The 111,617-nt window shown below is 71.7% G+C and carries 109 protein-coding genes and 4 pseudogenes (2 of these 113 cut by a window edge); 46 read left to right on the top strand and 67 right to left on the bottom strand.

The window, feature by feature from the left end:
• The 5 genes from ACWD01_RS17160 to ACWD01_RS17140 form a co-directional block, all read left to right on the top strand.
• Positions 1-97, top strand: partial view of a hypothetical protein gene (locus ACWD01_RS17160; protein ID WP_451162517.1) — the 3' portion only. 326 nt of this gene lie to the left of the window's left edge; 97 of the gene's 423 nt are visible here — the last part of the coding sequence; the start codon falls outside the window, past its left edge; it ends in the stop codon at positions 95-97.
• Positions 98-360: 263 nt separating this feature from the next.
• A complete protein-coding gene (locus ACWD01_RS17155; protein WP_451162572.1) occupies positions 361-777 on the top strand; it encodes a PPOX class F420-dependent oxidoreductase in 417 nt (138 codons plus the stop codon).
• A gap of 26 nt (positions 778-803) precedes the next feature.
• Entirely contained in the window at positions 804-1,892 is a 1,089-nt protein-coding gene (locus ACWD01_RS17150; protein ID WP_451162515.1) for an LLM class flavin-dependent oxidoreductase, read from the top strand.
• A gap of 686 nt (positions 1,893-2,578) precedes the next feature.
• Positions 2,579-3,334, top strand: coding sequence for a DsbA family oxidoreductase (locus ACWD01_RS17145; protein ID WP_451162513.1), 756 nt, complete (start codon positions 2,579-2,581; stop codon positions 3,332-3,334).
• Between the two features lie 762 nt (positions 3,335-4,096).
• Entirely contained in the window at positions 4,097-4,840 is a 744-nt protein-coding gene (locus tag ACWD01_RS17140; protein ID WP_451162511.1) for a ScbR family autoregulator-binding transcription factor, read from the top strand.
• 195 nt (positions 4,841-5,035) lie between these two features.
• On the opposite strand, the gene ACWD01_RS17135 is transcribed toward ACWD01_RS17140, so the two are convergent.
• Positions 5,036-5,716 carry a ScbR family autoregulator-binding transcription factor gene (locus ACWD01_RS17135; protein ID WP_451162509.1) on the bottom strand — a complete coding sequence of 227 codons (681 nt, stop codon included), beginning with the start codon at positions 5,714-5,716 and terminating at the stop codon, positions 5,036-5,038.
• Positions 5,717-6,000: 284 nt separating this feature from the next.
• Between ACWD01_RS17135 and ACWD01_RS17130 the strand changes: the two genes are divergently transcribed.
• The gene (locus ACWD01_RS17130; protein WP_451162507.1) at positions 6,001-6,327 is read left to right on the top strand and encodes a hypothetical protein; all 327 of its coding nucleotides are present in this window, start codon (positions 6,001-6,003) and stop codon (positions 6,325-6,327) included.
• A gap of 7 nt (positions 6,328-6,334) precedes the next feature.
• On the opposite strand, the gene proC is transcribed toward ACWD01_RS17130, so the two are convergent.
• From proC to ACWD01_RS17105, 5 genes and pseudogenes are all read right to left on the bottom strand, one after another.
• The gene (gene proC, locus ACWD01_RS17125; RefSeq protein WP_451162505.1) at positions 6,335-7,144 is read right to left on the bottom strand and encodes a pyrroline-5-carboxylate reductase; all 810 of its coding nucleotides are present in this window, start codon (positions 7,142-7,144) and stop codon (positions 6,335-6,337) included.
• Positions 7,145-7,261: 117 nt separating this feature from the next.
• Positions 7,262-7,999, bottom strand: a complete 738-nt coding sequence (locus ACWD01_RS17120; RefSeq protein ID WP_451162503.1) for an ABC transporter permease — start codon at positions 7,997-7,999, stop codon at positions 7,262-7,264.
• Positions 7,996-8,763, bottom strand: a complete 768-nt coding sequence (locus ACWD01_RS17115; protein WP_451162501.1) for an ABC transporter ATP-binding protein — start codon at positions 8,761-8,763, stop codon at positions 7,996-7,998. The genes ACWD01_RS17120 and ACWD01_RS17115 overlap by 4 nt, the downstream gene beginning before the upstream one ends.
• Positions 8,764-9,006: 243 nt before the next feature.
• A pseudogene (locus tag ACWD01_RS17110) lies at positions 9,007-9,524 on the bottom strand (hypothetical protein).
• Between the two features lie 33 nt (positions 9,525-9,557).
• A complete protein-coding gene (locus ACWD01_RS17105; protein WP_451162499.1) occupies positions 9,558-9,938 on the bottom strand; it encodes a peptidase in 381 nt (126 codons plus the stop codon).
• 133 nt (positions 9,939-10,071) lie between these two features.
• Between ACWD01_RS17105 and ACWD01_RS17100 the strand changes: the two genes are divergently transcribed.
• Entirely contained in the window at positions 10,072-12,252 is a 2,181-nt protein-coding gene (locus ACWD01_RS17100; RefSeq protein ID WP_451162570.1) for a serine/threonine-protein kinase, read from the top strand.
• 31 nt (positions 12,253-12,283) lie between these two features.
• On the opposite strand, the gene ilvD is transcribed toward ACWD01_RS17100, so the two are convergent.
• The 4 genes from ilvD to ACWD01_RS17080 all read right to left on the bottom strand — a co-directional run bounded on the left by ilvD (position 12,284) and on the right by ACWD01_RS17080 (position 16,673).
• Entirely contained in the window at positions 12,284-14,134 is a 1,851-nt protein-coding gene (gene ilvD / locus ACWD01_RS17095) for a dihydroxy-acid dehydratase (RefSeq protein ID WP_451162497.1), read from the bottom strand.
• 112 nt (positions 14,135-14,246) lie between these two features.
• On the bottom strand, positions 14,247-14,906 hold the full coding sequence (locus ACWD01_RS17090; protein ID WP_451162495.1) for a TetR/AcrR family transcriptional regulator: 660 nt from the start codon (positions 14,904-14,906) through the stop codon (positions 14,247-14,249).
• Entirely contained in the window at positions 14,903-15,721 is an 819-nt protein-coding gene (locus tag ACWD01_RS17085; RefSeq protein ID WP_451162493.1) for a sugar phosphate isomerase/epimerase family protein, read from the bottom strand. The genes ACWD01_RS17090 and ACWD01_RS17085 overlap by 4 nt, the downstream gene beginning before the upstream one ends.
• Positions 15,722-15,743: 22 nt before the next feature.
• A complete protein-coding gene (locus ACWD01_RS17080; RefSeq protein ID WP_451162491.1) occupies positions 15,744-16,673 on the bottom strand; it encodes a Ppx/GppA phosphatase family protein in 930 nt (309 codons plus the stop codon).
• A 40-nt stretch (positions 16,674-16,713) separates the two neighbouring features.
• Between ACWD01_RS17080 and ACWD01_RS17075 the strand changes: the two genes are divergently transcribed.
• Entirely contained in the window at positions 16,714-17,523 is an 810-nt protein-coding gene (locus ACWD01_RS17075) for a hypothetical protein (RefSeq protein ID WP_451162489.1), read from the top strand.
• 250 nt (positions 17,524-17,773) lie between these two features.
• On the opposite strand, the gene ACWD01_RS17070 is transcribed toward ACWD01_RS17075, so the two are convergent.
• A complete protein-coding gene (locus ACWD01_RS17070; RefSeq protein WP_451162487.1) occupies positions 17,774-19,483 on the bottom strand; it encodes a BACON domain-containing protein in 1,710 nt (569 codons plus the stop codon).
• Positions 19,484-19,678: 195 nt separating this feature from the next.
• Between ACWD01_RS17070 and radA the strand changes: the two genes are divergently transcribed.
• Complete coding sequence (gene radA / locus ACWD01_RS17065) at positions 19,679-21,121, top strand: DNA repair protein RadA (RefSeq protein WP_451162485.1); 1,443 nt, start codon at positions 19,679-19,681, stop codon at positions 21,119-21,121.
• A gap of 44 nt (positions 21,122-21,165) precedes the next feature.
• Positions 21,166-22,317: a DNA integrity scanning diadenylate cyclase DisA gene (gene disA, locus ACWD01_RS17060; protein WP_451162483.1), complete on the top strand. Its 1,152-nt coding sequence runs from the start codon at positions 21,166-21,168 to the stop codon at positions 22,315-22,317.
• Positions 22,318-22,345: 28 nt separating this feature from the next.
• Here the strand turns inward: disA and ACWD01_RS17055 are convergent, their stop codons facing one another.
• A complete protein-coding gene (locus ACWD01_RS17055) occupies positions 22,346-23,185 on the bottom strand; it encodes a hypothetical protein (protein WP_451162481.1) in 840 nt (279 codons plus the stop codon).
• A 176-nt stretch (positions 23,186-23,361) separates the two neighbouring features.
• Here ACWD01_RS17055 and ACWD01_RS17050 point away from each other — a divergent pair, with 176 nt between their 5' ends.
• The 6 genes from ACWD01_RS17050 to cseC all read left to right on the top strand — a co-directional run bounded on the left by ACWD01_RS17050 (position 23,362) and on the right by cseC (position 28,789).
• A complete protein-coding gene (locus tag ACWD01_RS17050) occupies positions 23,362-24,009 on the top strand; it encodes a phosphatase PAP2 family protein (protein WP_451162479.1) in 648 nt (215 codons plus the stop codon).
• A gap of 364 nt (positions 24,010-24,373) precedes the next feature.
• Positions 24,374-25,288 (top strand): A/G-specific adenine glycosylase, encoded by a 915-nt coding sequence (locus ACWD01_RS17045; protein WP_451162477.1) that lies wholly within the window; start codon positions 24,374-24,376, stop codon positions 25,286-25,288.
• Between the two features lie 171 nt (positions 25,289-25,459).
• Positions 25,460-26,035 carry a SigE family RNA polymerase sigma factor gene (locus ACWD01_RS17040; protein ID WP_451162475.1) on the top strand — a complete coding sequence of 192 codons (576 nt, stop codon included), beginning with the start codon at positions 25,460-25,462 and terminating at the stop codon, positions 26,033-26,035.
• Complete coding sequence (locus tag ACWD01_RS17035; RefSeq protein WP_451162473.1) at positions 26,023-26,691, top strand: hypothetical protein; 669 nt, start codon at positions 26,023-26,025, stop codon at positions 26,689-26,691. The genes ACWD01_RS17040 and ACWD01_RS17035 overlap by 13 nt, the downstream gene beginning before the upstream one ends.
• A gap of 21 nt (positions 26,692-26,712) precedes the next feature.
• Positions 26,713-27,417 carry a two-component system response regulator CseB gene (gene cseB / locus ACWD01_RS17030; protein WP_451162471.1) on the top strand — a complete coding sequence of 235 codons (705 nt, stop codon included), beginning with the start codon at positions 26,713-26,715 and terminating at the stop codon, positions 27,415-27,417.
• Positions 27,418-27,427: 10 nt separating this feature from the next.
• A complete protein-coding gene (gene cseC, locus ACWD01_RS17025) occupies positions 27,428-28,789 on the top strand; it encodes a two-component system sensor histidine kinase CseC (RefSeq protein WP_451162469.1) in 1,362 nt (453 codons plus the stop codon).
• An 86-nt stretch (positions 28,790-28,875) separates the two neighbouring features.
• Here the strand turns inward: cseC and ACWD01_RS17020 are convergent, their stop codons facing one another.
• Entirely contained in the window at positions 28,876-29,565 is a 690-nt protein-coding gene (locus ACWD01_RS17020; RefSeq protein ID WP_451162467.1) for a M23 family metallopeptidase, read from the bottom strand.
• 564 nt (positions 29,566-30,129) lie between these two features.
• Here ACWD01_RS17020 and dacB (ACWD01_RS17015) point away from each other — a divergent pair.
• Positions 30,130-31,728 carry a D-alanyl-D-alanine carboxypeptidase/D-alanyl-D-alanine endopeptidase gene (dacB, locus tag ACWD01_RS17015; RefSeq protein WP_451162465.1) on the top strand — a complete coding sequence of 533 codons (1,599 nt, stop codon included), beginning with the start codon at positions 30,130-30,132 and terminating at the stop codon, positions 31,726-31,728.
• Between the two features lie 105 nt (positions 31,729-31,833).
• On the opposite strand, the gene ACWD01_RS17010 is transcribed toward dacB (ACWD01_RS17015), so the two are convergent.
• The gene (locus ACWD01_RS17010) at positions 31,834-34,359 is read right to left on the bottom strand and encodes an ATP-dependent Clp protease ATP-binding subunit (RefSeq protein WP_451162463.1); all 2,526 of its coding nucleotides are present in this window, start codon (positions 34,357-34,359) and stop codon (positions 31,834-31,836) included.
• 431 nt (positions 34,360-34,790) lie between these two features.
• Between ACWD01_RS17010 and ACWD01_RS17005 the strand changes: the two genes are divergently transcribed.
• Positions 34,791-35,354, top strand: a complete 564-nt coding sequence (locus ACWD01_RS17005) for an SCO3374 family protein (RefSeq protein WP_451162461.1) — start codon at positions 34,791-34,793, stop codon at positions 35,352-35,354.
• Here the strand turns inward: ACWD01_RS17005 and ACWD01_RS17000 are convergent.
• The 10 genes from ACWD01_RS17000 to ACWD01_RS16955 form a co-directional block, all read right to left on the bottom strand.
• Positions 35,333-35,671: a histone-like nucleoid-structuring protein Lsr2 gene (locus tag ACWD01_RS17000; protein ID WP_356897839.1), complete on the bottom strand. Its 339-nt coding sequence runs from the start codon at positions 35,669-35,671 to the stop codon at positions 35,333-35,335. The genes ACWD01_RS17005 and ACWD01_RS17000 overlap by 22 nt on opposite strands.
• 141 nt (positions 35,672-35,812) lie before the next feature.
• The gene (locus ACWD01_RS16995) at positions 35,813-36,340 is read right to left on the bottom strand and encodes an amino-acid N-acetyltransferase (protein WP_356897840.1); all 528 of its coding nucleotides are present in this window, start codon (positions 36,338-36,340) and stop codon (positions 35,813-35,815) included.
• Between the two features lie 9 nt (positions 36,341-36,349).
• Positions 36,350-36,745 carry a BlaI/MecI/CopY family transcriptional regulator gene (locus ACWD01_RS16990; RefSeq protein ID WP_451162459.1) on the bottom strand — a complete coding sequence of 132 codons (396 nt, stop codon included), beginning with the start codon at positions 36,743-36,745 and terminating at the stop codon, positions 36,350-36,352.
• 129 nt (positions 36,746-36,874) lie between these two features.
• Positions 36,875-37,048, bottom strand: a complete 174-nt coding sequence (locus ACWD01_RS16985; protein WP_451162457.1) for a hypothetical protein — start codon at positions 37,046-37,048, stop codon at positions 36,875-36,877.
• Positions 37,049-37,061: 13 nt separating this feature from the next.
• A complete protein-coding gene (locus ACWD01_RS16980) occupies positions 37,062-37,682 on the bottom strand; it encodes a hypothetical protein (protein WP_451162569.1) in 621 nt (206 codons plus the stop codon).
• 319 nt (positions 37,683-38,001) lie between these two features.
• Entirely contained in the window at positions 38,002-38,799 is a 798-nt protein-coding gene (locus tag ACWD01_RS16975; protein ID WP_451162455.1) for a type III pantothenate kinase, read from the bottom strand.
• Complete coding sequence (nadC, locus tag ACWD01_RS16970; protein ID WP_451162453.1) at positions 38,799-39,803, bottom strand: carboxylating nicotinate-nucleotide diphosphorylase; 1,005 nt, start codon at positions 39,801-39,803, stop codon at positions 38,799-38,801. Before nadC ends, ACWD01_RS16975 begins: the two co-directional genes overlap by 1 nt.
• A 2-nt stretch (positions 39,804-39,805) precedes the next feature.
• Positions 39,806-41,518: an L-aspartate oxidase gene (locus ACWD01_RS16965; protein WP_451162451.1), complete on the bottom strand. Its 1,713-nt coding sequence runs from the start codon at positions 41,516-41,518 to the stop codon at positions 39,806-39,808.
• A complete protein-coding gene (gene panC / locus ACWD01_RS16960; protein ID WP_451162449.1) occupies positions 41,515-42,597 on the bottom strand; it encodes a pantoate--beta-alanine ligase in 1,083 nt (360 codons plus the stop codon). The genes ACWD01_RS16965 and panC overlap by 4 nt, the downstream gene beginning before the upstream one ends.
• Positions 42,594-43,514, bottom strand: coding sequence for a Rossmann-like and DUF2520 domain-containing protein (locus tag ACWD01_RS16955; RefSeq protein WP_451162447.1), 921 nt, complete (start codon positions 43,512-43,514; stop codon positions 42,594-42,596). Before ACWD01_RS16955 ends, panC begins: the two co-directional genes overlap by 4 nt.
• Before the next feature lie 117 nt (positions 43,515-43,631).
• Between ACWD01_RS16955 and ACWD01_RS16950 the strand changes: the two genes are divergently transcribed.
• Entirely contained in the window at positions 43,632-44,840 is a 1,209-nt protein-coding gene (locus ACWD01_RS16950; RefSeq protein WP_451162445.1) for a threonine aldolase family protein, read from the top strand.
• Positions 44,841-45,069: 229 nt separating this feature from the next.
• Here ACWD01_RS16950 and ACWD01_RS16945 read toward each other — a convergent pair whose 3' ends face one another.
• Entirely contained in the window at positions 45,070-45,744 is a 675-nt protein-coding gene (locus ACWD01_RS16945; protein WP_451162443.1) for a response regulator, read from the bottom strand.
• Between the two features lie 30 nt (positions 45,745-45,774).
• On the bottom strand, positions 45,775-46,974 hold the full coding sequence (locus tag ACWD01_RS16940; protein WP_451162441.1) for a sensor histidine kinase: 1,200 nt from the start codon (positions 46,972-46,974) through the stop codon (positions 45,775-45,777).
• A 96-nt stretch (positions 46,975-47,070) separates the two neighbouring features.
• On the opposite strand from ACWD01_RS16940, the gene ACWD01_RS16935 reads away from it, so the two are divergent.
• Both ACWD01_RS16935 and ACWD01_RS16930 read left to right on the top strand, forming a co-directional pair.
• Positions 47,071-48,024: an SAM-dependent methyltransferase gene (locus ACWD01_RS16935; protein WP_451162439.1), complete on the top strand. Its 954-nt coding sequence runs from the start codon at positions 47,071-47,073 to the stop codon at positions 48,022-48,024.
• Positions 48,025-48,047: 23 nt separating this feature from the next.
• Positions 48,048-49,190: an NADH-quinone oxidoreductase subunit D gene (locus ACWD01_RS16930; protein WP_451162437.1), complete on the top strand. Its 1,143-nt coding sequence runs from the start codon at positions 48,048-48,050 to the stop codon at positions 49,188-49,190.
• A gap of 62 nt (positions 49,191-49,252) precedes the next feature.
• Here the strand turns inward: ACWD01_RS16930 and ACWD01_RS16925 are convergent, their stop codons facing one another.
• The 4 genes from ACWD01_RS16925 to ACWD01_RS16910 all read right to left on the bottom strand — a co-directional run bounded on the left by ACWD01_RS16925 (position 49,253) and on the right by ACWD01_RS16910 (position 52,798).
• A complete protein-coding gene (locus tag ACWD01_RS16925; protein WP_451162435.1) occupies positions 49,253-50,314 on the bottom strand; it encodes a hypothetical protein in 1,062 nt (353 codons plus the stop codon).
• 83 nt (positions 50,315-50,397) lie between these two features.
• Positions 50,398-51,375 carry an ABC transporter substrate-binding protein gene (locus ACWD01_RS16920; RefSeq protein WP_451162567.1) on the bottom strand — a complete coding sequence of 326 codons (978 nt, stop codon included), beginning with the start codon at positions 51,373-51,375 and terminating at the stop codon, positions 50,398-50,400.
• A 56-nt stretch (positions 51,376-51,431) separates the two neighbouring features.
• Entirely contained in the window at positions 51,432-52,112 is a 681-nt protein-coding gene (locus tag ACWD01_RS16915; RefSeq protein ID WP_451162433.1) for an ABC transporter permease, read from the bottom strand.
• On the bottom strand, positions 52,112-52,798 hold the full coding sequence (locus tag ACWD01_RS16910) for an ABC transporter permease (protein WP_451162565.1): 687 nt from the start codon (positions 52,796-52,798) through the stop codon (positions 52,112-52,114). The genes ACWD01_RS16915 and ACWD01_RS16910 overlap by 1 nt, the downstream gene beginning before the upstream one ends.
• 229 nt (positions 52,799-53,027) lie before the next feature.
• On the opposite strand from ACWD01_RS16910, the gene ACWD01_RS16905 reads away from it, so the two are divergent.
• From ACWD01_RS16905 to ACWD01_RS16875, 7 genes and pseudogenes are all read left to right on the top strand, one after another.
• The gene (locus tag ACWD01_RS16905; RefSeq protein WP_451162431.1) at positions 53,028-54,200 is read left to right on the top strand and encodes an ABC transporter ATP-binding protein; all 1,173 of its coding nucleotides are present in this window, start codon (positions 53,028-53,030) and stop codon (positions 54,198-54,200) included.
• Between the two features lie 215 nt (positions 54,201-54,415).
• Positions 54,416-55,701 (top strand): annotated as a pseudogene (locus tag ACWD01_RS16900) (phosphatidylglycerol lysyltransferase domain-containing protein); the annotation flags it as partial.
• An 89-nt stretch (positions 55,702-55,790) separates the two neighbouring features.
• Positions 55,791-56,648, top strand: coding sequence for a dihydropteroate synthase (folP, locus tag ACWD01_RS16895; RefSeq protein WP_451162429.1), 858 nt, complete (start codon positions 55,791-55,793; stop codon positions 56,646-56,648).
• Positions 56,645-57,091 (top strand): nuclear transport factor 2 family protein, encoded by a 447-nt coding sequence (locus tag ACWD01_RS16890; RefSeq protein ID WP_451162427.1) that lies wholly within the window; start codon positions 56,645-56,647, stop codon positions 57,089-57,091. The genes folP and ACWD01_RS16890 overlap by 4 nt, the downstream gene beginning before the upstream one ends.
• 191 nt (positions 57,092-57,282) lie before the next feature.
• Complete coding sequence (folB, locus tag ACWD01_RS16885) at positions 57,283-57,642, top strand: dihydroneopterin aldolase (protein WP_451162425.1); 360 nt, start codon at positions 57,283-57,285, stop codon at positions 57,640-57,642.
• Positions 57,639-58,238: a 2-amino-4-hydroxy-6-hydroxymethyldihydropteridine diphosphokinase gene (gene folK / locus ACWD01_RS16880; protein WP_451162423.1), complete on the top strand. Its 600-nt coding sequence runs from the start codon at positions 57,639-57,641 to the stop codon at positions 58,236-58,238. The genes folB and folK overlap by 4 nt, the downstream gene beginning before the upstream one ends.
• Positions 58,239-58,315: 77 nt before the next feature.
• Positions 58,316-58,801 carry a DUF3180 domain-containing protein gene (locus tag ACWD01_RS16875; protein ID WP_451162421.1) on the top strand — a complete coding sequence of 162 codons (486 nt, stop codon included), beginning with the start codon at positions 58,316-58,318 and terminating at the stop codon, positions 58,799-58,801.
• Between the two features lie 28 nt (positions 58,802-58,829).
• Here the strand turns inward: ACWD01_RS16875 and folE are convergent, their stop codons facing one another.
• The 6 genes from folE to dacB (ACWD01_RS16845) form a co-directional block, all read right to left on the bottom strand.
• Entirely contained in the window at positions 58,830-59,435 is a 606-nt protein-coding gene (gene folE, locus ACWD01_RS16870) for a GTP cyclohydrolase I FolE (protein ID WP_451162419.1), read from the bottom strand.
• A 117-nt stretch (positions 59,436-59,552) separates the two neighbouring features.
• On the bottom strand, positions 59,553-61,586 hold the full coding sequence (gene ftsH / locus ACWD01_RS16865) for an ATP-dependent zinc metalloprotease FtsH (protein WP_356897862.1): 2,034 nt from the start codon (positions 61,584-61,586) through the stop codon (positions 59,553-59,555).
• A 161-nt stretch (positions 61,587-61,747) separates the two neighbouring features.
• Positions 61,748-62,287 carry a hypoxanthine phosphoribosyltransferase gene (gene hpt, locus ACWD01_RS16860; RefSeq protein WP_264250189.1) on the bottom strand — a complete coding sequence of 180 codons (540 nt, stop codon included), beginning with the start codon at positions 62,285-62,287 and terminating at the stop codon, positions 61,748-61,750.
• A 38-nt stretch (positions 62,288-62,325) separates the two neighbouring features.
• Positions 62,326-63,369: a tRNA lysidine(34) synthetase TilS gene (tilS, locus tag ACWD01_RS16855; RefSeq protein ID WP_451162417.1), complete on the bottom strand. Its 1,044-nt coding sequence runs from the start codon at positions 63,367-63,369 to the stop codon at positions 62,326-62,328.
• A gap of 243 nt (positions 63,370-63,612) precedes the next feature.
• Positions 63,613-64,767: a zinc-dependent metalloprotease gene (locus ACWD01_RS16850; protein ID WP_451162415.1), complete on the bottom strand. Its 1,155-nt coding sequence runs from the start codon at positions 64,765-64,767 to the stop codon at positions 63,613-63,615.
• 87 nt (positions 64,768-64,854) lie between these two features.
• Entirely contained in the window at positions 64,855-66,276 is a 1,422-nt protein-coding gene (gene dacB / locus ACWD01_RS16845; protein WP_451162563.1) for a D-alanyl-D-alanine carboxypeptidase/D-alanyl-D-alanine endopeptidase, read from the bottom strand.
• Positions 66,277-66,373: 97 nt separating this feature from the next.
• Between dacB (ACWD01_RS16845) and ACWD01_RS16840 the strand changes: the two genes are divergently transcribed.
• Positions 66,374-66,868, top strand: coding sequence for an inorganic diphosphatase (locus ACWD01_RS16840; RefSeq protein ID WP_005314187.1), 495 nt, complete (start codon positions 66,374-66,376; stop codon positions 66,866-66,868).
• Positions 66,869-67,007: 139 nt separating this feature from the next.
• The gene (locus ACWD01_RS16835) at positions 67,008-68,681 is read left to right on the top strand and encodes a threonine/serine exporter family protein (RefSeq protein ID WP_451162413.1); all 1,674 of its coding nucleotides are present in this window, start codon (positions 67,008-67,010) and stop codon (positions 68,679-68,681) included.
• 14 nt (positions 68,682-68,695) lie between these two features.
• Here the strand turns inward: ACWD01_RS16835 and ACWD01_RS16830 are convergent, their stop codons facing one another.
• Positions 68,696-69,397 (bottom strand): DedA family protein, encoded by a 702-nt coding sequence (locus ACWD01_RS16830; RefSeq protein ID WP_451162411.1) that lies wholly within the window; start codon positions 69,395-69,397, stop codon positions 68,696-68,698.
• A 131-nt stretch (positions 69,398-69,528) separates the two neighbouring features.
• On the opposite strand from ACWD01_RS16830, the gene ACWD01_RS16825 reads away from it, so the two are divergent.
• Both ACWD01_RS16825 and ACWD01_RS16820 read left to right on the top strand, forming a co-directional pair.
• Entirely contained in the window at positions 69,529-69,894 is a 366-nt protein-coding gene (locus tag ACWD01_RS16825) for a YbjQ family protein (RefSeq protein WP_451162409.1), read from the top strand.
• 121 nt (positions 69,895-70,015) lie between these two features.
• Positions 70,016-71,440, top strand: a complete 1,425-nt coding sequence (locus ACWD01_RS16820; RefSeq protein WP_451162407.1) for a glutamate decarboxylase — start codon at positions 70,016-70,018, stop codon at positions 71,438-71,440.
• 7 nt (positions 71,441-71,447) lie between these two features.
• On the opposite strand, the gene ACWD01_RS16815 is transcribed toward ACWD01_RS16820, so the two are convergent.
• Positions 71,448-72,089 carry a PadR family transcriptional regulator gene (locus ACWD01_RS16815; RefSeq protein WP_451162405.1) on the bottom strand — a complete coding sequence of 214 codons (642 nt, stop codon included), beginning with the start codon at positions 72,087-72,089 and terminating at the stop codon, positions 71,448-71,450.
• Between the two features lie 43 nt (positions 72,090-72,132).
• Between ACWD01_RS16815 and ACWD01_RS16810 the strand changes: the two genes are divergently transcribed.
• Positions 72,133-72,834, top strand: coding sequence for a bleomycin resistance protein (locus ACWD01_RS16810; protein WP_451162403.1), 702 nt, complete (start codon positions 72,133-72,135; stop codon positions 72,832-72,834).
• Between the two features lie 18 nt (positions 72,835-72,852).
• On the opposite strand, the gene ACWD01_RS16805 is transcribed toward ACWD01_RS16810, so the two are convergent.
• The 3 genes from ACWD01_RS16805 to ACWD01_RS16795 all read right to left on the bottom strand — a co-directional run bounded on the left by ACWD01_RS16805 (position 72,853) and on the right by ACWD01_RS16795 (position 75,970).
• On the bottom strand, positions 72,853-73,407 hold the full coding sequence (locus ACWD01_RS16805) for a DinB family protein (protein ID WP_451162401.1): 555 nt from the start codon (positions 73,405-73,407) through the stop codon (positions 72,853-72,855).
• Between the two features lie 122 nt (positions 73,408-73,529).
• Complete coding sequence (locus tag ACWD01_RS16800) at positions 73,530-74,987, bottom strand: aldehyde dehydrogenase family protein (RefSeq protein ID WP_451162399.1); 1,458 nt, start codon at positions 74,985-74,987, stop codon at positions 73,530-73,532.
• Positions 74,988-75,049: 62 nt separating this feature from the next.
• On the bottom strand, positions 75,050-75,970 hold the full coding sequence (locus ACWD01_RS16795; RefSeq protein WP_451162397.1) for a helix-turn-helix domain-containing protein: 921 nt from the start codon (positions 75,968-75,970) through the stop codon (positions 75,050-75,052).
• Between the two features lie 316 nt (positions 75,971-76,286).
• Here ACWD01_RS16795 and ACWD01_RS16790 point away from each other — a divergent pair, with 316 nt between their 5' ends.
• A complete protein-coding gene (locus ACWD01_RS16790; protein WP_451162395.1) occupies positions 76,287-76,799 on the top strand; it encodes an ATP-binding protein in 513 nt (170 codons plus the stop codon).
• Between the two features lie 78 nt (positions 76,800-76,877).
• On the opposite strand, the gene ACWD01_RS16785 is transcribed toward ACWD01_RS16790, so the two are convergent.
• The 5 genes from ACWD01_RS16785 to rpmG form a co-directional block, all read right to left on the bottom strand.
• Positions 76,878-77,120: a DUF397 domain-containing protein gene (locus ACWD01_RS16785; RefSeq protein ID WP_451162393.1), complete on the bottom strand. Its 243-nt coding sequence runs from the start codon at positions 77,118-77,120 to the stop codon at positions 76,878-76,880.
• 207 nt (positions 77,121-77,327) lie between these two features.
• The gene (gene rpsR / locus ACWD01_RS16780) at positions 77,328-77,579 is read right to left on the bottom strand and encodes a 30S ribosomal protein S18 (RefSeq protein WP_451162391.1); all 252 of its coding nucleotides are present in this window, start codon (positions 77,577-77,579) and stop codon (positions 77,328-77,330) included.
• 1 nt (position 77,580) lies between these two features.
• Positions 77,581-78,717, bottom strand: coding sequence for a CobW family GTP-binding protein (locus ACWD01_RS16775; protein WP_451162389.1), 1,137 nt, complete (start codon positions 78,715-78,717; stop codon positions 77,581-77,583).
• Positions 78,714-78,962, bottom strand: a complete 249-nt coding sequence (locus ACWD01_RS16770) for a type B 50S ribosomal protein L31 (RefSeq protein WP_451162387.1) — start codon at positions 78,960-78,962, stop codon at positions 78,714-78,716. The genes ACWD01_RS16775 and ACWD01_RS16770 overlap by 4 nt, the downstream gene beginning before the upstream one ends.
• Before the next feature lie 3 nt (positions 78,963-78,965).
• Positions 78,966-79,130 (bottom strand): 50S ribosomal protein L33, encoded by a 165-nt coding sequence (rpmG, locus tag ACWD01_RS16765; protein WP_356897880.1) that lies wholly within the window; start codon positions 79,128-79,130, stop codon positions 78,966-78,968.
• Between the two features lie 61 nt (positions 79,131-79,191).
• Between rpmG and rpmB the strand changes: the two genes are divergently transcribed.
• Genes rpmB through ACWD01_RS16750 form a run of 3 tightly spaced genes read left to right on the top strand, consistent with a single transcriptional unit; the run spans position 79,192 to position 80,261 of the window.
• The gene (rpmB, locus tag ACWD01_RS16760) at positions 79,192-79,428 is read left to right on the top strand and encodes a 50S ribosomal protein L28 (protein WP_356897893.1); all 237 of its coding nucleotides are present in this window, start codon (positions 79,192-79,194) and stop codon (positions 79,426-79,428) included.
• Positions 79,428-79,733 (top strand): 30S ribosomal protein S14, encoded by a 306-nt coding sequence (gene rpsN, locus ACWD01_RS16755; RefSeq protein WP_451162385.1) that lies wholly within the window; start codon positions 79,428-79,430, stop codon positions 79,731-79,733. The genes rpmB and rpsN overlap by 1 nt, the downstream gene beginning before the upstream one ends.
• A gap of 39 nt (positions 79,734-79,772) precedes the next feature.
• Positions 79,773-80,261, top strand: coding sequence for a hypothetical protein (locus ACWD01_RS16750; protein ID WP_451162383.1), 489 nt, complete (start codon positions 79,773-79,775; stop codon positions 80,259-80,261).
• A 119-nt stretch (positions 80,262-80,380) separates the two neighbouring features.
• Here the strand turns inward: ACWD01_RS16750 and ACWD01_RS16745 are convergent, their stop codons facing one another.
• From ACWD01_RS16745 to ACWD01_RS16735, 3 genes are all read right to left on the bottom strand, one after another.
• The gene (locus ACWD01_RS16745; RefSeq protein WP_451162381.1) at positions 80,381-82,456 is read right to left on the bottom strand and encodes an FUSC family protein; all 2,076 of its coding nucleotides are present in this window, start codon (positions 82,454-82,456) and stop codon (positions 80,381-80,383) included.
• Between the two features lie 67 nt (positions 82,457-82,523).
• Entirely contained in the window at positions 82,524-83,669 is a 1,146-nt protein-coding gene (locus tag ACWD01_RS16740) for a DUF2786 domain-containing protein (protein ID WP_451162379.1), read from the bottom strand.
• 156 nt (positions 83,670-83,825) lie between these two features.
• Positions 83,826-84,500 (bottom strand): lipoprotein, encoded by a 675-nt coding sequence (locus ACWD01_RS16735; protein WP_451162377.1) that lies wholly within the window; start codon positions 84,498-84,500, stop codon positions 83,826-83,828.
• A gap of 108 nt (positions 84,501-84,608) precedes the next feature.
• Here ACWD01_RS16735 and ACWD01_RS16730 point away from each other — a divergent pair, with 108 nt between their 5' ends.
• Positions 84,609-85,169, top strand: a complete 561-nt coding sequence (locus ACWD01_RS16730) for a sugar O-acetyltransferase (protein ID WP_451162375.1) — start codon at positions 84,609-84,611, stop codon at positions 85,167-85,169.
• Positions 85,170-85,328: 159 nt separating this feature from the next.
• Positions 85,329-87,038, top strand: a complete 1,710-nt coding sequence (locus ACWD01_RS16725) for a bifunctional 3'-5' exonuclease/DNA polymerase (RefSeq protein WP_451162373.1) — start codon at positions 85,329-85,331, stop codon at positions 87,036-87,038.
• Positions 87,039-87,214: 176 nt separating this feature from the next.
• Here ACWD01_RS16725 and ACWD01_RS16720 read toward each other — a convergent pair whose 3' ends face one another.
• The 4 genes from ACWD01_RS16720 to ACWD01_RS16705 all read right to left on the bottom strand — a co-directional run bounded on the left by ACWD01_RS16720 (position 87,215) and on the right by ACWD01_RS16705 (position 90,180).
• Positions 87,215-88,510 (bottom strand): hypothetical protein, encoded by a 1,296-nt coding sequence (locus ACWD01_RS16720; RefSeq protein WP_451162371.1) that lies wholly within the window; start codon positions 88,508-88,510, stop codon positions 87,215-87,217.
• 80 nt (positions 88,511-88,590) lie between these two features.
• Positions 88,591-89,100, bottom strand: coding sequence for a SigE family RNA polymerase sigma factor (locus tag ACWD01_RS16715; protein ID WP_451162369.1), 510 nt, complete (start codon positions 89,098-89,100; stop codon positions 88,591-88,593).
• A 191-nt stretch (positions 89,101-89,291) separates the two neighbouring features.
• Positions 89,292-89,918 carry a hypothetical protein gene (locus ACWD01_RS16710; RefSeq protein WP_451162367.1) on the bottom strand — a complete coding sequence of 209 codons (627 nt, stop codon included), beginning with the start codon at positions 89,916-89,918 and terminating at the stop codon, positions 89,292-89,294.
• A gap of 34 nt (positions 89,919-89,952) precedes the next feature.
• Entirely contained in the window at positions 89,953-90,180 is a 228-nt protein-coding gene (locus ACWD01_RS16705) for a hypothetical protein (protein ID WP_451162365.1), read from the bottom strand.
• 144 nt (positions 90,181-90,324) lie between these two features.
• On the opposite strand from ACWD01_RS16705, the gene ACWD01_RS16700 reads away from it, so the two are divergent.
• Positions 90,325-92,883 carry a polysaccharide lyase family 8 super-sandwich domain-containing protein gene (locus ACWD01_RS16700; RefSeq protein ID WP_451162363.1) on the top strand — a complete coding sequence of 853 codons (2,559 nt, stop codon included), beginning with the start codon at positions 90,325-90,327 and terminating at the stop codon, positions 92,881-92,883.
• A gap of 121 nt (positions 92,884-93,004) precedes the next feature.
• A complete protein-coding gene (locus tag ACWD01_RS16695) occupies positions 93,005-94,075 on the top strand; it encodes a S66 peptidase family protein (protein WP_451162361.1) in 1,071 nt (356 codons plus the stop codon).
• A 187-nt stretch (positions 94,076-94,262) separates the two neighbouring features.
• Here ACWD01_RS16695 and ACWD01_RS16690 read toward each other — a convergent pair whose 3' ends face one another.
• The 8 genes from ACWD01_RS16690 to ACWD01_RS16655 form a co-directional block, all read right to left on the bottom strand.
• Positions 94,263-95,732, bottom strand: coding sequence for a phytoene desaturase family protein (locus ACWD01_RS16690; RefSeq protein WP_451162359.1), 1,470 nt, complete (start codon positions 95,730-95,732; stop codon positions 94,263-94,265).
• Entirely contained in the window at positions 95,729-97,429 is a 1,701-nt protein-coding gene (locus tag ACWD01_RS16685; RefSeq protein WP_451162357.1) for an ABC transporter ATP-binding protein, read from the bottom strand. The genes ACWD01_RS16690 and ACWD01_RS16685 overlap by 4 nt, the downstream gene beginning before the upstream one ends.
• Positions 97,426-98,190 (bottom strand): class I SAM-dependent methyltransferase, encoded by a 765-nt coding sequence (locus ACWD01_RS16680; RefSeq protein WP_451162355.1) that lies wholly within the window; start codon positions 98,188-98,190, stop codon positions 97,426-97,428. Before ACWD01_RS16680 ends, ACWD01_RS16685 begins: the two co-directional genes overlap by 4 nt.
• Positions 98,187-98,348, bottom strand: a complete 162-nt coding sequence (locus ACWD01_RS16675; protein WP_451162353.1) for a hypothetical protein — start codon at positions 98,346-98,348, stop codon at positions 98,187-98,189. Before ACWD01_RS16675 ends, ACWD01_RS16680 begins: the two co-directional genes overlap by 4 nt.
• A gap of 138 nt (positions 98,349-98,486) precedes the next feature.
• A complete protein-coding gene (locus ACWD01_RS16670) occupies positions 98,487-99,095 on the bottom strand; it encodes a hypothetical protein (protein ID WP_451162351.1) in 609 nt (202 codons plus the stop codon).
• Positions 99,092-100,912 carry an alpha/beta fold hydrolase gene (locus ACWD01_RS16665; protein WP_451162349.1) on the bottom strand — a complete coding sequence of 607 codons (1,821 nt, stop codon included), beginning with the start codon at positions 100,910-100,912 and terminating at the stop codon, positions 99,092-99,094. The genes ACWD01_RS16670 and ACWD01_RS16665 overlap by 4 nt, the downstream gene beginning before the upstream one ends.
• Positions 100,913-101,118: 206 nt before the next feature.
• Positions 101,119-101,280: a hypothetical protein gene (locus tag ACWD01_RS16660; protein ID WP_451162347.1), complete on the bottom strand. Its 162-nt coding sequence runs from the start codon at positions 101,278-101,280 to the stop codon at positions 101,119-101,121.
• A 79-nt stretch (positions 101,281-101,359) separates the two neighbouring features.
• Positions 101,360-101,560: a hypothetical protein gene (locus tag ACWD01_RS16655; RefSeq protein WP_451162345.1), complete on the bottom strand. Its 201-nt coding sequence runs from the start codon at positions 101,558-101,560 to the stop codon at positions 101,360-101,362.
• Between the two features lie 474 nt (positions 101,561-102,034).
• Here ACWD01_RS16655 and ACWD01_RS16650 point away from each other — a divergent pair, with 474 nt between their 5' ends.
• The 4 genes from ACWD01_RS16650 to ACWD01_RS16635 are packed head-to-tail and all read left to right on the top strand — an operon-like array spanning position 102,035 to position 105,599.
• Positions 102,035-102,991: an ABC transporter ATP-binding protein gene (locus ACWD01_RS16650; protein ID WP_451162343.1), complete on the top strand. Its 957-nt coding sequence runs from the start codon at positions 102,035-102,037 to the stop codon at positions 102,989-102,991.
• A complete protein-coding gene (locus ACWD01_RS16645) occupies positions 102,988-103,755 on the top strand; it encodes an ABC transporter permease (protein ID WP_451162341.1) in 768 nt (255 codons plus the stop codon). Before ACWD01_RS16650 ends, ACWD01_RS16645 begins: the two co-directional genes overlap by 4 nt.
• 45 nt (positions 103,756-103,800) lie before the next feature.
• A complete protein-coding gene (locus tag ACWD01_RS16640) occupies positions 103,801-104,997 on the top strand; it encodes a sensor histidine kinase (RefSeq protein WP_451162339.1) in 1,197 nt (398 codons plus the stop codon).
• On the top strand, positions 104,994-105,599 hold the full coding sequence (locus ACWD01_RS16635) for a response regulator (RefSeq protein ID WP_451162337.1): 606 nt from the start codon (positions 104,994-104,996) through the stop codon (positions 105,597-105,599). The genes ACWD01_RS16640 and ACWD01_RS16635 overlap by 4 nt, the downstream gene beginning before the upstream one ends.
• 642 nt (positions 105,600-106,241) lie before the next feature.
• On the opposite strand, the pseudogene ACWD01_RS16630 reads toward ACWD01_RS16635, so the two are convergent.
• The 4 genes and pseudogenes from ACWD01_RS16630 to ACWD01_RS16615 form a co-directional block, all read right to left on the bottom strand.
• Positions 106,242-106,462 (bottom strand): annotated as a pseudogene (locus tag ACWD01_RS16630) (hypothetical protein).
• A 103-nt stretch (positions 106,463-106,565) separates the two neighbouring features.
• A complete protein-coding gene (locus ACWD01_RS16625) occupies positions 106,566-106,826 on the bottom strand; it encodes a hypothetical protein (protein WP_451162335.1) in 261 nt (86 codons plus the stop codon).
• 453 nt (positions 106,827-107,279) lie between these two features.
• Entirely contained in the window at positions 107,280-108,677 is a 1,398-nt protein-coding gene (locus ACWD01_RS16620) for a Mucin-2 (RefSeq protein ID WP_451162333.1), read from the bottom strand.
• Positions 108,678-108,791: 114 nt separating this feature from the next.
• Positions 108,792-108,905, bottom strand: coding sequence for a DUF6233 domain-containing protein (locus ACWD01_RS16615; RefSeq protein WP_451162331.1), 114 nt, complete (start codon positions 108,903-108,905; stop codon positions 108,792-108,794).
• A gap of 15 nt (positions 108,906-108,920) precedes the next feature.
• Between ACWD01_RS16615 and ACWD01_RS16610 the strand changes: the two genes are divergently transcribed.
• Positions 108,921-109,196: a hypothetical protein gene (locus ACWD01_RS16610; RefSeq protein WP_451162329.1), complete on the top strand. Its 276-nt coding sequence runs from the start codon at positions 108,921-108,923 to the stop codon at positions 109,194-109,196.
• 67 nt (positions 109,197-109,263) lie between these two features.
• Here the strand turns inward: ACWD01_RS16610 and ACWD01_RS16605 are convergent.
• Positions 109,264-110,441: pseudogene (locus ACWD01_RS16605) on the bottom strand (IS701 family transposase).
• Positions 110,442-111,176: 735 nt separating this feature from the next.
• Positions 111,177-111,617, bottom strand: partial view of a carbonic anhydrase gene (locus tag ACWD01_RS16600; protein WP_451162327.1) — the 3' portion only. It continues 408 nt past the right edge of the window; the window shows 441 of its 849 coding nt (coding positions 409-849); its start codon lies beyond the right edge, outside the window — the gene reads right to left on this strand; its stop codon occupies positions 111,177-111,179.

Here is a 111,617-nt window from a genome sequence, read left to right as displayed (position 1 = left end):
GAACAGCCGGCCGGAGCTGGAGCGCGCCCAGCGTGCGGACCTGCCGTTCAAGCCGTACGCCGACCCGCACGACACCGGCCTGTACCGATCAGCCTGATCCGCCGTATTGGGCCCGCGAGGGTCTGCTCGTCCCCGGCCGGGGGGTGATGCTGACCGGCCTCGGCTTCAACCGGACGACCGCGGTGATCGAGATCCTGCGGCCGCCGACGGCCGTCGAGTCCGTCCTCTGACGGGCCGTCGCCACCCGGTGACCGCGCCCCGGAGCGTCGCCTCTGCGCTCCGGGGCGCGACCTGACGCAGTACCGGCCGGGTCTGTGCGACGGCGGGGTACCGCGGAGGAATCTGTTCGCCGTGAAGAAGATGACGGAGGTCGAGAGCCGGGCGTTCCTGTCCGCGGGCACCCGTACCGCCAAACTGGCCACCGTACGGGCCGACGGGCGCGCCCATGTCGCCCCGGTCTGGTTCGTGCTCGACGGGGACGACGTCCTGTTCAGCACCGGGAAGACGTCCGTCAAGGGCCGCAATCTGGCGCGCGACCCGCGCGCCACGATCTGCGTCGACGACGACCGGCCCCCGTACGCCTTCGTCCTCGTCGAGGGTGAGGTGACGATCTCGGAGGAGCCCGCCGAACTGCGGCACTGGGCCGCCAGGATCGGCGGCCGCTACATGGGCGAGGACCGCGCCGAGGAGTTCGGCGCACGCAACGGAGTCCCGGGCGAGCTGCTCGTGCGCCTGCGCCCCACCAGGATCGTCGCGGCCGGCGGCATCGCGGAGTGAGCCCGGGCACAGAGGGGATGAACAGCATGCAGTTCGGCATATTCAGCATCGGTGACGTGGGCAGGGACCCGAACACCGGCCGCACCCCGAGCGAGCACGAACGTCTCAAGGCGATGGTCACGCTCGCCGAGAAGGCCGAGGAGATCGGCCTGGACGTCTTCGCCACCGGGGAGCACCACAACCCGCCGTTCGTGCCGTCGTCGCCGACGACCCTGCTCGGCCACATCGCCGCGCGCACGGAGCGGATCATTCTGTCGACGGCGACCACGCTGATCACCACCAACGACCCGGTGAAGATCGCCGAGGACTTCTCGGTGCTCCAGCACCTCGCCGACGGCCGGGTCGACCTCATGATGGGCCGCGGCAACACGGCCCCGGTGTATCCCTGGTTCGGCCAGGACATCCGCCAGGGCATCCCGCTCGCGGTCGAGAACTACGCGCTGCTGCACCGGCTGTGGCGCGAGGACGTCGTCGACTGGGACGGCAAGTTCCGCACACCGCTGCGGGGCTTCACCGCCACGCCGCGGCCGCTGGACGGCGTCCCGCCGTTCGTGTGGCACGGCTCGATCCGCTCCCCGGAGATCGCCGAACAGGCCGCGTACTACGGCGACGGCTTCTTCGCGAACCACATCTTCTGGCCCAAGGAGCACTTCGTCCGGCTGGTCGGGCTGTACCGCGAGCGGTACGCGTTCTACGGGCACGGCACCCCGGAGCAGGCGGTCGTCGGGCTCGGGGGCCAGTTCTTCATGCGGCGGAACTCCCAGGACGCGGTCCGCGAGTTCCGGCCGTACTTCGACAACACGGCCCTGTACGGCGGCGCGCCCATGGAGGAGTTCATGGAGCGGACGCCGCTCACCGTGGGCTCCCCGCAGGAGGTCATCGACAAGACGCTGACCTTCCGGGAGACCTTCGGCGACTACCAGCGGCAGCTGTTCATCGTCGACGCCAGCGCGGTGCCGCTGAAGGTCGCGCTGGAGCAGCTCGACATGTTCGGCGAGGAGGTGCTGCCGGTGCTGCGCAAGGAGTTCGCGTCAGGCCGTCCCGCCGACGTCCCCGCCGGACCCACCCACGCGGAGCGGGTGGCGCGCAGGGACCGGGAGCACGCCGGCCACTGAAACGGAAGGGGCCTGCCGACGGCGTCCGGCAGGCCCCTTCCACTGTTTCCTCTGTCCCCCGGCGCTACGCCTGGAGCGTGTCCGGCTCGAGCAGGTGCTCTCGGTCAGCCGCAGCGCGGTCGCCGCGATCTTCTGCTCCAGGTGGCCGGTCGACGAAGTCGCCGGGATGCGGACGGGGTTGGGGCTGCGGTCCAGCAGCCGGGCGAGCGCCACCTGGTACGGCGTGGCGCCGTGCCGCTCGGCGACGCTCGCCGGCGGCCGGCTGGTGAGCGGTGCCGCCGTCGGCACCTTGGCGTCCTGGCCGGGCACCTTCTCCGCACGCAGCAGCGTGTACGTGCCCGCCGGCCGCCGGCCCGCCGGGCGACGGTCACCAGGCCGACGGGCCCGACGGCCTGCAGTGCCATGCGGGTGACCAGGCTGCGGTGGTTTCGTACGGGGTATCGGGGGGCGCCTGTGGCGTCGGCCCGCACGACACCAATGGCCGTGTCAGGCTCCGGACCCGGCGCCTGCCCGGTCGATGCGCACCGGGCCGCTTCGTCAGGTCGGCGCCGCGCATGTGACGAAGTCCCGGCTCAGGGTGCGTTAAGGCAGGGGCGGGGCGGACAGACTGCCTGTGCCGCGCTTCGGCCGGCGGTGGTTCTCCCCGGCCTTCCGGCACGGCCCGGACTCAAGAATGAGGACCCCTGATGAACCCCTTGTCCGACGCCCCGATCCCGTCCGACGACGTGCTCTCCCCCGACGCCCTGTTCTCGTCCGACGCGTCGACCGTGACCGTGTGGTCGGACATCGGCTGCCCGTGGGCGACACTGGCCCTGCACACGCTGCACGCGGCCGCCGAGCGGCGCGGTGTGCGGCTCGTGGTCGACCACCGGGCCTTCCCGCTGGAGCTGTTCAACAACCAGTCCACCCCGAAGCCGATCATCGACGCCGAGGTCGTGGCGATCGGCGCCAAGGAGCCCGCGCTGGGCTGGCGGCTGTGGTCGGCGCCCGAGTACACGTACCCGGGGACGATCCTTCCGGCGATGGAGGCCGTCCAGGCGGCGAAGGCCGCCGAGGTCGGCGGGCTGCCCGCGTCCGACCAGCTCGACACCGCCCTGCGGCACGCGTTCTACGCCCAGAACCGCTGCATCAGCACCCCGTCGGAGATCCTGGCGGTCGCCGCCGAGTGCCCGCTGGTCGACGAGAAGGCGCTGGCGGCGGCCATCGAGCGGGGCGAGGGACGGGCCGCGCTGTACCGGGACTTCGCGCTGGCCGGCGGCCCCCGGGTCCAGGGCAGCCCGCATCTGTTCACCGTGGCCGGTGTCGACGTGCACAACCCCGGCGCCGACTTCCGCTGGACCGGGAACCCCAACGAGGGCGGCTTCCCGGACTTCCACGCGTACTCCGCCGACTGGACCGACGGCGTCCTCGACTCCGTCACCGCCGCTCCGTCGGAGGGCTGACACAGGGGTCGCACGGGCCGTACGGGCCGCCCAATGAAAAGCCGCATTCGGGCGGCGGCATATGGGTGGTCCATCGGCCGACTTATCACTTGACAGAGTAAATTGACGGCCTTTGCCGGATCGATGCGCGGGCATTTCAATGCCGGGACAAGCCGACTTGTTCTCGCTCCTGCTGTTTCCCGAAGGGAGCACATCGGCACCCGCCATCGATCCCATTCTTGAGCTGCCGTAGGGCGCGACCCCCGATCCGGACGAATTTCTCCGGGCGGGCCCTCCGCGGGCATTTCCCACCGGAGACCGGTTCGCCGTTCTGGCTCTCCCAGGCGCGCAATCTGGAATTCGACCGCTTCGGGGCGCCGGTCGTGCCGTCGCTGTCGAAGACGCCGACGATCTTGGGGCGGGCCCGTAGCCGCGGGGGACCAGGTCCCCGCGGCGACGTCGCGCAGCGCGGCGGACTGTCGTTCACCATCTACGTGGACCACGCTGAGTGAGCCTCCGCCGTGCGCCTTGCTCTCCGGCGCGACCTCACGCACGCTGCCGGGGGGTGTCCCTTGAATTCGCGGGCCCCGGCGGAGCTTGCGAGCAGATCTTTTGGGGCGTGGACCGAGAGCTGAGACACCACCCCGGATCCTTGGACCTCTGTCGCGGAGCAGCCGTCCCCTGCAAACAGCAAAGATACAGACCACCCGGTTTGTTTCGTGGATCGCTGTAAGGCACACTGAGGAAGAACTTGAACGCGAACGGGGAGCGAGAGGAGGCCCGATGGCACGTCAGGAACGCGCGACCAGGACTCGTGCGGCGATCCTTGAGGCGGCCGCCACCGTCTTCGCCGAGCGTGGATACGAGGCCGCCACCATCGCGGACATCCTCGTCCGCGCCGACGTGACGAAGGGCGCGCTGTACTTCCACTTCCCGTCCAAGGAAGACCTCGCCAGAGGGGTCCTCGCCTACGCGGTGACCACCGACGGAGTGCCCGAGCAGCCCTGCAAGATGCAGGAGCTCGTGGACGTCAGCATGGTGCTGGCATACCGGCTCCCCCGCGAGGTGACGCTGCGCGCGTCCGCCCGGCTCGCCGCGGACCAGGGCTTCGAGGGGGAGCTCGTCGGCACGCCCTACGGCGAGTGGACCAAGCTGGTCACCCGCCTGCTCGAGCAGGCGAAGGAGCAGGGCGAACTGCTTCCGCACGTGGCGCCGGAGGAGACCGCGCAGCTCCTCGTCGGTTCGTTCACCGGTCTGACGCTGACCTCGCAGGCGGCGAGCCGGATGATTTGCCTGGAGCGCAAGGTGGGCCTGCTGTACGACCACATGCTGCCCGCCATCGCCGTACCGGGAATCCTGGGCAGGCTGGACACCGGGCCGGACCGCGGGGCCCGCGTGATCGCCCGGTCCGACGCGGAGCGGAGGACGGCCGAGCCGGACAAGACCGATGCGCCCGGTGAGGCCACCGCGGAGAACGAGGCGGGGGACGGCGGGGCCGCCCGGGTCACGGCTCCGGGCCGTTTCTAGCCCAGCGGCCGGCGGCCGACGGCGGCCGGCCCCAAGCGGGGTCGTCGAACTGCACGAGGCGTTCCGCGCGGGCCGCACGGAACGGGGCGTCGAGCCGGGCATCGACGGTCCTCGGCCGGCTCGGGGAGCCCGCCGGCATCGCAGCGAGATGCGGTGCCGGAGCACGCGAGCCCGGCAGGATCCGAACGAGAAGCCCTAGGTACCGGACAACTCCCGCCCAGGGGGTCCGCAGGCCCGCAGCCGGGGCAGGTGGTCGACGGCGGCCACCTCCGGCAGCACGAGCTCCCAGATCCGGGTCAGCCACGCCCGGGGCGGCTCCCGCGGCTCCTCGCGGTGCTGCGGCACGAGGGCGGACAGCATCCAGTGGTCCCGCACCGTCGTCTCCACACCGGCCATCAGATACGCGACGAGCACCGCGACGGTGTGGACGTTCGCGGCGGGGAGCAGGGACCGGTCGTCCCGGGCGTGCTGCAGCAGACGGCGTACAGGCCGCGCCCAGGCGGCGTTCCAGTGGTGCGGGAGGGGCACGGTCGCGGTGCGCTCGCGGGCGAGACGGGCGCTGGCCCGGCAGACCGCCTCGGTCTCCAGCAGGTCGGCCAGCGCGTGCGTGATGTCGATGACGGACTGCAGGGCCGGACCGGGGTGGCGGCACACGCCGTCGACGACGGTCCGGGCGGCGTCGTGGGCGGACCCCTGGACCGCGTCCGCCAGTTCGTCCTTGGAGGCGAAGTGGAACGAAAGGGCGCCTTTGGACACCCCGGCGGCCTCGCTGATCCGGATGAGGGAGGAGCGCTCGTAGCCGACCTGGTCGAAGGCGTGGGCCGCCGCGCCGATCAAGGCCCGCCGGGTCTGTTCGGCCCGTTCCTGCATGACCATCCGGCGCCACCCCTTCCCATGCCACGGCACTCCGAGGGCATATCCCAGCCCAGAAACCTACCATGCGGTTTCTTTAGGCCCCCGTGGCCTGACGAGGTCGACGGATTCCACTGCCGATGGCTTCTGAAGCTACCGCGAACCGGGAGGTCGGAGCCCTGCTGATCGCCAGACCTCGTCATCTCGGCCGGCGCTCGGCACATAAGGGACCGTTTGGTCAGTTATTTATTCCGATCGGGCTCGTAAGAGCGGCCAGAACACCCGAACACGAATGGGGAGAACCGCTATTGCGTGCGAGCCAGTTCAGTCAATTCGGCGACGCCCAGCTGATCGACGGCTCGTACGCGGGAGCGGAGTCCCTGCCGCTGATCCCGGGCAGCGAGGTCGTGGGCCGCACCGAGGACGGCCGCCGGGTGCCGGCCCGGGGGTCGGGCGGCTACGCCGAGCCGGCCCTCGCCGAGGAGCGCTCCGTCGTCGAGATCCCCGTCTCGCCGGCGCCGGGACAGGCGGCGGCGCTGCCCGGAGCGGTGCCGGGTCCCATGAGGCGCTGCGCGGACGCCGCACGACCGGCACGACGCACCTGGTCCCCTGAGCCGCTCGCCCAGGGGTATTGAGGTCCGGTCAGCCGTTGCCGGAGGCGAGCTCGCGACTGCGGTCGCGGGCCGCCTCCAGGGCGGCGATCAGGGCGGCGCGCACGCCGTGGTTCTCGAGCTCGCGGATGGCGCTGATGGTGGTGCCGGCGGGCGAGGTGACCGCCTCGCGGAGCTTCACCGGGTGTTCGCCGCTGTCGCGGAGCATGACGGCGGCGCCGATGGCGGCCTGGACGATCAGGTCGTGGGCCTGGGCGCGGGGAAGCCCGAGGAGGATGCCCGCGTCGGTCATCGCCTCGACGAGGAAGTAGAAGTACGCCGGGCCGGACCCGGAGAGGGCGGTGGCCGCGTCCTGCTGGGACTCGGGGACGCGGAGGGTCTTGCCGACACCGCCGAAGATCTCCTCCGCGTGCGCCATGTGCTCACCGGTGGCGTGGCTGCCGGCGGAGATCACCGACATGCCCTCGTCCACCAGCACGGGGGTGTTCGGCATGACCCGGACGACGGGCGTGCCCGCGGTCAGGCGCTCCTCGATGAAGGAGGTGGTGATGCCGGCTGCCGCACTGACCACGAGGCGGTCGGCTGTGAGGTGCGGGGCGAGCTCGTCGAGCAGCTTGCCCATGTCCTGGGGCTTCACGGCGAGGATCAGGGTGTCCGCGCGCTTGGCGGCCTCGGCGTTGCTGACGCAGTCCACGCCGTAGCGGTCGCGCAGTTCGTCGGCGCGCTCGCTGCGCCGGGTGGTGACCAGCAGGGCCGCGGCGGGCCAGCCGGCGCGGATCATGCCGCTGAGCAGGGCTTCACCGATCTTGCCGGTACCGAGGACTGCGACTGTCTGGGTCATGGCTGAAGTTCACCTCGCCGGTGGGGGCACGTGCGCACATCCTGTCACCGTCGGGCGGTGACGCGCCGTCCCGTCCGAGTGTCGGTACGGGCGGCGCGGCGTACGGGTCGGCACGGGTCAGGCGGTGCGGCGGCGCAGGGTGGCCGCCCCGAGGCCCAGGACGACCAGGGCGCAGCCCGCGACGACCAGGACGTCGCGGACGAACACGCCGGTGACGTCGGCGTTGCGCAGCACCTCGTTCATGGCGTCGACGGCGTAGGACATCGGCAGCACGTCGGAGATCGCTTCGAGCACGGGCTGCATGTTCTCCCGCGGGGTGAACAGACCGCACAGCAGCAGCTGCGGGAAGACCACGGCCGGCATGAACTGGACCGCCTGGAACTCGGAGGCGGCGAAGGCGGAGACGAAGAGTCCGAGCGCCGTGCCCAGCAGTGCGTCGAGGAGCGCGACCAGGAGCAGCAGCCAGGCGGAGCCGGTGATGTCGAGGCCGAGGCCCCACAGCGCGAGGCCGGTGGCGAGCAGCGACTGGACGACGGCGACGAGGCCGAAGGCCAGGGCGTAGCCGGCGATCAGCTCGGCCTTGCCCAGCGGCATGGCGAGGAGCCGTTCCAGGGTGCCGGAGGTGCGTTCCCGCAGGGTGGCGATGGAGGTCACCAGGAACATCGTGATCATCGGGAAGATGCCGAGCAGCGACGCGCCGATGGAGTCGAAGGTCCGCGGGCTGCCGTCGAAGACGAACCGCAGCAGGAACAGCATCACGCACGGCACGAGGATCATCAGGGCGATGGACCGCGGGTCGTGGAGGAGCTGCCGCAGGACCCGGGCGGCGGTGGCGAGAGTGCGGGCGGGGCTCATCGGACGTTCTCCTCGAGGGCGGCGGCCTGGTCGACCAGGTGGAGGAAGGCCTGTTCGACGGTTTCCGAGCGGGTGCGGGTGCGCAGGTCGTCCGGGGCGTCCTCGGCGAGGATCGCGCCGTCGCGCATGAGCAGGAGGCGGTGGCAGCGCTCGGCCTCGTCCATGACGTGGGAGGAGACCAGGATCGTCGCGCCGCGTTCGGCGGCGAGGCGGTGGAAGAGGTCCCACAGGTCGCGGCGGAGGACGGGGTCGAGCCCGACGGTGGGTTCGTCGAGGACGAGCACCTCCGGTGTGCCGAGCAGCGCGACGGCGAGCGAGACGCGGCTGCGCTGACCGCCGGAGAGCCGGCCGGCGAGCGAGTCCGCGTGCGAGGTCAGGTCGACGTCCTCGACGGCCCGGGTGACGTACTCGTGGCGGGCGTCACGACTGCGGCGGCCCGGCAGAAGGACGGAGGCGAAGTACTCGAGGTTCTGGCGGACGGTGAGGTCGTCGTAGACGGACGGCGCCTGGGTGACGTAGCCGATACGGGAGCGGAGCCCGGCGGCGCCGGCGGGCTCGCCGAGGACCTCCAGCGTGCCGGTGACCTTGGCCTGCGTGCCGACGACGGCTCGCATCAGGGTCGACTTCCCACAGCCGGAGGGGCCGAGGAGGCCGGTGATGCGGCCGGCCAGGACGGTGAAGTCGAGGCCGCGCAGGACGGTGCGCTCTCCCCGGACGACGGTGAGGCCGCGGGCGAGGACGGCGACCTCAGATGAATTCATCATGTGATGAATAATGCTCCTGGATGTCCGGGGCCGTCAAGCACCGCGCCCGGTCACTCCCCTGGGGGCGTGACCGGGCGCGGTCGGCGGGCACGTTCCCGCGGTGATCTTGTGTGTGCTGGATGTTCGGGGCGGCCGTCCGGCGGGACGGGGGACACGCGGCCCGCGCCCGGGCGCCGTTGACCGCGCTCCGCGCGGTGGCCTCAAGACGCCGGCCGGACCGGCGGCGGTCCGCCGCGGGCGCGGTCACCCGCGCTTCGGCCTGCCGCCCTTCCGTCTGCGGGCGGCGGGGTTCCCGGAGCGGACGCCGCGGCGCTTCTCGTACTGCGCCCGCGCGGTCTCGTACTCGGCGCGCGCAGCCCCTCCCCCGGGGCCTCGACGAAGCAGCGCAGGGCGTACGCGATGAGTGAGCCGATGAAGCCGATCATCTTCAGGGTGCGCAGGGAGTCCTCGGTCGACGAGCCGTCGGGACGGCGGGTGAAGCTCTCCCACGTCTTGCGGAACGCGATGGCGCTGCAGACGGCGAACATGACGATGACGAGGACGTTCACAAAGCTGCCGACCTCGGCGATGGCGAGGCCCTGGTAGGCGAAGCGCAGGACCAGGGCCGCCGCGAAGGCGGTCACCAGCGCACCGGCGGCGACGCCGGCCCGGCGCGGCCCGTACCCCCCGTCGTGGCCGACCCAGGTCGTGCCGAAGAAACGGATGGGCTCGGGTTCCGGGCCGCCGCCGGCCGTCGTGGTGTTCTCGGTGTGCTCGCTCACGGGGTCGATTATCCCCGCCGCGTCAGGACCGGGTCAGGAGCAGCGCGGGGCGATGTAGCCGTCGCTGCCCGTGTGCACGTACGCGTCGGAGACGAACTGGCCGTTGGCGATGTTGTCCCACAGGTTGGTGGTGCCGTACGTACCGGTGATGGTCTCGCCGGCCTTCTGGCAGTTGATCGGCACGGACGCGCCGTACGGGAGGATCTTGACCAGCCGGTAGTTGGTGCCGGGTCCGGAGCGGACGTTGAGGCGGACGCCGGGCGCGACCGGATAGCGCGTGGCCACCATGGTCCCGACCGACTCGGCGCCGGCGTCGCCGTCGGCCGCCGCGTTCTGTATCTCCTCGCCCCGCACCGCCGCGTCCTGGATCTCCCCGTTCCCGGCCTTCTCGTTCTGCGTCTCTTCAAGAGCCATCGGACTTCCCCCCGTTGACGTGGATGAGTGGCTTCTGCCGCCGCGCGCAGGCTAGCAACCCATGGCTGGATCGCACGCATCATCGACTAGGCTCCGAGCGTCGCGCGTGCGCACCATCAGACGGGGGTGGGAGATGCCACCGCTGCGCAGCACCGGGCCGTTCCCGGAAGCGGAGCATCCGGAATTTGCCGGCCAGTACCGGCTCGAAGCATGCCTGGGCAACGGAGGCATGGGCGTCGTCCATCTGGCCACCTCCGCCTCCGGCCTGCGGCTCGCGGTCAAGGTCATCCACGCCGAGCACGCCATGGACCCGGAGTTCAGGGCGCGTTTCCGGCAGGAGGTGGCCGCCGCCCGCCGGGTCAGCGGCGCGTTCACCGCGCCGGTCGTCGACGCGGACCCGGGCGCCGACCGGCCCTGGATGGCCACCCTGTTCATCGACGGCCCCACACTCGCGGACCGGGTGAAGCGGAACGGACCGCTGGATCCGGCCGAACTCCGCAGAGCGGGCGCGGGGCTGGCGGAGGCGCTGCGCGACATCCACCGCGCCGGCGTGGTGCACCGGGATCTCAAACCCAGCAACGTGCTGCTGGCGAAAGACGGGCCGAAAGTCATCGACTTCGGCATCTCGCGTCCCGTCGACAGCGATCTGCGCACCGAGACCGGGAAGCTGATCGGCACGCCGCCGTTCATGGCGCCCGAGCAGTTCCAGCGGCCCCGCGAGGTGGGGCCGGAGGCGGACGTCTTCGCGCTGGGCGCGGTGCTGGTCCACGCGGCCACCGGACGCGGCCCGTTCGACTCCGACAGCCCGTACATAGTGGCGTACCAGGTGGTGCACAACGAGCCGGACCTGGCGGGGGTGCCGGAGGATCTCCTCCCGCTGCTGTCGCGCTGCCTCGCGAAGGACCCGCGGGACCGGCCGACGCCGTACGAGCTGATGGTCGCGCTGCGCGCGTCGTCGCCCTCCGCCGGGTACGACACCCAGGCGTACATCCCGGTACCGCGTGAACACGACACCGCCGAGAGGCGCGTGCGTTCCGGTGCGGAGCCCGCCGCTTCTGAGCCCGCCTCCGACCCGGCGGCGGCCGACGAGGCTCCGCGCCGGCGCGGCCGCCGCACCCGCTGGGCGCTCGCGGCCACCGCGTTCACCGTCCTGGCGTCGGCCGGCGCCATCGCCATCGGCGCGTCCACCGACGACGGCTCCCGCGTGAAGCCCCCCGCCGACCCGGGCTTCCGCCCCTGGAGCGTCGCCCTTCAGGACGGCGCCCAGGGCGTCACCCCGGTGTGCTCGGCCGGCGGCGACGACGCCCTCTACTGCGCCGCCCCCGGGGTGAAGGCCGCCCGGCTGGACCCGGCCGACGGCACCTCCGTCTGGTCCACCGGCGCGGAGAACACCGAGGGCGCCGCCGGCCAGAGCGACGAGGGCCTCGCGCCGCACCTGGCCGGCGGGCTGCTGCATGTGGTGACCCCCGGCGCCGGCCGCTACGAGGCGCTCGACCCGGTGACGGGCGAGCCGCGCTGGGACCTGGACGTCCCGGCGTACGCGACGGTCCTCACCGCCGGTGACACGGTCCTGCTGGTGACCGACGCCGGGCTGGTGCGCGCCGTCGACGCGGCGACGGGCGAGGAGCGCTGGCGGAAGCGGCACGGCGGGCGGGGCGCCCACTGGGTCTCCCCCTCCGACGGCGACGGACCCGCGATCGCCGCCGCGCCCTCGGCCGACGGGTCGACGACCCTGATCAGCGCCGTCGACCCGAGGAGCGGCGGACTGCTCTGGACCAGGCGGCTGACCGGTTCGCTGACACCGGCGGGGCTCTCCGGCGGCTCCCTGCAGCTGCTCTCCACCGGCCCCGACGGCCTCACCCGCGCGGTCGTGACGCTCGACACCACGGCCGCCGACCGCCCCGTACGGCGGATCCCGCTGACCGTCCCGGCCGACCAGGCACAGGCCACGGTCGCAAAGCGGGTGGTCTACATCGCCGGCGCCGGGGGTTCGCTCACGGCCGTCGACACGGCCGGGGCGGGCAACGGGGCGAAGGACGCCGAGCTGTGGCGCCTGGAGACCGGGGTCGCCCATCTGTCACGCCCGGTCGCCGGGGCGGGCGCGGTCTTTCTCTCCGCCGCCGACGGGCGGCTGCTCGCCGTGGACGCGGCGCAGGGCAGGGTCGTGGGACAGACGGGGCTGCGGATGGCCGACGACGGCTCCACCTTCGCGTCCCTGCTGCCCGCACCGGTCGTCGCCGGCGGCACGGTGTACGCCACCGCCCCCGACGGTTCCGTCTTCGCCGTGGACGCGAAGGACCCGGCGCGCTGGTGAGCACACCGGGTCCCGCCGACGTTTCGGGGCGTCAGCCCAGCTTGGAGACGTCCCTGACGGCGCCCTTGTCGGCGCTCGTCGCCATCGCGGCGTACGCGCGCAACGCGGCGGACACCTTGCGCTCGCGGGACTTCGGGGCGTAGACGCCTCCGAGGGCCTCGCGGCGGGCCGCCAGCGTGGCGTCGTCCACGAGCAGCTCGATGGTGCGGCCGGGGATGTCGATACGGATGCGGTCGCCGTCCTCGACGAGCGCGATCGTGCCGCCCGAGGCGGCCTCCGGGGAGGCGTGGCCGATCGAGAGACCGGACGTGCCGCCGGAGAAGCGGCCGTCGGTGATCAGGGCGCAGGTCTTGCCGAGGCCGCGGCCCTTGAGGAAGGACGTCGGGTAGAGCATCTCCTGCATTCCGGGGCCGCCCTTGGGGCCCTCGTAGCGGATCACCACGACGTCGCCGTGGGTGATCTCCTTGCGGAGGATCTTGTCGACGGCGTCGTCCTGGGACTCGCAGACGACGGCCGGGCCCTCGAAGGTCCAGATGGACTCGTCCACGCCGGCGGTCTTCACGACGCAGCCGTCGACGGCGAGGTTGCCGCGCAGGACCGCGAGTCCGCCGTCCTTGGAGTACGCGTGCTCCGCGGAGCGGATGCAGCCGTTCTCGGCGTCCTCGTCCAGGGCCTCCCAGCGCTCGGACTGGGAGAAGGCGGTCGCGGAGCGGACGCAGCCGGGCGCCGCGTGCCACATCTCGACGGCCTCGGGCGACGGCGAACCGGCGCGCACGTCCCACGTCTTGAGCCAGTCCGCGAGGGAGGGGCTGTGCACGGAGTGCACGCCCTCGTTCAGCAGCCCGGCACGGTGGAGCTCGCCCAGCAGGGCGGGGATGCCGCCGGCCCGGTGGACGTCCTCCATGTAGTACGTGCGGTCCTTGGCGACGTTCGGCGCGACCTTCGCCAGGCAGGGCACCCGGCGGGAGACGGCGTCGATCTCGTCCAGACCGAACTCGACGCCCGCCTCCTGGGCGGCGGCCAGCAGATGCAGGATCGTGTTGGTCGAGCCGCCCATGGCGATGTCGAGGGCCATGGCGTTCTCGAAGGCCGCGATCGTGGCGATGTTGCGCGGCAGGACGGACTCGTCGCCCTGCTCGTAGTACCGCTTGGTGATGTCGACGACCGTCGCGCCGGCGTTCTCGTACAGCGCCTTGCGGGCGGTGTGGGTGGCGAGGACGGAGCCGTTGCCCGGCAGGGAGAGACCGATGGCCTCGGTCAGGCAGTTCATCGAGTTGGCGGTGAACATGCCGGAACAGGAACCGCAGGTCGGGCAGGCGTTCTCCTCGATGCGGAGGATGTCCTCGTCCGAGATCTTGTCGTTGACCGCGTCCGAGATCGCGTCGACCAGGTCGAGCGTGCGGACCGTGCCGTCCACCAGGGTCGCCCGGCCGGACTCCATCGGGCCGCCGGAGACGAAGACGGTCGGGATGTTCAGCCGCAGGGCCGCGTTGAGCATCCCCGGGGTGATCTTGTCGCAGTTGGAGATGCAGATCAGCGCGTCCGCGCAGTGCGCCTCGACCATGTACTCGACGGAGTCGGCGATCAGGTCGCGCGACGGCAGCGAGTAGAGCATGCCGCCGTGGCCCATCGCGATGCCGTCGTCGACGGCGATCGTGTTGAACTCCCGGGGCACCGCCCCCGCCGCCTTGATCGCCTCGCTGACGATCCGGCCCACCGGCTGGAGGTGGGTGTGACCGGGCACGAACTCGGTGAAGGAGTTGGCGACGGCGATGATCGGCTTGCCGATGTCCTCGCTCGCTACGCCCGACGCCCGCATAAGGGCGCGGGCGCCCGCCATGTTCCGGCCGTGGGTGACAGTGCGGGACCTCAGCTCGGGCATCGTCGCTCGCTCCTTAGCGTCCTTGGCGTCCTTCAGGACAGATGGGTCTGTGTCGAGCGTACGCCGCCACTCCAGGATCTGGACAGCATGTCCGCAATGCGGGACAACTGGTTCAGTCTCCGGTCGCCGCGGCGGATCCCGCCGGGCCCGCCGGGCCCGCCGGGTCGGCCTCCGTGAGATAGCGCTGCAGCGTGGGCGCCACGATCCGGATGATCTCCTCCGGATCGGCGGACGCCAGCGGCTCCACCCGGATCACGTACCTCAGGATCGCGATGCCGACCATGTGGGAGGCGGCGAGCTCCGCCCGGAACCGCGGATCGGGCACGTCCAGCTCCGCGGCCACCCGCTCCAGCAGATGCCGCAGCACGAAGCCGCGCAGCACCTTGGCCGCCGCCTCGTGCGTCAGCGCGGAGCGGATGATCGCGAGCAGCGGGGCACGGGACGCCGGGTTCTCCCAGACGCCGATGAAGAAGCGCGCCAGGCGCTCGCCGATGCCGGCCGCGCCCTGCCCCAGGATCTGCGGAACGACCGTCGCGGGCTCGAAGGAGACCTCGATCGCGGCCGCGAAGACGTCGTCCTTGGTACCGAAGTAGTGGTGGACGAGCGCCGCGTCGACTCCGGCCGCCCTGGCGATGCCGCGCATCGTCGTCTTGTCGTAGCCGCGCTCCGCGAACTCGTCACGGGCCGCCTGGAGGATGCGCTCGCGCGCCCCCGGGCCCTCGCCGGCCGCCCTGCGGGCCGGGCGGCCGCGCCCCCTGCGCTCCTGCGTCATGAGATACGGCTGGCCGACGCCAGATGCAGCCGTGTGAAGGCCAGCGCCTCCGCGAGGTCGGCCTCGCGTTCGGCGGCGGACATGGCGCGCCGCGTGTTGACCTCGACGACGACATGGCCGTCGAAGCCCGTCCGCGCGAGCCGCTCCAGCAGCTCGGCGCACGGCTGGTCCCCGCGGCCCGGCACCAGGTGCTCGTCCTTCGCGGACCCCTTGCCGTCGGCGAGGTGCACATGGCCCAGCCGGTCCCCCATGCGGTCGACCATCGCCATGGTGTCCGTACGGGACGTCGCGGTGTGCGAGAGGTCGATCGTGAAGTGGCGGTAGTCGTCCTTGGTGACGTCCCAGTCCGGGGCGTACGCCAGCATCTCGCGGTCCCGGTAGCGCCACGGGTACATGTTCTCCACGGCGAACCGCACGTCCGTCTCGTCCGCCATCCGCCAGATCCCGCTGACGAAGTCACGGGCGTACTGGCGCTGCCAGCGGAACGGCGGGTGCACGACCACCGTCGACGCCCCCAGCTTCTCCGCCGCGGCCCGCGCCCGCTGGAGCTTGACCCACGGGTCGGTGGACCACACCCGCTGGGTGATCAGCAGACACGGCGCGTGCACGGCGAGGACGGGCATCCGGTGGTAGTCCGAGAGCCGGCGCAGGGCCTCGATGTCCTGACTGACCGGGTCGGTCCACACCATGACCTCGACGCCGTCGTAGCCGAGGCGTGCGGCGACCTCGAAGGCGGTCGCCGTCGACTCCGGATAGACGGAAGCCGTCGACAGGACAACCTTCGCATCCGGGATACGCACGACTGGTTCTGCCACGGAGACAGGGTACGGGGCCGAACTAGCCGGTAGTGAGGTGATCGAGACGGCGCAGGATGAGTCCCTCGCGCAGCGCCCACGGACAGATCTCCAGCTCCTCCACGCCGAAAAGGTCCATCGCACCCTCCGCGACCAGGGCTCCCGCGAGTATCTGGCGGGCCCGGCCCTCGGACACGCCGGGCAGCTCGGCCCGCTGTTCGACGGTCATGCCGGCCAGCTTCGGCACCCACTCCTCCAGCGAACTGCGACTCAGATCACGCTGTACGTACAGTCCCTCCGCCGAACGCGCCGCACCCGCGATCCGGGCGAGCTGCTTGAAGGTCTTGGACGTCGCCACGACGTGATCGGGCTTCCCGAAGCGGGTGAACTCCCCGACCGTACGGGCGATCTCGGCCCGCACATGGCGGCGCAGCGCCTTCACGTCGCGCATGTCCGGCGGGTCGCCCGGCAGCATCGAGGTGAGCCGCCCGGCGCCGAGCGGCAGGGACACGGCCTTGTCGGGCTCCTCGTCGATGCCGTACGCGATCTCCAGGGAGCCGCCGCCGATGTCGAGGACGAGCAGCTTCCCGGCCGACCAGCCGAACCAGCGGCGGGCGGCGAGGAAGGTGAGCCGGGCCTCCTCCTCACCGCTGAGCACCGTCAGCACCACACCGGTCTCCTCCTTGACCCGCGCCAGCACCGCGTCCGCGTTGGTGGCCTCGCGCACGGCGGAGGTCGCGAACGAGAGGACCTCCTCGCAGCCCTTGTCCTCGGCGGCCTGGAGGGCGTCGGTGATGGTGGCGACGAGACGGTCCACCCCGTCGGGGCCGATCGCCCCGTCCGCGTCCAGCAGCTCCGCGAGGCGCAACTCCGCCTTGTGGGAGTGGGCGGGCAGCGGCCGTGCGCCGGGGTGGGCATCCACCGCCAGCAGGTGAACCGTGTTCGAACCGACGTCGAGGACTCCGAGTCTCATGGACGGAACGCTACTGCGGCCACGCGCATACGCTGGACCTGTGCCAAAGACGAAAAAGGCGAAGCCGGGCAAAGCCAACCCGTTGACCGAGATCGAAGCAGACGAGAAGGGTCTGGACTTCGCCCGCGCGTGGGTGGAGTTCCCGGATCCGGCGGACGACGAACAGGTCTTCCGCTGCGACCTGACCTGGCTGACCTCGCGCTGGACGTGCATCTTCGGCAGCGGCTGCCAGGGCATCCAGGCGGGGCGCGCGGACGACGGCTGCTGCACGCTGGGGGCGCACTTCTCCGACGAGGAGGACGAGCAGCGCGTCGCCGGGCACGTGGCCCGCCTCACACCGGAGGTGTGGCAGTTCCACGACGTCGGCACGGGCAAGGGCGGCTGGGTCCAGGAGGACGAGGACGACGGCGAGCGCCAGACCCGGCGCTGGGAGGGCTCGTGCATCTTCCAGAACCGCCCGGGGTTCGCGGCCGGCGCGGGCTGCGCGCTGCACATCCTGGCGCTGCGGGAGGGCCGCGAGCCGCTGGAGACCAAGCCGGACGTCTGCTGGCAGCTGCCGGTGCGGCGCACGTACGAGTGGATCGACCGGCCCGACGACACGCGCGTCCTCCAGGTCTCCATCGGCGAGTACGACCGCCGCGGGTGGGGCGCGGGCGGTCACGACCTGCACTGGTGGTGCACCTCGGCGACGTCCGCGCACGGCGCGGGGGACCCGGTGTACGTGACGTACCGCCCGGAGCTGACGGAGCTGATGGGCAAGGCGGCGTACGACGTCCTGTCCGACCTCTGCGAGTCCCGCCTCTCCACCACCCTCCCCCTCCTGGCCCCCCACCCGGCGGACCCCTCCTGAGCCGGGTCGCACCTCAATCGCCGGCGGGGCTGGGCACATCCAGCCCGGCCGGTGAGGCGTCGGGCGAGGCTGGGCCGGGCAACTCAAGCCCGGCCTGGGGGCACCTCCCACGGCCGCCAGGCCGTAGGGGGAGATTGAGGCCACCGTGCGAAGCGCGGTACCGGGCCCAGGCGAAGCGCGGCCCGCGAGGACGGAACCCCGGGGACCCCGCCCGCCCGGAGGTCGTACGGGGCCCGGGGGAAGCCCCGTGTCAGTCCGCCGGTGGCGGGACCGACGGTTCCGACGGTGGGGCCGTCGGCTCCGGCTGGGTCGGGGCCGGGTCCGGGTCCGACGGGGACGGCGACGACGGCGGCGGGGACGACGGCGACGACGGATCCGGGTCCGGGTCCGGGTCCGGGTCGGACGACGACGGCGGCGGGGACGACGGCGACGTCGGATCGGGGTCCGGCGGGGACGGCGACTGCGGCGGCGTACTCGCCACGTCCCCGTACCCCCGGATCGACACGACCGCCCCCGACGGATCGACGCCGACCCGCGCCACCCACGCCCCCGCGGGCTCGCGCGTATGGTCGACCGTCACGTACAGAGTGATCGTTTCGCCGGGGCCCAGCGTGCCGGACGACCGGCTCAGATACAGCCAGCTCGCGTCCGTCCACGCCGCCCAGCGCACCGGCGATCCGCCCGATGCCGTGAGCGTGATGCGCGTGCTGTCACCGGCCGGTTCCGCCTCGACCGTGATCCGGCCGGGGCCGATGTGCCCGGGACCGGACGGCGGCACAGTGCCGTCCGTGCTGACGACCTCGACCGAGACGTCCGGCGAACGCCGGTTCGCGCTGAACCGAGGGTCCGGCGTCACGCTCGCGTTGCCCGCGTTCTCGTAGTGGTCGTACGGGTCGACTGCCGACCCGCCCCCGTCCGCCCGCTCGCCCGCGCTGGCCGCGGGCCCCCGCGCCTCCCCCGTCAGCGGCGCGCCCCGGTACGCCGCCCACAGGGCCAGCACGGGGGCAGCGACGACCGTGGCCACGACCGTCGTCGTGACGGCTCTGGCACGCAGCCGGTCACGCCGGGCCGCATGGTCCTTGGGGTCCAGGGGGAAACCGGTGGGCCCGAAGCGCGGCCCGCCCGCCCGCGCCCTCGGCACGTGCTGCATCGCCAGGTACGCCGCCGACCGCGGCGCCTCGACCAGCGGCAGCGCCGCCGGGGAGACCGCGGAGCCGGGCCACGGCCCGCCCGCGCCGGCGCGCTCCGCCGCGCGCCGGCAGCGCGGACAGTCGTCGACGTGCCGCACGAGCTCCTGGCGCAGGGCCGCGGAGAGCAGCACCCGGTTGTCGCCGGTGAGCCGGCCGACGGCCGGGCAGTTGCCGGTCTCGACGACGGCCAGCGCCGCGCGGGTCCGTTCGACCTCGCAGGCCGCGGCGGCGAGGAGCCCGCGCGTGGCCGCCGGCTCCGCGCCGAGGACGGCGGCGACCTGGCCCGCCTCCAGCCGGTGCCGTACGGCGAGTTCGAGCGCCTCGCGCTGCTCGGGCGTGGTGCCGGCGGCCTCCGGCCAGGCCAGCACGGCCAGTTCGGCGCGCCGGCGCCGCGCGGTCTCCGGCGGCACGCGGGGTGCGGTCTCCTCGGAGACGGCCGCCCGCCCCGTGTGCGCGCCCTGGCGCCTGCGCCGCTGTTCGGTCAGCCGGCGCAGACACGCCCACCGCGCGAGCGCGTACATCCAGGCCGTGCGCTCGGCCGCGCCGGCCGGGCAGCGCCCGTGCTGGCGTTCGGCGATGGCGAGCACGTCACCGAGGACCGCCGTGGCCGCGTCGTGGTCGCACAGCACGGACAGGCAGTAGGTGAACAGGCCGTCCAGGTACGGCTCGTAACGTGCGGGCGGGCGTCCGGGGCTCGTACGGGGGGCGCGTCGGTGCGCCCGGTGTGCGCCGGTGGTGTGGGTAGGGGGCTCCAGCCTGCTGCTCGTCACTCCGTGACCGTAGGGGCAGGACCACAGCCCGTTCGTACCCCTTGAACACTTTTAATCCCTACGGGTGAACAGTTCCCTCGAAGGGGGACAGCAGAAGCGTGCCGCTGCCCGAATGCGCTGCCGAACAGGCGGACGAACCGTTCCTCCTTCCGGCGGAACGACAGCGCTGTCAGACGGGCCGGTTACGGTGTGCGCATGGCTGCCCGTACGAAAACCGCGAAGGACCGGCCGTCCTACCGCTGCACGGAGTGCGGCTGGACGGCCGTCAAGTGGCTCGGCCGCTGCCCCGAGTGCCAGGCATGGGGGACGGTCGAGGAGTACGGCGCGCCCGCCGTCCGCACCACCGCCGCCGGCCGCGTCTCCAGCGCCGCCCTGCCTATCGGCCAGGTCGACGGCCGGCAGGCGACCGCCCGCTCCACCGGTGTGGCCGAGCTGGACCGCGTCCTCGGCGGCGGCCTGGTCCCCGGCGCCGTCGTGCTGCTCGCGGGCGAGCCGGGCGTCGGCAAGTCGACGCTGCTGCTCGACGTCGCGGCGAAGGCGGCGAGCGACGAGCACCGCACCCTCTATGTGACGGCCGAGGAGTCCGCGAGCCAGGTCCGGATGCGCGCCGACCGGATCAAGGCGGTGCACGACCACCTCTATCTGGCGGCGGAGACGGACCTGTCCGCCGTGCTGGGCCACCTCGACGCGGTGAAGCCGTCCCTGCTGATCCTCGACTCGGTGCAGACCGTGGCCTCCCCGGAGATCGACGGCGCCCCCGGCGGCATGGCGCAGGTCCGGGAGGTCGCGGGCGCGCTGATCCGCGCCTCCAAGGAGCGCGGCATGTCGACGCTGCTCGTGGGCCATGTCACCAAGGACGGCGCGATCGCGGGTCCCCGGCTGCTGGAGCACCTGGTGGACGTCGTGCTCTCCTTCGAGGGCGACCGCCATGCCCGGCTGCGTCTGGTCCGCGGCGTGAAGAACCGGTACGGCGCGACCGACGAGGTCGGCTGCTTCGAACTGCACGACGAGGGCATCACCGGCCTCGCCGACCCGTCCGGCCTCTTCCTGACCCGCCGCGCGGAGCCCGTCCCCGGCACCTGTCTGACCGTGACCCTGGAGGGCCGCCGTCCGCTGGTCGCCGAGGTCCAGGCCCTGACCGTCGACTCCCAGATCCCCTCCCCCCGGCGCACCACGTCCGGTCTGGAGACGTCGCGGGTGTCGATGATGCTGGCCGTGCTCGAACAGCGGGGCCGGATCACCGCCCTCGGCAAGCGGGACATCTACAGCGCCACGGTCGGCGGCGTGAAGCTCTCGGAGCCGGCCGCGGACCTGGCGATCGCGCTCGCCCTGGCGTCGGCCGCGAGCGACACCCCGCTGCCGAAGAACCTGGTCGCGATCGGCGAGGTCGGCCTCGCGGGCGAGGTCAGAAGGGTCACCGGCGTCCAGCGCAGACTGGCTGAGGCGCACCGGCTGGGCTTCACCCAGGCCCTGGTCCCGTGCGATCCCGGGAAGATCCCGCCGGGTATGAGGGTCACAGAAGTCGCGGACATGGGCGATGCTCTACGGGTACTGCCGAGGGGCCGTCAGGGCGGCTCCGGCGGCGCCTCGCGCGCAGAGCGGGCACAGGCCCCCCGGGAGGAGGAGGCTCGCCGGTAGACTTTGCCCTGGTCTCGCCCACCCGTACGAGCCGGAGGAGTGCAGTGGCAGCCAAGGACGGGGCATCAGCACCCGGAAAGTCCGGCGGAGGCTCCGGCAACGAAGCGCTGATCCGCGCCGCCCTGAGCGCCGTCGCACCGGGCAAGGCGCTGCGCGACGGCCTGGAGCGCATCCTCCGCGGAAACACCGGGGGCCTCATCGTTCTCGGCATGGACAAGACCGTCGAGTCGATGTGCACCGGCGGTTTCGTGCTGGACGTGGAGTTCACCGCCACCCGGCTGCGCGAGCTGTGCAAGCTGGACGGCGCGCTCATCCTCGACAAGGACATCTCCAAGATCCACCGGGCCGGCGTGCAGCTGGTCCCCGACGCCTCGATCCCCACGGAGGAGACGGGCACCCGCCACCGCACCGCGGACCGCGTCTCCCGCCAGTGCGGCTTCCCGGTCGTGTCGGTGTCGCAGTCGATGCGCCTGATCGCGCTGTACGTGGACGGGGAGCGCCGGGTCCTGGAGGAGTCGGCGGCGATCCTGTCCCGCGCCAACCAGGCCCTCGCCACCCTCGAGCGGTACAAGCTCCGCCTCGACGAGGTCGCGGGCACGCTCTCCGCGCTCGAGATCGAGGACCTCGTCACGGTCCGGGACGTCACGGCGGTCGCGCAGCGTCTGGAGATGGTGCGCCGCATCGCGACCGAGATCGCCGAGTACGTGGTCGAGTTGGGCACCGACGGCCGCCTGCTGGCCCTCCAGCTCGACGAGTTGATCGCGGGCGTGGAGCCGGAGCGCGAGCTGGTCGTCCGGGACTACGTCCCCGAGCCCACCTCCCCCAGAGCTGCGCCTGGTAGGGGCCCCCAGCGCCCCCGCACGGTCGAGGAGGCACTGGCCGAGCTGGACGCGCTCAGCCACGCGGAGCTGCTCGAACTGCCCACGGTGGCAAGGGCACTGGGCTACAGCGGCTCGCCCGAGACGCTCGACTCCGCGGTCTCCCCGCGGGGTTACCGGCTGCTGGCGAAGGTTCCGCGGCTGCCCGGCGCGATCATCGAGCGGCTGGTCGAGCACTTCGGCGGGCTGCAGAAGCTGCTCGCGGCCAGCGTCGACGACCTTCAGGCGGTGGACGGCGTCGGCGAGGCGCGGGCCCGCAGCGTGCGGGAGGGCCTGTCGCGGCTCGCGGAGTCCTCGATCCTCGAACGGTACGTGTGAGCGACCGGTCCGGGGTTCCGGGCCGGACTCAGCCCTTCTCGAGGCGGAAGGAAGCCGGCAGCACCGTCCCGCCGGGGAACGTGGCCTCCAGCAGGTAGGTGCCCGCCCCGACGGCGCCGCCCTTCGGCGTCGCGCACTGCGGCGCGCTCCGCTCACGGTCCCACTCCACGGTATGCGTGATCGTGGACTTCGCGGGGACCTGGAGCAGCCGGCTTCCGGCGGGGCTCGGGCAGTCCTTGGTGGACCACACGGTCTCGTCGTCGGAGTCGGTCACCGTGATCACGGCGGACCTGGGGCCGAAGTCCGCCTTGCAGGTCGTCGCGGAGGAGTTGGTGACGGCGAGACGGAAGACGGGCTTCTCGCCCGGCTCGTAGGCCACCTTGGCGCTGCTCAGCGCGAACTTGAGTGATCCCGGGGCGCAGTTGGGGAGCGTCGAGCCGGCCGGTACGGGCCGTCCGGCGGAGCCGCCGCCCGACGCGCCGCCGGCCGCGGTGCCGCCGGTGGCGCCGTCCGTCGTACCGTCCGAACTCCCGCCGGAGCCGCCGGAACCGGCCGAGCCTGCGGCGTCACCGGAACCGGTCGAGCCATCGGAGCCGTTCTCGCCGTCGTCCCCGCCCGTGCCCGACTCGTCGCGTCCGCCCGGCTGTTCGGTGATCGGGTTACCGGACTGGTCGGGGCCGGGCGTGATCGTGGGAACGGGGGTCGTACCGCCGGCGCCCTTGCCGTCCGCCCCGCCGTCGCCTCCCGCCGAACTGACGGCCCACACGATCAGCACCGCGAGGAGCGCGGCCAACGACGCCGCGACTGCCCTCCGTCGCCAGTAGATGGAGGAGGGGAGCGGCCCGATCGGATTGCGCAGAGATCCCACGGCCCAAACTCTACGAGAGATCGGGGCCAACTCCCGCCCCACCCGCCGCCGTACTTCCCAAACTCTGCCGATCATCATCACGGACCGCGTTCCGCAAGGCCGTTACTTTCGTCAGGGGTGTTCCCCGCCGATCGCCAAAGGTGATGGTCACCCCAGAGCAGGTACGGTCCGTGACCATGGACAGCAGCATCACCCGCGATCTCTACCGCGACATCATCGACTTCGCCCACACCACTCCTTCTTGGGTGCAGCACCTGGCCGAACTGTGGACGGAGGCGGGACTCCTGCTCTTCGGGGTGCTGTTCGTCGTGGCCTGGTGGCGCTCGCGGACCGGTGACACCCGGGCCGTCGCCCGCGCGGTGCTCGCTCCGCTGGCGACGGCCGTCGGCTATGTCGTCAGCGAGTCGCTGAAGTCGGTCGTGGACGAGGAACGCCCGTGCCGCACGGTCGCGGACGCGGCGGCGTCACTGGTGCCGTGCCCGCCGACGGGCGACTGGTCCTTCCCGAGCAACCACGCGGCGATCGCGGGCGCGGCGGCGATCGCGCTGGCCCTCGCCTGGCCCCGGATCGCGCTGCTCACCGTGCCGATGGCGCTGCTGATGGCCTTCTCCCGGGTCTTCGTGGGCGTCCACTACCCGCACGACGTGCTGACGGGCCTGCTGCTCGGCGCGGCCGTCGCGACGGCGGTGACGCTGCTTCTGGTCCGGCCGGCGGGCTCGCTCCTCACCACGATGCGGACGAGCCGTGCCCCCCTGGCACTCTGGCTCGCGGGCCCGGGCCCCCGCGCCCCCCAGACCCGCGCCGCGTACGAGCCCCACGCCTGACCCGCCCCCGGGCTCAGCCCGGCCCCGCGCCTCAAACGCCGGCGAGGCTTGAGTTGCCCCCATTGGCGCTCCTGCTTCGCGCAGCGAGGTCGGGCTTGCCCGGCCGGCTGGTTGCCGCGCAGCGGCATTTCCCGCCCGCCTTGGGGGTATCTCCACGGCCGCCAGGCCGTAGGGGGAGATTGAGGCCACCGCGCGAAGCGCGGCACCGGGCCCGAGGCCCCAGCCCGAAGCGACGCCCCCGGGGCCGGGGCCCAAGGACCGGCCGGGCCCCGGGGCGGAGACCCGGTTCGGGGAGGGACGCGCGGGCGGCCCCGGCAGGCGGATGCCGCCCCCGCAACCGCGGACGTGCCAGGATCGGGGTGCCATGACTGTCACTCACGTAACCCAGACGTCCGACACCCTCGATCCCGCCTCGCTCCACACCCCCGTCATCGCCTGGTTCGACAAGCACGCCCGCGACCTGCCCTGGCGTCGCCCCGAGGCCGGCGCGTGGGGTGTGATGGTGAGCGAGTTCATGCTCCAGCAGACTCCGGTGAGCCGGGTGCTGCCCGTGTACGAGCAGTGGCTGGCCCGCTGGCCGCGCCCCGCCGACCTCGCGCAGGAGGCACCCGGCGAGGCCGTCCGCGCCTGGGGCCGGCTCGGCTATCCGCGCCGTGCCCTGCGTCTGCACGGAGCCGCGCAGGCGATAGCGGAGCGGCACGGCGGCGAGGTCCCGCCCGAGCACGCGCAGCTCCTCGCGCTGCCGGGCATCGGCGAGTACACGGCGGCGGCCGTGGCCTCGTTCGCGTACGGGCAGCGGCACGCCGTCCTGGACACCAACGTCCGCCGGGTGTTCGCCCGCGCCGCGACCGGTATCCAGTACCCGCCGAACGCGACGACCGCCGCGGAGCGGAAGCTCGCGCGGCTGCTGCTCCCGGAGGAGGAGCGGACGGCGGCACGCTGGGCGGCGGCGTCGATGGAGCTGGGCGCGCTGGTGTGCACGGCCAAGAACGAGGACTGCGCCCGCTGCCCGATCGCGGACCGGTGCGCCTGGCGCCTCGCGGGCAAGCCGGCGCACGAGGGGCCGGCCCGCCGGGGCCAGACGTACGCCGGCACGGACCGCCAGGTCCGCGGCAGGCTGCTGGCCGTACTGCGCGAGTCGGTGACCCCGGTGCCGCAGTCGGCGCTGGACGCCGTCTGGCACGAGCCGGTGCAGCGCGGCCGTGCGCTGGACGGGCTCGTCTCCGACGGGCTGGTCGAGCCGCTGGAGAACGGTCACTACCGGCTCCCGCTGACCTGACCGCGCGAGTTCGTCACCCCACGACCGCCGCACCTGAAACATCCGCTGTTACACAACCGATGGACGGCCGTGCGCCGTCCGACGGCTGCTCCGCACAGCGCCGTGACAACCGCTCCGTAGGTTCTTGTGACGCAAGGACACACGGGGTTCACGGGGACGGAGGCGGTTGGAATGGCGCACGGCGAGGTGCTCGAATTCGAGGAGTACGTACGCACCCGGCAGGAGGCGCTGCTGCGCAGCGCCCGTCGCCTCGTGCCCGATCCGATCGACGCGCAGGACCTGCTGCAGACCGCCCTGGTCCGCACCTACGGCCGCTGGGACGGCATCGCGGACAAGTCGCTCGCGGACGCCTACCTCCGCCGCGTCATGATCAACACGCGCACCGAGTGGTGGCGGGCCCGCAAGCTCGACGAGGTCCCGACCGAGCAGCTGCCCGACGCGAGCGTCGACGACGGCAGCGAGCAGCGCGCCGCCCGTGCCCTGCTGATGGACGTGCTCAAGGTGCTGGCGCCCAAGCAGCGCAGTGTGGTCGTGCTGCGGCACTGGGAGCAGATGAGCACCGAGGAGACCGCTGCCGCGCTCGGCATGTCGGCCGGTACGGTGAAGAGCACGCTGCACCGGGCGCTGGCCCGGCTCCGTCAGGAGCTCGAAGCACGGGACCTGGACGCCCGCTCCCTGGAGCGCCGCGAGACGCGGCGGACGGCCCATCGGCGTGACGAACGGGAGCAGGAGCGGTGCGCGGCCTGAGACGCAGTGGCAGGAGCAGGACCTTGGCGGCGGGCGGCACGGCGACGGCCGGGCTCGTCGCCGCCGTCCTGCTCGTGGTCGGCTGCTCCACCGGTGGTACCGGGGTGCAGGACGAGGGCGCGGCGCCCTCGGAGGCGGCGAGCAGGGCGACCCCTTCTCCGGTGCCGTCCGGCAGCCCGGGGCATTTCACGGAGTCGGTGGACGCGGTCAAGCTGCTGCTGGCCGACCCGAAGGTCAGCTCGCGGGTCAAGGCCGATCTCCGGCCGTGCGCGAAGAACGCGTACCCGGTCGACACCTCGTACGCCCAGCTCACCGGAAACGGCACGCCGGACGTCATCGTCAACGTGCTGACCTGCGGTGACGCGGTCGGCCTTGGCACGTATGTGTACCGGGAGACGGACAAGGCTTACGAGAACGTCTTCGCCGTCGAGGAGCCGGCGGTCTACTCGGCGGTCGACCGCGGGGACCTGGTGGTGACCAAGCAGGTGTACACCGGGGACGACCCGGTGTCCGACCCGTCGGGCGAGGAAGTGAGCACCTACCGCTGGTCGGACGGCAAGTTCACCCGGGAGTTCTGGGTGCGCAACGAATTCAGCCGTGCGGTCGGCGAGGGCGAGGTGGTCGCCACGGAGGCGCCCGCGCCCGGCGAGAACTGAGAGAGCGGGGAGAGCTGCCGGATGGCCGAGACCCATGTCCTGTTCGTGGAGGACGACGATGTCATCCGCGAGGCCACCCAGCTCGCGCTGGAACGGGACGGCTTCGCCGTCACCGCCGTGCCCGACGGCCTGCTGGGCCTGGAGGCCTTCCGCGCGGACCGGCCGGACATCGCGCTGCTGGACGTGATGGTGCCGGGGCTCGACGGGGTGAGCCTGTGCCGCCGTATCCGCGACGAGTCGACGGTTCCCGTGATCATGCTGTCCGCGCGCGCGGACTCGATCGACGTGGTGCTCGGCCTGGAGGCCGGCGCGGACGACTACGTCACCAAGCCGTTCGACGGCGCCGTGCTCGTGGCCCGCATCCGCGCCGTGCTGCGCCGCTTCGGCCACGCGAGCGGCCCTGCGGGCGACGGCTCCGCGGCCGGGCAGCAGACCCAGGGCGGGCCGCTCACCTTCGGCGACCTGATGATCGACACCGAGGGCATGGAGGTGCTCAGGGAAGGCCGGCCGGTGTCCCTGACGCCGACCGAGATGAGGCTGCTGCTGGAGTTCTCGGCCGCCCCCGGCACCGTGCTCTCCCGCGACAAGCTGCTGGAGCGGGTCTGGGACTACGGCTGGGGCGGCGACACCCGGGTCGTGGACGTCCATGTGCAGCGGCTGCGGACGAAGATCGGTCAGGACCGGATCGAGACGGTCCGCGGCTTCGGCTACAAGCTCAAGGCGTGAGGCCCCCGGCATGAGGCGTCTTGTCCTGCGCACCGGCGTCCGGTGGAAGATCAGCATCGCGATCGCGGCGGTCGGCGCGCTGATCGCGATGGCCCTCAGCCTGGTGGTGCACAACGCGGCCCGGGTCTCCATGCTCGACAACGCCCGTGATGTGCAGATGGACCGCGTGCTGCTCGCCCAGCGCTGGTACGAGACGTCGAAGAACCGGGACCCGCGCTTCAACAGCAAGATCAACGACCCGGCGCTGCCCGCCGCGCTGAAGCGTCTAATGAGGGAGAAGCGACGGGGGTCCTACGTCGAGACGGGCCGCGACGGAACGCCGGAGATCTGGGCGGCCGTGCCCCTGGCCGACGGGGACGTGCTCTCCCTGCACACCGCGTTCGCCGGCCGCAGCGCCGTGATCATGCAGGACCTGGACCGGGCCCTGATCATCGGCTCCTCCTCGGTCGTGCTGGGCGGTTCCGCGCTCGGCGTCCTGATCGGCGGGCAGCTCTCGCGCCGGCTGCGCAAGGCGGCCGCGGCGGCGGGCCGTGTGGCGGAGGGCAACCACGAGGTGCGGGTGCGGGAGGCGATCGGCGGCGTGGTCCGTGACGAGACCGACGACCTGGCCCGGGCCGTCGACGCGCTCACCGACGCGCTGAACGAGCGCATCGAGGCCGAGCGGCGCGTCACCGCGGACATCGCGCACGAGCTGCGCACCCCCGTCACCGGCCTGCTCACGGCGGCCGAGCTGCTGCCGCCGGGCCGGCCCACCGAGCTGGTGCGGGACCGGGCACAGGCCATGCGGACGCTGGTGGAGGACGTGCTGGAGGTGGCCAGACTGGACAGCGCCTCCGAGCGGGCGGAGCTCCAGGAGATCCAGCTCGGCGAGTTCGTCTCGCGCCGGGTGGCCGTCTTCCACCCCGACGCGGAGGTCCGGGTGGTGCACGGCTCCTGGGTCAACACCGACCCGCGGCGGCTGGAGCGCATCCTGGGCAATCTGCTCACCAACGCCGCCAAGTACGGCCGGGGCCCGATCGAGGTCACCGTGGAGGGCCGGGTGGTCCGGGTGCGGGACCACGGCCCCGGGTTCCCGGAGGCGCTGCTGCGGGAGGGGCCGAGCCGGTTCCGTACGGGAGCGAGCGATCGCGCCGCCCCCGGTCACGGCCTGGGGCTGACGATCGCGGCGGGACAGGCGCGGGTGCTCGGGGCGCGGCTGACGTTCCGCAACGCCGCGCCGGAGGGCACGACGCCGCCGGGACGCTCCGGCGGTGCCGTCGCGGTGCTCTGGCTGCCGGAGCACGCGCCGACGAACACGGGGAGCTTCCCGGTGCTGCACCCGCGGACGGACCGCGGGCCGCGCGGGCCGAAGCGCTCGCGCGGAAAGGGCTGAGATTCGCGCGGAAGGGCGCCTGGAACGGCTGAGGCCCCGCCCGGGTGGGCGGGGCCGTCGAGCCGGAGGGGTGCCTCAGTCGTACGTCAGAGGTTGACGCCGGCGGAGCGCAGGAACGCCATCGGGTTCAGCGCGGAGCCGTAGTTCGGGGTCGTACGGATCTCGAAGTGCAGGTGCGGGCCGGACGAGTTGCCGGAGTTGCCGGACTTCGCGATGGTCTGGCCGGCCTTGACCTTCGAGCCGATCTTGACGTTGATCTTCGACAGGTGCGCGTACTGCGAGTACTTGCCGTTGTTGTGCTTGACCACGACGGCGTTGCCGTACGCGGGGCCGTCGCCGCCGCCGTTCGGGCCGGCCTTGACGACGGTGCCGGCGCCGGCGGCCTTGACCGGGGTGCCGATCGGCACGGCGAAGTCCTGGCCGGAGTGCTTGGCGGACCACATGGCGCCACCCTGCGCGAAGCTGGCGGTCAGCGTGTACTTGCTGACCGGCTTGACCCAGGACGGGGTCTTCTTGGCGGGCTTCTTCGCGGTCTCCGCCTTCGCGGCGGCCGCGGCGGCCTTCGCCTTCGCGGCGCTCGCCTGAGCGTCGGCCTGGGCGGCGACGGCGGAAGCGGCGTCCACGACGGCCGGCTTGGCCGCCTTGCCCGCGTCGGCGGAGGCGACACCCGCACCGGCTCCGACAACCATCACGGCACCCATTCCGGCGGCCACGACAGCACCACGGGTACGGAGCACGGACGGGCGGAGCTGGTGGATCATGGTGCGCTTCGACATACGGGAGAACCTCCGGGCGTGAATGAACCCGGCACGCTCGCCGGGCTGGCTCCACATTGGTAACCCGAGCCCCCAAGTCGCCTCAAACCACCCATCTACGACATCCGGTCGTAGTGAAGGGAGCGGAAATAAGCCTCTTGACTGCCACGCCCACCCCTGCCGACCGCCCGGCGAAGGGGCCGCTTATGCCCCGCTCAAGACGGTTTAACCCCACTTCCAGGCCATGGGGCGGCGGGAACGACACCCACCTGCCCCTACCGGGGACCCCGGAGGCCGAAGGTCCCGGACCGGGCGACTCCACCTCATAGGGCAAAAGGGATAAACCATTCACTAATCCGCCTAGTAGGCCCCAAATCGCCTGTGCGCCTTGTCACGGAGCGGCCCTTCCCGAAGCCCCGGAATCGTGACTCAGGCCACGCGCACGGGCCGTCCGGAAAGCGCCGGTTACCCCCGCGAAAAGGGGTTTTACGGTGACCGGGGCCACACAGAAGGGCATCCGACACAGCCCGAAAGGCCCGTCGCGCGTCCTTCCGGGAAGGCGGCGCTTCCGGGATCCTCCTCGGCATGAGTAGACCCCTGGTTCGTGTACGCCGCCGCGCGCTGCACCGCGCCCGGACCTGGCCCCTCGTCGTCGGGCTCGTCTGCACCCTCACCTGGAGCTCGCCCGCCGGGGCGGGCCCCTCCGACACCGGCCTCAAGGGCGCCCTCGACAAGATCCTCGCCGACCCGCGCACGGACGGCGGGGCAGTGAGCGTCGTGATCGCGGACGCCGCCACCGGTGAACGCCTCTATCAGCGCGACGGCGGGGACCGGCTGATGCCCGCCTCCAACACCAAGCTCGCCACCTCGGCCGCCGCCATGGCCGTCCTGGGCCCCGACCACCGCTACACCACCGATGTGCTGACCACCGGCCGCCGCGAGGGTTCCACACTCGTCGGCGACCTGTATCTGCGCGGCAGCGGCGACCCCACGCTGCTCGCGGCGGACTACCGGCGGCTCGCCGCCGACCTCGCCGCATCGGGCGTCGACCGCGTCACCGGACGCCTCGTGGCCGACGACACGCGCTTCGACGACCAGCGCCTGGGCCGCTCCTGGGCGGCCGACGACGAGTCCGCCTACTACTCCGCGCAGATCTCCGCGCTCACCCTGGCCCCCGACACCGACTACGACGCCGGCACCGTCGTCGTGGAGGTCTCCCCGGGGACCCGGCCCGGCGCCCGCCCCCGGGTGAAACTGACACCGCCCACCGACTACGTACGCCTCGACGTCACCGCCACCACGGTCGCCCAGGACCGCCCGGACACCCTGTCCGTGTCCCGTGAGCACGGCGGCAACACGATCACGGTCAGCGGCGCCGTGCCCGTCGGCGCGAGCACCGCCAAGGAGTGGATCGCGGTCTGGGAGCCGACGGGCTACGCGGCCGCCGTGTTCGCCGACGCGCTGGCCGACCACGGCGTACGGATCTCCGGCAGCCCCCGGCTTGGCCGCCCGACGCCGCCCGGCGCCCGCACGCTCGCCGCGCACCGCTCCATGCCGCTCAAGGAGCTGATGCACCCCTTCATGAAGCTCTCGAACAACATGCACGCCGAGGCACTCACCAAGACCATGGGCCACGAGGTCTCCGGCCGGGGGACCTGGGAGGCGGGCCTGGCGGCGATCGGCGCCCGGCTGGAGAAGGAGGGCGTCACCACGTCCACGCTCCGCCAGACCGACGGCTCCGGACTGTCACGGATGAACCTGTTCCCCGCCGAGCAGCTCGCGACCCTGCTCCTCGGCGTCCGTGACGCGCCGTGGTTCGACGACTGGTACGCCTCGCTCCCGGTCGCCTGCGCACGCGACCGCGCCGTCGGCGGCACCCTGCGCTCCCGGATGTGCGGCACCCCGGCCGCGCTCAACGCCGTCGGCAAGACCGGCTCCCTCACGGGCGCGTCGGCCCTCTCCGGCTACGTCACCGACGCCGGCGGCCGCGAACTCGTCTACAGCGTCGTCCTCAACAACTACCTCGCCTCCTCGGTGAAGAGCATCGAGGACGCCGTCGTCACCACCCTGGCGTCCTCGGACACCGCTGGGGGCACGATCGTGGCCGCGTCGCCCTCGCGTGCCCGCACCGTGGAGCCGGAGGCCTCGCTGGAATGCTCCTGGCGCAAGCCCGCATCCTGCTGAGCCCTCTCAGGGCCCGGCACGTCACGGCACGCGAAAGGGGGCGGGCCCCGGACCCTTGTGTGGGTCCGGGGCCCGCCCCGTCACGTCAGCCGGCCGTCAGGGCCGTTACGCGTCCTTCGACAGGTTCGGACCGGTGCCGCCGGCCGCCTGCTCGATCGGCGGGACGTCCGGCAGAGCCGACTTCTCCTCGCCGCGGAAGGTGAACTTCTTCTCCTCACCCTCGCCCTCGCTGTCCACGACCACGATGTGACCGGGGCGCAGCTCGCCGAAGAGGATCTTCTCCGACAGGATGTCCTCGATCTCGCGCTGGATCGTCCGGCGCAGCGGCCGGGCGCCCAGGACCGGGTCGTAGCCCTTCTTCGCGAGAAGCGACTTGGCCGCGGGGCTGAGCTCGAGGCCCATGTCACGGTCCTTGAGACGCTCGTCCACCTTGGCGACCATGAGGTCGACGATCTGGATGATGTCTTCCTCGGTGAGCTGGTGGAAGACGACCGTGTCGTCGACGCGGTTGAGGAACTCGGGCCGGAAGTGCTGCTTCAGCTCTTCGTTGACCTTGACCTTCATCCGCTCGTAGTTCGACTTCACGTCGCCCTGAGCGGCGAAGCCCAGGTTGAAGCCCTTCGAGATGTCCCGGGTCCCGAGGTTGGTCGTCATGATGATGACCGTGTTCTTGAAGTCCACGACGCGGCCCTGGGAGTCGGTCAGACGACCGTCCTCCAGGATCTGCAGAAGGGAATTGAAGATATCGGGGTGGGCCTTCTCGACCTCGTCGAAGAGGACGACGGAGAACGGCTTGCGGCGTACCTTCTCGGTGAGCTGGCCGCCCTCTTCGTAGCCCACGTATCCGGGGGGCGAACCGAAGAGACGGGAAACCGTGTGCTTCTCGCTGAACTCCGACATGTCGAGGGAGATCAGCGCGTCCTCGTCGCCGAAGAGGAATTCGGCGAGCGTCTTGGAGAGCTCGGTCTTACCGACACCGGACGGGCCGGCGAAGATGAACGAGCCACCGGGGCGCTTCGGGTCCTTCAGACCGGCTCGCGTACGGCGGATCGCCTGCGAGAGGGCCTTGATGGCGTCCTTCTGCCCGATGACGCGCTTGTGGAGCTCGTCCTCCATGCGCAGCAGACGCGAGGACTCCTCCTCGGTCAGCTTGAAGACCGGGATGCCGGTGGCGGTCGCGAGGACCTCGGCGATCAGCTCGCCGTCGACCTCGGCCACGACGTCCATGTCGCCGGCCTTCCACTCCTTCTCCCGCTTGGCCTTCGCCGCCAGCAGCTGCTTCTCCTTGTCGCGGAGGGACGCTGCCTTCTCGAAGTCCTGGGAGTCGATCGCGGACTCCTTGTCACGGCGGACACCGGCGATCTTCTCGTCGAACTCGCGCAGGTCCGGCGGCGCGGTCATCCGGCGGATGCGCATCCGGGAACCGGCCTCGTCGATCAGGTCGATCGCCTTGTCCGGCAGGAAGCGGTCCGAGATGTACCGGTCGGCCAGGGTGGCGGCCTGGACCAGCGCCTCGTCCGTGATGGAGACCCGGTGGTGGGCCTCGTAACGGTCGCGCAGGCCCTTGAGGATCTCGATGGTGTGCGGCAGCGACGGCTCCGCGACCTGGATGGGCTGGAAGCGGCGCTCGAGCGCGGCGTCCTTCTCCAGGTGCTTGCGGTACTCGTCGAGCGTGGTGGCGCCGATCGTCTGCAGCTCGCCTCGCGCCAGCATCGGCTTGAGGATGCTCGCGGCGTCGATCGCGCCCTCGGCGGCGCCCGCACCCACCAGGGTGTGGAGCTCGTCGATGAACAGGATGATGTCGCCGCGGGTGCGGATCTCCTTGAGGACCTTCTTCAGGCGCTCCTCGAAGTCACCGCGGTAGCGGGAGCCGGCGACCAGCGCACCCAGGTCGAGGGTGTAGAGGTGCTTGTCCTTGAGGGTCTCGGGCACCTCGCCCTTGACGATGGCCTGCGCCAGGCCCTCGACGACCGCCGTCTTTCCGACGCCGGGCTCGCCGATGAGGACCGGGTTGTTCTTGGTACGGCGGGACAGCACCTGCATGACCCGCTCGATCTCCTTCTCGCGCCCGATGACCGGGTCGAGCTTGGACTCACGAGCGGCCTGGGTGAGGTTCCGGCCGAACTGGTCGAGGACGAGGGAGGTCGAGGGCGTGCCCTCGGCCGGGCCGCCTGCCGTGGCGGCCTCCTTGCCCTGGTATCCGGAGAGCAGCTGGATGACCTGCTGCCGCACCCGGTTGAGATCGGCGCCCAGCTTCACGAGGACCTGGGCGGCGACACCCTCGCCCTCGCGGATCAGGCCGAGCAGGATGTGCTCGGTGCCGATGTAGTTGTGGCCCAGCTGAAGAGCCTCCCGGAGCGACAGCTCCAGGACCTTCTTGGCACGGGGCGTGAAGGGGATGTGACCGGACGGGGCCTGCTGGCCCTGACCGATGATCTCCTCCACCTGCTGGCGGACCGCCTCGAGCGAAATCCCGAGGCTCTCCAGGGCCTTAGCGGCGACACCCTCACCCTCGTGGATAAGGCCCAGGAGGATGTGCTCGGTGCCGATGTAGTTGTGGTTGAGCATCCGGGCTTCTTCCTGAGCCAGGACGACAACCCGCCGCGCGCGGTCGGTGAACCTCTCGAACATCGTTAATCGCTCCTCAGAGCGGTCAGGCAGTAAGGGGTCGGTCCCCTCCCTGTCCTTCCGCAGCTTAGTCCCGCAAGCGGGGACCGCTCATTCCAACTGCCGACACCCGTCTGTGGCCTCCTGACCCCTGAACGCCGACAACTGCTCCAACCCGATGGTGCGAGACGATGTTCCCGCAGGCCAGGCAGTTACCCCCACCGCCACTACGCCGATGGCGAACGTGAGACTGCCCTGCGAGCGTGTCGCCCCTCCCCACTAGGGATGTCTTACCCGCCCGCACCGACAGTCCATGCGGCGCACCCCCCGCGCCTCAGCTACGGGCGAACAACCTTGCGCCGTTCCACCCGTTCGCGCGCCACCGATTTCGTGACAGTGCGCGACAGGATCCACACCATGCGTAACTCCCGGGCCGGATCGGGAGTTCCCGTGGCATGTCCTTCACCGTGCCGTCCCCCCGCACACCCCCCGAGGGCCGCGCCGCGCAGTGGTACCGCGGCGAGCTCGGCTGGAACGCGACGGACGACAGCCCCGTGCGACTGGCGACCGGAACCCGGTTCGACGTGCTGGAGCTGCCCGCGGACGCCGGAGCGGCCGTACTGCGCCGGGGGGCCGTCACCGGCCCCGTGGCGCTCTCCGGGGCGAGCATGCAGCTGCTGGTGGCCGCGGGCAGCGCGGAAGAGCTGCCCGGGCTGCTCGACTGGCTGGAATGGCGCGGAGTCGGTCTCGAGCTGACCGCCCTCGGCGCGGGCGGAGCGATCACCGCCCCGCCACCGCCCGGGCATTCCGCCCCGCAGGGAGCCGCCGTGTGGCTGCGCCCCCCTGCGGCGGGGCGCCTTCGACTGCCGGCCCTCACCGGACTCGGGGGCATTGGGGGTGCCCCCGATCTCGTACGGCTGGTGGACACGGCGGCCACGGAGTGCCACCGCGCCCGGCTTATGCGCATGACGCGCACGAATACGCGAAAGACGCGAGCTCAGCCGTTGGCCTTCTCGTAAGCCTCACGAACCGTGGCAGGGACACGGCCCCGGTCGTTCACCTCAAAACCGTTGGCCTTCGCCCACGCGCGGATTTCCGCGGTGTCCTTGTTGCCGCCGCCCGCCGCCGCACGGCCCTTGCCGCGGCCGGTCGCGGCCCGGCCGCCGGTACGGCGACCGCTCTTCGCGTAAGGCTCGAGCAGACTCCGGAGCTTGTCCGCATTGGCGGTGGTGAGGTCGATCTCATAGGTCTTGCCGTCCAGAGCGAACGTCACCGTCTCGTCCGCCTCGCCGCCGTCGAGGTCGTCGACAAGAAGGACCTGAACCTTCTGTGCCACCGGATTTCCTTTCATCGAAAATGCAGTACGCGGAAAGGAAACCGCTTTTCCTTGGAAAACACAAACCCTTGACAGAGGTTCAGAACCGCGAGAACGCGGGAAACGTGCGCGATTCGGACATAGGGATCGCTCTTCCGGCGATCACAGGTGCAGAAGCATCCGGCTGTTGCCCAAGGTGTTCGGCTTCACTCGTTCGAGGCCCAGGAACTCGGCGACGCCCTCGTCATAGGAACGCAGGAGCTCCGCGTAGACATCGGTGTCCACCGGCGTCTGAGTCTCTCCGATCTCGACGAAGCCGTGCCGCGAGAAGAAGTCGACTTCGAAGGTGAGGCAGAAAACCCTGCGCACCCCGAGCCGGCGGGCGGTGGCCACGAGCTTCTCGAGAACCCGGCGACCGATGCCGTGCCCCTTGAAGGCGGGGTCCACGGCGAGAGTACGGACTTCCGCGAGGTCCTCCCACATGACGTGGAGAGCGCCACAGCCGACAACCAGGCCGTCCTCGTCGCGTTCGGCGACCCAGAACTCCTGGATGGCTTCGTAAAGCGTCACCGTCGCTTTGTCGAGCAGGATGCCTTCGCCGACGTACGGGTCCACGAGCCGGCGGACGTCCCGCACGTCACTCGTCCTCGCCCGCCGGACGGTGAAGGCGTTTGCTGCGGCATAAGGCATGGCCCGACGCTATCGCTCCGCCGGGCCCTGCTCCTCGCCGGGCCCGCTGCCCTGAACCAGGCGCACGGCGGCTTGCAGCGCCTCTCGCTGCTCGGGGGACATCATGCCGAAGAAGGCGACAAGGGCCGCCGCGGGGTTGTCGCTCTTGGACCAGGCTTCGTTCATCAGTGCGGCCGAGTACGCGGCACGGGTGGACACCGCCGTATATCGATAGGCCCGGCCCTCGACTTCCCTGCGGACCCAGCCCTTCTGATGGAGATTGTCCATTACCGTCATGACGGTCGTGTAGGCGATCGACCGTTCCTGCTGGAGGTCTTCCAGGACTTCCCTGACCGTGACCGGCCGGTTCCATTGCCAGATCCGACTCATGACGGCGTCTTCGAGCTCTCCCAATTGACGGGGCACATCGCCACCATAGTGGGAGATCGACGATCAAACGACTATTGACGTAACAAAAAGGACGTACGGCGAGATTTCGCCGTACGTCCTGTGCCGTGCGTCCTGCCGTACGTCCTGTGCCGTCGGGGACGGCGGTCAGCTGTCGCGACCGGCCTGCGGGCCGGACTCCGCACGGGCGAGCGCCGCGTCCACGGCGGCGTCCTCCTTGGTCTTGTTCGGGCCGCCCTGGCTCTTGACGATCGTCACGACCAGACCGATGAAGAAGACGGCCATCACCACGGGGGGCACAAGCGCGGAAACGTAGTCCATGCCTCCAGAGTATCTATCCGACGGCCCATTGCTCCGGCGGGGGCACGGGCTTACGGCGTGGCGGGAACACTTCCGAGGGCTTCGGCACCGGGCGCTCGTCCGGTTTCGGCTCCGGTTGCGGCTGCGGCCCGGGACTGGGCTTCGGCGCGTCGGCGGCGCGGCCGCCCGGCAGCGCGTGGAGCCGGGCGCGGCGGGGTCCGGGCGTGGTCGCGACCGCGGGGACGGGGACGGACGGCTGCGCCGGCGCCGGGACGGAAACGGCCCGCCCCGCGAGCCGGCTCCGCACCGACTCCTCCGCCAGCGCCTGACAGCGGCGGAGCACCGCCGCGGCGGCCGGATTGCCGCGCAGCGCGCGCAGAGCCGCCAGATCGTCCGGTCGGGGGTCGTAGCCGGCGGCCAGGGCGTCCTGGAGGCGCTCCAGGTAGCCGGTGGCCGTTCCGGGCAGGGCATCGCGGTAGCGGGCGAGCTCGGCGAGGAGGAACGCCCGCAGCCGGCCTGCCTCGCGGACCGCCTCGTCCACGGAGTCGGCCAGGCGCAAACACTCCCGGACGTCGTCGTCGGCCAGGGGGACGGGGTGAAGGGCGACGGCAAGGGCGCGTCGGAGCACACGCAGCTCGTCCGCACCGAACGCCATGCCGCCACGGGTTCCGTATGGCGTGGGCATGTCCCGACGATACGTCCTAATTGGACAAAATCCGCTTAACACCCCAAACCCGGGCGCGGCGTTTTCCGCGACGGGGCGCGGCGTCCCCGGGTCGGGCCCGGTCGGTGGGCGGGCCGCGCCGGCCTGGTGGTGGGTGCGGGGGTCGGGGCCTCCGGAGAGGGGTCCCGGAGCGGCACCCGGACGCAGGCGCACAGGACCGGGCCCCGCCCGGACACGCGGCACCCGGCCCTGCCCGAGGGCGTACCCGGGACCGGGCGGGCCAGGACGCGAGAACAGACGTCGGCAGGCGTCAGACGCGGGGGACGTTCCGTTCGTACACCAGCCGCAGCCCGATCAGCGTCAGCCACGGCTCGTGCTCGTCGATCGCCGCCGCCTCCCCCAGCACCATCGGCGCCAGCCCGCCCGTCGCGATCACCGTCACGTCGTCCGGGTCCTCCGCCAGCTCGCGCTTCATGCGCTGGACGACGCCGTCCACCTGACCGGCGAAGCCGTAGACGATGCCGGACTGCATCGCCTCGACGGTGTTCTTGCCGATCACGCTCCGCGGCCGGGCGAGCTCGATCTTGCGCAGTTGGGCGCCCTTGACGCCGAGGGCCTCGACGGAGATCTCGATGCCGGGGGCGATCACGCCGCCCGCGTACTCGCCGCGCGCGCTGACCGCGTCGAACGTCGTGGCCGTGCCGAAGTCGACGACGATCGCCGGCCCCCCGTACAGATCGACCGCGGCGACCGCGTTGATGATGCGGTCCGCGCCGACCTCCTTGGGGTTGTCCATCAGGATCGGCACGCCGGTCTTGATGCCGGGTTCGACGAGGACGGCCGGGACGTCGCCGTAGTAGCGGCGGGTGACCTCGCGGAGCTCGTGCAGCACGGAGGGGACCGTGGAGCAGATCGCGATGCCCTCGATACCGTCGCCCAGCTCCTCGCCCAGCAGCGGGTGCATGCCCATCAGGCCCTGCAGCAGCACGGCGAGTTCGTCGGCCGTGCGGCGCGAGTCGGTGGAGATGCGCCAGTGCTCGACGATCTCCTCGCCGTCGAAGAGACCCAGGACGGTGTGGGTGTTGCCGACGTCGATGGTGAGCAGCATCAGCGTTCGACCTCGCGGAGGTCGAGGCCGATGTCGAGGATCGGGGAGGAGTGGGTGAGCGCGCCCACCGCGAGGTAGTCGACGCCCGTCTCGGCGTACGCGCGGGCGTTGTCGAGCGCGAGGCGCCCGGAGGACTCGAGCATCGCGCGGCCGGCGACGAGCGCGACGGCCTGCTCGGTCTCGGCGGGCGTGAAGTTGTCGAGCAGGATCAGGTCGGCGCCCGCGTCCAGCACCTCGCGGACCTGGTCGAGAGTGTCGACCTCGACCTCGATCGGCAGGTCGGGGAAGCGGTCCCGCACGGCCTTGAACGCCTCGGCGACCCCGCCCGCGGCAATCACGTGGTTGTCCTTGACCAGGGCCGCGTCGGACAGCGACATGCGGTGGTTGACGCCGCCGCCGCAGCGCACCGCGTACTTCTCGAGGGCGCGCAGGCCGGGCGTCGTCTTGCGGGTGTCGCGGACCTTCGCCCCGGTGCCGTCGAGCAGGTCGGCCCAGGCGCGGGTGGCGGTGGCGATGCCGGACAGCCGGCAGAGGATGTTGAGGGCGCTGCGCTCGCCGGTGAGCAGGTCACGGGTGCCGGCGGTGACGGAGAGCAGCTTCTGCCCCGCCTCGACGCGGTCGCCCTCCTCGACGTGCCGCTCGACCTCGAACTCGGTCGTGCAGACGATCGACAGGATGGCCTCCGCGACCCGCAGACCGGCGACGGTGCCCGCCTCGCGGGCGGTGAAGTCGCCGGTGGCGACGGCGTCCTGGGGGACGGTCGCCATGCTGGTCACGTCGACACCGCCGTCGAGGTCCTCCTCGATGGCCAGGTGCGCGATGTCCTCGACCTGGACGGGGTCGAGTCCGGCCTCGGCGAGCAGCGTGGCGAGCGCGGGGTCGAGACCGCACTCGTACGCCTCCTCGGCGCAGCCGCAGTCGTCTCCGCAGCCACCGCCGGCCGGGACGCCGATCTGGATCAGCGGTACGTCCACGGGGCTCGGACGTTCATCGGGGGTGCTCACGGTTACGGCTCCCTGGGGGCTTCGGGGACGGACAAGATATCGGTCGCCGGGAAGGCGGTGGCGCCCGTGCGGCTGACGACGAGCCGGCGGCCGGGCTCGAGCCGCACGACGAGATGGCGGCGCCACTCGGCGTCGTCGCGCTCGGGGCGGTCCTCACGCCAGTGGCACCCGCGGGTCTCCTCGCGCTCCAGCGCGGCGGCGGTCAGCACCCGGGCGACGCAGAGCAGGTTCGAGGTCTCCCAGGACTCGACGCCGGGCTCCGCGGCCTTGCCGGACCCCTCCTGGTCGTGCAGGGCGTCCGCGTACACCGCTTCGAGGGAGGCCGCCGCGGCGGCGAGCGATTCGGCGGAGCGCAGGACGCCCGCGCCGTGCGACATGATCCGCTGGATCTCGGGGCGCTGCTCCGGCGCGATCAGCGGCAGGAGGGACGGCTCCGGGGGCGCGGCGGGCGCGGCCGTGGGCCAGGGGCGCCGCTCGGCGATGTCGGCGGCGATGCGCTCGGCGAAGACGAGCCCTTCGAGCAGCGAGTTGGAGGCCAGCCGGTTGGCGCCGTGGACGCCGGTGCAGGCGACCTCGCCGCACGCGTACAGGCCGGGGACGGTGGTGCGGCCGTGCAGGTCGGTCCGTACGCCGCCGGAGGCGTAGTGGGCGGCCGGTGCGACGGGGATCGGCTCCGTCACCGGGTCGATGCCGTGGGCGCGGCAGGCGGCGAGGATGGTGGGGAAACGGTGCTCCCACATCTTCGCGCCGAAGTGGCGGGCGTCCAGGAACATGTGGGCGGCGCCCTGTTCCTGCATACGGCGCATGATGCCCTTGGCGACGATGTCGCGGGGGGCGAGCTCGGCCAGCTCGTGCTGGCCGACCATGAAGCGGGTGCCGGCCGCGTCGACGAGGTGGGCGCCCTCGCCGCGTACCGCCTCGGAGACCAGCGGCTGCTGGCCCTCGCTGTCCGCGCCGAGGAAGAGCACGGTCGGGTGGAACTGGACGAACTCGATGTCGGAGACCTCGGCGCCGGCCCGCAGGGCGAGGGCGACGCCGTCGCCGGTGGAGACGGCCGGGTTGGTGGTCGCGGAGAAGATCTGGCCCATGCCGCCGGTGGCCAGCACCACCGTGGGGGCGTGGACCGCGCCGACGCCGTCGTGCTGGCCTTCGCCCATCACATGCAGGGTGATGCCCGCGGTGCGGCCGTCCGCGTCGGTGAGCAGGTCGAGGACCAGGGCGTTCTCGACGGTGCGCAGGCCCTTGTCGCGGGCCGCGTCGACCAGGGCGCGGGAGATCTCCGCGCCGGTCGCGTCACCGCCTGCGTGCGCGATGCGGCGCCGGTGGTGGCCGCCCTCGCGGGTCAGCTCGATCTCGCCGGACGCCGGGTCGGTGTCGAAAAGCGCGCCGGTCGCGATCAGCCGGCGCACGGCGTCGGGTCCCTCGGTGACGAGGGCGCGCACCGCCGCCTCGTCGCACAGGCCCGCGCCGGCGACGAGGGTGTCCTCGAGGTGCTGCTCAGGGGTGTCGCCGTCGCCGAGAGCCGCGGCGATGCCGCCCTGTGCCCAGCGGGTGGAACCGTCGTCGAGGCGCGCCTTGGTGACGACGACCGTGTCCAGGCCGCTCGCGGCGCAGCGCAGCGCCGCCGTCAGTCCGGCGACGCCGGAGCCGACCACGACGACGTCTGCCTCGACGGCCCAGCCGGGGGCGGGGGCGGTCAGCCGTATACCGGTCACGAGGCGGCTCCGTCGGTCGGTGCGGTGGTGGTCGCGGTGGGTACGGGTCCGGTCGGCGCGGGGCCCGCGTGGGCGGTGCCGAAGTCCAGGGGGATGTTGTCGATGAGGCGGGTCGAGCCGACCTTGGCGGCGACGGCGAGGACCGCCTCGCCCTCGTGGTCGTCGGCGACGTCCTCGAACGTGGCGGGGTCGACGAGGGCCACGTAGTCCAGGTGGAGCGGCGGGTTCGCCTTCGCGGCCTCGTCCAGCACGGTCCGCGCGGCCGCGCGGACGGCGTCGGCGCCGATCGGCGGCCACGCCTGGGCGACCGCGTGGGCATCCGCCGCGGCGCGGGCCTCGCCCAGCGCGGACAGTGCGGCGGCACGCGCGGGCGCGGCCGGCACGGCTTCGGCCCTGGCGTGCAGGGCCTGTTGGGCGGCGAGGCGGTCGCGGGCCGCGAACAGGGAGTGCGAGAGGGCGAGCGCGGTGTGCCGCTCGGCCGTGGACAGGTAGCGGTTGCGGCTGGAGAGGGCGAGGCCGTCCTCCTCGCGGACCGTGGGGACGCCCACGACCTCCACGGGGAAGTTCAGGTCGCGGACCATCCGGCGGATCAGGGCGAGCTGCTGGGCGTCCTTCTGCCCGAACAGCGCCACGTCGGGGCCGGTGAGGTGCAGCAGCTTGGCGACGACGGTGAGCATCCCGTCGAAGTGGCCGGGCCGGGTCCTGCCTTCGAGCCGCTCCCCCATGGGCCCGGCGGTGATGCGGACCTGCGGCTCGCCCCCGGGGTAGACCTCGTCGACGGACGGCGCGAACACCACGTCGGCGCCCGCCTCCTCGGCGGTCCTGAGGTCGGCGTCGAGCGTGCGGGGGTAGCGGTCCAGGTCCTCGCCGGCGCCGAACTGCAGCGGGTTGACGAAGAGGGTGACGATCACGAAGCCCTTGCGGCCGACCCGTTCGCGGGCGGCGCGGATCAGGGTGGCGTGGCCCTCGTGGAGGGCTCCCATGGTCATGACGACGGCGGTGCGGCCGGGCACGCCGTGGTGCTCGACGACGTACCGGAGATCCTCGCGCGTCGGTACGAGTTCGAGGTCGCGGCTCATCGCAGGTCCCCTTCGGCCAGCACGCCCAGCAGGTCCTCCGCGAGCTCCGGCTTGAGCATGCCGTGCGCGAGGGCGCGGTCGGCGGTCGTCCGCGCCATCGCGAGATAGCCGGCGACGGCGGCGGGCGCGTGCTCGCGCAGCTCGGCCACGTGGGCGGCGACGGTGCCCGCGTCGCCCCGGGCGACCGGCCCGGTCAGGGCGGCGTCGCCGGAGCGCAGGGCGTTGTCCAGGGCGGCCCCGAGGAGCGGGCCGAGCATCCGGTCGGGGGCGCTGACGCCCGCCGTGCGCAGCAGCTCCATGGACTGGGCGACGAGCGTGACGAGGTGGTTGGCGCCCAGCGCCAGGGCTGCGTGGTAGAGCGGGCGGTTCTGCTCCTCGATCCACTCGGGCTCGCCGCCCATCTCGATGACGAGCGCCTCCGCGGCCAGCCGCAGCTCCTCGGGGGCGGTCACACCGAAGGAGCAGCCGGCCAGCCGCTGCACGTCCACCGCGGTGCCGGTGAAGGTCATCGCGGGGTGCAGGGCGAGCGGCAGGGCCCCTGCCCGCAGGGCGGGCTCGAGCACCTTGGTGCCGTACCTGCCGGAGGTGTGCACGAGCAGCTGACCGGGCCGTACCGCACCGGTCTCGACGAGGCCCTCGACCAGGCCGGGCAGCGCGTCGTCGGGGACGGTCAGCAGCACCAGCTCGGCGCGGGCGAGCACGTCGGCGGGCGGCACCAGGGGTACGTCGGGGAGCAGGGCGGCGGCCCGGCGGACGGACTGGTCGGACACTCCTGACGCCGCGACCGGCCGGTGCCCGGCAAGCTGCAGGGACGCGGCGAGCGCGGGTCCTACGCGGCCCGCTCCGACCACTCCGACGGTCAGACGGGCGGGGCGGTCCCGCGGGTCGAGCGGGTCCTGTGGTGCTGTGGCGTTCACGCGGCGGTGCCTTCCGTTCCAGTCCGCGGGGGTACCGGACGATTTCTCGTGACGATGCTACGCCAGCGTTTCCGGGAGCCCCGCGGTTGTCCACAGGCTGTGGGCGATGATCGGACCGTGACGGACACGAGCGGGACGTACGAACGGGACACGAGCGAGCACGACGCGACTGGGTGGCAGGGGGACGAGCGGAAGCGGCGGCTCGCCGCGTGGCGCGCCTCGGACCGCGTGCTCGCGCGGTCCTCCGCCGACCGGCGGCTCTCGGAACGTCTCGCGGCGCTGGCCGAGGCCGCGGGCGAGGTGTACGACCTGGACGACTGGACCGACGTGTACGGCAACGGGGTCGTCGAGGAGCTGGAGCGGCGGACGGCCGCACTGCTCGGCCTCCCCGCCGCGGCGTTCTTCCCGACCGGGACGATGGCGCAGCAGGTCGCCCTCCGCTGCTGGGCGGCGCGCACCCAGAACGCCACGGTCGCCCTGCACCCGCAGGCCCATCCGGAGGTCCACGAACGCTCCGCCCTGTCCGTGGTGAGCGGGCTGCGCACGGTCCACCCGACCACCGAGCCGCGGCTGCCCACGGCGGAAGAGGTCCTCGACTGCGACGAGCCCTTCGGCACGCTGATGCTCGAACTGCCTCTGCGGGACGCCGGCTTCGTCCTGCCCTCCTGGGACGAGCTGGTGGCCGTGGTGGACGCGGCACGGGAGCTTGACGCGGTGGTGCACTTCGACGGCGCGCGTCTGTGGGAGTGCGCCCCGCACTTCGGCCGCCCACTGGACGAGATCGCCGCACTGGCGGACAGCGTGTACGTGTCGTTCTACAAGTCCCTGGACGGCATCTCGGGCGCCGCGCTCGCCGGCCCCGCGCAGCTGATCGACGAGGCACGCGCCTGGCGGCACCGGTACGGGGGCCTGCTGTTCCAGCAGTACCCGGCGGCGCTGTCGGCGCTGGCCGGGCTCGAACGGGAACTGCCGCGGCTGCCGTCGTACGTGGCCCACGCGAAGGTCGTCGCGGCCGCGCTCACCGCCGCGCTGCGCGCCTCCGGCGTCCCCTGGTCCCGCATCCACCCGCCCGTCCCGCATACGCACCAGTTCCAGGTGTGGCTCCCGTACGGGACCGAGCTGCTCAACGAGGCGGCGGTGACGCAGTCGGAGGAGACAGGCGTGACGCTCTTCCGCCGGTGGTTCTCCCAGGGGTGCCCGCCGGGCGTCTCGGTCACGGAGGTGACGGTCGCGGCGGAGGGACTGGCGTGGACGGAACAGGACGTGACGGCGGCGGTCGCGGACTTCGTCCGCCGCGTGAGCCTGCCGGCGCCGGTGACGCAGTAGCCGGCGGTCACCTCGGGCCGGGCGCCCCGAGCACCACGTGGCGCATGCGGCGGGCCTGTTTCCCACCCCGCCCCTTCCCGAACCGGGGCAAGCCCCGGACCCCGGTACCGCGCTCCGCGCGGTGGCCCCAATCGCCGGCCAGGCTGGAAATGCCGCTGCGCGGCACCCCAGCCCGCCGGGCACACCCAGCCCCGCCGGCGATTGAGGCGCGGGCCCGCGGCGCCTCCGACTAGGCCGCGCCGCCGCCCGCCCTGACCAGCCCGGTCTCGTAGGCGAGCACCACCACCTGCACGCGGTCGCGCAGGCCGAGCTTGGTGAGGATGCGGCCGACGTGGGTCTTGACGGTCGCCTCCGAGAGGACGAGCCGGGCCGCGATCTCGCCGTTCGACAGTCCCTGGGCGACGAGCAGCATCACCTCGCGCTCCCGCTCGGTGAGCCTCTCCACCTCCTTGTGGCGCGGTTCGGGGCCCACGCTCGGCAGCAGGGGGGAGAAGCGGTCCAGCAGCCGCCGTGTGGTCGACGGCGCCACGACCGCGTCGCCACTGTGCACGGAGCGGATCGCGCCGAGCAGCTCGGCGGGCGGCACGTCCTTGAGCATGAAGCCGCTGGCGCCCGCCTTCAGCCCGGAGAAGGCGTACTCGTCGAGGTCGAACGTGGTCAGGATCAGCACCTTCGGGGCGCCCGGCTCCTCGCAGATGCGCCGCGTCGCCTCGACCCCGTCGAGCCTCGGCATGCGTACGTCCATGAGCACGACGTCGACGGCCGTGGACCGCAGGATCTCGATCGCCTCCGCGCCGTCCCCGGCCTCCGCGACGACCTCCATGTCCGGCTGGGCGGCGAGCACCATGCGGAAGCCGGTGCGCAGCAGCACCTGGTCGTCGACGAGCATCACGCGGATGGACATGTGGGTTCCGTCCCTCGGTCTGTAGTGGCTCTAGTGGGCGGGCTTGAGCGGCAGCAGCGCACTGATCCGGAAGCCTCCGCCCGGCCGCGGCCCGGCGTCCAGCGTGCCGCCGACCATACCGACGCGTTCGCGCATCCCGATGAGACCGTGGCCGTGCCCGTCCGCGCCGCCGTCCTCGTACAGCTCGTGCGAGGCGCCCCGGCCGTCGTCCTCGACGAGCAGGCCGAGGCCGTCGTCGAAGTAGACGAGGCGGACGCTGGCGCCGGCCTCGGGGCCGCCGTGCTTACGGGTGTTGGTGAGCGCCTCCTGGACGATCCGGTAGGCGGTGAGCTCGACGCCGCTGGGCAGCGGCCGGGGCGTTCCCTCGATCTTGAAGTCCACGGTCAGGCCCGCGCCGCGCACATGCTCGACCAGGTCCTCGATCTGCTGCACATCGGGCTGGGGCACGTACTCGCCGCTCTCCGGGCCGTCGCCGGTGCGCAGCACGCCGAGCAGTCGGCGCATCTCGGCGAGCGCCTGGCGGCCGGTGCTCGAAATGGTCTCCAGGGCCTGCTTGGCCTGGTCGGGGGCGGCGTCCAGCACATAGGCGGCGCCGTCGGCCTGCACCACCATCACGGACACGTTGTGGGCGACGACGTCGTGCAGTTCGCGGGCGATCCTGGCGCGCTCGGCCGCCACCGCGACCTTGGCCTGCGCCTCGCGCTCCTTCTCGAGCCGGGTGGCCCGCTCCTCCAGCTGGTCGAAGTAGGCGCGCCGGGTGCGTATCGAGTCGCCGAGCACCCAGGCCAGCACGAACGGCAGGCTCATGATCACGGTGATGAACACCCTGCTGAGCGTCGACTCGGCCTCCGTCGGCCAGCGGACCTGCGCCAAGGAGGCCGCGCAGAGACCGCCGGCGAGCGCCAGCCGGGACGCCCACCGCGGACTGCCGGCCGCCGCGACGGTGTAGATGATGACCAGCATCGCGAAGTCCGCCGGGTTGACGGGGACGTCGAAGACCAACTGGGCGACGCCCGTCGCCCCCGTCAGGAGCAGCATGTGCTGCGGCATCCGGCGGCGCAGTGCCACCACCAGGCACAGGGCCAGCACGGTGAGCGCGGCGGCAGCCGTCTCCCCGGGGCCCTCCGGCTCCTGGACCACCCACATCGAGGAGAACCCGAGGAGCATGACAGCCCAGAAGGTGTCGATGCCCGTCGGGTTCCTGCGGATGAAGTCGTAGAGGAGCTGCACGTAACCCAGAGTAGGGAAGACAGAAAGGTGCAGGGGTCAACCGGAGGGCCGATCCGGTGGGCGGAGGCATACTCCGCAAGGTGGAGACTTGGGCCCGTGACGTATGAGACGGGTGAGTGGCGCGGGTGGCGGGCGGCCGCGGAGGAAGCGCTGTACGGGCCCGGGGGTTTCTATCTGCGGCCGGAGGGACCGGCCGGGCACTTCCGCACCTCGGTCCACGCCTCGCCGCTGTTCGCCGCCGCCGTCGCACGGCTGCTGACCGGCACCGCGGAGTCGCTGGGGCTCGAGGAGCCGGCGCTGATCGACGTCGGGGCGGGCCGGGGCGAGTTGCTCACGGGTGTGCTCGCCGCCCTGCCGCCCGGGTACAGAGTCCGCGCGTACGGCGTCGAACGGGCGGACCGGCCCGCGGGCCTCGACCCGCGCATCGAGTGGACCTCCGAGATCCCCACAGGGCTCGGCGGGCTGCTGTTCGCGAACGAATGGCTCGACAACGTCCCCGTGGACGTCGCGGAGGCCGACGCGGCCGGGGAGGTCCGCCGGGTCTTGGTCCGCGCGGACGGCGAGGAGCGCCTCGGCGAGAAGGTCACCGGCTCGGACGCCGCCTGGCTGGCGCGCTGGTGGCCGCTGACCGAACCGGGCGCCCGCGCCGAGATCGGCGCCCCCAGGGACGAGGCGTGGCGGGCGGCGGCGGGTGCCCTGGGCGCCGGCCTCGCCGTCGCCGTCGACTACGCGCACACGGCCGGGGCCCGGCCTCCGTGCGGCACGCTGACGGGCTTCCGAGACGGCCGCGAGGTGCGCCCCGTGCCGGACGGGAGCTGCGACCTCACGGCCCATGTGGCGCTCGACGCGTGCGCCGGGCTGGGGGCCGAGCTGGTCGGCCAGCGGGAGGCGCTGCGGAGGCTGGGCGTGAGCGGGGAGCGGCCGCCGCTCGCCCGGGCGACGTCGGACCCGGCGGGCTACGTCCGCGCGCTCGCCCGGGCCGGTGAGGCGGCGGAACTGACCGCCCGGGGCGGGCTCGGCGACTTCACCTGGCTCATGCAGCGGGTGTGACCGGCTCTGAGAGACTGGTGCGCATGACGGAGACGACGGTCGGCATCGGCGGCGCGGCGGAGAGCACCGACATGGTGCTCAACATCGGACCCCAGCACCCCTCCACGCACGGCGTGCTCCGTCTGCGCCTGGTGCTGGACGGCGAGCGCATCCGGCAGGCCGAGCCGGTCGTCGGGTACATGCACCGCGGCGCGGAGAAGCTTTTCGAGGCCCGCGACTACCGGCAGATCGTGGTGCTGGCGAACCGGCACGACTGGCTCTCCGCCTTCTCGAACGAACTCGGCGTCGTCATGGCCGTCGAGCGGATGCTCGGCATGGAGGTCCCGGAGCGCGCGGTGTGGTCCCGTACGCTCCTCGCCGAGCTGAACCGGGTCCTCAACCACCTGATGTTCCTCGGCTCCTACCCGCTGGAGCTGGGCGGGATCACGCCCGTCTTCCACGCGTTCCGCGAGCGCGAGGAGCTCCAGACGGTGATGGAGGAGATCTCCGGCGGCCGGATGCACTACATGTTCAACCGGGTCGGCGGCCTCAAGGAGGACCTTCCCGCAGGCTGGCTCGGCCGGGCGCGCAGGGCGATCGCCGACGTCCGCTCGCGGATGGACGTGTACGACCGCCTGGTCGTAGGCAACGAGATCTTCCGCGGCCGGACCCGGGGCGTGGGCGTGCTCTCTCCGGAGGCGGTCCACGCGTACGGCGTTAGCGGCCCGATCGCCCGGGCCTCGGGAGTCGACTTCGACCTGCGCCGGGACGAGCCCTACCTCGCCTACGGCGAACTGCAGGACACCCTCAGGGTGGTGACCCGGCAGGAGGGCGACTGTCTGGCCCGCTTCGAGGTCCTGCTGGAGCAGACGCACAACGCGCTGGAGCTGGCGGACGCCTGTCTCGACCGGATCGAGGAGCTGCCGCCCGGTCCGATCAACCAGCGGCTGCCGAAGGTGCTCAAGGCGCCCGAGGGCCACACGTACGCGTGGACCGAGAACCCGCTCGGCATCAACGGCTACTACCTGGTCTCCAAGGGCGAGAAGACGCCCTACCGCCTCAAGCTCCGCTCGGCGTCGTACAACAACATCCAGGCGCTGGCCGTGCTGCTGCCGGGGACGCTGGTCGCTGACATGGTCGCGATCCTGGGGTCGCTGTTCTTCGTCGTCGGCGACATCGACAAGTAGCACCCGGGCGGGCGCACAGCCGGCGCCGGGCCGCTCCGGGCCACCGGCGGGTGGCGTCAGCGCTACGACACCGCGTTGCGCAGCTCGGCCACGTCCAGCTGCTCCGTCTCGTCGTGCGCCGTCAGGTCGATGACCTTGCCGACCGCGCGCGGGCACACGACGCGCTGCGCGGCGAGGGCCTCCTCGCCCACCACATCGGCGAGGTCCTCGTGCTGCACGGCCTCGATCGCCTTCTGGGTGCCGGGGGCCTCGACGGCCCTCATGGAGCCGGTTCCCGACGCGGTCGCGCCGCCACCGGTGCCGGGCGCCTGGGCAGATCCCTCGGCTGCCGTGCCGAAGAAGTCGAAGCCGCCCTCGGGCCGCTTCACGCGGGACCGCTGGGCGCCGTAGGGAACGATCGCGGCCGCTGCCGGGACCGGACGGGCGGGGAGGGCGGACGGCGGGCGCACACGCTGCTCGGCGGCCCCACCGCCCGCCGCGTGCTTCCCCTGCGGCTCGTCCGCCTCCCGGGCGCGCTCCGCGAGGTCCCGGCGCCGGGCCTCCTCCGCGATGCGCCCGGCCTCCTGGGCCGCGGCGTTGCGCGACAGGTTCTCCAGCGCCTTGGCGGCGCGCAGAAACGTCGCCGGGGTCGGCGTGGAACCCGCGGGCGGCAGTTCCTTCGCCGGCGCGGCCGCCTCGATCGCGAGCTGGCGGCGGCCCTCCAGGGCGCTGGCCCGCTCCGTCTCCGCGGTGGCGTACCGCCGCAGCAGCGACGCGTGCTCGTTCCGCAGCGCGGCCAGCTCGACCCGCTTGGCGCGCAGCCTCGCGTCGAGCTTGAGACGCAGCTCGCGGGACTCCTCGACGTCCGCCTCGAGCTCGGCGATCCGCTCCTCCGCCTTCCACTGGTCGCCGGCGCGACCGCGGGTCAGCTCGGCGACCCTGCGACCGGCGCTGCGGTCCCAACTGCGCATGAGGACGGCACCGGTGACCGCGGCGGCCGCCGCTGCCGCGACCAGGAGACGCAGCACGACCGCATTGCCGGCGAACCACGCGCCGAGGGCGCACAGAACCGACGCTCCGGCCACGGCCGAGGGGGGCAGCAGCTTGTGCAGGGGAGGGGAATGACGGTGGCGTCCTCGTGGCATGGCCCGAAATTTACCGTGTGTAGCCTCCGAATGGGGTGTCGGCCCGGCAAATCTCTGGCCGAGAACGCCGGGCCGCCCTCCGGTCACTTACGAAGAAGCCCTTCCGCCTCCAGATAGGCCTTCGCGACGTCCTCCGGCTTGGCGCGTTCCCCGTCGACCTTGCGGTTCATCTCGGCGAGATCCTCAGTGGTCAGCGCCTTGGTGAGCTTCGCGAGGGCATCGGCGATCTCCTGGCTGCCGGCGTCCTTCGCGTTGACGACCGGAAGGACGTTGTCCGCGTTCTGCAGCTTCTTGTCGTCCTCCAGGACCACCAGGTCGTAGCTCGCGAGGGTGCCGTCGGTGGTGTAGGTCAGCACCAGCTGGTTCACACCGTCCTTGACGGACTGCTTGGCCTGGGGAGTGCCGACGCCCTTGGGGTCGATACCCGCCACGTCGATGCCGTATGTCTTCTTCAGGCCCGGCGCGCAGAAGGGCCGCACCTCGCACTCGTCACCGGCCGCGATCTTCACCTTCAGCTTCGAACCGCCGAGATCGGAAAGGGACGTGAGCTTGTTCTTCTCCGCGAATTCCTTCGTCACGGCGAACGCGTTCTGATCGACGGCCTCCCCGGCGGGCAGCACCTTCAGTCCGCGCGGTTCGGCGAGCTCGGTGAGCGCCTTCACGGTCGCGGCGACATCACCCGACGCGACGGGCTTCTCCTCGGTCGCCTTGGGCCCGTTCACCTTCGCGTTGAGGAATTCGGCGAGCGTCGCCGCGTATTCCGGTACGACGTCGATCTCGCCCTTCTCGAGGGACGGTTCGTACAGCTCGCGGTTCTTCACCGTGGTGATCGACGTCTGGTAGCCGGCGTCCCGCAGGATCTGCGCATACAGCTCGGCGAGCACCTTGGACTCGGTGAACGCGGCAGCGCCGACGACGAGCGTGCCCTTCTTGCCCGACCCGCCCGGGGACGAGGCGCTGTCCTTCTCCCCTTCGAGGGAGTCGCCGCCGCACCCGGCGAGGGCGCCCGTCAGGGCGGCCACGGCCAGTGCAACACCCGCGATGCGCGAGGTCTTGGTCATCAGGATCTCCGTCCACAGCGTCATGGAAGCAGTACGAAAAAGGAGTTGGAGTGCCGTCAGCCGGACGACGGCACGGACTTGCGCAGGGGGCTCAGCAGCCGGTCGGCGGCCACCAGCACCCCTTCCACAAGCAGGGCCAGCAGCGCCGCGAGCAGTGCGCCCGCAACCACCTGCGGTGTGTCGTAGGTGTTGAATCCGGCGGTGATGATGCGGCCGAGGCCGCCCTGTCCGACCATCGAGGCGATCGTGGCCGTCGCCACCACCTGGACGGCGGCGGACCTCAGCCCGGTCATCAGCAGGGGGTACGCGAGCGGCAGTTCGACCCGCAGGAAGACCTGGCCGCCCGACATGCCCATCCCCCTGGCGGCCTCCACCACCGCCCGGTCCACCTCGCGCATGCCCACGTACGCGTTGGTCAGCAGCGGCGGCACCGCGAACAGCACCAGCGCGATGATCGTCGGCGCGTACCCGGCGCTGCGCAGCGGTGTGAGCATGAACAGGGCGAGCACCGCGAACACGGGGATCGCCCGACCGGCATTGGAGATGTTGACCGCCAGTGCGCCGCCCCTGCCGATGTGCCCCAGCCACAGGGCGACCGGCAGCGCGATCGCACAGGCCAGGACGAGCGCGGCCCCGCTGACGTACAGATGCTCGACGAGCCGGTGCCAGGCGCCGGACTCGCCGGACCAGTTGGCCCCGGTGGTGAGCCAGGTCCACGCGCCGGTGACCGCGTCCATCAGGGCTTCGCCTCCGCCGCGCGTATCCGGGTCCAGGGGGTGAGCAGCCGCTGGGCGCCGAGGAGCAGCAGATCGGCGACGGCCGCCAGCAGCACGCACAGCACGGAGGCGGTCAGCACCTGCGCCTTGAACGTGGTCTGCACGCCGTCGTCGATGAGATTGCCGAGCCCGCCCTGGCCGACGAGCGCGCCGACCGTCGTCAGCGCGACCGTGGACACGGTCGCGATCCGTATGCCCGCCATCAACGCGGGCAGCGCGAGCGGCAGTTCCACCTCCCACAGCATCCGCGCCGGGCCGTAGCCCATGCCGCGGGCCGCCTCACGGGCCTCGGCCGGGACCGCTTCGAGCCCGGCCAGGATGTTCCGCACGAGGATGGTGAGGGAGTAGAGCACGAGCCCGGTCACCACCAGCGCCGCCGACAGCCCGAAGAACGGCAGCAGCAGCGAGAACATGGCCAGCGACGGGATCGTGTAGAGCAGGGTGGTCAGCCCCAGCACGGGACCGGCGAACCGCGGCCTGGCACGGGCCAGCAGGGCCAGCGGGAAGGCGACCGCCAGGCCGAGCAGCACCGACGCGACGGTGATCCACACATGCTGGACGGTCGCTTCGGTCAACTCGTCGCTGCGCGTGCGCAGATACTCGCCGCAGATCCATTCGTTGGCCGCGAGACAGCTCTGCGCCGCCAGTTCAGCACTTTCCCACCCCGGACCCACCGGTTCCCCCCTCCCCCGTGATGCCGCCGCCGACACTCCTGATACGCCTGATAACGCTCCCGTGTCCGCGCCTGTTGCCGACCACTGCCCGCGACCCTATCCCCGGCCACTGACATTCCTCCAGAACGGCCGCGCAATCGTCCAGGACGGCCGCGTTGGAGCACCATTGCTTCCACACAGCCTTCGTCACCATGGGGGGATCATGATCCGATTCGAGCACGTCACCAAGCGGTACCCCGACGGCACCAGCGCCGTGGACGACCTCTCGTTCGAGGTCGCGGAGGGTGAACTGGTCACGCTCGTCGGACCGTCGGGCTGCGGCAAGACCACCACCATGAAGATGGTCAACCGGCTCATCGAACCGACCTCCGGCCGGATCCTCGTCGACGGCCGGGACATCGCCCGGACCGACCCCGTCGAACTGCGCCGCCGTATCGGTTATGTGATCCAGCAGGTCGGTCTCTTCCCGCACAAGACGGTGCTGGAGAACACCGCGACCGTCCCCCACCTCCTCGGCGTCAAACGCGCCAAGGCCCGCGCCCGCGCCGCCGAACTGCTCGAACTGGTCGGCCTGGACCCGTCCGTCCACGGCGACCGCTACCCCGAGCAGCTCTCCGGCGGCCAGCGCCAGCGCGTCGGCGTGGCCCGGGCGCTGGCGGCCGACCCGCCGGTGCTGCTGATGGACGAGCCGTTCGGCGCGGTCGACCCGGTCGTGCGCGAGCATCTGCAGAACGAGTTCCTGAAGCTCCAGTCCCAGGTCCGCAAGACGGTCCTGTTCGTCACCCACGACATCGAGGAGGCCGTACGCCTCGGGGACCGTATCGCCGTCTACGGGCAGGGCAGGATCGAGCAGTTCGACGCGCCTGCCGCCGTCCTCGGCACCCCCGCCACCGAGTACGTGGCCGACTTCGTCGGCGCCGACCGCGGGCTCAAACGGCTCTCCGTGACCCCCATCGAGGCGGCGGACCTGGAACAGCCGCCGGTCGTCCACCTCGACGACCCGCTCCCCCGCGACCTCGGCGCCCGCTGGGCCGTCGTCCTGGACGGCGACGACAACCTGCACGGCTGGATCTCCGCCGAGCGGGCCGGCCGACCCGGCGCCGTACGCGACCATGCCCGCCGGATGGAGGCGTGGCTGCCGGTCGGCGCCTCGCTCAAGCAGGCGTTCTCCACGATGCTCCAGCACGACGCGGGCTGGATCGCGGTGATCGACAAGGAGGAGACGGGCCGGTTCCTCGGTGTCCTCACCCCGGCCCGGCTGCACGAGGCGCTGCGCCGCTCGATCGACGCCGACGCGCAGGAGATCGCCCGTGCCGAGGTCGCCCTGGAGTCCATCGCGACGGTCCCGCCGGTCGGCCCCGTCACGAAGCGCTGAGCCGGCCGCGCCGAGCCACGCGGCGCGGCCCCTGTGCCGGTCGGCCCGTGCGCCGCCCGAAGTGGCTGCCCTGTCCACGAATTCCCGGGCGCGGATGAACCCCCCTTCCCGAAGTCCCGTCCTAGAGGGCGCGAATCGTCCGGGCCGACCGATATGCGGTCTTGGGCGCGGAATCCGATCCGCGATCACGCGCATCACGGAAGTCACGGGAAGCGATGTCTGCAACGGTAGATGGGGACACATCACGATCGGCGCCGGACCGGGTACGCCGCCTCCCGCGCGGACCACGGCCCGGGACGGTCCCGGCCCTCGCCGGCACGGCGGTCACGGCCGTCGGGCTGGTCGACATCGCGGCCGGGATCCTCCCCCGTTTCCGGCACAGCCGCACGCACACGATCGCCGAGGCGCTCCCCGGCGCCGCCGGACCGGTCGCCGCCGCGCTCTCCCTGAGCGCGGGCGTGCTGCTGCTCCTGCTCGCCCGTGGGATCAAACGCCACAAGTGCCGGGCCTGGCGGGCCGCCGTCGTCCTGCTGCCCGCCGGGGCCGTCGCGCAGTTGGTCCACCGCCACTCGGTCGTCGGCGCGCTGCTCTCCCTGGCGCTGCTGGGGCTGCTGCTGCGCCACCGGGTCGCGTTCACGGCGCCGCCCGACCCGCGCAGCCGCTGGCGCGCGCTGACGAACTTCGTGCTGATGGGCGCCGGTTCGCTCGTCCTCGGCCTGGTGACCGTCAGCGCCCACCCCGGCCGGATCGTCGGCAGCCCGGGGCTCACCGACCGCCTGGAGCACGTCATCTACGGGCTGGCCGGCTTCGAGGGCCCCCTCCGGTACTCCGCCGGCGTCTCCTGGACGGTCGGCCACTGCCTCGGCGCACTCGGCCTGCTGACCGTGGTCACCACCGGCTACCTCGCCCTGCGCCCCGAGCGCCCCGCCGCCCGCGTCACCGGGGACGACGAGCGCCGGTTGCGCGACCTGCTCGCACTCCACGGCGTCCGCGACCCGCTCGGCCACGTCGCCCGCCGCGACAAGGGCGTCGTCTTCTCCCCCAGTGGCAAGGCCGCCGTCCGCTACCGCGTCGTCTCCGGCGTGATGCTCGCCGGCGGCGACCCACTCGGCGACGTCGAGGCATGGCCGGGCGCCATCGAACGCTTCATGGACGAGGCGAAGGCGCGCTCCTGGACGCCCGCGGTGACGGGCTGCTCCAAGACCGGCTGCGAGGTCTGGTCCCGCGAGACCGGACTCGGCTGCGTGGAGCCCGGCGACGAGGCGGTGGTGGACGCCGCGGATTTCTCCCCGGCCGGGCGCGCGCCGCACAGCGCTCGCCGGACGGTGCAGCGCATCGAACGGGACGGCCACGACACCCAGGCCCACCGCGCCCGTGACCGCACCGACGACGGGCCGGGGACGTCCCCGTACGGCGACCTGAAGGCCGTCATCCACTTCGTCCCCCGGGGGCGGACGGCATGTCTGGGGAGCTGACGCGCCGCGACCGGTCGACCTGCCCCGCCGGCCTGGGGCAGGCGTACCCGTGCCGCCCGGCGCCCGTGCGCCGGGCGGGCCGTGTCCGGGTCCGGACAAGCCCTAGGGTGGGGCCATGAGTACGTTGCGCGGACGGGGCACGGCCGAAGGACTGCCGGAGTGGGACCGCTGTGCGGTCATGGGAGTCGTCAATGTGACGCCGGACTCCTTCTCCGACGGCGGCCGCTGGTTCGACACCACGGCCGCGATCAAGCGCGGTCTCGACCTGGTCGCCCAGGGCGCCGATCTGATCGACGTCGGCGGCGAGTCCACCCGGCCCGGCGCCAGCCGCGTCGACGAGGACGAGGAGCTGCGCCGGGTCGTCCCCGTCGTACGGGGCCTCGCCTCCGAGGGCGTCACCGTCTCCGTCGACACCATGCGCTCCGGCGTCGCCCAGCAGGCGGTCTCGGCGGGCGCGGTCCTGGTCAACGACGTCAGCGGCGGGCTCGCCGACCCCCGGATGGTCCCGGTCGTGGCAGCGACGGGCGTCCCGTTCGTGGTGATGCACTGGCGCGGCTTCAGCGAGGACATGAACAGCCGCGCCGTCTACGGCGACGTGGTCGCGGAGGTCGCCCGGGAACTGCGCGCCCGGATGGAGGCCGTCGTCGAGGGCGGGATCGCGCCCGAGCGCATCGTCATCGACCCGGGCCTCGGCTTCGCCAAGCAGGCCGAGCACGACCTCGCCCTCGTCGCGCACCTCGCCGAGCTGCGCGCCCTCGGCCGGCCCGTGCTCGTGGCCGCCTCCCGCAAGCGCTTCCTCGGCCGGGTCCTGGCCAGGGACGGCGCGCCCCCGCCGGCCCGCGAACGGGACGCCGCCACCGCCGCGGTCTCGGCCATCGCCGCCCACGAAGGCGCCTGGGCGGTCCGGGTCCACGAAGTACGGGCCACGGCCGACGCCGTGCGAGTCGCCCGGGCCGTCGAGGGAGCCCGGTGAGCCAGACAGACACGGAGCTCGTGGAGCAGGCCAACACGGCCTTCTACGAGACGATGGAACGCGGCGACTTCGACGAGCTCTCCGGCCTCTGGCTGGACGACGACATCTCCTGCATCCACCCCGGCTGGCCGGTCCTGACGGGCCGCGGCGAGGTCCTGCGCTCGTACGCGCTGATCATGGCGAACACGGAGTACATCCAGTTCTTCCTCACCGACGTGAAGGTGAGCGTGGCCGGTGACACGGCCCTGGTGACCTGCACGGAGAACATCCTCAGCGGCGGCCCCGCGGAGGACGGGGGCGAGCTCGGGCCGCTCGTCGGGCAGCTGGTCGTCGCCACGAACGTGTTCCGCCGCACCCTGGACGGCTGGAAGATCTGGTCGCACCACGGATCGCCCGTTCTGACGGAAACAGACGGCGAAGAAGACGAGAACAGCTCCTCGTAAGTGGGTAGGGGCCGGGCAGAGGGGTTCGTCGCCGCCGTCGACGGGGTATACGCGGCTACCAGCCCCACGTGAGCCGCCCCCGGCCCCGTGGGCACGTCATGTCGGTGCTCGCAGGTAGATTCGACGGCGGGCACCGAGCCATCCGCATGTGGCCAGGTGCCCGAGGACCTACAGAAGCAGGAGTGATTCGCGTGGATCGTGTCGCGCTGCGCGGCCTCAAGGCCCGCGGGCACCACGGCGTCTTCCCCAAGGAGCGGGACGAGGGCCAGACCTTCATCGTCGATCTGGTGCTCGGCCTGGACACCCGCCCCGCGGCGGCCGACGACGACCTGTCGAAGACCGTCCACTACGGCGTGGTGGCCGAGGAGACCGTCGCCGTCGTCGAGGGCGACCCGGTCGACCTGATCGAGACGCTGGCGGAGCGGATCGCCCAGGTGTGCCTCAAACACGATGTCGTCCAGGAGGTCGAGGTGGTGGTGCACAAGCCGGACGCCCCGATCACGGTGCCCTTCGACGACGTCACCATCACGATCACCCGGAGCCGAGTATGAATCAGGCAGCAAGCGACCCGACCGTGCAGCCGGTGCCGTCCTCCGTCACGGAGCAGGTCGATGCCGCCGATGTCACTCTGTCCAATCCCAAGGACGCCGTGATCTCCCTCGGCTCCAACCTGGGCAACCGGCTGGAGACCCTTCAGGGCGCCATCGACGCGCTCGAGGACACCCCTGGCCTGCGGGTGAAGGCCGTCTCCCCGGTCTACGAGACGGAGCCGTGGGGCGTCGACCCCGGCAGCCAGCCGTCGTACTTCAACGCGGTGGTCATGATCAGGACGACGCTTCCGCCGTCCTCCCTCCTCGAGCGCGGCCAGGCCATCGAGGAGGCCTTCGACCGGGTCCGCACGGAGCGCTGGGGCCCGCGCACCATCGACGTCGACATCGTCGCCTACGCGGATGTGGTGTCCGACGACCCGGAGCTCACGCTGCCGCACCCCCGCGCCCACCAGCGCGCCTTCGTGCTCGCCCCGTGGCACGACGTCGAGCCGGAGGCCCAGCTGCCGGGCCGCGGCGCGGTGGCCGAGCTGCTGGCCGGTGTCGGCGTCGGCAGCGTCCAGCCGCGCGGCGACCTGGAACTGCGCCTGCCCGAGTAGTCGTTAGGCTCGTACGGCACGGTCGCGCACGGCGGCCGTGCACAGTCGGGAGCAACAGGCGAAGGGCGGCTTTCTCGGTGAAGCAACTACGGCTCGGTGTGCTGGCCGGTCTCTTCGCCGCGGCAGGGGTCCTGTCCTGGGGCGGCGCCCGCCTGTGGGACTCGCTGGGGACGCTGCCGAGCGTGCCGCTCGCCGCCCCGATCGTGCTGGCGGCCATCGCGGCCGTCCTCGCGGCGACCGCGCTCTCGATCCGGGCCCGGCTGCGCGCCCAGCGCGAACGGCGCCCGGGCGCCAAGGGCGTCGAGCCGCTGATGGCCGCCCGCGCGGTGGTCTTCGGCCAGGCGAGCGCCCTGGTGGCGGCGCTGGTCAGCGGGATGTACGGCGGCACGGGGGTGTTCCTGCTGGGCTCGCTCGACGTCCCCGCCCGCCGCGACCAGGCGATCTACGCCGGATTCGCGGTGGTGGCCGGCATGGCGGTCATCGCGGCGGCGATCTTCCTCGAGCGGGTCTGCAGACTGCCCGAGGACGACGACGACAACGGCGGCGCGGCCCGAGCGGCCTGACTGCCGGGCCGCGCCGCCGGCCGTCCGGTCACCGCGCCATGATGAGGCTCATCGCCTCGTTGCGCGTCGCCGAGTCCCGCAGCTGGCCGCGCACCGCCGACGTGATCGTCTTGGCGCCGGGCTTGCGGATGCCGCGCATCGACATGCACATGTGCTCGCACTCGACGACCACGATCACACCGCGCGGCTCCAGGATCTCCATCAGGGAGTCGGCTATCTGCGTCGTCATCCGCTCCTGGACCTGCGGCCGGCGGGCGTAGACGTCCACCAGGCGGGCCAGCTTCGACAGGCCCGTGATCTTGCCCGTGGTCGACGGGATGTAGCCGACGTGGGCCACGCCCCGGAACGGCACCAGGTGGTGCTCGCACGTCGAATAGACCTCGATGTCCTTGACGAGCACCATCTCGTCGTGGCCGAGGTCGAACGTCGTCGTCAGGACGTCCTCCGGCTCCTGCCACAGCCCGGCGAAGATCTCCCGGTACGCCCGCGCCACCCGCGCCGGGGTCTCGCGCAGGCCCTCACGGTCCGGGTCCTCTCCGACCGCGATGAGCAGTTCGCGGACGGCGTTCTCCGCTCGCTTCTCGTCGAACTCGGCGATAGAACGCTCGCCGTCCAGCGTCACCGGGTCGGTCATCTGTGCCTCGTTCCTCTGCTTCCACATGGCGTGAAAACGCCGCATCTCCCAGGCTAGAACCTGGGAGATGCGGCGTTCATTCCGGGGCGGGGCGAGCCGCCACGGCATAGTGCCTGGTCAGGCCTCCGGGCGCTCCTCGGCGACCGGCTCCGCGGGGGCCTTGGTGACATCGGTCACCGTGGCCGCCGACGAGGCCGCACCGTTCGCGGCGCCGTTGGTCAGGGCCAGTTCCTTGGGCGAGAGCACCGGCGGACGCGTCGAGGGCGTACGCCGCGAGGAGCCGGTCCACGCCGGGCGGGCCGGGCGCTTCACGATCGGCGCGAAGATCTCGGCGATCTCCTCCTTGCCGAGGGTCTCCCGCTCGAGGAGCTGGAGGACCAGATTGTCGAGAACGTCGCGGTTCTCGACCAGGATCTCCCACGCCTCGTTGTGCGCGGTCTCGATGAGCTTCTTGACCTCTTCGTCGACCAGCGCCGCGACCTCTTCCGAGTAGTCCCGCGGGTGACCCATCTCGCGGCCCAGGAACGGCTCGGTGTTGTCACCGCCGAACTTGATCGCGCCCAGCCGCTCCGTCATGCCGTACTGCGTGACCATCGCGCGGGCCGTGGCAGTGGCCTTCTCGATGTCGTTCGCAGCGCCGGTGGTCGGGTCGTGGAAGACGAGCTCCTCGGCCGCACGCCCGCCCAGCATGTACGCGAGCTGGTCGAGCATCTCGTTGCGCGTGGTCGAGTACTTGTCCTCCTCCGGCAGCACCATCGTGTATCCGAGGGCTCTGCCGCGGGACAGGATCGTGATCTTGTGGACCGGGTCGGAGTTGGGTGAAGCCGCCGCGACCAGGGCGTGTCCGCCCTCGTGGTACGCGGTGATCTTCTTCTCCTTGTCGGACATGATCCGGGTCCGCTTCTGCGGGCCCGCCACGACGCGGTCGATCGCCTCGTCCAGGAAGTGGTTGTCGATCAGCTTCTTGTTGCCGCGCGCGGTGAGCAGCGCGGCTTCGTTCAGCACGTTCGACAGGTCGGCACCGGTGAAGCCGGGCGTCCGCCGGGCGACGGCGCCCAGGTCGACGTCCGGGGCGACCGGCTTGCCCTTCTGGTGGACCTTGAGGATCTCCAGACGGCCCTGCATGTCCGGCCGGTCGACCGCGATCTGCCGGTCGAAGCGGCCCGGGCGCAGCAGCGCCGGGTCCAGGATGTCGGGCCGGTTGGTGGCGGCGATCAGGATGACGCCGCCCTTCACGTCGAAGCCGTCCATCTCGACGAGCAGCTGGTTCAGCGTCTGCTCGCGCTCGTCGTGGCCGCCGCCCATACCGGCGCCGCGATGGCGGCCGACCGCGTCGATCTCGTCGACGAAGACGATCGCCGGGGCGTTCGCCTTGGCCTGCTCGAAGAGGTCGCGGACACGGGAGGCGCCGACGCCGACGAACATCTCGACGAAGTCGGAACCGGAGATCGAGTAGAAGGGGACGCCCGCCTCGCCGGCGACGGCGCGTGCGAGCAGGGTCTTGCCCGTGCCGGGCGGGCCGTAGAGCAGCACGCCCTTCGGGATCTTGGCGCCGACGGCCTGGAACTTGGCCGGTTCCTGGAGGAACTCCTTGATCTCGTGGAGCTCCTCGACCGCCTCGTCGGATCCCGCCACGTCCGAGAACGTCGTCTTCGGGGTGTCCTTGGTGATCAGCTTGGCCTTGGACTTCCCGAAGTTCATGACACGGGAGCCACCGCCCTGCATCTGATTCATCAGGAAGAGGAAGACCACGACGATCAGAACGAAGGGCAAGAGGGAGAGCAGGACCGAGACGAACGGGCTCTGCTTCGACGGCGAGACCGTGTAGCCGTCCTCGATCGCGCCGGACTCGAACTTGTCCTGCAGCGTGTCCGCCAGGTCTACGCCCTGGGTGCCGATGTAGCTGGCCTGGACCTTGCTGCTGTTGTCGACCTTCTGGCCCTCCTTGAGCTCGATCTTGATGATCTGCTCGTCACCAGTGGTCAGTTTTGCCTGCTTGACCTGGTCTTTGTCGATCGCCTGGACGACCTTGCCGGTGTCAACCGTCTTGTAGCCGCCGGACGAGCCGACAACCTGCATCAGCACGACCACGGCGAGGACGGCCAGCACGATCCACATGACCGGCCCACGGAAGTATCGCTTCACGTCCATCCATACGGGGCGGTGTCGCCCCGTCCCTCCTGCCCGTAGGTAAATGCTGCTGTGAGAAAAGACAACTGTTCTTCGGACGGTACCTCAGCAATGCCACCGGGGACCGCCTTCCCTTGCTCCAACGGCGAAAAGGCGGGCTTGGTTCCCGGCGGGCCCGTGCTTCAGCCTCCGTAGACGTGTGGGGCCAGTGTGCCCACGAACGGAAGGTTCCGGTACTTCTCCGCGTAGTCGAGGCCGTAACCGACGACGAACTCGTTCGGGATGTCGAAGCCGATCCACTTCACGTCGATGGCTACCTTGGCCGCGTCGGGCTTCCGCAGCAAGGTGCAGACCTCGAGAGAGGCCGGCTCGCGGGAGCCGAGGTTCGACAGGAGCCAGGACAGGGTGAGTCCCGAGTCGATGATGTCCTCGACGATCAGGACGTGCTTGCCCTTGATGTCGGTGTCCAGGTCCTTGAGGATGCGCACCACGCCGGACGACTGGGTGCCGGCGCCGTACGAGGACACGGCCATCCAGTCCATCGTGACGGGGGAGGACAGCGCGCGCGCCAGGTCCGCCATCACCATCACCGCGCCCTTGAGGACTCCGACGATGAGCAGGTCCTTGCCCGCGTACTCTGCGTCGATCTTCGCAGCCAGCTCGATGAGCTTCGCGTCGATCTCTTCCTTGGTGATGAGCACCGACTGAAGGTCGGTGCCCATGTCCTTCTCGTTCACCCGCGTCGCTTTCTCTCGGCGGTTCAGCCTTGCCGAATGACCAGTCTGCCACCCTGCCGTCGCACCTGGACCCGGCCGGGCAGGTTGATGGCCCCCTGACCACGCCATCCGGTGATCAGCCGGTCGACCTCTTCGACGTGCCGGGCGAAGAGCGACCCGGCGGGCGCGCCGGCCCGGATCACGGCCCGGCGCAGCACCCGGCGCCGTACTGCGGGGGGCAGGACGTAGAGCTTGGCGCAGTCCAGCATGCCGCTCTCGTCCCGTACGGAGGCGTCCGCGTCGGCGGCCCAGCTGTCGAGGGCGTCGGCGTCGTCGCGGGAGAGCTGGGCGGTGCGGGCGAGGGCTTCGACGACGCCTTTGCCGAGCGCCTTCTCCAGGGCGGGCAGGCCCTCGTGGCGCAGCCGGGAGCGGGTGTAGGCGGGGTCGGCGTTGTGCGGGTCGTCCCAGACGGGCAGCGACTGGACCATGCAGGCCTTGCGGGCGGTCTGCCGGTCGATCTGGAGGAAGGGGCGGCGGTAGCGGCCGGCGGTCCCGGAGACGGCGGCCATCCCGGACAGCGAGCGGATGCCGGAGCCGCGGGCGAGTCCGAGGAGGACGGTCTCCGCCTGGTCGTCGCGGGTGTGTCCGAGCAGCACGGCGGCGGCGCCGTGGCGCTCCGCGGCCTCGTCGAGCGCCGCGTACCGGGCGTCGCGGGCCGCGGCCTCGGGTCCGCCCGCGCGGCCGACCCGGACGGCGACGGTCTCGACGGGGTCGAGCCCGAGTGCGGCGAGGCGTGCGGCGACCTCGTCTGCGCGTCCGGCGGAGCCGTCCTGGAGGCCGTGGTCGACGGTGATGCCACCGGCGCGGACGGAGTGTTTGCGGGCCTCGAAGGCGAGGGCGGAGGCGAGGGCCATGGAGTCGGCTCCGCCGGAGCACGCCACGAGGACGAGCGGCGGTTCGCCCGAGTGGGCGGGGCCCGGGGCGGAGTGGGCGAAGCGGGCTGCTTGTGCCGTGTGATCGGTGAGTACGTCGTGGAGTACGCGGCGGACCGCCAGGCGTATCGCCGCGACCGCAGGATGGGGACCCATGTCCGGTGCCCTTCGTGAACGGATCGGGAGGGAGGAGTGTCTCGGTCGAGTCGGGACGACGATCAGGAACGGCCAGCGGACGAAGATCGCCACTCCGAGAGCAGTCACTCAGAGTGCGTCGATGGTGACAGAACCGAGCCGATACCCGAGCATTGCACGCCTATCCACAGCCCACGGTCCCTCGGACGGGTGATTGATGCGGCGTCCTTCTGCCGTCACACGTCCGCTTTTCGCGCCTTTCCTCTACGGTGCGCCCTCTCCCTTCCGGTGCACCCTCGCGACCCAGTCCGCCGGTTTGGCGATCTCCGCCTTGGTGGGGAGCGTGTTCGGCGAGGTCCAGACGCGGTTGAAGCCGTCCATGCCCACCTCCTCGACCACGGCCCGTACGAACCGCTCGCCGTCGCGGTACTGGCGCAGCTTGGCGTCGAGGCCGAGCAGCTTGCGCAGGGCCAGGTCCAGCCGGCTCGCCCCGCGCGCCCTGCGCTGCTGGAACTTCTCCCGGATCTCGGCGACCGACGGCACGACGGCGGGGCCGACGCCGTCCATCACGAAGTCGGCGTGCCCTTCGAGCAGGGACATCACCGCGGTCAGCCGGCCGAGGATCTCGCGCTGGGCGGGGGTCTGGACGATCTCGACGATCGAGTGGCCGCCCTCGTCCCGTTCGCCCTCCGGGCGAGCCCCGGCGAGCGACTGGGCGGCCTCGCGGAGCCGTTCCAGGACGGTCATGGGGTCGGTGTCGGTCTCGGCGAGGAAGGACTGGATCTCGCCCTCGAGGTGGTCGCGCAGCCACGGCACGCCGGTGAACTGGGTGCGGTGGGTCTCCTCGTGGAGGCAGACCCAGAGGCGGAAGTCGTGCGGGTCGACCTCCAGTTCACGTTCGACGTGGACGACGTTGGGCGCGACCAGCAGCAGCCGTCCGCCGCCGTTGCCGCCGACCTCGGCGGGGTCACCGGCCGGCAGGTCCCGGGTGGCCGGGGCGAACGTCTCGTACTGGCCCAGGACCCGGGACGCCAGGAAGGACAGCAGCATCCCCAGCTCGACGCCGGTCACCTTGCCGCCGACGGCGCCGAGGACAGCGCCGCCGGGGCCGCCGGGGCGGCGCTCCTGCATCTTGTCCAGCAGCGGCCGCAGCAGCTCGCGGAAGCCCGCGACGTTCGCCCTGACCCAGCCGGCCCGGTCCACGACGAGGACCGGGGTGTCCCGTGGCACCGCGCCCTCCGGGATCATCCGGGTGAACTCCCGGACGTGCTCCTCCGAGGACTTGGCATGCCTGCGCAGCTCTGCGACGACCGCGCGGGCCTCGTCCCGGCTCACCTCGGGACCGGGCCGCACGAAGCGGGTCGCGGTCGCCACGGCGAGGTTCCAGTCGACCATCTCGGCACCACCGATGCTCGTCATGCGTCAACCGTACGTTCTCGGCTGCGGGTGCGGAGAGGTGTTGCCCGCCCCCGGTCCGGCCGGCGGCCGCGGGCGGAGCGGGACGGCTCAGGACACGAGTGCGCCCGCGAGGCGGTCGAGAGCGGGCTGCGCGTCGTACGGGGAGGGGGTGCCGGAGGCCAGGAACGCGAAGCCGAGGAGTCGGCCGCCCGGGTCAACGACGGTGCCCGCCAGGGCGTTCACGCCGGTGAGGGTGCCCGTCTTCGCGCGGACCAGGCCGGTGCCGGCGGAGGTGTCGGACCAGCGGTGTTCGAGGGTGCCGCTGAAGCCGGCGACGGGAAGGCCGGTGAGGACCGGCCGCAACTCGGGGTGGTCGGCGTCGGCGGCGCGGGCCAGGAGAGTGGTGAGCAGTGCGGCGGACACCTGGTCGCGGCGGTCGAGACCGCTGCCGTCGGCGAACCGGGCGCCGTCCAGCGGCAGCCGGAGCCTTCGCAGCTGCTGGGTGACGGCCCGTTCGGCGCCGGCGAAGGACGCCTTCTCGCCGGTGGCGAGGGCGGTCTGCCGGGCCAGGGACTCCGCGATGTCGTTGTCGCTGTGGGTGAGCATCCGCTCGACGACCGTCGACAGGGGTTCGGAGAGGACCTGGGCGAGGGGCACGGCCTGGGCCGCGGCCCGGCCGGGGACCGGCGCCGCGATGTGGACCCCGCGTTCGGAGAGCATGTCCCGGAAGACGCGGGCGGTTTCGCCCGCCGGGTCCGCGCTGCGGGTCGCCGCCCCGGTGGTGCGCGCGTCGAGGCGGCCCTGCCCGACCATGAGGGCGCTGACGGGGGCGATGTTGTCGTTGGGGCCGATGGGGTGCAGGAGGGGGCCCTCGTAGAGCGAGGTGTCGTACTCGAGCCGGATCTTCGCGGCGGGCTGCCCGTCCTCCGCCGCCGGCTTCCGCTCCCGCAGGGCGCGCGCGGTCCGCTCTGCCAGTTCGCCGAGACGGGCCCGGTCGAGGGTGGCGTCACCGCCGCCGACGAGCGTGATCACGTCGGCGCCCGGCGCCGCGGCGACCGTGGTGGGGACGCGGTGGTCGGGTCCGAGGGCGGTGAGCGCGGCGGCGGCCGTGGCGATCTTGACGGTGGACGCGGGGACCATGGGGGTCTCGGCCCGCTTCCCGTACAGCCGCTCACCGGTGGCGAGGTCGACGACGCAGGCGGCGGGCGCCGGGCCGAGGCCGGGGTCGGCGAGCAGGGTGTCGAGGATCTTCGGCAGCCCGCCGGCGGGTGCGGCCGGCTCCTCCGCGGTCACGGTCCGCGGACCGCCCAGGGCCGCGAGGACGGGGGCCGCGCTGGGCGCGGGAGCGGGTCGCTTCGGGGCGGGCGCGTGATGTGCGCCACCCGTGGGGCTGTGGGCAGCCACACGCTCCCTCTCGGCCTTACGCTGGCCCGAGTCCCAAGGCCCCGCCGCGGCCACCGCCCCGGCGGCGAGGGTGAGGCCGACCACGGCAGCACCTGCTGCAAGCTGCCACGTCCTGACCACCGGCACCTCGCACCAGCCCCTTTCGCGATCACACATGTGCGTGAGGGACACTTAATCACCAGTACTGCGTCTTGTTGTGTGTTTGATCATGGAGGAGCCACCCGTGGAGTTCGACGTCACCATCGAGATCCCGAAGGGTTCGCGGAACAAGTACGAGGTGGACCACGAGACCGGTCGGATCCGCCTGGACCGTCGACTCTTCACCTCGACCAGCTACCCGGCCGACTACGGATTCGTCGAGAACACCCTCGGCGAGGACGGCGACCCGTTGGACGCGCTGGTCATTCTTGACGAGCCGACCTTCCCGGGCTGCCTCATCAAGTGCCGCGCCATCGGCATGTTCCGTATGACGGACGAGGCGGGCGGCGACGACAAGCTGCTGTGCGTCCCGGCGTCCGACCCGCGCGTGGAGCACCTTCGGGACATCCACCACGTGTCCGAGTTCGACCGCCTGGAGATCCAGCACTTCTTCGAGGTCTACAAGGACCTGGAGCCCGGCAAGTCCGTCGAGGGCGCCGACTGGGTCGGCCGCGCCGAGGCCGAGGCCGAGATCGAGGCCTCCTTCAAGCGCCTCGAGGCGCAGGGCGGCGCGCACTGACGCCGCACGACTGAGCACTCCGGCGCGGGCGGCACACCTCTGGTGTGCCGCCCGCGTCGCGTATCCCCCCTTGCCCGTGCCCATACTGGGCAGGAGCGCCGGTCGAGGGACGGTACGAGAGGGAGAGCGAGGACAACGAGTGGTGGCGGAGCCCGAGGGCCCGGAGGACCGGAAACCTCAGTCCGACGAGGCGCACAGCGCCTTCGCCCCTCCGGCGGGGGTGGGGCAGCCGGAGGCGCCCGAGGAGGACCATCCGAGCTCCGAGTTCGCCGTTCCTGAAGGGTTTGCTCCGGAGCCGGCCGCCGAGCCCGAGGGCTCCGCGTTCGCGCCGCCGCGCACGTACAGCGCGCGCAATTCGCCGCCTGCCTTCACCCCGGCGCACGGCATCCCCCTGGTGCGCACGTCCAAGGACGCGCCCTGGCAGGACCGGATGCGCGCGATGCTGAAGATCCCGGTGGGCGAGCGGCCGATGCCCGAGTCGCCGCACCGGCACGACGAGGCCGGCCCGGCCGTCCCCCGCGTGCTCGACCTGACCCTGCGTATCGGCGAGTTGCTGCTCGCGGGCGGTGAGGGCGCCGAGGACGTCGAGGCGGCGATGTTCGCCATCTCGCGCTCGTACGGGCTGGACCGCTGCGAGCCGACGGTGACCTTCACGCTGCTGTCGATCACGTATCAACCGTCCCTGGTCGACGACCCGGTGACGGCGAGCCGCACCGTTCGGCGGCGCGGCACCGACTACACGCGGCTGGCCGCGGTCTACCTGCTGGTCCACGACATCAGCGCGGAGGAGTCGGACGTCTCCCTGGAAGAGGCCTACCGCCGGCTCGCCGAGATCCGCCGTAACCGGCACCCCTACCCCGGCTGGGCGCTCACGCTGGCCGGCGGCATGCTGGCCGGGTCGGCGTCGGTGCTGGTCGGCGGTGACGCGGTGGTGTTCATCGCCGCCGCGGTCAGTGCGATGCTCGGCGACCGGCTGGCCTGGCTGTGCGCGGGGCGTGGACTGCCGGAGTTCTACCAGTTCGTGGCGGCGGCGATGCCGTCGGCGGCGATGGGCGTGGCCCTGTCGCTCTCACCCCTGGAACTGCGGGCCTCCGCGGTGATCACCGGTGGGCTGTTCGCGCTGATCCCGGGACGGGCGCTGGTCGCCGGGGTACAGGACGGGCTGACCGGCTTCTACATCACGGCGGCCGCGCGACTGCTCGAGGTCGGCTATCTCGTGGTCGCCATCGTGGTCGGCGTGCTGGCGGTGCTGTATCTGGGCGTCGCGCTGGACGCGGGGCTCAGTCCGGAGACGGCGATCCACAGCAAGCCGCGGCCGGTGCCCCAGACGCTGGCCGCGATGAGCCTGTCGCTGTGCTTCGCCGTGATGCTCCAGCAGGAGCGCAGCACGGTCGCGCTGGTCACCTTCAACGGCGGTGTCGCCTGGGTCGTCTACGGCGCGCTCGCGGACGTCGCCGAGGCCTCGCCGGTCGCCGCGACGGCCGCCGCGGCGGGCCTGGTGGGCCTGTTCGGGCACATGCTGTCGCGCTACCGCTTCGCCTCGGCGCTGCCGTACGTCACGGCCGCCATCGGTCCGCTGCTGCCCGGTAGCGCCACGTACTTCGGTCTGCTGGAGATCGCGCGGGGCAACACGAACAACGGTCTGACCTCGTTGAGCAAGGCGGCGGCGCTGGCGCTGGCCATCGCGATCGGGGTGAACCTGGGCGGCGAGATCTCCCGGCTGTTCCTGCGGGTGCCGGGTGTCACCGGGGCGCTGCCCGGCGTGGAGACACCGGGCGGACGCCGCGCGGCCAAGCGGACGCGCGGCTTCTGAGCCGTGGGGAGGCGTCAGCGCTTGGCGTGACGGCCGCCGCGGGACGACGGCGGGATCTCGGGGTCCGTGTCCGAGGCTCCGGCGGCGGCCGCCTTCCTGCCCTTGGAGCGGGCCCGCAGGAACTCGATCAGGATCGGCACGACCGAGAGCAGGACGATCAGGATCAGGATCGCCTCGATGTGCTTGTGGACGAAGTCCACCTTGCCGAGCGCGGCGCCGAGCAGGGTGACACCGGCTCCCCACAGCACGCCGCCGATGATGTTGAACGTGACGAACGAGCGGTAGTTCATCCGGCTCACGCCGGCGATGATCGGCGTGAACGTCCGCACAATGGGCACGAAGCGGGCCAGGACCAGGGACTTCGGGCCGTACTTCTCGAAGAACTCGTGGGCCTTCTCCACGTTCTCCTGCTTGAAGAGCCGGGAGTCGGGGCGCTTGAAGAGGGCCGGGCCGACCTTGCGGCCGAAGAGATAGCCGACCTGGTCACCGATGATCGCGGCGAGCACGATCAGGGTACAGACCAGCCACAGGGGCTGCTTGATCACGTCGGTGGTCACCAGCAGGCCCGTGGTGAACAGCAGCGAGTCGCCGGGCAGGAAGAAGCCGATCAGCAGACCGGACTCGGCGAAGACGATGGCGAGCACGCCGATCAGGCCGAAGGTGGTGATCAGGTAGTCCGGGTCGAGCCAGCTCGGTCCGAGCGCAAGGGTGTTCACGAGGTCCGGGCTCCTGTGGTGATAGTCATCGGCGGGTCGGCTGCCCAAAGCTATCAACGCACAGGTGTGATGCCACGTTCCACCGGTCGCAGCGGATGCGGGGTGAACGGCCACCGACGAGGCTGTGCACCATGGGAATCGAGGAGTACGGCGGCGGGCAGGGCCCGCAGGCCGATGTGTTGGTCGTCACGACGAACGACATCCCGGGCTTCCGGGTGGAGCAGGTGATCGGGGAGGTCTTCGGACTCACCGTGCGCTCGCGCCATCTGGGCAGCCAGATCGGGGCGGGTCTGAAGTCGATGGTCGGCGGTGAGCTCAAGGGGCTCACCAAGACCCTGGTGGAGACCCGTAACCAGGCCATGGAGCGTCTCATCGAGCAGGCCCGCTCACGGGGCGCGAACGCGGTTCTCGCGTTCCGCTTCGACGTGACGGACGCCTCGGACGTGGGCACGGAGGTCTGCGCCTACGGCACGGCGGTCGTCATCGCCCGGGTGTGACGGGAGACGGGGCCCCGGCCGGTTCCCGCGTCCGTGTCGGGCCGGGCTCCCTGCGTGCGGCCCCGGCATTGCGTGAGGTCTCGCATTGCGTGCGGTGCGAGACCGTATCAGCCTGAGCCCCATGGCACTCCACCAGGGCACCACCGGGACCGAGGACCACGGACCGGAGCGGCGCAGGCTGTCGGTCAACCCGTTCTTCGGGCTCGCCGATCCGGTCGGCCGAATGACGTCGGCCCCGCCCACGCACCGGCTGCCGGACGGCCCGATGCCGCCTCCCACCGCGTACCAGCTCGTGCACGACGAGCTGATGCTCGACGGGAACTCCCGGCTCAACCTCGCCACCTTCGTCACCACCTGGATGGAGACGGAGGCGGCGGAGCTGATGGCGGAGTGCCGCGACAAGAACATGATCGACAAGGACGAGTACCCGCGGACGGCCGAGCTGGAGCGGCGCTGTGTGGCCATGCTCGCCGACCTGTGGCACGCGCCCGACCCGGCCACCGCGGTCGGCTGCTCGACCACCGGGTCGAGCGAGGCCTGCATGCTGGCCGGGATGGCGCTCAAACGCCGCTGGACGAACCGGAACGCCGACCGCTACCGGAGCGGGGCGCGGCCCAATCTGGTGATGGGCGTCAACGTCCAGGTCTGCTGGGACAAGTTCTGCAACTTCTGGGAGGTCGAGCCGCGGCTCGTGCCGATGGAGGGCGACCGCTTCCACCTCGATCCGCAGGCCGCGGCCGAGCTGTGCGACGAGAACACCATCGGCGTGGTGGCGGTGCTCGGCTCGACCTTCGACGGTTCGTACGAGCCGGTGGACGAGGTCTGCGCCGCGCTGGACGCCCTCCAGGAGCGCACGGGCATCGATGTCCCGGTCCATGTCGACGGCGCGTCGGGCGCGATGGTCGCGCCGTTCCTGGACGAGGAACTGGTCTGGGACTTCCGGCTGCCGCGGGTGGCGTCGATCAACACCTCCGGGCACAAGTACGGGCTGGTCTACCCGGGTGTGGGCTGGGCGCTGTGGCGTTCGCCGGAGGCGCTGCCCGAGGAGCTGGTCTTCCGGGTGAACTACCTGGGCGGTGACATGCCGACCTTCGCCCTCAACTTCTCCCGCCCCGGCGCGCAGGTGGTGGCGCAGTACTACACCTTCCTGCGGCTCGGGCGGCAGGGCTACCGCGCGGTCCAGCAGACGGCGCGGGACATCGCGACGGGGCTCGCCGGGCGGATCGAGGCGCTGGGGGACTTCCGGCTGCTCACCCGCGGGGACCAACTGCCCGTCTTCGCCTTCACGACCGCGCCGGAGGTGACGGCGTACGACGTCTTCGACGTGTCGCGGCGGCTGCGGGAGAAGGGCTGGCTGGTGCCCGCGTACACCTTCCCGCCCCATCGCGAGGACCTGTCGGTGCTGCGGGTGGTTTGCCGCAACGGGTTCTCCGCGGACCTGTCGGCGCTGCTGCTCGACGATCTGCGGATGCTGCTGCCGGACCTGCGCCGCCAGTCGCACCCGGCGAGCGCGGAGCGGCGGCCGGAGACGCCGTTCCACCACTGAGGGCCGGTCAGCGGGTGTCCCCCTCGTGGGGTTCGCCCGTCGCGTACGGGTTCTCCTCGCCTTCGGCGAGCACGCCGACGAACGGCTCGCCCTCGCCCGCGAAGGTGTACGCCCCGGCCTTGATCCGCCGGATCAGGCCACGGGTCCACTCGGCGCCGGAGTCGGCGGACGAGACCCACAGGTTCATGATCTCGCCGATGTGCCCGAGTGACTCGGGCCCTTCCTCCGGCGTGTAGTACTCGGTGACCGAGGCCCGCCGCCGCTCGATGCCGCGCACCCGTTCCTCGAGCAGCTCGACGGCTTCCGCCCGCGGCAGGTCGACGACGAAGCCGATGGCCGCCGAGAGCACGTCCATCTTCTGGTCGTGCGCGGTCAGGGACTCGCGGAGCAGGGCGAAGTACGTCTCGGTGCCCTTCGCGGTGACCTCGTACTCGGTGCGCGGCGGGCCGCCGGCCGTGGAGGGCGCGATCTCGTGCGCGTGCAGCAGTCCCTGCTTCGCCATCTGCTTGAGCGCGTGGTAGATGGAGCCCGGCTTGGCGTTCGACCACTCGTGGGCTCCCCAGTACTCCAAGTCGTTGCGTACCTGGTAACCGTGTGCCCGGCCGTGCTGGCGCACGGCTCCCAGGACCAGCAGACGGATGGCTGACATCACCCGGCTTCCCTTCTATTCAACTTTGACTAGAGTACCTGCCATGACCGAGAAGACCATCCCGCTCCTGCCCTGCCGGACGATCCAGCCGGTGGTCGATTTCTACACCGCCCTTGGTTTCGAGACGACCTTCATACAGAAGAGCCCCTACCCGTACGCGGTGGTCGAGCGCGGCTCCGTGCAGCTGCAGTTCTTCGGCATGAAGCAGTACGACCCGGCGGAGTCCTACTCGGGCTGCTACGTCGTCACCGACGACGTCGACACCCTGCACGCCTCGTTCCGCGCGGGGCTCAAGGCGGCCTACGGCCGGATTCCGTCCCGGGGCCTGCCGCGCATCGGCCCGCTGAAGGACATGTCGTACGGGATGCGGCAGTTCCTGATGACCGACCCGGGCGGCAACACCGTCCGGGTCGGCACGCCGCTCGGCGACGGCCCGGGCCATCGGCCCGTCCCCAGGGAGACGTTCGCCCGGGCCCTCCATCTGGCCGATCTGTTCGCCGACTCCAAGCAGGATCCGGCGGGCGCGGCGCGGCTCATCGACCACGCGCTGGCGCGGGAGGACGAGCGCCCCACCGCCGTGCAGCACCTGAGGCTGCTGGTCCTGCGCGGCGACATCGCGCGGCGGCTCGGCGACGAACCGCTCGCCGGCCGGCTGCTGGAGCAGGCCGCCGCGCTGCCGCTCGACGCCGGGGAGCGGGAGTCGGCGCGGGACGCCCTGGCCAGGCTGGCCGAGCTGCGGGCGTAGCCGGGCCTCCGGGGCCGCTCAGCCGGCCTCGCCGCTCGTACTGCCCTCCAGGGCGACCAGGTCGAAGGCGCCCTTGCCGTCGAGGGACTCGCGGATGATGTCCGCGTGGCCCGCGTGCCGGGCGAACTCCTCGACCAGGTGCATCATCAGCCAGCGCATCGAGACCCGCGCGTCCTTCGGGAACCAGGGCGCCGGCGGCAGCGGGAAGGTGTGGTCCAGGCTGGGCACCGCGCGGATGAACTCCTCCGTCTCCTTGGCGACCGAGTCCCAGAAGGCCAGCGTCCCGGGGATCGTCTCGTCGCCGACCAGCCGGAAGCTGTCGCCCCAGGTCTCCTCGGACCGCTGCCGCTCGTTCGGCCGCTGCTGCGCCAACCGCAGCCAGTTCAGCTCCATTTCGGCCACATGCTTGAGCAGTCCGGACAGGGAGAGCTCGCTGGCGCTCGGCCGGCTCGCCCCCTGCTCCTCGGTCAGCCCGAGGACGGAGCGCCGGATCGCGCCTCGCTGCGCCTCGACGAAGGAGAGGAGCGCGCCGCGCTCGTCGCCGTGGGCCTCCGCGGGAACGTGAGTGACCATGATGTCCGCCTCCGGTGGGTGATCTCGGGGAGGGGCCCGTCCGCCCTCCTGCCGACACCCCGAAAGCTACGGGCCCTTGCGGTCAGGTTCTGTCCGCAAGGGCCCGGCGTCCGGAGGATTCCTCAGAACGGGAACCGCGAGCGGCCGTGCTGCACGGAGATCCACTTCTGGGTGGTGAACGCGTCGAGCGTCGAGTCGCCGTTCAGCCGGCCGATGCCCGACCGCTTCTCCCCGCCGAAGGGGACGATGGGCTCGTCGTGCACGGTGCCGTCGTTGATGTGCATCATGCCGGTGTCCACGCGCTTCGCGAGCCGCACACCGCGCTCCACGTCGCCGGTGTGCACGGCGCCGCTCAGGCCGTACGGCGAGTCGTTGGCGATCCTGACGGCCTCGTCCTCGCCGTCGAACGGGATGATCAGCGCCACCGGGCCGAAGATCTCCTGGGAAAGGACCGGCGAGTCGGCAGGGAGGCCGGTCAGCACCGTCGGGGAGACCAGATTGCCCTCCGCGGTGCCGTGCAGCAGGGCCGTCGCACCCGCCGCGACCGTCTGGTCGACCACCGAGGTGACCGCGTCCGCCTGCGAGGAGTTGATGAGCGGCCCGATGTGGGTCGCCGGGTCGGCCGGGTCGCCGACCCTGAGGGTCCGCACCTTGGCGACGAACTTCTCGGTGAACTCCTTCTCCACCGAACGGTCCACCAGAATGCGGTTGGCCGCCATGCAGACCTGGCCCTGGTGGACGTAACGGCTGAAGACCGCGGCGTCCACCGCGTAGTCGACGTCGGCGTCGTCGAGCACGATCAGCGCGCTGTTGCCGCCGAGTTCGAGGATGGCCTGCTTGAAGTTGGCCGCGCAGACGGTGGCCACGTGGCGGCCCACCTTGTCGGAGCCGGTGAAGGAGATCGCCTTCGGAATCGGGTGCGCGATGAGCGCGTCGCCTATCTCGGCTATGTCCGTGATCACGACGTTCAGCAGACCGGCCGGCAGACCCGCGTCCTCGAACACCTTGGCCACCAGCGAACCGCCGCAGATCGGGGTGTTCTGGTGCGGCTTGAGGACGACCGCGTTACCGAGGGCCAGCGCCGGAGCGACCGACTTGATCGACAGCAGGAAGGGGAAGTTGAAGGGGCTGATGACACCGACGACACCGACCGGCACGCGGTAGACCCGGTTCTCCTTGCCGTCGATGGGCGAGGGCAGGATGCGCCCCTCGGGCCGCAGCGCCAGATTCACCGCCTCGCGCAGGAACTCCTTGGCGAGGTGGAGTTCGAAACCCGCCTTGAGACGCGTGCCGCCGAGCTCGGCGACGATCGCCTCCGAGATCTCCTCCTCGCGGTCCTCGATGATCCGCAGGGCCCGCTCGAAGACCGTCCGGCGGGCGTACGGGTTGGTCTCGGCCCATTCCCGCTGCGCCCGCTCCGCCGCCCGGTAGGCCAGGTCCACCTCGTCGGCCGTGGCGACGGGGATCGAGGCGAGCTTCTCACCGTCGTACGGGTTGAAGTCGATGATGTCCCAGGAGCCGCTGCCCGGCCTCCACTCGCCGTCTATGTACTGCTGGGCCAGGTCGGTGAAGAAGGCCATGTGATCCCTTACTCCAGAGGCGTGAGCACGGAAGTCTGATGTTGCGTCATCGTACTTATGTTTCAGATGAGTTGAAGCAGTCCCCGGAGAAGGTCACGCGTCTCGGCCGGATCCGGACTGTCCTCGGTGAGCCGCTCCATCACCCGCTCGTACTGCGCGACCTCTTCGCGCTTGTCCACGTACAGCGCGCTGGTCAGCTGCTCCAGGTAGACGATGTCGGAGAGGTCCGACTCGGGGAAGCGCAGCATGGTGAAGGACCCGCTCTCCCCCGCGTGTCCGCCGAAGCTGAACGGCATCACCTGGAGCGTGATGCCGGGGTGCTCGGAGACCTCGATCAGATGGCGCAACTGGGCCTGCATCACGGCCCGGTCGCCGTACGGGCGGCGCAGGGCCGCCTCGTCCAGCACGACGTGCAGCTGCGGGGCGCGCTCGGACACGAGGGTCTTCTGCCGCTCCAGGCGCAGCGCGACCCGGCGGTCGATCTCGGCCTGCGGGGCGTCGGGCATGCCGCGGACGACGACGGCGTGCGCGTACGCCTCGGTCTGCAGCAGCCCGTGTACGAACTGCACTTCGTAGATACGGATCAGCGAGGCGGCGCCCTCGAGGCCGATGTATGTCTGGAACCACCCGGGCAGCACATCGCCGAAGCTGTGCCACCAGCCGGTGACATTGGCCTCCTTGGCGAGCCCGAGGAGCGAGGCGCGTTCGGCGTCGTCGGCCACGCCGTAGAGGGTCAGCAGGTCCTCGACGTCGCGCGCCTTGAAACTCACCCTGCCCAACTCCATACGGCTGATCTTCGATTCGGACGCGCGGATCGAGTAGCCGGCCGCCTCTCGCGTGATGCCCCGCGACTCCCTCAGCCTTCTCAGTTGTGAGCCCAGCAGGATGCGCCGCACCACCGAACCTCCGCCCGGACCCTCGGTGCGGGTTTGTCCCCACGCCCACTCGGACTCTGCTGCCGCCACGACTTCGACCCTCCCCATCGCTTTTGCGCTGCCGCTCTGTTCACTCGTTCCGATGCTGCCGGGGGTCCCCCCGAACCCCAAGAGCGGGATTCTGCCACCAAAACGCTTCGGTGAGTACTCACCCCGTTACTGATACGTGAGCGGCCCGTCCAGGGAAGTTGAGGAATTTCGCGGAAGAAATGAGCAACAAACGGCACGGGGGCGGACAGGTCAGGCGCGTGCACGTGCATCTGCCCTTGCATCTGCCCTACGCATTGGGAACCATGGTTGGCGCGCCACCTGCGTACTCGTTCGTGTTGTAGCGTCACAGCCGCGATTCCCGGGAGTGCCTCGCATGGGACCGAATGGATCCACCATGCTCGAGCCGTTACGGCAGGGCCTTCCCCCGATCGACCCCTCGGCCGTCTCCACTTCGGCCTCGTGCTCCCTCCCCGCCCGCTTCGACGCGGTCCGCGGCGCCCGCCGGTTCACCGAGAGCACGCTGGGCCAGTGGGAGCTGGAGGAACGGTTCGACGATGTCGCGCTGGTCGTCTCCGAGTTGGTGACCAACGCCCTCCGGCACGCCCTGCCGGCCGAGAGCGCACCGCGCGTACCCGCCGGCGAAGCGCCGGTCCGGCTCCATCTGATGCGGTGGACCGGCCGCCTGGTGTGCGCGGTACGCGATCCGAGTCATGCCGGCCCCCGGTCGCGCGCGGCGGACGAGGACTTCTCCGCCGAGTCCGGCCGCGGTCTCTTCCTCGTCGACTCGTTCAGCGACGGCTGGGGCTGGCACCCGCTCGCCGGGTCACTGCACGGCAAGGTGGTCTGGGCACTGTTCCGCGTCGGTCAGGCCTCCGCAGTCGGTTAGGTCTCCGTACCCGAAAGCGCCGGGCCGGGGAGCTTCCCCGGCCCGGCGCTTTCGGGTCGTGCGGCGCGGTCCTGGGCCTCAGGCCCCCGCGACGAGATGGTCGAACTCGCCGTCCTTCACGCCGAGAAGCAGTGCCTCTATCTCGGCGGTCGTGTAGACGAGCGCGGGCCCGTCGGGGTGCCGCGAATTACGCATGGCCACGTCGCCGCCGGGCAGTCTGGCGAACTCCACGCACGAGCCCTGTGAGTTGCTGTGCCTGCTCTTCTGCCAGACGACCCCCTGAAGCTCCGTGGCCGCCATGCCGTTGTACACGTTGTGCACAAGTCGCTCCCGGGGTGCAAGGTGCAGGTGTCAACCATCCCGGATCATAGCTGTGTTCATATGCAGATGCATGAAGCGGATGCACAGGCAGATGCACGTGCACGCGGGGTGTTGCCGCGGTTACAGCTACGGCTCTGGACATAGAGACGTCTGCCCCCGGCGATCGGTGCCATCCCGGGGAAATCAAGCCACTGCCTCGCGCGGAGTTCAGCGGCCGGCGGCCGCGGAGGCGTACGGCAGCAGCGCCATCTCCCGGGCGTTCTTGACGGCGCGGGCCAATTGCCGCTGCTGCCGCGCGGTCACCCTGGTCACCCTGCGGCTGCGGATCTTCCCGCGGTCGGAGATGAACTTCCGCAGCAGAGCGGTGTCCTTGTAGTCGATGTACGTGATGCCGTCCCGGTCCAGTGGATTGGGGCGGGGAGCCGACGGCTTGCGCGGCTGTGCGCGGCGGGCGGACATGTCAGACCTCCAGGAGGGAGTCGAAGGCGGGCGGCAGCCGCTTCCAGGCCTCCCGACCCGCGGCGTACTCGGCATCGGTCAGCAGACAGGAGTCGAGGAGCTCTTCCAGCCCGTCGCGGTCGAGACCCGGCGCGGTGAACACCAGGTGCTGGCAGCGGTCGCCGTGCTCGGGGTGCCAGTCCAGCGCGGCGGCCGCCCTGCGCACCGGCGGGACCATCTCCCACGCGGCGTCCGGCAGCGAGGCGAGCCAGGGGCCCGTGCTCTCCACGCAGAGCGCACCGCCGGCCGCGTCCCAGGCGAGCAGGGTGTCCGGCCGGTCGGCGAGCCAGAACCGGCCGCGGCTGCGGGCGGCGGCGCAGGTCAGGTCCTCCAGCGCCTGATAGAGCCGCTCGGGGTGGAAGGGACGGCTGCGGTGCCACACATGGGTGGCGACACCGCACTCGTCCGCCTCCTGCGGCAGCAGCGCGCAGGCGGGGTGCTGCGCGGCCGCGGCCGCCTCCACGTCGAATCCGGCGACCGCCGCGGCGGCCAACTCGGCGCTGTCCACCGGGATCCGGCGGGCCGTCGGATGCAGCTGGCTCAGCAGCGCGTGGTCCTCCTCGGCGGCCTCGTCGGCGTCCACGACGGCGACGACCGGGGCGTACTCCAGCTGGCGCGCCCAGGTGTCGGCGATCGTGCGGCGGTCGGTGGCAGCCGCGGCGAGGCCCGCGTCCGCCAGGTCGTCGCCGTTGCCGAGATACGGCAGCAGCAGCGCGGGGTCGACGGCCGTCATCACCGACGTCACGGCGAGACGGTCGCCGCCGTGCGCGGCGACGACCTCCGCCATGGCCTTCGGTTCGACGGAGTCCCACAGTTCGACGATCGCGAGAGCGGTCGCGCCGTCGTCGGCGAGCCGCGCCAGTTCGGGCACCAGGTCCTCCCGGAGCGCGCAGCAGGCGCAGTCGTTGACCAGCGGCGCTTCGCCGGTGTCGCGGACGCGGAACGCGTCGCGCACGGTGCGGACGACGGTGCCGCGCCCGGCGGCCTGGAGGTCGTGATGGAGGGCGACACTGCCGCGCACCGTGGACAGCAGCCGCTCCACGGTGGCCCGGCGGGCGTCGGCGTGCAGCCCGCCGACGAGTACGACGGGCAGCGTCACCCCCGGCCTCCGTAACGCCGCTCGAAGCGCTCGACGCGCCCGGCGGTGTCGAGGACCCGTGCCGTGCCCGTGTAGAAGGGGTGGCTCGCCGACGAGATCTCCACGTCGACGACCGGGTAGGTGTTGCCGTCCTCCCAGTCGACCGTCCTGTCGCTGGTGAGGGTCGACCGGGTGAGGAAGGCGAAGCCGCCGGCCTTGTCGCGGAAGACGACGGGCCCGTACGGCGGGTGGATGCCGGGTTTCATCGCTCAGCGCTCCTCTCGGAAGTCGACGTGCCGCCCGGCGACCGGGTCGTACTTGCGCAGGGTCAGCCGGTCGGGATCGTTGCGGCGGTTCTTGCGGGTCACATAGGTGAAGCCGGTGCCCGCCGTGGAGCGGAGCTTGATGACCGGTCGGATGTCGTTGCGAGCCATGGGGTTAGAATAAATGGAAATGATTTCCATTTCCAACTCCACTCGCGAGAGGTGCATCACCATGTCCGCGCACTGCATGCTGACCGGGGCCGTGCCCGGCTTCGGCAATCGGATCTCCCACTCCCACCGGCGCACGTCCCGCCGCTTCGACCCCAACATCCAGCGCAAGCGGTACTGGCTCCCCGGCGAGGGCCGCCATGTGCGACTCACGCTCAGCGCGCGGGCGGTCAAGACGATCGACGTGATCGGCGTGGAGGCCGCCGTGGCCCGCATCCGAGCCCGGGGAGTGAAGGTCTGATGGCGAAGAAGAGCAAGATCGCCCGCAACGAGCACCGCAAGGCGGTCGTCGAGCGGTACGCCGCCCGGCGGGCGGAGTTGAAGCGGATCGTCCGCGCGCCCGACACGAGTGAGACGGAACGGCGGGCCGCGCAGGCCGAGTTGCGGCGTCAGCCGCGTGACGCGAGCCCCACGCGCGTCCGCAACCGGGACGGCGTGGACGGCCGGCCCCGCGGCCATCTGCGGAAGTTCGGGCTTTCCAGGGTGCGGATGCGTGAGCAGGCCCACGCCGGATTCCTCCCCGGAGTCCGCAAGTCCTCCTGGTAGCTTGGCGCGGTCCTGCCACCGATCAGGGGGATCGATCACATGCGCAAGCTCGTACGGACCACGGCCGCCGCGGCGGGCCTCGTCGCCGCCCTCGCGCTCACCGGATGCGGCAGCGGCGAGAGCGACGACGCGGGCAAGGACGCCGCGCCCTCGGTCTCGCCCACGGAGACCGGCGGGGACACCGGAGGCGGTGACGGCGGCCGGAGCCGTGACGTCGAGGGCACCTGGGCCGATACGAGCGGCAGCGCCGGCCCCGTCGCGCTCAGCGTCCAGCAGGGGACGGCGACGCTCGTCGCCGAGGGACACACCTGCCACGGCGAGGTGCGGGAGACCGGCAAGCAGATGCTGGCCCTGAAGTGCGCGGACGGGAACACCGACCGCACGACGGGCACGGTCGAGTCCAACGACGGCACGACCCTGGTCATCTCCTGGGACGGCGGGAAGAAGGACACCCTGAAGAAGATCGACCAGGGACAGCTGCCCGACGGCCTGCCGACCGGTATGCCGAGCGAGTTCCAGATCCCCTGACGGTCCCACCCGTCACAGGCGCCACGCGCCGGGTGGACAGTCACCGTCACAGGTGACACGCGCCCGGTCGACGGTCACTGACACAGGTGACACGCGCCGGGCCACGGGCCGCGGATCCCTCACGGGTCCGCGGCCCTTCGTCGTCCGGGCCCCGCGGCGAGGGCCGCAGCCAGCGCGTCCAGCGCGGCCAGGAGCTGCACGGCGCCGCCCCGCAGGACCGCGTCGGCCGCCTCCTTGGTGCCCCACCGGTCCACGACCTCGTGGAGGGCGTCCCAGTCCGGCACCCGGTGGTCGCGGATCGCCTCCACGGCGTCCTGTGTGGTCTGCCGCAGCACCTCGGCCAGCGCGGCGGCGGCGGGAACGGGCTCGACGTCACGGCCCGGCCGGTACTCCGGCAGATGAGCCTCGATGAGCATGGCGACCCGGCCGGCCTGCGCGAGCGCGCGGCCCGCCTCCTCCGCCGTGTCGCGGGACAGCACCCGGGAGCGCACCGGTTCGTGCTTCGCCTTCTTCAGCGCCTCCCGCCAGGCGATACGGGCGTCGCGCGAGGCCAGCAGCGCCCGGCGGACGTCCGCCGTGTCGGCCGGGTCGGCATAGCGGTCGAGGACGGCCGCGGCGTAACGGCTGTCGGCGAGCAGCCAGTCCGCGAGACGGTGGTGCAGCCGCGGCGTCTCCCACGCGGGGTACACGGCGTAGGCCAGCATCGCCAGCAGCCCGCCGAGGAGGGTGAGCAGCACCCGCTGGGGCACGGTCTGGTCCCACTCCTCCCCGCCGGTGCCGAGCAGGAAGACCACATAGGCGGAGATGAAGACGCTGGCCGCGACGTAACCGGTGCGCATCACGAGGAACATGCCGAAGGCGCACAGGACGGCGATGCCCGCGCTGACGTAGGTGCCGGGATCGGCCGCCCGCACCACCGCGGACGCCACGCCCACCCCGACGAGCGTCCCGCACAGCCGGGCGACGGAACGGCCGTACGTCTGCGAGAAGTCGGGCCGCATGACCATGACCGCCGTCAGCGGCGCCCAGTAACCGTGGCCGAACGGGAGCGCCGTGCCGAGCAGATAGCCGGCGGCCACGACCGCGGAGGAGCGCGTCGCGTGCCGCAGGACCGGCGAGCCGGGGTGCAACTCGCCCCGTACGGCGCGCAGGGCCACGGGCAGCAGCCGCAGCAGGCCCTGCCGCGTGCGGTGGCCGGACTCGGTGATGCCGTCGCCGCGGGCCGTGGCGACGACGTCGTCGAGCAGCGCGGCCAGCCGCAGGGCGGCGCGGCGGGGCGGCCCGAAGAGGACGGCGCCGGCGTCGGGCGTCCGCAGGACGGCGGCCGCGGCCGCCGGCACCTCCACCGCGTCCCCGTGGCGCACGGCCCGCGCGGCGGTGTCGAGCACGGCGCCCGCCGCGTCGAGGAGTTCACGCACCCGGTCGCGGGCCGGTCCTTCGGCGGGGACGCCGACGGCCGGGTCGGCGAGGGAGGCGAGCACCGGCCTGATGCGTTCGGCGACCCCCCGGGTGCCGTGCAGCTCGGCCGGCCTGCGCCTGGCCTCCCTCGGGGTGACGGCCGCCGCGCTGCGAGCGTGCATCAGCGGCGCCGGGTCGAAGGACGCGGTCGGGTCGCTCCGCAGCCGGCGCGCGTAGTCCGCCTCCGCGGCGAGCGCGTCGGCCAGCGCGTCGCGCCGCGCGCCCCAGCGGCGTACGGGAAAGACGACGACGAGCAGGGCCTGGACGATCCCGCCGACGGCGATCATGGCGGCATGGCCCGCCGCGGCGGCGACCGAGGTGGGCAGGGTGACCGTCACCAGCATGATGGCGACGTTCGACGAGGCGATGATCCCGACGGTCGGCCCGACGGCCCAGGCAAGCCCGGCGAGGAAGGTCCACAGCGTCAGCAGCCCCAGGAACAGGGCGATATGGGTGCCCGTGACATAGCCGAGGAAGGTGGAGACGGCCAGCGTCGCGCCCGAGACGAGCGCCAGCACGGGCCGCGGGCGCCAGCTGCGCTGGAAGGTGGCGACGGCCGCCTGGAAGGCCCCGAAGGCGGAACTGACCGCGACGACCGGCCCGAAGAGCGTGAGGGCGGCCCCGACGACGAGCGCGAGCCCGGCGGCGCCGCGGATCGCGACCAGGGGCTCCAGCCGCTGCCGCTCGATCCTCAGGCCCGAACGGGCGGTCTCCTTCAGCGCCCGGAGCCAGCTCATGGGGCGAGCGTAACGGGCTTCACGGACATTTTTTCAAGGGTCGAGCCCGGGGCCTGGCCCGCCCGCGCTAACGCCTGGGCCGCCGCCGCGCCACACCGCCCGCCGACGGGGCGGACCCCCGGCGCTCGGCCCGGTCGGCCGCGGCCAGGCCGTCGTGCCAGCCGTCGAGGTCGGTCACGCCGCGCACGCGCGTGGTGGTGGTCTCGGGGAACATCCGGTCGGTGTGAGCGGTCACGGCCACGTCCCGCGAGGCAAGGACCGGCAGCAGGTCCGCCGTGACCACCTCGTCGGCCACCGCGGCCAGGTGCTCGCCCAGCCGGCTCGCGTACGCCGTCCAGAACGACTGCCGGAAGGTCTTCGTACGCCTGCGGCCCCCCGCGCGCTGCGCCGACTCCGCCGTGGCCAGGGCGGTCGCGCCCTGGACGAGCAGCGAGGTGTGGAGGAGCTCGACCGACTCGAGGTCGCTCTCGAAGCCGACGACGGTCGAGAAGCCGAAGGAGCTGTTCCACACCGCGCGGCAGCGGTTCGCGCCGGCCACCGCGTCGAGCAGGACCGCCTTCGCCGTCTCGTACGGGGCCTCCACGCCGATCCGGCACGCCGACGGGGCGTCCGGGCTGTGCGTACGGGCCGACAGCAGGGCCTCGTCGACGCTGTGGCGCGCCATGAGTTCCTGCGCCTTGGCGGTCAGCGCCTCGGCCTCTTCCGGGAAACCAGTGGCCTCCGCCTTCACCAGCAGCGCCCGGATACGGCCGAGCATGCGCGGCTCGTGCGGTGCCGCGCGCACCGCGGACAGGGGCTCGCCGGGGACCGGGCCGACCGGTTCGATCGCGGGGAGGCGGGCGAGCAGACGGTAGAGCTCCAGCAGGGCCGTGGCCCGCGAGAAGCGGTCCGACCACGGCGACCGCAGGGCCGCAGGTTCGGCGAGCTGTGCCCGGAAGCGGGGCGCCAGACGGGCGCCGTAGCGCTTCGTCTCCGCCGTGATCAGAGCGGCGGCGAGGAGCTCGTGCGCCTCGCCGAGATCGCGGCGGACCAGCCGCAGGACGTCGGCGGGCTGCCAGCCGCGCTCCCAGGCCCGCCGGACGAACTCCTCGCCGCGCCGGTCGAGCTCGGCGTCGGCGGCCGGGTCGGCGGCAAGCAGGGACGCACCGGTGTCGAGCGCCTCGTCGCTCTCCGCGTACAGCGCCGCTGCCAGCGCTTTCTCGACCGTACTCATACCTCGGATGGTCGCACGGGCGCGGCGGACACCGCCTCGGGGCGGGGCACCCACGCCCGGCGGCCGCGAGCACTTGTCCACAGCCTGTGGACAGCGAACCGGTTCGGACGACCGTCCGCCTCCGGGGCCGCAGCCTCCCGGATCGCAGCCTCCCGGTCAGGAGCCGCGTACGGTCTTCTTGGCCAGTTCGTACGCCGGGAGCATCTCCTCGTGCTCCTCGGAGTCCAGCCCGCCCAGGTCGACGACCACCACGCCCTTCGGTGTGGCCACGGCGAAGGCCCGCTCCTTCTTGGGTTCGTCCAGCAGCACACTGGTGTTGACGTACGTGACTTCGGTCGCTTCGTACGAGCCGGCCTTGGTCGCCGTGTACGCCTCCTTGGTGTGGTTGTCGCCCCCCGCCCTGACGAACGCCTCCAGCGCCTTGCGGGTGTCGCCGCCTGCGCCGGCCCCCACCCACACCCGCATGAAGCCGATGTTCCCCGCGGGCTTCGCGTCGATCTCGCACACGAGCGAGACCGGGCCCCGTACGGAGAGCTCGGCGAACTCCCCGTCCTCGGGAGCCTCGACGGCCTCCGGCTTCCAGTGCTCCGCGAGTTCGAACGTGACCGGCATGGGGCACGCCGAACCGGCGGCGCCGACCGGACCGCCCACGGCCGGCTCCTTGTCCTTCGCCGCCGCCCGGTCCGTCGCGGCCGTCTCCTCCTGCGGGACCGGCGATCCATCTGCCTTCTTCGACGGCGGCGCCTTGGTCTCCAGTGAACAGCCGGTCACCGCCCCCATGGCCAGCACCACCACCGCCCCGAGAGCCGCGCCCCGCACCTGTCTCCGCATCGCACCGCGTACCACCGAACGTCCCCACCCTGTCCATGAACCCGCCACCGTCGTCGGCGGCGTAGCAGGATCGATCCTACGGAGCGGGTGTCGAGGAGGGGCCGACCGATGGGTGAGAACAAGGACCGGATGCTGGCGGGCGACTGGTATCTGCCGGACGACGAGGAGCTGGGCGCGGACACGCTGCGCCGCGCCCGGCTCTGCGCCGCCTACAACACGTACAGCGGCGCCGACCCCGCCGAGCGGACGGCGATGCTCGGCGAACTGATCGGCTCACTCGGCGAGGACGTGCGCATCCGACCGCCGTTCCACTGCGACTACGGGCGCTACATCGCCATCGGGGACCGCACGTTCATCAACTTCAACGCGGTCTTCCTGGACGCCGCTCCCATCACCGTCGGGTCCGACGTGCAGATCGGGCCCGGCGTCCAACTCCTCACACCGGCCCACGACATGGACACGGAGCGCCGCCGCGCGGGCTGGGAGAGGGCGTCCCCGATCACGATCGGGGACAACGTATGGCTCGGCGGCGGTGTCATCGTCTGCCCCGGCGTCACCATCGGCGAGAACACGGTCGTGGGCGCGGGGTCAGTGGTCGTCAGGGACCTGCCGGCCGGGGTGCTCGCCGTCGGGAACCCGGCCCGTGTCGTGCGGAGCCTCGACCCGTGATGTGCGGGGCGGCCGGACGTCGTGGGGCCGGCCTCTGGACCCACCGGACGGTCGTGGGGCCGGCCTCTGGACCGCCGGACGGGCGCCGGAGGGCCGTGGCCGGTGCGTTACGGGGCCGCCGCGGGGCCGTTGTCACACCCTGCTGCCACACTCGGATCCATGAGCGGACGGTGGGCTCTGGCGGCGGCCGAAGGGGGAGCGGCTCGGCTCGTCCCCCTCGGCCCCGACGGCCTGCCCGCGGGGCCGGTCCTGGACGAGCCCGACCTGGTCGAGGCGGTCCGGTCCCGGCCGGAGGTCGACCGGTGGGTGTGGCGGTCCACCGCGGAGGTCTTTCCCCGGCTGCTGGCCGCCGGCGTCCGCGTCGAGCGGTGCTACGACATCGAGGCCGCCGAGCTGCTGCTCCTCGGCCATGAGGGGCGACTCGGTGAGCCCCGCTCGGCGGCGGCCGCCTGGGCGCGCCTGCACAACGCTCCCGTACCGCCCGACCCGCCCGCGCGTGCCGCCGAACCCGGAGCCCAGCCCTCCCTGTTCGAGCCGCAGTCGGTCACCGTGCCGCTGGAGGCGCTGCTCGAGGTCTACGCCGGGCAGCAGCGAAGACACGCGGCCGCCGAGCACCCGGAACGGATGCGGCTGCTGACGGCCGCCGAGTCCGCGGGGATGCTGGTGGCCGCCGAAATGACGCGCGCCGGACTGCCCTGGCGCGCCGATGTGCACCGCGAGGTGCTGCACGAACTGCTCGGCGAGCGGTACGCGGGCGGCGGCGAGCCACGGCGGCTGGCGGAACTCGCGGGCGAGGTGTCGGCCGCCTTCGGCCGGCGGGTGCGGCCGGACCTGCCGGCGGACGTCGTCAAGGCGTTCGCCCAGGCCGGGGTCAAGGTGCGCTCGACCCGGCGCTGGGAGCTCGAGCAGATCGACCACCCGGCCGTCGAACCGCTGATCCGGTACAAGCAGCTGTACCGGATCTGGACCGCGCACGGCTGGGGCTGGCTGCAGGGCTGGGTGCGGGACGGCCGCTTCCGGCCCGAGTACCTGCCGGGCGGGACGGTCTCCGGCCGCTGGACGACCAACGGCGGCGGGGCGCTCCAGATCCCCAAGGTGATCCGGCGTGCCGTCGTCGCGGACGAGGGCTGGCGTCTCGTCGTGGCCGACGCCGACCAGATGGAGCCGCGGGTGCTCGCCGCGATCTCACGGGACCACGGGCTGATGGAGGTCGCGGGCCACGACGGCGACCTCTACACCGCCCTGTCGGACCGCGCCTTCTCCGGCGACCGCGCCCACGCCAAGCTGGCGCTGCTCGGCGCCGTCTACGGCCAGACGTCGGGCGACGGCCTGAAGAACCTGGCGGCGCTCCGCCGCAGGTTCCCCCGCGCGGTGGCCTATGTGGACGACGCGGCCAAGGCGGGCGAGGAGGGCAGGCTCGTACGGACCTGGCTGGGGCGCACCAGCCCCCGGGCCGTGGGCTCGGGGGACGACGAGGAGGCCGGCATCCCCCAGGAGCCCGCCGAGCCGACTGAGCCCTCGGAGCCTCTGGAAACGGCCGCGGTGCACGGCTTCACGCCTGGCTACGCGTCGGCGAACGCGCGGGCCCGCGGCCGTTTCACCCGGAACTTCGTGGTGCAGGGCAGCGCCGCCGACTGGGCGCTGCTGATGCTGGCGGCGCTGCGGCAGGCGACGGCGGAGATGCGGGCGGAGCTGGTGTTCTTCCAGCACGACGAGGTGATCGTGCACTGCCCCGCCGAGGAGACCGAGGACGTGGCGAAGGCGATCCGCGCGGCCGGTGAGCTGGCCGGGCGGATCGCCTTCGGGGAGACGCCGGTGCGGTTTCCGTTCACGATCGCGGTGGTGGAGCGCTACTCGGACGCGAAGTGAGCCACCCGGCGGGGGGCGTGGCCGGCGGTGCGGCCGTCAGGCCGCGGGGTGTCCGTGGCCGGCGGACCGGGCGGGGGTCGCCGGGCCCGGGTCGTCGGGGCGCCGGTCATTCGGGGCGCACGCGGCCCGGTCATCCGGCCGGGGCCGTCGGACAGCCGGCAGCCCCGGCCGGCAGGTCACTCGGCTGCCGCGCGCCACTTCTCGTCGAGGACGATGGTCTTCATCTGCTCGATCGTCAGCACCGGCTCCGCGCGGCTGGCGTCCTGGCCCTGGCCCGGTGCGTTGAAGGCCATCATCACGACCCGGAAGCCGTCGGGGTGCAGGGTGTCCACCGTCCAGCCGACGGTGCCCTCGCCGCCCTTCTGATCCGGATCGTTCTCCTTCTTCACCAGGACCTTGGTGCCGTCGGTGAGCGTCGTCACATCGCCGGTGAAGTGGTCCTTCAGCAGGTCCTTCATACCGTTCTGGACGTTGACCTGGATGAAGCTCGCGCCCTGGCCGTCGTCGGCGACGACGAACCCGTAGCCGGGATCGCCCTGCTGGTCGACGACCTTCAGGCCCTTGGGGAGCAGGGGGATGAGGACCTTGTTCACCGGGACTCCGGTGGACTCCCCGGGCTGGGCCGCCTCCTTGCGGGGTTCGCCGAACTGCGCACCGATCGTGCGCCACGCCTCGGCGGTGACCAGGGCCTTCATCTGCGCCGCCGTCAGAGGCGGGGCCGACCGGCTGACCGCCGCGCCCTTCTCCGCGGGCGCGTTCCACTCGCTGGCGTCGACCATCACGCCCTTGGGTGTGATGAGGGTGGCCCGCCACACCTTGGTGTCCGCACGCCGGTCCGGGTACTCGTAGCCCTGGAACAGCATGTACCGGGAACCGTCGGACAGCGTCTCCTCCTTGCAGTCGTCGTGCTGCACCAGCGCCTGCGACGGACAGGTCACAAAGTCGGCGGCGCTCTTCCCCGCCGGGTCGACGACATTGACGCCGAGGCCGATCGCCGCCGCGCCCCTGCCGTCGTCGAACACCAGGGAGGCATAGGCCTGCGGAGGACCGTCGGAGATGCCCCGGCCGTTCTCCTGGGTCGTCTTCCCTTCGGGAAGCAGGCCCTTCAACGTCTCGATCACCTGTTCCTTGGTGACACCGCCGGTCTCGACCGAGCCGGGGGCCGTCGACTTGGCCGGAGCCGTCGGAGTGGCAGCGGTCTCCGGAGCGGCCGGGGCCGTCGGTGCCGCAGGAGACGCGGCCGCGGCCGACGCCTTGTCGTCGCCCGCGCCGAGCGAGCCGGTCGCGTAGCCGCCGGCCACGGTGACCACGGCCAGCGCCAGGACACTGCCGGTCATGGCTGCCACCCGTCGACGGGCAAGCCGGCGGCGGCCGCGGGTCAGTCCGCCGTCCACGAGTCCCGGCCGGTCGGAGGGCCGGAAGGTGTCCCCGGTACGGCGCATCGCCTCACCGAGCTCGTCCTCAAAAGGCATGGGGAACCACACTCTCTGGTCGTCATACGGAATGAAGTGTCCGGGCCCGCCCAGGGGCCGCGGTAAGGCAGGTGCGTGCGCTAGCGAGCCGCGAACTCGACCAGGCTGCCGCCCAGTTGCTCGCGGAGTTTGGTGAGTGCGCGTACGGATCTGGTGCGTACGGCGGCCGAGCTGACGTTCATCGCGTCGGCGGTCTCCTCGATGCTGCGGTCCTCCCAGTACCGCAGCACGACGACCGCCCGGTCCTTCGGCGAGAGCCGGTCGAGCGCTCCGAGAAGCGCGAGGCGCAGCTCCGGGTCGTCGCCGGAGAGCAGTGCGGAGTCGGGCAGTTCGCCGACGGGCCGTTCGGAGGCGGAGCGCCGTCGCCGGTGGGTGAGGAACGCGCGGACGAGCACGGTCTGGGCGTAGCCCGCGGGATTGTCGAGCCGGGAGACACGGCCCCACAGCATGTACATCTTGCCGAGCGTTTCCTGCACCAGGTCCTCCGCGAGGTGGGTGTCCCCGCTGGTCAGGAGGCAGGCGGAACGATAGAGGTGCGCGGCTCGGTTGGCCGCGAACTCTCGGTACTCCTCGATTCGGGACGCTCTCATCCCTTGTCCACTCTCCCCCGTGCGTACCGACGACCCCTTCACCTCATTGACGCGGCGGCGTCCCCGTAATGTTTCAACCGACTTCGCGAGCCGGCTCACCGGCCCCGGGCATTCCGTCCCGTCACCCCGGTGGGCTGCTGCGCCGGACCACGCGCCCAGCTGCCCGCTCAGGTCCGCGCCCAGCTCCCCGCTCAGGTCCGCGCAAAGACTGCGTCGGGTGCCGCCGTTCTCATCAGATGCACGACGAAGCGCAGTTCCCGCGTCTCGTAGTACCCGGCTCGCGCGTCCTGCCACGCCCGTGGGGTCACGCGCCGCTCCAACTCCGCCGCACACGCGCCGAGAGTGTCCCACTCGCGCTCTCCGAGGGCGCCACCCGTGGCGACGCAGACCGCGGCCAGCCGGGCGACGGCGCGGCCGAGCTCGTCGTCGCAGGGCCCCTCTCTTCCGCGCCCGAGCCAGTGGGCCAGCGCGTACAGCGCGGCCTCCCGCCGGGCGCCGTACCAGAAGGCAGGCCGGAGCGGATTCCCCTCGGCCGGCCGCGGCACACGCCGGCCCCGCCGCTTGGCCTCGGCCCGCAGGACCGCATAGCCACGGACGTCCGCCTGCCACAGCGCCCGGCTCGCTCCGATCACGTCGAGGGCGCGCAGCAGCGACATCTCGTCCTCACGGAAGGGGCCCGAGGTGGCCTCCAGATAGCCGACCGTCGCTTCGAAACCGATCGGCCGGTACAGCTGGACGCACGAACGCAGGGACACGACCCGGTGCCCGTAGGGCAACGAGGTGTCCCGGACCTTGCGTGCGAAATTGTTGAACCCCATACCCCCGCCTTCCGGCCTCCGGCTCGCCCGCCGCTCAGGGCAACAGTTTCAACGGCTGGTACTGATGCGGCCCACCCGTCCACTCGACCCACGTGGGGTCCTCGAGCCGCCACGCCTCGGCCGGTGTCTCCCCCGCCCGGCCGGCCAGTTCCAGCACCTCGTCGTCGGAGTGCGCGAGCCCCATGATCCGCCCGCGCACGGTCACCCGCCGCCCGCCCGAGGGCGAGATCCGGTGGACGACGATCGGCGGGCTTCCGGCCATGCCACCAGCGTGCGCCCCGGACCGCGCCCGGGGCCAGTCCCGTACCGGCTCGGTCGCCGCTGCCCGGGCCGTTGACACGTCGGAGGACCGTTGCTTGGCTGGCTGGACCGCAAGCGCTTTCCGGCCGAACCTTGGAGCGTTCAGGTGGAGTTCTCGCGTCGTTCCGTGCTGTCCGTGATCCCCGCCGCGACACTGCTTGCCGTGGCAGAGCCCCTGCGCGCCGCGGCCGCGCCCCGGTCCCGACCCGCCGGGCCGGCCGCCGACCACGCCACTGTGCTCCGCAACACGGTCGCCGTCCTCGCCGGCACCACCGAGGCCAACGCGCACCCCGAGGTGGCCCCGAAGCTCGCGTCCGTCGTCCGCACGGCCCGGTCCCGGCTCGCCGCGATGGACGGCGCCGGACCGGGCGAGCTCTTCAAGGGCGTCCCGCTGGGCACCGACGAGGCCAACCTCAGCAGGTCGTTCCAGTATCTGTACGAGATCGCGCTCGCCACCCGTCTCCCCGGCTCCGCCGGCGCGGAACTGCGCGACGACCGAGCGGTGCAGCGGCAGGTCGTCGACGGCCTGGCGTACCTCCACGCCGAGTACTACGGCGACGGGGCGGCGGGGTACTACGGCAACTGGTTCCACTGGGAGATCGGCATCTCCACCCGGCTGACCCGGACCCTCGTCCTCCTCCGCGACGAACTCGCCGCGTACCGGCCCGATCTGACCGCCGCCTGCGTCGCCTCCATGGACGGGTACCTCCGCAACGGCAAGGACGGCGACGTCGACCTCGACTCGCGCTTCCACACCGGCGCCAACCTCGCCGACATCACGACCAACCGGATTCTCCAGGGCGCCGTCCTCGGTGACGACGCCCGGGTCCGGAAGGCCGTCGCCGACCAGCTCACCGTCTTCGCGCGGATCGACCCGTACGACCTGCGCCACGGCGTCACCGACGGCTTCTACGCCGACGGCTCCTTTGTTCAGCACGCGTCCGTCGCCTACACCGGCTCGTACGGCAAGGGCCTGCTCACGCGCATCGTCCAGACCGTGAAGATCCTCGACGGCACGGCCTATGTGCCCGTCGCCGACCTGGTCGGCGTCGTGCAGGGCTGGGTGGCCGACGGCTTCGCCCCGCTGATCTTCGAGGGCTGGATGATGGAGATCGTCAAGGGCCGCGCCGTCTCCCGTACCGGCACCGGGTACGCGGACGTCGCCGCCGTGGTGGAGGCCGTCGTCGACATCTCCGGGTACGCCGCCGGCAGCGACGCCGAGGCCCTCGCCGGTTACGTCAAGTACGTCCGGCAGACCTCGCGGGCGGGCCTCGACCCGCTCACCTTCACCTCTCCGGTCAGCATCGCCCGCTACGCCGGGATCCTCGACTCGCCGGTCCCTGCGAAGGACCTCGTGCCCGACGCCTCCCACACCGCGTTCAACGCGATGGACAGAACCGTCCACCGGCGGCCGGGCTACGCCTTCGCGCTGGCCCGCAGTTCGGACCGGATCAGCAAGTACGAGTACATGAACGGCGAGAACCTGCTGCCGTGGTTCCAGGGCGACGGCGCCCACTACCTCTACCTCGCCGGCCAGGACCAGCGCAAGGCGTTCGGTGTCGACTACTTCACCGCCGTCCCGCCGTACCGGCTGGCCGGCGTCACCGCCCCGGTGGAGGACCGCCGCTCCGTCCCCGAGCTGTACGGCACGCTCTGGTACGACAATCCGGACCGCGGCTTCACGTCATCGTCCGAGTCTCAGAACGCCTACGTCTACTTCCCGCGCGGCACCGACCCGTACTCCGGCGGCGCCCGGCTCGGCGCGTACGGGGCGGCCGGGCTCGTCGTGTCCGACGACGCCGCGTACGCGGCGCAGCAGGCGGGCGAGCTCCCCGGTGACTTCGTCGCCTACCGGGCCGCCCGCGCGACGAAGTCCTGGTTCATGCTCGACGACGAGATCGTCGTCCTCGCCGCCGGTGTGTCCGGCGGGGCGGGCCGGGCGGTGACCACCACGGTCGACAGCCGCATCGCGGCCCCCACCGCCCCGGTCACCCTCACCGGCGGACTCCACGACATGACGCCCTGGCAGGGCCCGGGCACCGCCCCGCCGGCCTGGCTGCGCTACGCCGACGCCGAGCAGGGCACCGCGGTCGGATACGTCTTCCTGTCCGGCCCCGCGCCGACCGCCGCGCTCGGCACGGTCACCCGCAGCCGCCGCGCCGTCCGGCTGTCCAACCCGGACACGGCCGTCACCAAACAGGTCTTCACGCTCTCCTACGAACAGGACGCCGGCTCCGGGCCCGCCGCCATGGCGCACGCCCTCGTACCGAACGCCTCCGCCCGGCAGTTGGCGTCCTACACCCGCGGCCCGCTCTCCGTGCTGGCCAACACCGTCCGCCTCCAGGCGGTCAAGCACACCGGCCTCGGCATCGTCGCCGCCAACACCTTCGCCCCCGGTGTCCACCACGCGGAGCGCCTCGCGATCGACGGCCCGGCGTCCGTACTGCTCCGCACGGCGGCCGACGGCACCGTCTCGATCGCGGTGTCCGACCCGACGACGACGCGCCGCACGGTCTCCCTCACCCTCCACGGCCGGGCCCTGCGCCCCGTCTCCGCCGACGACGCCGTCCACGTCCGCCGCGTCCCCGGCGGCACCCGCCTGGACGTCACGACCCACCACGCGTACGGCCGCACCTTCACGGCGACGCTGCGTCGGCGGACCTGACTCGTTCCGGCGTGCGGCCGGACCGCCCCTCCCGCGACTCGGAGATCAGGGGCCACGGAGAATACAGGGGCGGCTGACGCACCCTGGGGCAGGACGGCGCAGCAGGACGGAAGGAAAGAACATGACGGAGCCCACCACCGGTCGCGCGCCGGCACCCGCCGGCCGACCGGGCCTCCCGGCGGAGCAATCCCTGCGGCAGGCACGGCTGCGCCCACCGCGCCTGGAGCAGGGCGACCTGGTCACCGTCGTGTCCCCGTCGTGGCAGGGGGCGGAGGTCTTCCCCGAGCGCGCCGCGCGCGGGCTGAAGGACCTCTCCAACCGGTCCGGGCTGCAGGTGCTCCAGGCCACGCCCGTGCCCGGACACGAACCCGGGTCGCGGCGGGCCCGTGCGGAGGAGTTCAACGCGGCGCTCAGGAACCCGGACGTCAAGGGCGTCCTGTGGATGATCGGCGGCATCACCGCCGCGGAACTCCTCGATCTGATCGACTACGACGCGTTCGCGGCGCACCCCAAGGTCCTGTGCGGCTACTCCGACGCCACCGTGCTGCACCACGCGCTGTACGCCCGCACGGGCGTGACCAGCTTCTACGGCCCGGCGGTGCTCTCGGAGTTCGCCGAGAGCGGCGGGACCCCGGAGTACACCTTCCGCTCGTTCACCGACGTCACGATGCGCGGCTGGAGCGGAACGTACCCGCGCACCGCCGACGTCCTCGACGAGTTCGTCGACTGGGCGGGCGACGACCGCCCCCGGGTCGCGGAAACGGCCCCGCCCCGGACGGTCCTGCGGCCCGGCACGGCGCAGGGCCCGCTGCTGCCCGGCTGCATCCCCAGCGTCCTCCAACTGCTCGGCACGCCCTGGCTGCCCGACTGGTCCGGCCACGTACTGGCGCTCGAGTTCGCCAACGACGACGGCTACGGCCCCGACCACGCGGCCCGGGACCTGTGGCAACTGCGCCACGCGGGCCTCCTCGACCGGGCGGCCGGACTCGCCCTCGGTCGCCCCCGGCTCTGGACCCCCGACCAGCGGGCCCAGCTGGACCGCGTGCTCCTCGACGTCTGCCACGGGCTGGACTTCCCGATCGTGACGGAGTTCGAGTTCGGCCACACCGACCCGATCCTCACCCTCCCGCTCGGCGTCCCGGCCGAGCTGGACGGAGACGAACTCCGCCTGCTGGAAACGGCCGTCCACTGAACGGCGCCCGCGGAATTCGGACCCGAGACCTGCGTAACCGCTCGCCTTCCGCGGCGGCGGTCTGGTGCCCGGTCGCCGACTCGACCGTACGAGTTGGCGTGTTTTCGTCGGCGGTGGCCGGGACTGTGGTGGCTGACGCCAGGCCAGTGGCGGCCGCTTACCGTGGTCATTCAGATGCGTGTACGCGTCAGATGAACTCCTCCTTCTTCTTCGGGGACAGGTCCGGCGGGGTTCGTATGCCGTGGTGGCGGCGGAGTGCCGAGAGGGCTGCGAAGTACCCGCACATGCCGTGGACGGAGGGGCCGGGGGGAGTGGATGCCGAGCACAGGTACACGCCGGGCAGCGGTGTGGTGTACGGGTCCCAGCGTGCGGTCGGCCGGGCCAGTGACTGGCGCAGGGTCATGGCTCCTGCGGCGATGTCCCCGCCGACGTAGTTGGGGTTGTACTCCTCGTACTGGGCGGCCGAGAGACCGCGAGAGGCGATGATCGTGTCGGTGAACCCAGGTGCGTACCCCTCGATGCGCCGCCGGATCAAGTCGACCGGGTCGCGCGTGTCCCCGTGGGGAACGTGGGCGTAGGCCCATACCGGCCTCTTGTCTCCTGCGGCACGGGACGGGTCGGTGACCGCCGGGTCGACGACGAGGACGAAGGGTGCGTCGGCGTGGTGTCCTGCCGCGTTGGCGGTCTCCTGCCGGTAGATGTCGGCGCGTGTCCCGCCCACGTGCACGGTGCCGGCCTCGCCAACGAGGGGGTTGGCCCAGGGGATGGGGCCGTTGACGAGGAAGTCGGCCTTTGCTGCCCCTGGGCCGTACGTGTAGGACGCCAGGGTTCTCCGGTAACGAGCGGGCAGCGGATGCCGCCGGCCGGACATGGCGAGGAAGCCTTTGGGGCCGACGTCCAGCATGACGATGGGGAAGCCGTTGAGTTCGGCCAGGTCCCGGATGTGGTGTCCGGTGTGGATGACGCCACCGTGTGCAGTGATGTCGGCGGCCATGGCGTCGGCGATGCGGACGCTGCCCCCTTCAGGGAGAGGCCAGCCGCTGCTGTGGGCGGCATGGGCCAGCAGCAGGGCTACCGCCGCCGAGGCCACCGAGGGGAGCTTGCCCACCGCGTGCGCGGCGACTCCGGCAAGCAGGGCCCGTGCCGGCTCGGTGCGCAACGGCGTGCGCGAGGTGGCGTGGGCCAGTACGCGCGGCGCCAGCAGCAGCGGAGCAGCCGGGCTGCGGGGCAGGGAGCGCTGAGGGGACAGGAGCAGATCGACCACGTCACTGGAGCGGGCGGCCAAGGGGGCCATGAGGCGGATCCAGCGCGGTCCGTCCGTGCCGAGGTGGTCGGCGGTGCGGTCGATGCTGCGCCAGGCCGCGGCCGCCGTACCGTCGGGCAGCGGGTGGGCGTAGGGCATGTCGGGCTGCAGCAGCCGCACCCCTCGTGCGGCCAGGTCGAACCGGCGGAAGAACGCGGAGGCGGCGGCCATCGGGTGGACCGCCGAGCAGATGTCGTGCGTCACATCGCGGTCGAACAGCGGCGCGGTGCGCAACCCGCCGCCGATGGTGTCGGCCTTCTCGTACAGCTCCACCTTCAGACCGGCGCGGGCGAGTGTGACTCCCGCGGCGAGTCCGTTGGGGCCGGTGCCGACGATGGCGGCATCCGGGGTCATGCGGCGGCCCCTTGGTGTTCGGCGAGCCGGCGGTAGAGGCTGTTGCTCTCGTGGAGGTCGGCGTGTGTGCCGGTGGCCTGCACCCCGCCCCCGTCCAGCACGATGATCTTCTCTGCCTGGACGATGGTGGAGAAGCGGTGGGCGATGACGACGACCGCGCACCGGCGGGAGATGGTGGCGATGCTGTCGCGCAGTGCCGCCTCCGACTCTCCGTCGAGATGGGCGGTGGCCTCGTCGAGGAGCACGATCCTGGGATGTTGCAGGAGGGTACGGGCGATGGCCAGCCGCTGGCGCTGGCCACCGGAGAGGCCGGAACCGCGCTCGCCGAGTTCGGTGTCCAGGCCGTCGGGAAGGGCCGCGATCACCTCGGTGAGATGGGCCATACGCAGAGCGTCGGCCATGTCCTGCTCCGCGGCGTCCGGGGCGGCGTAGAGGAGGTTCTCGCGGATGGTGCCGCGCAGCAGGGTGTGGTCCTGGTCGACGTAGCCGACGAGGGAGCGCAACTGGTCGAGCGGCATCCGGGCGGTGTCGCGCCGGCCGATGCGGACCGTACCGGACACCGGTTCGTAGAGGCGCTCGATGATCTGGAACACGGTGCTCTTGCCCGCGCCCGACGGGCCGACGATGGCGGTGAGTCCGCGTTCGGGGACTGTGAAGGACACCTCGTCGAGGACGACGGCGTCGCTTCCGGGGTAGGAGAAGGAGACCTTCTCGAAGGTGAGGCCGTGCCCTTCGACGACCGCCTCGGGGCCGGTGCCGCCGTCCTCCTGCTCGATGGTGCCGAGCTCTGCGATGCGGTCGATGGAGGCCCTGCCCTGCTGGAACTGGGCGATCGACATGAACAGCATCACCAGCGGCGACACCAGGTAGAAGAGGTACATCATGAACGATGTCAGGTCGGCGGGCGCCAAGTCGCCGGTGGCCACGCGAGCCATGCCCCAGGCGATGACGACGGTCAGCGCGACCTGGGTACCGACGTTCATGGCCGGGGTGAGCATCGCCGAGAGGGCGGAGACGCGGATGCCGGAGCGCCGGGCCCGCTGGGCGAGGCCGGTGATGTGCTCGGTCTCACGGGCCTCGGCGCGGGACGCCTTCACGGTCGGCAGGGCGCCCATGACGCGCATCAGGGCGGAGCCGAAGGTGCTGGTGTCCTCGCGGTTGGTCAACGACACCCGGCGGACCTGACGGGCCAGCAACAGCGAGATCACACTGGCGGCTCCGAGACAGCCGAGGGTGGTGGCGAGCAGCAGCGGATCGAGCCAGGCCATCAGCGCGATCCCGCCGACGACCATGAAGGCGCTGGTGACGATCTGGGCGAGGGCCTGGGTCATGCAGACACGGGCCAGCGAGGTATCGGTGACCATCCGGGCGAACACATCGCCCTGATCCCAGCGGTTGTAGGACTGGAGCCGGGAGCGCAGCAGCCGGGCGGCCAGCGTGTGCCGGATGTCGTGGACGACGTTCTCCCCGGCCCGGCCGATGGCGTACGCGTGGGCGGCGGCGAGGACGGCGTCGGCGGCGAACAGCGCGGCAGCCAGCAGGATCGGGCCCGTCAGCGACCGGTCCGCCGCGACGGCCCCGATCATTTCGCCGATGACCACGGGCTGGGCCAGAGTCGCCGTCGCACCGGCGACGCCGAGGACGATTCCGGTCAGCAGCAGCGCGCGGTGCCTGCGGGCGATCTGCCAGACGTTCACGCCGCGGCCTTGACATAGGCGGAGATGAACATGGGGGACTGTTCGGTGTACAGGTCGCCGTACCAGCTCGCGGTGCGGCTCTCCGGTTCCAGACCGGCGTTACGGGCGTAGGCGTCGACCTCGTCCGGGTGGGTGAGCCGGGACAGTTCGGTGCCGACCCGGGTGCTGCCGTCGGACTCGTACCAGATGTGGGAGCAGTGCCACAGGCCGCCTTCCGGCAGCAGGGTGGAGTGGGTCTGCAGTCCGGTGCCCGGCTCCGGATACGGGGTGAAGTACGTGGCGTGGCTGCGCCCTTCGTGGAGGGCGAGGATGGCGGGCTTGTTGTGGGTCTCCACGATGAGGCGGCCGCCGGGGACGAGCAGGTCGGCGGCGCGCTGGATCGCCTGCTGCTGCTCGTCGGAGGTGAGCAGCATGGACAGGGTGCCGCAGACGCAGTAGACGAGTCCGGCGGTGCGGTCGGCGGTGTAGGTGCGGATGTCGGCGTGTACGGGTTCGACGGAGGTGTCGCCGTCGAGGGCGGTGCGCAGGCCGTCGAGCATCTCGGGGGAGGAGTCGATGCCGGTGATCCGCCCGATGTGCTGGGCGAGCGGCAGCGCGATCCGGCCGGTTCCGACGCCGAACTCGACGGTGCCGGAAGCGGGGTCGGGGTGGAGGGAGGCTATCCGCTTCGCGGTGACGGCGGCGGACTCGTCCTTGGGGAAGAGCCGGTCGTACCAGCCGTCGAACTGCCGCCCGTAGCCGATGTCGTTGACCGCGTTCACTGGTTCTTCCTCCTCCTCTTCAGTTCCACGCCGGCCGCGAGCAGCACCGCGAGTCCGGCGCCGCCGGCGACGGCGACGTTGATGACCCCGGTGCCGACCAGGAAACCGATCACGCCGAATGCCGCGATGAGGCACCCGGCCAGTGCGGGCTTGTTCATCCCGCTCTCCCTTCCGCCGCCCCCGCGCGTTCCGGGGGGCGGCTGTGGACATGCACGGTCACCTCTTGAGAACACCGAAGGCGATGGCTCCGGCGATCACGGCTCCGATGGCGACGACGACGTAGGCAGCGGTCATGGTCAGCTCCTCACTTGGGTCTTGGCGGGCGTCGCGTGGACGGCCGGCGCGTGCGGATCGAGAGGGGTGTAAGGGGAGACGAACACCATCTCGGGGTCGTGGCTCTTGTCGTAGCCGGTGGCGCGGGCCAAAGCGAACTGGAAGCCCCTGACGGTTCGGGCCGAGTCGCCCTGGCCGTCGATGGTGGCGCGCAGATACTCGGTGAGCGTCCGGTACGCGGAGGTACGGGTGACGACGTCGAAGCCCTTGTCGATGACGTGCAGGATCTCGCTGCACATGTCGAAGATGGCCTTCTCCGGGCGGCGGGTCGGGAACCAGGCGATCTGCCAGGGCTTGCGGCCCGCGATCACATCGATGCCCTGCCACCGTGATGTGGTGCCGTCGGTGCCCAGGGTGCGGAAGAGGAAGTGATAGTCGTGCATGGCCGGGGTCGGCGCGAAGAACCGCCAGTTCGGCAGTACCGAGAAGGTGTCCTTGAGCTGCAGCCGGTTGAACATGGGATTCGGGTGCTGGGTGGCGATGGTGCTGACCAGCATGGCGGCCCCGGCGATCCGCCATGCGGCGCCCTTGCCGGTGAACAGGCTTGATACGACGGCGCGGGGGGCGGTCACTTGGCAGCCTCCTTGTCGGTGGACGGGCCGGCTGCTGTGGGGGACGGGCCGGGGTGGGCGAGGTCGTCGAAGAACGCGGTGATGCGGTCGGCGACCCGGTGGGCGAAGCGGCTCTGAGTGAGAACGGTGTCGTGCCCGGCACCTTCGACGACCAGCATGTCGGTGTGCCCTCCCTGGTGCGCTTCGGCGAGCTCCGTGTGCATCAGCAGCTGGTCCGGGTCGCGGTCGACGGTCTGCTGGGCGGAGACGACCAGGCCGTGCGCCCCCTCGATCTTCTCCAGTTCGCCGGAGAATGCCCGGAAGTCGGCTTCCACGGCATCCCATTCGCGGCGTCCGGCGTCCCACATCCGCACATCGGCGTATTGGGCGAAGGCCTTCTTGCGATAGGCGACGGGCAGCGCCTCGATCCAGTCCGGGCGGGCCATGAGGATGCCGGTGCCAAGGCGCAGGAACCAGGTCATCTGGGTGAGGGAGCCGCGCAGCTTCTCGGCGGTGTCACTCTGCTGCTTGGAGCGGTTGAGCTCGTCGGGGTGGGACGAGTCGAGGTAGACGATGCCGTGCAGGCGGTCGCCGAGCTGCTGGGCGGCGCGGCGGGCGATCTCGCCGCCGAGGGAGTGGCCGACGAGGATCACCTCACGGTGCGCGGCGACGGCGCCGTTCACGAGGTCCACGAGGTCGTCGGCGGACTCCGAGAGACCGAAGCGAGCGGCGGACTTGTAGCGGCTTCCGGCGTAACCGGCGCGGGCGTAGGTGATGACGCCGTACTCGGTCTCCTTGGCCAGGCGTTCGGTGATCCACGCGAAATGCTCGCTGGTGGAGACCATCCCGGCGGCGAACACCATGACGGGCCGCCCGCCGTCGCCGTGGGAGAGCACTTCGTACTGGAGCTCGTTGCCGTGGCGGGTCGTCAGCACACGGGAGGTGTGCCAGCCCTCGATGGTGCGCAGGCGTCGCTGGACGGCGGTACCGGCGGCGATCACCGCGGCTCCGGCGAGCAGCGTGAGCGCGGCGGGCAAGGCACGGTCGTCGCGTCCGGCGACGGTGGGGTGGTCTCTGGGCGCCGAGGTGTAGGCGACCATCGGGTGCATGGCGGTGAACGCGGTCACGAACCGGCCGAGTCCCATGAAGTAGCCGTTGGCCAGGTGAAACGCGGCGGCACTGGCGATGACGGGGCGGGCCAGACGGCCGCCGCCGGCGTAGGCGAGAGGGAAGAGGCACTCCAGCGCGAGCACGCCGTGGGTGAGGTACCTGGCGGCCCGGGGGTGGTCCTGGGTCCACTGGAACATGCCCTGGTGACCGTAGGTGCGAGTGCGCATCACGCCGCCGAGCGCGGAAGCGTCGCGCCAGGGCTCGCCGAGAAGCTTGACCCAGCCGGAGATCAGATACGAGACGTTGGCCTGGAGGGCGACGTACCAGAGCAGGGCGTCCTTGGCCGGCGGGGACGGCACCAGCCGGGCGGCGCCGGTGGCCGTCTGCACCAGAATCGCCACCTGGTCTGAGCCGTCGGTGCCGTAGCGGTGGCGCGGGTAGAGCAGGGCCGAGGTCGCGCCGAGGAAGACGCTTCCGGCTCCGCGCCAGCGGGAGTTGCCGGGCAGCAGCATGCCGGCGGAGACCGCCGCGCGAGCGATGTGCAGGGCGGTGGTGGTCCTCGGTCCGCTGACGATGTTCAGCAACCCGCGCACGAGCGGGGTGGATTCGGCCTGGACATCCTTGACGATATTCCAGTCGTTGAGTCCCCCCTTACGTATTTCCTTGCGCTGCGAGAGGTATTCGAGGGACGACGTCAGTGTGGTGACGGCGGCGAGCCGCTCGGACAAGCCTAGGGCACGGTCCCGGCTCACCGGAGCCGGACTGAATACCGCGGCGGCAATCTTCTTGGCGAATTTCACTTAGTCCCTTTCGCGGCGCCCCGAAGGGGAGGGTCCAGGCCGGGCAGGTCTGCCGGGCCAGAACGCACCTCTGGCCCGGCAGACGTAGGACACCTGCCCCGATCAGGGGCCGGCGGATAACAGCCGTTCGGGTGTCAGCCGTTGCGGCCGAGCTCGAACGCGCCGACCACGGCGGAGGAGATCGCCACACCGCCCAGGAAGGCGCCGGGTGTGGCCAGAACCGGGGTGGCGTTGGGGAAGATGACGCCCTCTTCGGGGAGCTCCATCTCGTTCACGGCGTTGGTGACGTCGTTCATCTGATGTCCTTTCGGATCGCCGCCCGAGCGCGGTGGCGCTGAGGCGGTGAGGGGTGTGGGTATCGACCTGCGGGTCGGGTCAGCCGACGGCGCGGCCGAGGGCGTAGGCGCCGCCGACCAGGGTCGCGCCTCCAGCGAAGGCGCCGACGGCCTTGGCGCCGCCGATGGCTGCGAGCGCGGCGGCCGGTGTGGCGAGGACCGGGGTCCCGTCGGTGTGGGTGTCGGCCGCCTCGATGGTGCCGAGGTCCAGGCCGTTGACGAAGGAAACGATCTCGGTCATGACATTCCTTTTCCGTAAAGGCTTCCAGTGGTGATCAGCCACTCCGCGAAGGGGATGCGGAGCGGCCTTCCGCCGCCAGGAGCGGTCAGGGAGCCGAGTCGGAAAGCAGGCCCGTACGCCTGGATGCACGACGTGGATGTCACCCCACATCGCGGATGGTGAATTCCGCCCCGTTTGCCGTCTGTGACGTGCCGCTGGTTCCGGCGGCACATGAAGCCTTCTCAGGCATCGGATGTCGTACCCCTGTTGCGCTGTCCGGTCTGCATCGGCTGGTCGTTCCGAAGCCATCACCAGGCGGCGTGGACGGATGTAAGCATCATTCGGGAGGCGCGCAATATGACCTGGATCACACCCGCATCCGGAGGGTGTGCTTCCGGAGAATGACGTATGTCATGCGGCGTCGTGACACCTGTCATGGGAACCCATGACGCTTCTCACCGTCACCGGCATTCGCAGTCGGTGAACATGTTCTTCATGACAGCCACGATCCAGCCAAATGTGATTGAGGTCACAGGCCTCTGGCGCCGGTACGGCCCCGCGGGAGCGCACGGCTTCGATGCGGTCTGCGGCGTCGAACTCGCCGTAGGGCAGGGAGAGTTGTTCGCACTTCTCGGCACCAACGGCGCCGGCAAGACCTCAACGGTGGAGCTTCTCGAAGGGCTTGCCCGGCCGACGAAGGGAACGATCAGCCTGTTCGGAGGACTTGACCCCGTACGGGACCGCAAACGGGTGCGCGCGCGTACCGGAGTGATGCTCCAGCACGGCGGCTTTCCCACCGATCTGACCGTGGCAGAGACCGTCCGCATGTGGGCCTCCTGCACCACGGACCCCCGCCCGGCCGACGAAGCCGTCTCCATGGTCGGCCTGGCCGCACGCAAGGACGTCGCCGTCAAGAACCTCTCCGGGGGTGAGAAGCGGCGGCTGGACCTGGCGCTGGCCACCCTCGGGCGACCGGACCTGCTGTTCCTGGACGAGCCCACCACCGGCATGGACCCCGAGGGCCGCCACGACACCTGGCAGATCATCAAGCGGCTGCGTGCCGAGGGAACCACGATCCTGCTCACCACGCACTACCTCGAAGAGGCAGAGCAGCTCGCCGACCAACTGGCCATCATGCACGCGGGACGGATCGCCACGACGGGCAGCGTCGCCGACATCGTCGCAGCTCACCCCTCCACCCTCGGCTTCCGCCTCCCGCCCGGCCTCGGCCCCGACGACCTACCACCGGCCGCCGAGTTGAGGGCCGAGACCGGGGTCACCGCCGACGGCCGCGTCGAGCTGTCCACAGGGGACCTTCAGCACACCACCACCGAAGTCCTCGCCTGGGCCCGCGCCAAGGGAGTCGTCCTGCACGGGCTCAACGCCAGCTCGGCCTCTCTGGAGGAAGCCTTTCTGCGGATCGCCAGGAACGGAACGAAGGAACCCGCATGAGCACCCACGCCGCCCATCTCACCGCGCTCTCCCGAGTCGAACTCACCCTCTTCCTGCGCAGCAAGAGCAACCTGTTCAACGTCCTGGTCATCCCCGTGCTGATCGTCATGGGGACCACCACGATCATGAAACAGTTCGACCTCAAGGACGCCGGGCTCGCCATGGGCCAGGTGATGATCTCCACCAGCGCCGGAATCGTCCTGATCATGGCCCTGTATGCACCGCTCATCGGCGTCTACGTGCTGCGCCGCGAGGAGCACGTCCTGAAGCGTCTGCGTACCGGAGAGGTCGGCGACCTCGTCATCCTCGCGAGCCCGGCCGTCCCGATGGCCGTCGCCGCCGTCGCCCAGTTCGCCCTGATCGCCACCGCCGTCTCGATCATCGCCGGCCTCGGCGCCCCCGCCGCCACGCACCTGGTCGTCATCGGCATCCTGCTCGGCACGCTGCTCACCGCTTCGGCCGCCGCGATCAGCACCGCCGCCGCCCGCACCGCGGAGAGCGCCCAGGGCATCAGCACCATCGGCTTTCTGCTGCTGCTGCTCACCTCCGGCACCCTCATCCCGCTGGAGGTGCTCCCCGACACCCTCGGCGACATCCTGCGCTTCTTCCCGCTGACCCCCGTCATCGAACTGGTGCGATCCGGCTGGACCGGTCACGGTGCCGGGATGATTGACTCATTGGTCAGAATCGTGACGCTGCTGGCCTGGACCGCTCTCGCCGCCTGGGGAGCGCAGCGCCGGTTCCGCTGGGAACCGCGTGCCTGACCCCGGCACGGCACGAGCGGCACCGAGGGAGGACGGGGACGACGAATGAGCGGGAGTGAGACAGCGCAGTACCGCACGGACGTCAAGAGAGCGACCGAGCAGACCCGTTGGATGCTGTGCTTCATGCCGTGGCTGCTGCTCGCCTCTCTGCTCTGGCCGCTGCTCACCCGCCTCGCCGCCGCCCACGCGCCCGCCGCCACCGGCTGGTGGATCGCCGCCCTCACCGCCGTGCAGGGAGTCGGCGCCACCACCGCCGTCGCCTACAGCGTCGGCCGGGTCACCCGCCCGAAGGCGCTCGTCGGCGCCATGGCGGCGGTGACCCTCCTCCAACTGGCCCTGTTGCCCTACGCGTACAGCACCGGTCGGCTCGACGGCACCCGCACCCTGGTCACCGCCTCCATCGTGGTGGCCATCCCGCTCGCCTTCGCCCTCTCGCCCATGCTCGGCCGGGCCCACTACGCGGGCGCGGCGCTCGCCGAGTCCGTCGCGGCCGGCGCCGTCGCTCTGTTCCTCGACCGTTCCGCTGCCCCGGCCGTACTGGCCTTCACGGTGGCGGCCTGGACCGTCATCGGGTTGCTGATGCGTTCCTCGCTGTGGTTCCTGGCCGTGCTGTGGCAACTCAACGTCGCCCGCGAGGTACAGGCCAGGCTCGTTGTCGCCGAGGAGCGCCTACGCTTCGCCCGTGATCTCCACGATGTCATCGGCCGCAACCTCTCGGTGATCGCCCTCAAGTCCGAACTCGCCGAACGACTCGCCCAGAACCCCAGGGCCCAGGCGGAGATGGCAGAGGTGCAGAGCCTCACCCGCGGCCTCCACCAGGAGATCAGGGACGTCGTCAAGGGCTACCGCACCACCGATCTGTCCACCGAACTCCAGGGCGCCCGCTCCGTCCTGGAGGCCGCCGGCATCACCTGCCACATCCGCCAGGACAGCGACTCCCCCCTGGGGCAGGAGGCCCAGACCGCCCTCGGCTGGGCCGTCCGTGAGGGCGTCACCAATGTGCTGCGCCACTCCCATGCCGGGAACTGCACCATCCGTCTCTCCCACGCCGCGGGCGGCGCAACCCAGCTGACCATCACCAACGACGGCACCGGCCAGCACCCTCCAGCCGGCGGCGGCGGCAGCGGCCTGGCCGGACTCACCGAACGCCTGGCCCCGCTCGGCGGATCCCTCCACCACGGCGTCTCGACCACGAACACCTATCGTCTGAGCGTGCTCCTACCGAATGAGGCCAACCGATGATCCGCGTCCTCCTCGCCGACGACGAACACCTCATCCGCGGTGCCCTCGCCGCTCTGCTCGCCTTCGAGGACGATCTCGACATCGTCGCCGAGGCCGCCACCGGTACCGAAGCCGTCGCCATGGCGCTCCGCCACAAGCCCGACGTCGCCGTCCTCGACCTTCAGATGCCCGGCAAGGACGGGGTCTCCGTCGCCAAGGAGATCTCTCAGGCTCTCCCCGACTGCAAGACCATGATCGTCACCAGCCACGGCCTGCCCGGCCACCTCAAGCGCGCCCTCTCCAACGGCGTCAAGGGATTCGTCTCCAAGGCGGTCTCCGCCCAGGAACTCGCCACCATCATCCGCACCATCCACGCCGGGAACCGCTACATCGACCCCATCCTGGCCGCCGACGCCATCAGCGCGGGCGAATCCCCCCTCAGCTCTCGTGAGGCCGACGTCCTCTCCCTGGCCGTCGACGGCGCCCCGATCGAGGAGATCGCCGAACGGGCGGCCCTGGCCCCAGGGACCGTGCGCAACTATCTGTCGTCCGTGACGACGAAGCTGGGCGTGGAGAACCGGCACGCGGCGGTACATCTGGCGCAGCAGCGCGGCTGGATCTGACCCTGCGCAGCCCCAGCGCCCGACACCCCGCTGCCGCCCTCTGCGCCCTTGCCCCGTCCCGCCGCGCCGGACAGGTCCAGCGGCATCGCCGGACGGCGGTTCGCCGCCTGTGCACCTCGACCGGTGTCCTCGAACGACTCGACGGGCACGCTCACCGCGCGGCCGTCGATCCGCACCGGGGGCACCGCGTGCGGTGCGGTGACCTCGTGATCATCTAGGGCAGCCCCCTTCATGATGATCCCGGCGACGCCCTCCGGGATCACCCGGTGGACGGCTGGCTCCCGCTTCGGTGGTCCCCCCTCATCGCACCTCAAGCACTGCTCTCACGCGCTCCCCTCGCGCACCCCTTGCATGCGGTGGCACGAGCCGAGGGGCGCTGCCGCCCGCGCCGGGTCGCGCCCCTGGGCATGAAAAAGCCCCAGGTCACAGCGAGTGAGTCCTGGGGCTGATCCGAGCCGCCTTCGGGATTCGAACCCGAGACCTACGCATTACGAGTTGTCCGATCTTGGTCCGGGGGCGTCCATACACATCCGGCAGGTGACAGGAGTCGCTGTTCAGGGGGTTTTCAAACGCCAGCGGACTGTTGGACACGCCTACGGAATCAGTCGCAAGTGAGACCTCATCTGAGACCGTTCCCAAGGGCTATGCCGCGTCCCACTGGTGCGCCCGGCCGCCGCGCCACTCCACCCACACCGGGTCGTCAAGGAGCGGTCCCGGATCCAGGATCCCGGCATGCTCAAGGAACACCACGAGATCGTGATCACTACGGGCGAGGCCGAGGATCTCGTCGCGCCCGCCCCGGCGTCGGTCACCCGCCGGCCGCCGGTCGGGGACGGCCGGTGCACGACGATCGGCGCGCTCATCTGTCCATGCTGCGCCGCTACTGGTGGGATCGCATCCGCGATCTCGACAGGCCACTCCTGCCAGCAGCAGAACGCCCGCCCCTCACGGGGCGGGCGCTGGGCACTACATGGCCTCCTGCTCCGGATACAACGGATGGACGCTTGCAGTGAGCGTGCCGTCCTGTTGCTCGTAGTGGGAGAGCGCCAGTCCAAGACCGAAGAAGGTAGGCGCCCACTCGCCGACGAAGATGCCCCACCGGTCGGCGCGGGCGACACCGGCGCCGGGCTCGGCGTTGAGCGATAGCGCCCAGGTGGCTATGGACAGGCCGATGGACACGAAGGCTGCGGTGTAAGCGTGCTCACTGCGCAGCCCTTTCTCGTGCATTTTCTGAATGATCACAGGGTCTCCCTGTTGGTGTGGGGGCGTGGCACTTTCATCAGGGTCACCCGGCCGGCGGGCCTCCGCATCCGGGAGCGCATGCCCGCTCGACGTCCTAGGAGCTGTCCGGCCGATCATTGATGGCGTGCGTCTGGCTGCTGGTTGAGGCGCCTGTGGCGACGGTCTGAAGGCGATTGCCGGGCGCCTGATGCTGCGCGGCCATCGTCGGATGAGTACGGATGAGGGTCGCAAGCTGACGCGGGTTGTGCAGACGTGTTCCACATACCCGTCGCAGTGGGATGCCTGGACGGCGGACGGCCAGTACCTGTATCTCCGATACCGGCACGGCGAGGGTTGCGTCGAGTGGCATCCCGGCCCGAGGATGACGCCGACACGTCGAAGTCTTGGAACGAGGGCCTCTCCGGGAAGTGGCGCAGGCCGGCCGGTCCTGCACGGCGGTCAGGCGGGAACGCCGGCCCGGTTCAGGACGGCGGCCATCTCGTCTTCAGGGAGCGCCGGGTTGGCGCCCGCGCTGGAGGCCAGCTCGGGTATGTGGAGTGCCTCGCGGAGCCGGTGGAGCGGGAGGCGCGGGTCGCCGGCCGCCGCCTGGCGCGTCCAGACCTCGGGGTCATGGCTGAGCCGCTCGATCAGCGCGGGCGTGGCGGCCGGATCCCGAACAGCCAGTCGGCGGTAGTTCCCGTCCGGGTGGTCCGCGTAGCGGGTGGCGAGGCCCTCGCGGGGAAAGCGAGGGTGCGTCTCCGCCATCCATGCGGAGAACGTCCCGCCGAGCCTCGCGAACACGCGCATCAGGACCTTCTCCGGGGTGTCGGGGTGGTGAATGCCCAGGAGGTTCTCCACCACCGGGTCCTCGACGCGTGCGAGCAGGCGCAGCAGGTCGGGCGGCAGGTGAGGGCTCCGGGCGGCGGCGCGCCGGAGCAGCGGGTGGGCGGAGGTCGCGGCTCGGCGCAGCACCTCGGGGTCGGTCAGCCCGTCCCGTACCCACTGCACGCCGTCGCCCCTGTCGAGGTCACCGGCCGTGAAGTCGATCGCCATGCGCCGTGCCTCGTCCAGCTCGGGCCTGAGGGAGACCGCGAGCCGTACGGCCTCGTCGGGGTCGACGGCGAGCCGCTCCACGAGATCGGCGGGCAACGACGGGTTCTCGGCAAGAGCCGCCAGGTGCGTCCCCTCGGCGACGCACCGCTCGGCGTCGGCGCGGACGAGGAGCCCTCGGCGCAGCGCCTCGGCGGCGGACTTCGGATCCCGGAGGAGTTCGGCGGTGACGTGCGCGTCCCGTCGGCACTCCCGGAGTGCGGCGGCCCGCCGCACTCCGGGATCAGGGTCGGCAAGCAGCGCCGACCGCTCACCCGGCGGCAGGATCTCCCATGCACGCACCGCTTCCTGGCGCGCTGCCGAGCTGTGATGAGTAGCCATTGAGGCCACGAACGACGACGCCAGATGGGGCGAGTCCAGCAGTGCCGTCTGGACAGAAGGGGCGGGGTCGTCGAGCAGGCGGACGCACACGGCGTCCGGGAGCGGCGCGACCTTCGTGCGGGGGCCGTAGACCTCGGGTCCGTACGCAAGAGCTGCCCGCACCTTGAAAGAAGGATCGTCCGCGAGCCGGGCCCGCTGTGCAGGCTCCGCCCTGGCACTCATGGCGAAATCGATCCGGACGCCCGGATCCGGGTGGGCCAGGATCACCCTGACGGCCGACTCGGAAAGCCCGGCCCGCTGCAGCGCACGACGGGGCGGACGACGGTCACCGCCCCCGTCGAAGGCAAGCAGGCGCAGCAGCAGCGGTGTCGACAGCGCCGGATTACAGGCGACACCGTCCAGCGCGGACGCGTGGAACGCGACCATGATTCCCCTACCCCTGCGTCTCCGTCGGCTGGTTCACGCCCATAGTGCCGCGCCCGGCAGCCCGGCGGCCCGTCTGGCGGGCCGGCAGGCCATCATGATCGGCCGGACAGTGCCTTAGCCGAGCACACCGAGGTCCGTGTCCGGCCGGCAGAACTGGCAGGCCTCCACTCCGTCGGCGAGCGCCTGCCGGGCCTGCTCGCTGCTCACTGGCCTCGTCCGCTTCGCCATGCGGCAGTCCCCTACGTGGACCTCGAACGGGCGCCGGTCCTGCCCTATGCCGTGAAAGACCACGACCCCGGGATCGGCCGGCGGCTTCACGCGCGCGGCGCGGGCCACGGCGGCGGCTCGCTGCTCCTCGGCCGCGATCCACCGGTCGGTCTGCTCGAGCTGCTGCTGCTGGACGCGTCGCAGGAAGCGGAGCAGCTCGAGGCGACAGATTCGGACACATATTCGATTCTAGTACTCCAGTGCGGTTTCGTGATCTATCCAGCAAGTTCGTGGATGGATCGTCGTCGGTAGTGGCTGCGTCGGGCTGTTGCCTGGTGGCGTCTGCGCCAGATCGACCAGTGCAGCAGCCTGGCAGCTGTCACGGTCGGCGAGCCGAGGACGAGGGTGACGGGTGGCGGATCTCCGGGACGGTCAAGGAGATCGGTTCGCTGTTGCGAGCCGGGCGGTGCGGACCGGTGGACCGCTTCGGTGCCGCGTCGGTGGCGAGGGCGGTCAGGAAGGCCAGGGCGAGCATGGCGAGCGTGATGTGCCGGTGCCATGAGGTCCAGTTGCGGACCTGGTAGTGATCGAGTCCGACCTGGCCCTTGGCGGCCTGGAAGCACTCCTCGACGCTCCAGCGGACACCGGCGACCCGGACGAGTTCCGCAAGGGGCACTGTGGCAGGTGACCAGCACAGGTAGAAGGCGAGTTCGCCGGTGGTGCGGTTGCGTCGGATCAGCAGGTGGCGGTGTTCGCCGATGCCGATGTGGATCCAGGCCCAGTCGTAGTAGCGCGGGCCTTTCGCACCGGCTCCGGCGCTGTGCCGCTGCCAGGCGGTGGCGGGGAGCCGTTCGGCGACGGTGTCCGCGCGGATGGTGGTGCGGCCCGAGTTGATCCGCACCCGGGTGGAGCAGGCGACCGCGAGAACGTAGCCGGTCCCGCGTGTCTCCAGGGCGGCACGAAGCTGAGGGTCCTGCCCGTAGGCTTCGTCGCCGGTCACCCACGGTGCCTTCACCCCGGCGTCCAGCGTGGCGGCGATCATCTCCCAGGCCAGGCGGGGCTTGGTCTGGAACTGCACAGTCTCGGGTATCCCGGCCGCCCGGCGGCGCTCGGGATCGGAGCACCAGGACTGTTCGGGCAGGTAGAGCCGGCGGTCGATCAGGGCCCGTCCCCGGCTGGTGGCGTAGGCGAGGAAAACGCCGACCTGGGAGTTCTCGATGCGCCCGGGGGTACCGGTGTACTGGCGCTGCACGCCCGCCGAAGCCCGGCCCTTCTTCACGAAGCCGGTCTCGTCCACGATCAGCACCGAGCCCTGGGCGCCGAGGTGTTCGACGGCGTAGGCGCGGATGTCATCGCGGACGGCGTCGGCGTCCCAGCGGGCGTAGCGCAGCAGCCGCTGCATCGGCCCCGGCCGCGCATGGCCTGCCTGTTCGGCCAGCTGCCAGCAGTCTTCCGCTCCACCTTCGACAACAGCCCGAGCAAGTAGGCGCGGGCACTCGCCCTCGGCTCAACTCGGCTGAACCGGCCCGTGATCCGGGCCACAGCCTGCTCGAACATCGCCCGCCATCGGGCGCCGTCTATGCTGTGACCTGCGGCCACTGCACGATCTTCGTTTGTCCACACACCAACCGATGATCACGCGGTGGCCGTACCCGTTCCCAGCCGGGTCCGACCCAAGATCACGAAGTCACACTGGAGTACTAGCCCCGATCGAATGAGTTGTCGTACCACTCGATGGTCGTGCCGATGAGACTCGCGGCGACGATGCGCTTGAGCGAACTGGGAGCTGGTGGAGCGCTTGCGGGGGCGGCCATGGACACCACTTCCGGACAGTTGGCGGGGACGTTTGCGTGTCGCCACACCGTAGGAAGGGCCAGGTGAGGGGCGTATGTGGTGGGACACCATAGTTCAGCGATCCGGGGTGCGTGCGCCCACCATGGAGGGGGTCCGGTAGCTCCGTGACGGCTTCGATGAGGCGGCGAGTAGGGCTGTCTGAGTTGCGCTGTCCGGGCATGATTTGGAGGCGCTGTGCTGACTCCCGTGCTGACTTGGTGCTGACTACGCTGTGGAGAACTCCGGCATGTGTTGCAGATCGGACGGTGTCCAGCCGGCGGCGAGGAACCCCTGGTCGTGGAGAGTGGTGCCCGGGGCCGCCCTGCTGGTCTTCCCGCCGCCGCACACCGGGCTGTGCGGGGCGCCGCGAGGATGCGACGACCTCAACGCTCAGGCGTGGCGGTCCGAGGGCCGGACGTTCGAGAGTCAGAACGGCCCTCGGGGGCCGGGATGCGGGGGTTACTCGTCCACGACGGAGAGCTCGCGGTCGTTCAGCGGCTGGGTCGGCCGATTGCTCTTCGGGAACAACTCCTTGTACGTGGCCACCTCGTCCGGGGCGACCCGGACCGGGGCCTTGAGAACGGTCCACTTGACGCCCTCGGTGCATGGCGGGGTCGTCAGTGAGCCCTCGTAGTGGTACTGCTTGCGGTCACCGGGCAGGAACGCGGTGAGGTCGAATGCCTTGGTGATCTTCGCCGTGGTGCCCTCCTCGGGCGGCAGCTTCTTGAAGAGGTCCGCGAACGCGGACCTGCCGGCCTTCGCCTCCATCAAGACGGCCACCACGGCGAGCTTGCCGTTCTTGTCCGCGTGCACGAAGTGCATCTCCATCGCGGTGTGCTCGCCCTCCTCCGTGTGCTCGCTCGGGAGGTGGAAGTGGAACTGCTTGAGGTCGTAGGAGGT

This window comes from Streptomyces sp. NPDC002835, assembly GCF_053591995.1.
Note: the sequence above shows the minus strand (reverse complement) of the source record. Positions and strands in the feature narration are given on the sequence as shown.

Excerpts from the sequence above, each read along its gene's own strand:
- ACWD01_RS16740 (WP_451162379.1), bottom strand. The coding sequence starts at position 83,669 with ATGAGTACGGTCGAGAAAGCGCTGGCAGCGGCGCTGTACGCGGAGAGC.
- ACWD01_RS17100 (WP_451162570.1), top strand. The coding sequence starts at position 10,072 with ATGCCACCGCTGCGCAGCACCGGGCCGTTCCCGGAAGCGGAGCATCCG.
- ACWD01_RS16915 (WP_451162433.1), bottom strand. The coding sequence starts at position 52,112 with ATGGACGCGGTCACCGGCGCGTGGACCTGGCTCACCACCGGGGCCAAC.
- ACWD01_RS16715 (WP_451162369.1), bottom strand. The coding sequence starts at position 89,100 with ATGAGAGCGTCCCGAATCGAGGAGTACCGAGAGTTCGCGGCCAACCGA.
- ACWD01_RS16790 (WP_451162395.1), top strand. The coding sequence starts at position 76,287 with ATGGGACCGAATGGATCCACCATGCTCGAGCCGTTACGGCAGGGCCTT.
- ACWD01_RS17040 (WP_451162475.1), top strand. The coding sequence starts at position 25,460 with ATGGCGCACGGCGAGGTGCTCGAATTCGAGGAGTACGTACGCACCCGG.
- ACWD01_RS17005 (WP_451162461.1), top strand. The coding sequence starts at position 34,791 with ATGTCCTTCACCGTGCCGTCCCCCCGCACACCCCCCGAGGGCCGCGCC.
- ACWD01_RS16980 (WP_451162569.1), bottom strand. The coding sequence starts at position 37,682 with ATGGCGTTCGGTGCGGACGAGCTGCGTGTGCTCCGACGCGCCCTTGCC.
- ACWD01_RS16655 (WP_451162345.1), bottom strand. The coding sequence starts at position 101,560 with ATGACCGAGATCGTTTCCTTCGTCAACGGCCTGGACCTCGGCACCATC.
- rpsR (WP_451162391.1), bottom strand. The coding sequence starts at position 77,579 with ATGTCCGCCCGCCGCGCACAGCCGCGCAAGCCGTCGGCTCCCCGCCCC.
- ACWD01_RS16800 (WP_451162399.1), bottom strand. The coding sequence starts at position 74,987 with ATGGCCTTCTTCACCGACCTGGCCCAGCAGTACATAGACGGCGAGTGG.
- ACWD01_RS16985 (WP_451162457.1), bottom strand. The coding sequence starts at position 37,048 with ATGGACTACGTTTCCGCGCTTGTGCCCCCCGTGGTGATGGCCGTCTTC.
- ACWD01_RS17140 (WP_451162511.1), top strand. The coding sequence starts at position 4,097 with ATGGCACGTCAGGAACGCGCGACCAGGACTCGTGCGGCGATCCTTGAG.
- ACWD01_RS17120 (WP_451162503.1), bottom strand. The coding sequence starts at position 7,999 with ATGAGCCCCGCCCGCACTCTCGCCACCGCCGCCCGGGTCCTGCGGCAG.
- ACWD01_RS16620 (WP_451162333.1), bottom strand. The coding sequence starts at position 108,677 with ATGGTCGCGTTCCACGCGTCCGCGCTGGACGGTGTCGCCTGTAATCCG.
- ACWD01_RS16710 (WP_451162367.1), bottom strand. The coding sequence starts at position 89,918 with ATGGGGTTCAACAATTTCGCACGCAAGGTCCGGGACACCTCGTTGCCC.
- ACWD01_RS16795 (WP_451162397.1), bottom strand. The coding sequence starts at position 75,970 with ATGGGGAGGGTCGAAGTCGTGGCGGCAGCAGAGTCCGAGTGGGCGTGG.
- ACWD01_RS16745 (WP_451162381.1), bottom strand. The coding sequence starts at position 82,456 with ATGAGCTGGCTCCGGGCGCTGAAGGAGACCGCCCGTTCGGGCCTGAGG.
- ACWD01_RS17045 (WP_451162477.1), top strand. The coding sequence starts at position 24,374 with ATGACTGTCACTCACGTAACCCAGACGTCCGACACCCTCGATCCCGCC.
- ACWD01_RS16725 (WP_451162373.1), top strand. The coding sequence starts at position 85,329 with ATGAGCGGACGGTGGGCTCTGGCGGCGGCCGAAGGGGGAGCGGCTCGG.
- folE (WP_451162419.1), bottom strand. The coding sequence starts at position 59,435 with ATGACCGACCCGGTGACGCTGGACGGCGAGCGTTCTATCGCCGAGTTC.
- ACWD01_RS16920 (WP_451162567.1), bottom strand. The coding sequence starts at position 51,375 with ATGACCAAGACCTCGCGCATCGCGGGTGTTGCACTGGCCGTGGCCGCC.
- ACWD01_RS16675 (WP_451162353.1), bottom strand. The coding sequence starts at position 98,348 with ATGAACAAGCCCGCACTGGCCGGGTGCCTCATCGCGGCATTCGGCGTG.
- ACWD01_RS17155 (WP_451162572.1), top strand. The coding sequence starts at position 361 with ATGACGGAGGTCGAGAGCCGGGCGTTCCTGTCCGCGGGCACCCGTACC.
- ACWD01_RS17020 (WP_451162467.1), bottom strand. The coding sequence starts at position 29,565 with ATGTCGAAGCGCACCATGATCCACCAGCTCCGCCCGTCCGTGCTCCGT.
- tilS (WP_451162417.1), bottom strand. The coding sequence starts at position 63,369 with ATGGGTCCCCATCCTGCGGTCGCGGCGATACGCCTGGCGGTCCGCCGC.
- ACWD01_RS16640 (WP_451162339.1), top strand. The coding sequence starts at position 103,801 with ATGAGCGGGAGTGAGACAGCGCAGTACCGCACGGACGTCAAGAGAGCG.
- ACWD01_RS16730 (WP_451162375.1), top strand. The coding sequence starts at position 84,609 with ATGGGTGAGAACAAGGACCGGATGCTGGCGGGCGACTGGTATCTGCCG.
- ilvD (WP_451162497.1), bottom strand. The coding sequence starts at position 14,134 with ATGCCCGAGCTGAGGTCCCGCACTGTCACCCACGGCCGGAACATGGCG.
- ACWD01_RS17090 (WP_451162495.1), bottom strand. The coding sequence starts at position 14,906 with ATGACGCAGGAGCGCAGGGGGCGCGGCCGCCCGGCCCGCAGGGCGGCC.
- radA (WP_451162485.1), top strand. The coding sequence starts at position 19,679 with ATGGCTGCCCGTACGAAAACCGCGAAGGACCGGCCGTCCTACCGCTGC.
- ACWD01_RS16650 (WP_451162343.1), top strand. The coding sequence starts at position 102,035 with ATGACAGCCACGATCCAGCCAAATGTGATTGAGGTCACAGGCCTCTGG.
- dacB (WP_451162465.1), top strand. The coding sequence starts at position 30,130 with ATGAGTAGACCCCTGGTTCGTGTACGCCGCCGCGCGCTGCACCGCGCC.
- ACWD01_RS16625 (WP_451162335.1), bottom strand. The coding sequence starts at position 106,826 with ATGCACGAGAAAGGGCTGCGCAGTGAGCACGCTTACACCGCAGCCTTC.
- ACWD01_RS17135 (WP_451162509.1), bottom strand. The coding sequence starts at position 5,716 with ATGGTCATGCAGGAACGGGCCGAACAGACCCGGCGGGCCTTGATCGGC.
- folP (WP_451162429.1), top strand. The coding sequence starts at position 55,791 with ATGAGTACGTTGCGCGGACGGGGCACGGCCGAAGGACTGCCGGAGTGG.
- ACWD01_RS17010 (WP_451162463.1), bottom strand. The coding sequence starts at position 34,359 with ATGTTCGAGAGGTTCACCGACCGCGCGCGGCGGGTTGTCGTCCTGGCT.
- ACWD01_RS16635 (WP_451162337.1), top strand. The coding sequence starts at position 104,994 with ATGATCCGCGTCCTCCTCGCCGACGACGAACACCTCATCCGCGGTGCC.
- cseB (WP_451162471.1), top strand. The coding sequence starts at position 26,713 with ATGGCCGAGACCCATGTCCTGTTCGTGGAGGACGACGATGTCATCCGC.
- rpmB (WP_356897893.1), top strand. The coding sequence starts at position 79,192 with ATGTCCGCGCACTGCATGCTGACCGGGGCCGTGCCCGGCTTCGGCAAT.
- ACWD01_RS17105 (WP_451162499.1), bottom strand. The coding sequence starts at position 9,938 with ATGGCTCTTGAAGAGACGCAGAACGAGAAGGCCGGGAACGGGGAGATC.
- ACWD01_RS16930 (WP_451162437.1), top strand. The coding sequence starts at position 48,048 with ATGACGGAGACGACGGTCGGCATCGGCGGCGCGGCGGAGAGCACCGAC.
- ACWD01_RS16815 (WP_451162405.1), bottom strand. The coding sequence starts at position 72,089 with ATGTCAGCCATCCGTCTGCTGGTCCTGGGAGCCGTGCGCCAGCACGGC.
- ACWD01_RS17145 (WP_451162513.1), top strand. The coding sequence starts at position 2,579 with ATGAACCCCTTGTCCGACGCCCCGATCCCGTCCGACGACGTGCTCTCC.
- ACWD01_RS16825 (WP_451162409.1), top strand. The coding sequence starts at position 69,529 with ATGGGAATCGAGGAGTACGGCGGCGGGCAGGGCCCGCAGGCCGATGTG.
- ACWD01_RS16850 (WP_451162415.1), bottom strand. The coding sequence starts at position 64,767 with ATGACGAGCATCGGTGGTGCCGAGATGGTCGACTGGAACCTCGCCGTG.
- ACWD01_RS16695 (WP_451162361.1), top strand. The coding sequence starts at position 93,005 with ATGACGGAGCCCACCACCGGTCGCGCGCCGGCACCCGCCGGCCGACCG.
- ACWD01_RS16720 (WP_451162371.1), bottom strand. The coding sequence starts at position 88,510 with ATGCCTTTTGAGGACGAGCTCGGTGAGGCGATGCGCCGTACCGGGGAC.
- panC (WP_451162449.1), bottom strand. The coding sequence starts at position 42,597 with ATGAGCCGCGACCTCGAACTCGTACCGACGCGCGAGGATCTCCGGTAC.
- hpt (WP_264250189.1), bottom strand. The coding sequence starts at position 62,287 with ATGGGCACCGACCTTCAGTCGGTGCTCATCACCAAGGAAGAGATCGAC.
- ACWD01_RS16615 (WP_451162331.1), bottom strand. The coding sequence starts at position 108,905 with ATGGCGAAGCGGACGAGGCCAGTGAGCAGCGAGCAGGCCCGGCAGGCG.
- ACWD01_RS16660 (WP_451162347.1), bottom strand. The coding sequence starts at position 101,280 with ATGAACGACGTCACCAACGCCGTGAACGAGATGGAGCTCCCCGAAGAG.
- ACWD01_RS16820 (WP_451162407.1), top strand. The coding sequence starts at position 70,016 with ATGGCACTCCACCAGGGCACCACCGGGACCGAGGACCACGGACCGGAG.
- rpmG (WP_356897880.1), bottom strand. The coding sequence starts at position 79,130 with ATGGCTCGCAACGACATCCGACCGGTCATCAAGCTCCGCTCCACGGCG.
- ACWD01_RS16810 (WP_451162403.1), top strand. The coding sequence starts at position 72,133 with ATGACCGAGAAGACCATCCCGCTCCTGCCCTGCCGGACGATCCAGCCG.
- rpsN (WP_451162385.1), top strand. The coding sequence starts at position 79,428 with ATGGCGAAGAAGAGCAAGATCGCCCGCAACGAGCACCGCAAGGCGGTC.
- ACWD01_RS16975 (WP_451162455.1), bottom strand. The coding sequence starts at position 38,799 with ATGCTGCTCACCATCGACGTCGGCAACACCCACACCGTCCTGGGTCTC.
- ACWD01_RS16645 (WP_451162341.1), top strand. The coding sequence starts at position 102,988 with ATGAGCACCCACGCCGCCCATCTCACCGCGCTCTCCCGAGTCGAACTC.
- folK (WP_451162423.1), top strand. The coding sequence starts at position 57,639 with ATGAATCAGGCAGCAAGCGACCCGACCGTGCAGCCGGTGCCGTCCTCC.
- cseC (WP_451162469.1), top strand. The coding sequence starts at position 27,428 with ATGAGGCGTCTTGTCCTGCGCACCGGCGTCCGGTGGAAGATCAGCATC.
- ACWD01_RS16735 (WP_451162377.1), bottom strand. The coding sequence starts at position 84,500 with ATGCGGAGACAGGTGCGGGGCGCGGCTCTCGGGGCGGTGGTGGTGCTG.
- ACWD01_RS16770 (WP_451162387.1), bottom strand. The coding sequence starts at position 78,962 with ATGAAACCCGGCATCCACCCGCCGTACGGGCCCGTCGTCTTCCGCGAC.
- proC (WP_451162505.1), bottom strand. The coding sequence starts at position 7,144 with ATGACCCAGACAGTCGCAGTCCTCGGTACCGGCAAGATCGGTGAAGCC.
- ACWD01_RS16705 (WP_451162365.1), bottom strand. The coding sequence starts at position 90,180 with ATGGCCGGAAGCCCGCCGATCGTCGTCCACCGGATCTCGCCCTCGGGC.
- ACWD01_RS16995 (WP_356897840.1), bottom strand. The coding sequence starts at position 36,340 with ATGCCTTATGCCGCAGCAAACGCCTTCACCGTCCGGCGGGCGAGGACG.
- ACWD01_RS17050 (WP_451162479.1), top strand. The coding sequence starts at position 23,362 with ATGGACAGCAGCATCACCCGCGATCTCTACCGCGACATCATCGACTTC.
- ACWD01_RS16750 (WP_451162383.1), top strand. The coding sequence starts at position 79,773 with ATGCGCAAGCTCGTACGGACCACGGCCGCCGCGGCGGGCCTCGTCGCC.
- ACWD01_RS17115 (WP_451162501.1), bottom strand. The coding sequence starts at position 8,763 with ATGATGAATTCATCTGAGGTCGCCGTCCTCGCCCGCGGCCTCACCGTC.
- ACWD01_RS17080 (WP_451162491.1), bottom strand. The coding sequence starts at position 16,673 with ATGAGACTCGGAGTCCTCGACGTCGGTTCGAACACGGTTCACCTGCTG.
- ACWD01_RS16690 (WP_451162359.1), bottom strand. The coding sequence starts at position 95,732 with ATGACCCCGGATGCCGCCATCGTCGGCACCGGCCCCAACGGACTCGCC.
- ACWD01_RS16905 (WP_451162431.1), top strand. The coding sequence starts at position 53,028 with ATGATCCGATTCGAGCACGTCACCAAGCGGTACCCCGACGGCACCAGC.
- ACWD01_RS16805 (WP_451162401.1), bottom strand. The coding sequence starts at position 73,407 with ATGGTCACTCACGTTCCCGCGGAGGCCCACGGCGACGAGCGCGGCGCG.
- ACWD01_RS17150 (WP_451162515.1), top strand. The coding sequence starts at position 804 with ATGCAGTTCGGCATATTCAGCATCGGTGACGTGGGCAGGGACCCGAAC.
- ftsH (WP_356897862.1), bottom strand. The coding sequence starts at position 61,586 with ATGGACGTGAAGCGATACTTCCGTGGGCCGGTCATGTGGATCGTGCTG.
- ACWD01_RS16945 (WP_451162443.1), bottom strand. The coding sequence starts at position 45,744 with ATGTCCATCCGCGTGATGCTCGTCGACGACCAGGTGCTGCTGCGCACC.
- ACWD01_RS16925 (WP_451162435.1), bottom strand. The coding sequence starts at position 50,314 with ATGCCACGAGGACGCCACCGTCATTCCCCTCCCCTGCACAAGCTGCTG.